This window comes from Pseudomonas sp. AK-TSAG1-1, from assembly GCF_056821665.1.
The window spans coordinates 4,372,520-4,487,862 of record NZ_CM165965.1; the positions used below are offsets into that span (position 1 = coordinate 4,372,520).

Genomic DNA, 115,343 nt, shown 5'->3' on the forward strand with positions numbered 1-115,343 from the left:
GATTGGGCATCGCCTGTGAATCGATGCCGGCAGCACGGAACAGCCCGGAGCCCTCCTCGACGATCGCCATGCGCCCTGCGTCGTCCGCCGCCGGGCCGCTGTGGTAACCGACGTTCACCGCCCCCAGAGCCTGATGAGTAATGTGCCCGGGGCCTTCGCGATGCACGCAGATCAGGCACAGACCGCCGAGCAGATGCAGGGAATCTGGCAGCAACTCGCGCAAGCTGTCTTCGACATCGAGGCCGTTTTGCAGCACCAGCACTTTCGCACCGGGTTTGGCCGCAGCGATGATCGCCGGGGCCAGCCCGGCGCTGCTGGTGGTCTTGGCGCCCACCAGCAGCCAGTCGCAGGCCGGCATGTCCTCGGCCTTCGCATAGGCCTGCACCGGGTTCAGCGTCAGCGTGCCATGAACGGCACTGTCCACCTGCAAACCACGTTCGGCCACTGCGGCGAATTCACTGCGCAGTAAGAAGTGCACATCGCAACCGGCTCGCGCCAGCATCAAACCGTAGAATCCCCCAATCGCGCCGGTGCCGATAATCCCCACCACCGGTTTGCTGACCTCTCCCATCATGGCAACTCCTCTGCAATTCGACCCAGCGCCTGCGCCACTGCCGCGTTCAGCGCGTCGGCTGTCAGGCGCGTGTGCAATGCCCCAAAGAACTCACCGTCGCGCACTACAAACAGCGCCGGCAAATGAAAGACCTGATAGCGCTCCACCAACCCGCCATTGTCGCCAGCATCGATCCAGCACAGGCGATCGACCGCCAGCTCGAACCCGGGCAACACCTCCCTGGCAAAGCGGCAGCTGGAGCAGCCGACACTGGTGAAAATCACCAGTGAAACACCGCTCATCGCCAGCAGCCGCTGGTCGGCGTCAAAATCGGTCAGCTGCGATTCGACCACTATACTGGGTGAAACAATGTCAAATGGCCGACACAGGGAGTCTGTGCTCATGGGACGTTTCATTCCTCATCCGGACGAAGTGCCTGTCGAATTAACGCTACTCAAGCCCGAGTGCATTTCCAGGCAACAGCTGCACACTATCAGCCTCGGCGGGATCGCTTGCAATTATCACCGCGCCTGGCGCCACGGCACCGCACTGCAAGTACGCATGCCGACGCTCAACTCCGACATTTGTTACCCAGGCTATGTGGCGTGGTGCCTGCGGCGTAAAAAGGGCTATCTGGTGGGGATCGCGTTCACCGATGAGCAGACGCTGTTCAGCGCCCGAATGGGCGAACAGGTGTGCCAGATCGAACGCTATTGCCGCATGAACGAGGCCCACGACGACCTGCAGGATATTCAGGCGCTGGCGCTGCAATGGGTCGAACAACACGCCGACGAGTTCTCTCACGACAGCGTTCGCAAGGCTTTTGCCCAGCCAGTGCTGGATTAAAGCGGCGTTTGCCCATTGTCGAGCCGCGTCTGACGCGCTAAGGTTCGGCTCCCCGACGCGCTTAAATCTGCTGTGCTCCGCCGCGCGGGGATCGCTGGCGGCCGGCACCCGTGACCTGACGAGTAAACGATGGCTGATTTACCGATCAACGACCTAAACGTCGCCTCTAACGAGACCCTGATCACTCCCGATCAGCTCAAGCGTGATATCCCTCTGAGCGACGCTGCCCTGCGCACCGTCACCAAGGGCCGCGAAGTCATTCGCAACATTCTTGATGGCACCGACCACCGTCTGTTCGTAGTGATCGGCCCGTGCTCGATCCACGACATCAAGGCTGCCCACGAATACGCTGACCGCCTCAAGGAACTGGCGACGGAAGTCTCCGATACCCTGTATCTGGTCATGCGCGTGTATTTCGAGAAGCCACGGACCACCGTCGGCTGGAAAGGTCTGATCAACGATCCGTACCTCGACGACTCGTTCAAGATTCAGGACGGCCTGCACATCGGTCGCCAGTTGCTGCTGGACCTGGCCGAAAAAGGCCTGCCGACCGCCACCGAAGCCCTCGACCCGATCTCCCCGCAGTATCTGCAGGACCTGATCAGCTGGTCGGCGATCGGCGCGCGCACCACCGAATCGCAGACTCACCGTGAAATGGCTTCCGGCCTGTCCTCGGCCGTCGGCTTCAAGAACGGCACCGATGGCGGCCTGACCGTGGCGATCAATGCCTTGCAGTCGGTCTCCAGCCCGCACCGCTTCCTGGGGATCAACCAGGAAGGTGGCGTGTCGATCGTCACCACCAAGGGCAACGCCTACGGTCACGTGGTGCTGCGTGGCGGCAACGGCAAGCCGAACTACGATTCGGTCAGCGTCGCCCTCTGCGAGCAGGCGCTGAACAAGGCGAAGATCAAGCCGAACATCATGGTCGATTGCAGCCACGCCAACTCCAACAAGGATCCGGCCCTGCAACCGCTGGTGATGGAGAACGTCGCCAACCAGATCCTCGAAGGCAATCAGTCGATCATCGGTCTGATGGTCGAGAGTCACCTGAACTGGGGCTGCCAGGCGATCCCGAAAGACCTCGCCGACCTGCAATACGGCGTGTCGATCACCGACGCCTGCATCGATTGGGCTGCCACCGAGAACACCCTGCGCAGCATGCACGCCAAACTCAAGGATGTTCTGCCGAAACGTCAGCGCAGCTGATCAGCGTTTCGCAGGCATAAAAAAACGCCGGGCTCAGCCCGGCGTTTTTGTGTGTAGGGTTTGTCAGATTTTCGCGGCGCGCTTCTGATGGCGCTCCATGTAGCGCTCGACGTAGGAGCACGACGGTATCACCGTGTAGCCCATTTCCTCGGCGTATTGCAGCGCGCTTTCAGTCAGCGCAGCCGCAATGCCCCGGCCACGCAGCGCGTTGGGCACGAAAGTGCGATAGATATCCAGGGTCTGTTTCCCCAGATCCATATAGGTCAGGTAGGCACGATGACCGTCCACATTGGTCTCGAACTGATGACCAGCCTGGTCATGGTGGATGGACAACGCCTCGCTCATCACTACTCCTCGCGGGTCTTGAATTCTGACCCCTACCTTACCGATGTTTTTCCGGCGAAGGAACATCTACGCCACCCCGTGCCTGATGAACACCGAGAAGAGCCACACCGATCTCGCACAACCGAGCACGTGATAAATAGTAGGCACCATTGGCGAAAATGCTCAAGGTGCGCTCGTCATCATGCTCATTGACCGGGTGACATCGATGGGCGTAGTGGCAGGCGTGGGGAAGATCTTCCCGAAGCGCTCACCTGAACATTGCCGAATGTCGAGACTTAAGACGTAGCGTCTTGTTTAAAGTCACCTCAAGAGAGACAAAGATAGGTGAGGCATCATGCAAAATCGGAACAAAAGTGTAGACGAATTCATCTAGACAGACTTGGTGCAAGACGGCAAAAACTGCACCGGGCAACGGGAACTTTTTCTCAATAACTCGCTCAAGCCGGGGCTTGTAGCTGGATATTTTTTAAACAGTCCAGTTAAAAGTTGCTCGAAAAAGAATCAACGCCTACAATTTTTTTTGCTTCTTGCGCTACGTCAGTTTACTTACTACAAGTAATGGGTAGTATGTACGCCGGCTATTTCCTCAATCGGAGGAGAAAGCCACTTAATTGAAAGTCCTTGAAGGGGAACACGATGAACAACGTTCTGAAATTCTCTGCTCTGGCTCTGGCCGCAGTTCTGGCTACCGGTTGCAGCAGCGCATCGAAAGAAACCGAAGCACGTCTGACCGCTACTGAAGACGCAGCTGCTCGCGCTCAAGCTCGTGCAGACGAAGCATACCGTAAAGCTGATGAAGCTCTGGCTGCTGCTCAAAAAGCACAACAGACTGCTGACGAAGCTAACGAGCGTGCTCTGCGTATGCTGGACAAAGCTAGCCGCAAGTAATAATCCCTCGGGATTGTTATCAAGCCGACCCAGTTTCTGGGTCGGCTTTTTTGTGCCTGATGCTTTTGTCCGGGCAATAAAAAACCCGCCGACGCTGCACACGCCGGCGGGTCCGGATCGACCTTACTGTTGCAGATCGATCGGCGTGTTCGAAACCATCGGCGCCGCCGCACCCGGCGTACCGATTTCGGTTGGCAGACCGTCTTCAGCCGCCACTACATCGCGCACAACGTCCCAGTTTACCCGCACGTTGTTGGCGATATCTTCACGCTTGAGCATCGCGTTGATCACCGCAGTGTGCTTGTCAACCACCGACGGGTTGCCCTTGTCGTCGATCGGCGTGTGTGCTTCCAGGTAGACCTTGCCACCACTGCGACCGAACTTGTACGCGTCGTTGAGAATGCGCACCGAGGTACCGACCGGCACCATGCTGGCCATTTCCAGCACGTTGTTGTTGAACATGCGGAAGCAGCCGTGGCTGGTGCGCATGCCGATGCCGAATTTCTTGTTCGAACCGTGGATCAGGTAGCCGGGTGTGCCGAGGCTGAACTTGAACGGCCCCAGCGGGTTGTCAGGACCGGCCGGCACCACGTTCGGCAGCGGATCACCATCGGCGGCGTGCTCGGCCTTGATCGACGCTGGAGGGGTCCAGGTCGGGTTCGGCGTTTTCGCGGTGATAGTGGTGTGAGCGATCGGCGAACCCCAGCCTTCACGACCGATACCCAACGGGAAGGTGTACACCACGTTCCGGCCTTTCGGGTAGTAGTAGAGGCGGTATTCGGCGAGGTTGATCACGATGCCTTCGCGCGGACCCGGCGGCAGGATGAACCGCGTCGGCAGGACGATTTCAGTGCCGGCGCCCGGCAGCCAGGCATCGACGCCCGGGTTGGCCGCGACCATTTCCGAATAGCCCAGATCGTAGGTGGTGCCCAGGTCAGCGAAGGTATCTTCGTACTTGGCCTTGATCACCTGCACCTGGCCGATGATGTCCTCACCGGGTGGTGGCAGGGGAAACTCCAATGCAGCAACGGGACCGGCCACACACAGGGCGGCAAGTGACAGGCAGCGGGTGACGGCAGGAAAGCGCGGCAACATCCGGAAAATCCTTCGCATGATCAACAAGGGTATAAGAGCGCGATTGTACACCGCGCCTCGGGAATTCGGGGAGACCACCCTGCAGCAGGCGACAAGGTGCTTTGGGTGGGAGCGGGCTTGCTCGCGAAAGCGGTGTGTCAGGCAAAGCATTCGTTGAATGAAACACCGCATTCGCGAGCAAGCCCGCTCCCACAAGGTCAGAGCTCGAAACGCAACTCAGGCCAGATCGGCGAGGTACCGCGCTTCTGCGACTCAAGGATCGCCCGGCACAACGAGCACAGGCGCTGATCCTGAAACACCCGGCGATCGACACTCGACCAGCGCGGCTGCGCCGGCAGCAAGCTGCCACACAACGTCCGGTCGGCCGAGCCACCGAGTTCGAGTTGACGGGTCACCAGATGCACCCGCACTTCCTGGCAGGCGAACAGATCCAGCTGTTCGTCAGGCTCGATCAGTTGGTAGGCAAACAGGGACCAGGCAGAACGCGACATCGGGGGCTCCAAATAAGGGGGCGCCACATTAGCCGAAAGCCTGCCACTAGAAAAGCCTCATAACAGCGGTTTTAGCGTCGGCCAGACATTTTCCAGCAACTTGCCCTGAGCCCCGACTGCCGGGTGCAGACCATCGGCCTGCATCAGATCGGGATGGCCACCGATACCATCGAGGAAAAACGGCACCAACGGGATCTTTTTCTCGTCGGCGAGTTTGCCGTAAACCTCGGCGAAAGCATCGGTGTAACGCTTGCCGTAATTGGGCGGCAGTTGCATGCCGAGCAACAGCACCTTGGCGCCGCTCTGGCGCGAGCCGTCGATCATCGCCGCAAGGTTTTGTTGCAATTGCGTTGGCGGCATTCCGCGCAGGCCGTCATTGCCACCCAATTCGAGAATCACCAGTTCCGGCTTGTGCTCTGCAAGCAGCGCCGGCAGGCGCGCCTGGCCTCCGGCACTGGTGTCGCCGCTGATGGAGGCATTGACCACTTTGTCGTCAAAACCTTCCTGTTTGAGCCGTTGCTCGAGCAGCGATACCCATCCCAGGCGGGTATCCAGTCCGAAACCGGCGCTGATACTATCGCCAACGATCAGGACAGTACCCGCCGCTGCGTTCTGGGCCATGCACATCAAGGCCAGGCCAGCACTCAAAAACCACACACGCATCGGATTCTCCATGGGCGCAAGCATTCTCACCGCGAAGAACCTCAGCAAAGTGGTTCCCAGCGCGGAAGGTGAACTGACTATCCTGCACGAACTCAGCCTGGAACTGAACAAGGGCGACAGCCTGGCCATCGTCGGCGCGTCCGGTTCCGGCAAATCCACCCTGCTCGGCCTGCTGGCCGGCCTCGACCTGCCGAGCAGCGGCGAAGTCATCCTCGCCGGGCAAGCCCTGAGCAATCTCGACGAAGACCAGCGCGCGCGTATCCGCGCCGAGCACGTAGGTTTCGTCTTTCAATCCTTCCAGTTGCTCGACAGCCTCAACGCACTGGAAAACGTCATGCTGCCGCTGGAACTCGATGGCCGCAAAGACGCCCGCGAACGCGCCACCGAATTGCTGCAACGGGTCGGTCTTGGCCAGCGCCTGACGCACTCGCCACGCCAGCTCTCCGGCGGCGAACAACAACGCGTGGCGATTGCCCGGGCCTTCGCCGCCGAACCGGACGTGCTGTTCGCCGACGAACCCACCGGCAACCTCGACAGCCATACCGGCGAGCGCATCAGTGACTTGCTGTTCGAGCTGAATATGGAGCGCGGCACCACGCTGGTGCTGGTGACCCACGATGAACGCCTGGCCCATCGCTGCCGGCGCCTGATCCGACTTGAAGCCGGGCTGCTGGTCGCCCCTCTGGAGCCTTGATGGCACGTCTGCCGCTGTTGCGTCTGTTCAGCCTCGCTATCCGCCAGTTGCTACGCGATGCCCGCGCCGGTGAATTGCGCGTGCTGTTCTTCGCGCTGGTCGTCGCGGTGGCGGCAAGTACCGCCATCGGCTATTTCGGCGCCCGCCTCAACGGCGCGATGATGCTGCGCGCCACCGAGTTCCTTGGCGCCGACCTGGTGCTTGAAGGCAGCTCACCGGCCCGTGACGAACAGATCCGCAGCGGCACCGAACTGCGCTTGATTCATGCCCAGGTGGTGGAGTTTTCCAGCGTCATCGCCACCGACAATGGCATTCAGTTATCGAGCATCAAAGCAGTCGACCGCGCATACCCACTGCGCGGCGAACTGAAAAGTGCCCCCGCTCCATTTGCCGCAGAAACCTCCGGAGGCGAGCCGCAACCCGGCGAAGCGTGGGTCGAAGCACGACTGTTGACCGCGCTGGATCTGAAGATCGGCGACAGCATCGACGTCGGCATGAAAACCCTGAAGCTGACCCGCGTGCTGACCTACGAGCCGGATCGTGCGGGCAACTTCTACAGCCTCACGCCTCGGGTGATGATCAACCTTGATGACCTCGCCGCCACGGGTGTGGTGCAACCGGGCAGCCGGGTCAGCTATCGCGAGTTATGGCGCGGCGAACCGCAGGCACTGGAAACCTACCGACAGCTGATCAAACCGGGACTGGCCGCCAACCAGCGGATTCAGGATGCCCGCGACGGTAACCGACAGATCGGCGGTGCGCTGGGCAAGGCCGAGCGCTACCTGAACATGGCCAGTCTGGTCGCGGTGCTGTTGGCCGGTGTGGCCGTGGCGCTGTCGGCGAACCGTTTTGCCAGTCGCCGCTTCGATGCCAGTGCCCTCCTGCGCTGCCTTGGCTTGTCGCGTCGGGAAACCATGCTGTTGTTCAGTATTCAACTGACGGTACTGGGCCTGGGCGCCGCCCTCAGTGGTGCGGTGCTCGGCTGGCTGGCTCAACTGGGGCTGTTTGCCCTGCTGCATGACTTGCTGCCGGCGGATGTACCGCCGGGTGGGCTGTTTCCAGCGATGGCCGGGATCGGTACCGGTCTGGTGGCGCTCGCCGGGTTCGCCCTGCCGCCGCTTGCCGCGCTGGGTCGAGTGCCACCGCTGCGGGTGCTGCGCCGCGACATGCTGCCGATTCCGTCGAGCACCTGGATGGTCTATGGCGCAGCACTGGGCGCACTCGGTCTGATCATGTGGCGCCTGAGTCTCGATTTATTGCTGACCTTCGCCCTGCTCGGTGGCGGTGTCGTGGCGGCGGTGATCCTCGGCGGGTTGCTGCTGTTACTGCTGAACAGCCTGCGTCGTCTGTTGGCGCGAGCCTCGCTGCCTTGGCGTCTGGGGCTGGGCCAGTTACTACGCCATCCACTGGCGGCCGCTGGACAATCACTGGCGTTCGGTCTGATCCTGCTGTCGATGGCGCTGATCGCCCTGCTGCGCGGCGAACTGCTCGACACCTGGCAAAACCAGTTGCCGAAAAACGCCCCGAACTATTTCGCCTTGAACATCCTGCCGGCGGACAAACAGGCCTTCACTGAACATCTGGTCGGCGTCTCCGCACAAGCGGCGCCGCTGTACCCGGTGGTGCCAGGACGACTGGTCAGCATCAATGGCGAGCCAGTGCAGCAAATCGTCAGCAAGGATTCGGCCGGCGACCGCGCGGTTCAGCGTGATCTGAGTCTGACCTGGGCCGCCGATCTGCCGGCCGGCAACAAGCTTACCGCCGGCACTTGGTGGACCGCGCAACCCTCGGATGACGTACCGGGCGTGTCGGTGGAAGGCAAGGTCGCCGAAAGCCTCAAGCTCAAGCTGGGCGATCACCTGGTGTTCAGCGTCGGCGGCGTCAATCGCGAAGCGAAAGTCACCAGCCTGCGCGAGATCAACTGGGACAATTTTCAGCCGAACTTCTTCATGATCTTCCAGCCCGGTACGCTGAAGGATCTGCCGGCGACCTATCTGACCAGTTTCTACCTGGCACCCGGTCACGATCAGCAGATCGTCGATTTATCGCGAGCGTTTCCGGCGGTGACCATTCTTCAGGTCGAAGCCCTGCTCGAACAACTGCGCAGCATCCTCGCCCAGGTCACCCTGGCGGTGGAGTATGTGTTGTTGTTCGTGTTGGCAGCGGGGATGGCGGTGCTGTTCTCCGGCTTGCAGGCGACGCTGGATGAACGCATTCGCCAAGGCGCACTGTTGCGAGCGCTGGGCGCGGAACGGCAGTTGCTGGTCAAGGCCCGGCGCATCGAGTTCGGCTTGCTCGGTGCGGTCAGCGGGCTGCTCGCGGCCATCGGCTCGGAGGTGGTGAGCCTGGTGTTGTATCGCTATGCGTTCGATCTGCCGTGGCATCCGCATCCGTGCCTGCTGGTGCTGCCATTGATTGGCGCCGCACTGATTGGCGGTGCCGGTGTGTTCGGCACGCGTCGGGCACTGAATGCGAGTCCGCTGACAGTCTTGCGCGAGGGTTGATAGACTCCAGCCTTCGTCACCACAAGAAGTTGCCATGAGCCGTTATCGCCCTCCCCGCACCGCCGGCACCGCGTTGATCACCCCAGAAGGTGAAGCGCGGATGCGCGCTGAATTCCATGAGCTGTGGCATGTGCGTCGCCCGCAGGTGACGCAATCGGTCAGCGAGGCGGCGGCTCAGGGGGATCGTTCGGAAAACGCCGAGTACACCTACGGCAAAAAGATGCTGCGCGAAATCGACAGCCGCGTGCGTTTTCTCACCAAGCGTCTCGAAGCCTTGAAGGTCGTCAGCGAAAAACCCAGCGATCCGAACAAGGTCTACTTCGGCGCCTGGGTGACCATCGAGGACGAAGACGGCAAGCAATCGCGCTACCGCATTGTCGGCCCGGATGAACTGGATCTGAAACTGGGCTTGATCAGCATCGACTCACCGCTGGCCCGCGCCTTGATCGGCAAGGCGCTGGACGCCGAAGTTCGGGTACAGACGCCAACCGGTGAGCAGTGTGTCTATATCGTGGCGATCGATTATCCGTAACGCGTTTCAGCGACGAGTGATCAACCCCTGACGCGCAACGCGGGTCAGTTGCTTGATCATTTCCGGAGCGTCTTCAGCGCTCGGCGCCTGAATCACTGCCAGATCGAAACTGTCACTGGCAAAGCGTGCCAGGGACTCGCCGTCTTCGACAAACTGGATCAGGAACGCGGCAGGACCACCGCTGCGACGTGGCCAACCATCGAGATAACGCAACAGCGTCGGCTGATGTTTGCCGCCAAGCAGAATTTTCGGGTTGCGCTGAGTGATATGTGCCGTGATCGGCGCGGGACGTGCTGGAGGGCGTAGTGCATTCATCGTGTCGTGTCTCTGCCTCAAAAGTCTGCATGGCAGGTGAGAGGCAACACCGAACCAGCGCTTTAGCGGTATTTCGAAGCCCTGTTCCGGCTTCTGACGGCAACTCTCTGAGTCACCTGGCGCCCCGCAAGTAGCTGTTTAAATCGGCGCATGAGCAACATCCTAGAGAACGTGACCGACGAGTGTCAAGAATCAACCACAACAAAAAAGGCCCGCACAATGCGGGCCTTTTGCTTGATTCAGAGCGCTCAACCGGCGATGGCGCGATCCACCGACAGCTTGCCGGCGCCTTCGATCATCACCGCGAGGCTGCCACCAAGCAGCGCCAGGGCGAACTCGTAACCGTTGTTGGCCATGAACAGGCCGTTGCTGATGTGAACGGTGAAGATCGCCACCAGCGACAGGAAGGTCAGCCCCAGCGCCGCCGGACGCACCAGCAGGCCGATGATCAACGCCAGACCGGCGAAGAACTCGGTACCGCCGGCCAGCGTGGCCATCAGATAACCCGGGTGCAGACCAACGCTGTCCATGTACTGCGCGGTGCCCGCCAGACCGTAGCCACCGAACAGACCGAAGAGCTTTTGCGAACCGTGTGCGGCGAAGATCACGCCGACGGCGATGCGCAGAATGGTCAGGCCGTAACCGGCGCGAGTGAACAGAACCTTGTTGATCAGAGAGCTCATGGGGCATTCCTTGTTTTGCGAGAAGTGTGTTGGGATTGGCCGCTATATTAATCAGTTAATTTCATGTTAAAAGCGCAATAATTCCGCCATAACAATCAGATTATTAGATCATTTGCGTGAGGCAACTTTCTGTCCCCGGGGCTCCAGCGATTCTCGCTCCCGGTCGAACGCCAAGTAGTACTTGTTCACGCTATTAACATAGCTGACGGCCCCCATGCCGACCTGCTCCATTGCGATGCGCTCGACCTGGAAGAACCACTGATTGGGGTTCAACCCACGTCGCCGCGCCTCGGCACGCATGCCTTGCACGCGCTCCGGGCCGATGTTGTAGGCCGCCAGGGTGAACGCCATGCGCTCGCGTTCATTGAGTTTCGGACTGTTGAAAAACTTGCGGCGGATCATCGCCAGGTACTTGGCCCCGGCCTGCACATTCGCATCGAGATTCTGGATATTGTTCACGCCGACCCGTTGCGCCGCGGACGGAGTGATCTGCATCAACCCGGTCGGGCCACTGCCGCTGCGGGCGCTCGGTTGCAGGGCTGATTCCTTGAACGCCAGCGCCGCCAGATTCAGCCAGTCCATGTTTTGCGCGTCGGCGTGTTTTTGCAGGGTCGGACGCAGTTTTTCCAGACGCTGGCGGTCAGCCTTGGCCAACGGATAGTGCACTTGATAAAGGCGCCGATAGATCCGCAGAAACTCTGCGTCTTCGTTCGAGGGCTTCTTGTAGCCGACCAGGAAGCGATCGATGCTCGCCCGCAACATCGAGGCATCGCGGCGCACGAACCAGTATTCCTCGCCCGGCTCGCTGATCATCAACTGGCGATCGAAACGCAACCTGGGCAGGATTTTGCCCCAGCGCTCGGCGATGGGTTGCTCGACGATGGTCAGGTGAAATATCCCGCCCTGCACCATCTCCAGTACGTCTTCGACAGCCAGGGTGGGGTCGACCCACTCGATCTTGATCGGCGCCAGTTTGTGCAACGCGAGTTTCTGATTGAGCTGGCTGACCGCCTCCCCCGCCGCGCTGCCGGTCGGCAAGGCCAGGGTTTTGCCGGACAGCTGTTCGACCTTGGTGTAACGGCGCTCGCCCTTGATGCCGACCAGCACCAACGGCACATTGCGGGCAATCGGCTCGCTGCTGGCAACCGCGTGGCCCGGCTGCAGATCAAGCAGTTCTCCAGGCGCTACCACGTCACCTTCGCCGCGCTGCAAGGCACCGAGCAGTTGATCCTTGGCTTTGGGAATGATCTTGAGGGTGATTTCCTGGCCATCGCGGGCGTGGCCATTGAGGTATTGCTCGAAGGCGCGCAGGCGGTGGTATTCGACACCGATGGCCTGGCCCTGAACTTCACCGGAGCTGTTGCGGCTCTGGTTGACCAGCACTCGCAGCACGCGGCTGCTACGGATCTCCGACAGGTCTCGGACCTTGGCGGCCGGCACGGCTTGCAGTGGCCCGGGCAAGCGCGCAACCGCCGTTATCGGCAGCAGCAGCGACGCACACAACAGGAGCAAAACCGAGGGACGATGCATCCACTCTCCGGAAAGAATACAGGGTGTTTTTACCGCTGAACGGTCAAAAACACCGACGAAAACAGAGCGCCTATGAGCGCTGGCAAAGTGCGAGAGACTGGCACAGTGATGGCACCTCTGCCAACCCGGGCTGCGTCACGGCATCAAAAGACAGCTATAACTCTTTGTAGTTCTTGGCTTTTCTTATAAATCTACAGCTCTGGTATGCTTTCCGGCCTTCGGCCCGAGGTAGAACCATGCAACTCATCGATATCGGCGTCAACCTGACCAACCCAAGTTTCGCCGAAAAACATCAGGCCGTGCTCGACCGCGCCTACGCCGCCGGGGTCTGCCAACTGGTGCTGACCGGCACCAGCGTCGAGGGTAGCGAGCAGGCGCTGGAACTGTGCCGGCAACTGGATGACAGCGGGCAACGACTGTTCGCCACCGCCGGCATTCACCCGCATTCGGCCAGTGATTGGAACGCTGACAGCGCACGTCGTTTGCGCAGCCTGCTGCAAGAGCAAAACGTGGTCGCCGTGGGTGAATGCGGGCTGGATTTCAACCGCGATTTCTCGCCGCGCCCGCAACAGGAAAAAGTGCTGGAAGAACACCTGGCACTGGCCGCAGAACTGCAACTGCCGGTGTTCCTGCACGAGCGTGATGCCAGTCAGCGCCTGCTGGAAATGCTCCGGGACTTCCGCGATCAGTTGCCCGCTGCCGTGGTGCACTGCTTTACCGGCGAACAAAAAGCCCTGTTCAGCTATCTGGATCTGGACCTGCACATCGGCATCACCGGCTGGATCTGCGACGAGCGCCGGGGCACCCATCTGCACCCGCTGGTCAAGGAGATCAAGCGCGGACGGCTGATGCTCGAAAGCGACGCGCCGTACCTGCTGCCGCGCACTCTGCGACCGAAGCCGAAAAACGGCCGCAATGAGCCGGCGTATCTGAGCGAAGTACTGCGCGAGGTAGCGCTGCATCGCGGCGAGAGCGAGGACGACCTGGCGGCACACACCACGGCGTGCGCCCGTGCGTTCTTCAACCTGCCCACCCTCCCCTGACACCCCAGAATTTCTCTGTGGGAGCGAGCCTGCTCGCGAAAGCAATGGTTCAGACAGCAACGATGTCGACTGACACGGCCTCTTCGCGAGCAGGCTCGCTCCCACAGGGGAGAGTGCGGTCTGTTGACTCATATCAAGACGTCTATATCTGCGTAGCGGCACAATGCTGGCACCTTGCCGAAACTGTTTCCGCTATCAGAGAAGACCTCCATGGGTGCCTGGCTTAGCAATATCTCGCTGAAATACAAATTCTGGGCGGTCAACGCGGTCGCCTTTGTCACCACCCTGCTGCTGGTGCTGTACGCCGTGCAACTGGAGCAACAGGCCCGCAGCCACGCCTCACAAGCATCCGCTCAGGCCCAGGCACAATTGCTCAAGGCCTGGCCGACCGGACAGGCCTTGCCCAAGGCTGACCAGGTGCTGACCTTCAAACGCGGGGAAGCGCCGCGCCTCAACGATCAACCCGTACTGGAAATCAGCGACAGCAACGGCTGGAACGCAATCAATCACCTGCCGCTGTTCGGCGACAACCCATTGATGGGCGCTGAAGTATTCAGCCGCGCCGATGGCCAACAGGTCGCAGTCATCGCCTATGGTCCAAGCCTGGCGCAAGTGTTCAGCGAGCGTTTTGCCAACTACGCGGTGGCGGTGTTCATCCTGATGTTCGCGATGCTCTGCGCGTCGCAGTTGCTGATCCGCTTCCTGCTCAGCCAGCTCAACACGCTGAAGGACGTGATGCTGCATGTCGAGAAAAGCGGCGACCTCTCGGCCCGCGTACCGTTGGCCTGCAAGGATGAAGTCGGACAGATGGCCAATGCGTTCAACGCGATGCAGGCCGGTTATCAGCGCGTGGTCACGACGGTCGCCAACACTGCGCGGCAACTCGATGTCGGTGCTGCACGCCTGGCGGCGAGCATGAACGAGGTGCGCCACGGCATGCTCGGCCAGCAGAGCGAAACCGATCAGGCCGCCACCGCGATCAACGAAATGACCGCCACGGTTTATCACATTGCCCAGCATGCCGGCGCCACCCGCGATCTGTCGCAGACCGCCGATGGCCTCGCGGGCAGCGGCCAGCAAGTGGTCATTCGGGTGCAGCAATCGATTGCCGGACTTTCCAGCGGCGTGCAGCAGACCGCCGAGATGATCCAGCGCCTGGCCGAAGACAGCCAGAAGATCAACGGCGTGGTCAGCGTGATTCACAGCATCGCCGAGCAGACCAATCTGCTGGCACTGAATGCCGCCATCGAAGCCGCCCGGGCCGGCGAGATGGGCCGCGGTTTTGCCGTGGTCGCCGACGAGGTGCGCAATCTGGCGAAACGCGTGCAGACCTCCACCGATGAAATCACCACCATGGTCTCGGCGTTGCAGGCCGGCACCCGCGATGCGGTGGACTTCATGCAGGAGAGTTCGTACAAGGCCGACGACTGCGTGCAACAGGCGCAGGAGGCTGGCGAGGCGCTGGCGGAAATCACCGGCGCCGTGGCGCAGATGCGTGAGAGCAACACCCAGATTGCGGTGGCGGCCGAGCAGCAGAGTCAGGTAGCGGAAGAGATGAATCGGGCAGTGGTGAGCATTCGTGATGTGACCGAGAACACGGTGCAGCAGACCGTGGATTCGGCGACCACCAGTAATGAGCTGGCGACGTTGGCCGGAGAGTTGAGCAAGGCCATCGGTCAGTTGAAACTCTAACGGCCGCTTCGCGAGCAAGCCCGCTTCCACAGGGGATCTGCGGCGTACACAAATCTGCTGTGCGGGCTTGCTCGCGAAGGCGTCAGCCGGGTCAGCATCAAATCCGGCGATGACGCCTATCACCGCAATAGCCAACCTTGATTCGCCGCCCTACCCGCCCCGGCCTATTCTTCAATCATGTGTTCAACATGGATCGAGGAGTAACCAACATGGGCAAACGTCACCCCAATCTTCCCGCGTGGCAATGGCGCGCGTACCCGAACAATCACCAGCACCCGACCAATCTGGTGTTGCACCTGATTGCCGTGCCGTTGTTCATCGTCGCGTTTCTGTTGATCGTGTCCGGGGTGTTCAGCCTGAGCCTGGCCAGCGTCGCCATCGGCGTGATCGGTATCGTCGCGGCGCTGGGTCTGCAGCGCCACGGCCACAGCCTGGAGGCGCAAGCCTCCGAGCCGTTCAGTGACCGCAAAGATGCAATGTCACGCTTGCTGGTCGAACAGCTCCTGACCTTTCCGCGGTTTTTCCTCAGCGGCGGCTGGTGGCGCGCCTGGCGTGAGCGCCACCGTCGGCATTGACTCATGCAAAAATCGTCACGGTCTGTCGACTCATGGCGATCAACTCTCCTTCCGCGCTCCACAGTTTCGCGGCGACATGGCCGTAGCCGTCGGCGGCGTACTCGATGTCAGCCAGGTATTTGCACCAGTCCAGCGTGCTCAAGTCGCGTAGCGGCTGAACGAATTCAATGGTCCAGGTCAACGTGCTGCCCGGTGCCGGTTTTTTCAGGTACGGCAACAGTGCCGGCGGCCATGCATCCACTAGCGCCAGCAGATGCGCTTCATTGACCGGCTCTTCCTTGACGTCTCCACGCAACCGCACCCAACCGCCCATTTGCCGCGATTTGTTGCCGGTGAATGGCATGCCGCCGACACTCCAGCGCATCGACAGGTGACGCATGAACTCCGGGGTCACACCCTTGATGCAGGGCAGCTCCGGGCATTCATCCCAATGTTTCATTTCGGCCGCCGGATAAGCTGCAACGGCCACTTCCGAAGGTCTGGAAGCACCAAAGCTGCCTTGCACGATCGTCACCACCTGCCCGTTCTGCATCGCACGCCCCAGCACCTGACTGACCGCCTTGCCTTCGCGCAGCACATCGACTTCAAAGCGCACCGGGACTTCTGGCTCCACCGGGCCGACGAAGGTAATAGCCAAAGAGCGCACCGGGCGATCTGCGGGGACCTTCGCGCGCATGGCTTCATATTGCAGCGCCGCTACCAGGCCACCAAAACTGGCCCGACCCTGGCCCCACTCGGCGGGAACGGTCAGTTCTGGATCGCGGCGGACCGCATCGAGCAGATCGGAAAAGCGCATGACAACCTCGGAAAGCGAAAAGTGTATGCAGCGATCTTAACCAGCATGGCAGAGCGCCGCAGCGTCTATTCCGGTCAAATGGACTGACAGAAAGGCCTTAAGGCCAAGGAGATATTCGAAGGTGGGAGCGGACTTGCTCGCGAAATCAGTAGATCAGTAGATACATCGGTGACTGATATTCCGCTTTCGCGAGCAAGCCCGCTCCCACAGGGGTTCTATGGAGGGTCAGGATTTGAAGCAGGCAGTGCTGAGTTTTTCGAGCACTCGATCCGCCTTGGCTTCAGCCTTGATCAGGCCCGCCTGCCAGGTCGCAACGCACGGTTGCAGATCGCTTTCCTGCTCGGCCCGCGCCAGCCACTGCCAGCAATCGTGCCAGTCGCCCAGCGCGCCCTGTGCCGACTTCAATCGCGCCAGCGCCGCCGCAGGCAAGCGATCCAACTCCGGATACGCTTCAATGCCATAGCGCACGCGCTTGATCAACAAGCGCAAGCGATGCCGATCGTGGGCCGGATCGCGCAGGGCCTCGTCGAGTTTTTTCCATTGTTTGTGCAGGCGTTTTTCGATCCGCGTGGCCAGCCCCTTGAGCAGACCCTGACGTTCAGACGCACGCAGGAATCGCGGGAAGGCGTCGAGGATGATCAGCAGCGAAGCCACTTCCGCACTTGCTGCCAGTGCCGGATAGGCCTCGGCCATTTGCGCCATGCGTCGCTGCGCCGCTTGCGGTTGATCATGCTTGAGCAGATACGCCGCCAGCACCTCGCGATCACGCCACGGCGTGGTCACCTGCCCCACCGCTGATGCCGCCACTTCCAGCTGCTCGACACCGGGCAAGCCGCGCAATGGCCGCAGCAGGCTGCGCAAGCGCCGCACCGTGGTGCGCAAGTCATGCAGCGCTTCGGGGTCGGTGCGCGCGGTCAAGCGCGCCTGACACGCCAGCAGCCGCACTTCCAGGCTCAGGACATGAGCCACCAACCGATCCACCAACGCAGACATCACTTGCTCCTGATTCAAATGGCTTGAAGGACCAGTCTGCCTCGGGAAGGCAGCCGCATCCTTGCGTCAAGTCAGCAGCTTAGCGGCCGGCGCGGGATTCGCGAATATAGAAACGGGCTTTCTCGGCCTTATTGCTGCAGCCCTCGAAGCCTTCGAATTGCTGCTGGGTCTTGGCGGCCGTCAGCAACGACAGCGCCTTGGAATAGCTGACCGTACCGGCGAAACCTTCGGCCTTGGCCAGGTCCAGTTCATGCCACGCCGCATCAAGCTGAGTGCCACAGCTGTCACGATAAGCAGTCTTGCCCGCGCAACCGGCCAATGCCAGTGCGATCAACGGCACACAGATCCAGGCTTTCATCACTTACACCTCAAAATAGGTCAACAGTCGTGCAGTTAAGACGGTGCGGCGAGGAAAAAGTGCCTTGGCGCCCGATGAATCTGCGGTGACTCAAGGATAGCGTCGAGTGGTCACGGAGTATCGAAAAAACGACGCCCCCGCCGCCCCGAACGACCCTGCCGATTGTCGCCCGCCCCAGGATAGGTGCATTGTGGAACCTTGTCGGGAGGAAGTCAGATGAAAAAGCGTGTCGCACTGGTGCTGGGCTCCGGTGGCGCCCGGGGCTATGCCCATATCGGGGTCATTGAGGAGATCGAAAGACGCGGTTACGACATTGCCTGCATTGCCGGTTGTTCGATGGGCGCGGTGGTCGGCGGGATCTATGCGGCGGGCAAACTCGACGAGTACCGCACCTGGATCGAATCCCTCGACTATTTGGATGTGCTGCGGCTGGTGGACGTGAGTTTCCGCCTCGGCGCGATCCGTGGCGAAAAAGTCTTCGGGCAGATCCGCAAGATCGTCGGCGAGATCAACATCGAGGACCTGCGCATCCCCTACACCGCTGTCGCCGCCGACCTCACCAACCAGCAGGAAATCTGGTTCCAGGAAGGCTGTCTGCATCAGGCGATGCGCGCTTCGGCGGCGATTCCCAGCCTGTTCACCCCGGTGATGCAAGGCAACCGGATGCTGGTGGACGGTGGCATTCTCAACCCGTTGCCGATCGTGCCGGTGGTGTCCAGCCACTGCGACCTGATCATCGCGGTCAACCTCAACGCGACCAACCAGCGGCATTACAAATTGCCGGTGATCCAGCGTCCGCCAGCCTTTCGCTCGCGCTTCGACAGCCTGCTCAGTTCGCTGGGTTCGAAGATGCCGTTCCGGCGCAAACAGGCCGAGCAGTTGCTATTGCTTGAGCAGGAAGCCCTGCGCGCGGAAGCGGCGGACATCAACCCCTGGCTGGAAGGCAGCGAACCGGAAAGCCAGCAGCCGGCGGCGGCACCCGAACGCGAAGGCGCACCGAAATCCGCCACCGGTTCTTTCATCATCGACAACGTCGGGCCGGCGTCACTGCTGGACCTGATCAACCAGAGTTTCGAGGTGATGCAGACCTCGCTGGCGCAGTACAAGATCGCCGGCTATCCGCCGGACATTCTGATCAACGTGCCGAAGCGCGTGTGCCGGTTTTTCGAGTTCTACAAGGCGCCGGAACTGATCGCGCTGGGGCGTGAAATTGCGCGGGATACGCTGGACCGGTATGAGAGTGAACAAGGCTGAAATCCCGGCAGCCTGTCAGGCCTCTTCGCGAGCAAGCCCGCTCCCACAGGAGTTGGGTGATCCAATGTGGGAGCGGGCTTGCTCGCGAAGAGACCAGACCAGACACCCCTAAAAACTACAGGCTGCCCTCACTCAACAACCGATACCCAACCCCCGCCTCAGTCACGATAAATCGCGGCCGTGTCGGATCATCCGCCAGTTTCTGCCGCAAATGCCCGACGACAATCCGCAGGTAGTGACTGTCTTCGGTATGCGTCGGCCCCCAGATGTCCTTGAGCAATTGCTGCTGGGTGATCACCCGCCCCGGGTGCCGCGCCAGTTGCGCCAGCACCGCGTACTCCTTGCGGGTCAGCGCCACTTCGGCGCCATCGAGCAACACCCGCCGATAGGCCAGATCAACCGTCAACGGGCCAAACGTCAACGCCGCTTGTTGCGCTTCGCCGGCCGGTGCCTGGCGCAACAAGGCGCGGACCCGGGCGAGAAACTCCTGAATGCCGAACGGCTTGGTCACGTAGTCGTTGGCGCCGCCATCCAGCGCCTGGACTTTCTGCCCTTCGCTGGCCCGCACCGAAAGCACCAGCACCGGCGCGGTGGCCCATTCGCGAAATTCGCGCAGCACCTGCTGGCCGTCCATGTCCGGAAGGCCGAGGTCGAGCACCAGCAAGTCCGGTTTGTTCAACGCGGCCTGGGCCAGGCCCTCGGCGCCGGTGCCGGCTTCCAGCACTTTGTAGCCTTGTGAGGCGAGGCTGATGCGCAGGAATTTACGGATCTGCGGTTCGTCATCAATGACCAAAATGGTCGCGGTCTGGCTCATGAATTCACATCAACGCAAAAGATTGGCAAGAGAGTAGCGCAGCCGGGCTCAGGCTTCATTGTCCATCCCCGGTTGCGCCTGCAACGGCAAATGCAGGGTGATGCTGGTGCCGCGTCCGTCGATGCCGTCGGCGACGCTGATCCGCCCGCCATGCGCACCCACCATACCCTGACAGATCGCCAACCCCAGACCGGTGCCCTGGCCGCCGCGATCACCCCGGGCAGCGGTGTAGAACATGTCGAAAATCTTCGCCCGCTCATCTTCTGGAATCCCCGGTCCCTCATCGCTGACCGTGAAAAAAATCTCTTCACCGCTCGCCCCGGCGCTCAATTGCAAACGCCCATGGGCAGGCGAAAAACGCGCAGCGTTTTCCAGCACATTGACCAGCGCCTGTTCGATCAGCGCCGCATGCACGAACAGCAGCGGCAACTCGGCCGGCACGTCGGTGCTGACCTGCAACGGCGCCAGCACCGCACGCAGGCGATTGAGCGAGCTGCCGACAATGTCGGCCGGCGCCACCCAGTCCCGCGCCAGCTTCAACGCCCCGTGGCCGAGACGGGTCATGTCCAGCAGGTTCTGGATGTAGCGGTCGAGGCGTTCGGCCTCATCACGAGTGCCTTCGAGCAACTCGCGGCGATCTTCCAGCGGAATGGCTTCGCCGAGCGCCAGCAAACTATCGATGCTGCCGCGCATGGCGGTCAGCGGTGTGCGCAGATCGTGGGACACCGAGGCCAGCAGCGCACTGCGCAATTGCTCGGTTTCACCGTGCAGGCGCGCGGCTTCCAGATCGTCCGCCAGTTGCGCCCTGGCCAGTGCCTGAGCGAGTGGCTGACTCAACGCGGTAAGCAGGCGTCGGCGCTGGCCGCTCAAGGTCTGGCCCTCTTTGGCGCAGACCCCGAGCAGCGCAAGCGGCCCGTCCTCCACCGACAGCGGCCACCACCACCAGCGGCCGAATGGCAGCGTGCCGGTGCCCATGCCCGCCGGTTGATCGTGCTGCCAGGCCCAGTCGGCGGCGGCACGTTCGGATTCGGTAAATTCCAGCGGCCCGCCGGTCTCGACTTTCCAGCCACCCTGGCCGTCACGATTGAGCAGGCACAATTGCAGATCGCTCCAGCCATTGAGGTGTTGCGCGGCGGCGCTGACCACCGCCTGACGGTCGGTCGCCGCAGTCAGTTTGCGCGACAGATCGAGCAGTTCGGTGGTCTCTTCCTGAGTGTCACGCAGGGCCTGCAACTGCCGCCGCTGGCGCGCCGCGAGATTGCCGGTGAGCGCCGCCATCAGCAGGAAGAACAGCAAGGTCAGGACATCTTCTTCGCGCTGAATGGCGAAGGAAAAATTCGGTGGAATGAACAGAAAATCGTAAGTCAGAAACGACAACGCCGCGCAGGCCAGCGCCGGCCCCAGACTGCTGCGCACCGCCACCAGCAACACCGCCGCGAGGAACACCAGCGAGATGTTCGGCAGCGGCAACACACTCGACACCGCCCACGCCAGGGCACTGGCCAACACCGTGGCCGCCAGCGCCAGCGCATAGTCGAACCAGACCAGCGTCGGCGTGACCCGCAGGCGCGGTTGAGGGTGTTCATGGTCGTTGTCGAGAACGTTGATTTCCAGTCCGTGAGCCTGGCGCAACAAGCGTGCTGCAAGCCCACCACCGAACAGGCGACGACGCAGGCTCGGTCGCGACTGGCCGACCAGCACCAGGCTCGCACGGCGTTCGCTGGCGTGTTGAATCAGGGTCTTCGCCACTTCACCGGCACGCAGCAGCACCACTTCGCCACCGAGGCGTTCGGCCAATTGCTGAGCGCTTTGCAGACGCAGCCGCGATTGCTCATCGCGCACCGTGCCGTTGTCGACGTGCACCAGGCTCCACGGCAAATGCCGCCGCTGGGCCACGCGACTGGCGTGACGCACCAGGCGTTCGGCATGGGCATCACCATCGACGCCGACCAGCAGACGCCCGCGCACCGCCGGGGCCGCCTGGCCGAGTTGACGATAGCCTTGCGCGAGATCGTTATCGACCTGTGCCGCCGCCGTTTGCATCGCCAGTTCGCGCAGCGCGGTGAGGTTGGTCTGAGTGAAAAACGCATCGATTGCCGCCCGCGCCTGTTCCGGCACGTAGACTTTGCCTTCGCGCAGACGCTCAAGCAGTTCGCGCGGCGGCAGGTCGATCAGCAGCAGTTCGTAGGCTTCCTGCAGCACCCAGTCCGGCAGGGTTTCGCGCACCTGCACGCCGGTGATGCCACGCACCTGATCGTTGAGGCTTTCCAGGTGCTGGACGTTGACCGTGGTGTACACGTCGATGCCGGCGGCGAGCAGCTCCTGAATGTCCTGCCAGCGTTTGGCATGGCGGCTGCCGGGGGCGTTGGTGTGCGCCAGTTCATCCACCAGCACAAGCTTCGGTTTGGCCGCGAGCAGGCCGTCGAGGTCCATTTCTTCGAGCATCACGCCGCGGTATTCCGAGCGCACCAGCGGCTGCTGCGGCAAGCCGCCGAGCAACGCTTCGGTTTCGGCCCGGCCGTGGGTTTCGACGACGCCGGCGATGATTTTCACACCTTGGCGCAATTGTGTGTGCGCGGCCTGGAGCATGGCGTAAGTCTTGCCGACACCGGGGGCGGCGCCGAGGAAGACTTTCAGCCGGCCACGGCCGTCGCGGGGCAGGTCTGCTAACAACGCGTCGGCGCGGCCGGAGTCACTCATGCTTGATCTCTTCAGTCAGATGTTTATGTGTTACCTGTGCGGGCCTCTTCGCGAGCAAGCTCGCTCGCACATTCTGGAATGCATTCTCCTGTGGGAGCGAGCCTGCTCGCGAATGGCCGTGCCGCAGATTTAGAGCTTCTCGAGCGCCATGTTCAGCTCCAGCACATTCACCACCGGCGGCCCCACCAGCGGCTGTTCGATGTGCGCATCGAGCAGTTGCTGCAAGGTCGACACCGGCAGGTTGCGGGCTGCCGCGACACGCGCCAGTTGATAGGCAATTGCCGCCGGTGGCAAGTGCGGATCGAGACCGCTGCCGGAGGTGGTCAGCAACGCCAATGGCACTGGCCCCTGACCGGGCACCTGCAACTTGTTGGCGTCGTCGATCACCCGGGTGGCCAGTGCCGGATTGCTCGGCGCCAGGTTGCTGGCACTGCTGGAAACCGTAGCAAAAGCACCCGCCGAAGGACGCGGATGGAACCACGCATCACCGACGAAATCCTGGGCGATCAGCGCCGAGCCACGCACCTTGCCGTCGGCGTCGTGGACCAGACTGCCGTTGGCCTGTTCAGGGAAAGCGACCTGCGCAACACCGGTTACCACCAGCGGGTAGGCCACGCCGGTGATCAGGGTCATCAGCACCAGCAGGCTCAGGGCCGGACGTATCATTGTGGACATTGCAAAATCCTCGAATTCGTTGGGCAACTTGGGTGGAGTGTCAGGGAGACTTCTTCCCCCTCACCCCAGCCCTCTCCCCCGAGGGGAAGAGGTTAAAGGGAGCCGATCCTGGTGTTGTTCAAGACCTGAGTTCGGCTCGGTATTTCAGGTCGATCCAGCTCCCGCAAACACCTCGGTCGGTCCCCTCCACCCCATGAAGAAGGTTTAGGGTGAGGGGCTCTTTCAGTCTCAAACCAGATGCAGCGCCGTCAGCAGCATGTCGATCGCCTTGATCCCCACGAACGGCACCAGAATCCCGCCCAGTCCGTAGATCAGCAGGTTGCGGCGCAGCAATGCCGCCGCACTTGCCGCCTGCACGCGCACGCCACGCAATGCCAGCGGAATCAGCACCACGATGATCAAGGCGTTGAAAACAATGGCCGAGAGAATCGCGCTCTGCGGACTGGTCAGGTGCATGATGTTCAGCACGCCCAGTTGCGGATAAATCGCGGCGAACAGTGCCGGCAGAATCGCGAAGTATTTGGCGACGTCGTTGGCGATGGAAAAGGTCGTCAGCGCGCCACGGGTCACCAGCAATTCCTTGCCGATCTGCACCACGTCCAGCAGCTTGGTCGGGTCGCTGTCGAGGTCGACCATGTTCGCCGCTTCGCGTGCTGCTTGCGTGCCGTCGTTCATCGCCATGCCGACGTCCGCCTGGGCCAGCGCTGGTGCGTCGTTGGCACCGTCGCCGCACATGGCGACCAGACGACCGTCGTTCTGTTCGTGACGAATGCGTGCCAGTTTTTTCTCAGGGGTAGCTTCAGCGAGCACGTCATCGACGCCTGCTTCTGCCGCGATGGCCGCTGCGGTCAACGGGTTGTCACCGGTGACCATCACGGTGCGAATCCCCAGTTTGCGCAGCTCGGCAAACCGCTCGCGAATGCCCGGCTTGACCACGTCCTTGAGGTGGATCGCACCGAGCAGTTTGCCGTCGGCGCAGACCAGCAACGGGGTGCCGCCACTCTGGGCGATCTTGTCGATTTCCCGCGACAGCGCAGGCGCCAGATCGGCACGCTGTTGGCCGAGGAAGGCCAGCAACGAATCCACTGCACCCTTGCGGTAAACGCGGCCCTGATAGTCGACACCGGACAAACGGGTTTCAGCACTGAATGGCACAGCGGTCAGGCTGTCCAGCGTCGGCTCAGGCTGCGGGTGCAGACCGCGCAGGTATTCAACGATGGATTTGCCTTCAGCGGTTTCATCCGCCAGCGAAGCGAACAACGCGCCTTCGGCCAGTTCGCGACCATTGACGCCAGGCGCGGCGTACACCGCGCTGCAACGACGGTTGCCGAAGGTGATGGTGCCGGTCTTGTCCAGCAGCAGCACGTGCACGTCACCGGCCGCTTCCACCGCGCGACCGGACTTGGCGATCACGTTCAGGCGCACCAGACGGTCCATCCCGGCGATACCAATCGCCGACAGCAAGCCACCGATGGTGGTTGGAATCAGCGTGACCAGCAGCGCCACCAGGAACACCAGCGGCAGGTTGCCGTTGGCGAAATGGGCGAACGGCTGCAGGGTCACCACCACCAGCAGGAAAATCAGGGTCAGACCGATCAGCAGGATGTCCAGCGCAACTTCGTTCGGGGTCTTCTGGCGTTTGGCGCCTTCGACCAGTGCGATCATGCGGTCGAGGGTCGATTCACCCGGGTTGGCGGTGATCTGCACCAACAGCCAGTCGGACACCAGTCGAGTGTTGCCGGTGACTGCCGAACGATCGCCGCCGGACTCGCGAATCACCGGCGCCGATTCGCCAGTGATCGCCGCTTCGTTGACGGCCGCGATGCCTTCGATGACCTCGCCGTCACCGGGGATCATCTCCCCCGCTTCGACGCGCACCACATCACCTTTGCGCAGGTTGGCAGCAGGCACCACCTGGAAGCTGCCATTGGCCATTTTACGCCGCGCGCTGAGGCCTTCGCTGCCCGCCTTGAGACTGTCGGCGCGGGCCTTGCCGCGACCTTCGGCCAAGGCTTCGGCGAAGTTGGCGAACAGCACGGTGAACCACAGCCACAGGGCAATCTGCGCAGCGACGAAAGTCGGCACGACGTTGTCCGGGATGAAGCACAGCACGGTGGTGAAGATCGCGGTCAGTTCGACCACCAGCATCACGGGCGAGCGCACCAGCTGGCGTGGGTCGAGCTTGACGAACGCTTGCACCAGCGCCGGGCGCCACAGGGCCGAGATCGCGGTTTTCGCTTGTTCCGGTGCCTTGATGGCAGCGGGTTTGATTGCGGGCATATTCATCATTGAGTCCTCAGAAGCCCATGCTCAGATGTTCAGCGATTGGGCCCAACGCCAGGGTCGGCAGGAAGGTCAGGCCGCCCACCAGCAAAATGGTCACGGTCAACAAGGTCACGAACAGCGGGCCATGGGTCGGGAAGCTGTTCTGGCCGATCGGTGCGGTTTTCTTCATCGCCAGGCTACCGGCCAGTGCCAGCACCGGCAGGATGTAACCGAAGCGCCCGATCAACATGCCCAGACCGAGCATCAGGTTGTGGAACGGCGTGTTGGCACTCAGGCCACCGAAGGCCGAACCGTTGTTGGCGCTGGCCGAGGTGTAGGCGTACAGCAACTGGCTGAAACCGTGCGGGCCGGGGTTGCTGATGGTTGCCGCCGGGCCAGGCAGGGCCGCCGCGATGGCGCCGAGGACCAGCACGCCAACCGGCATCACCAGCAAGGTCACCACCAGCAATTGCACTTCCCGCGCCTGCAGTTTCTTGCCGAGGTATTCGGGGGTGCGGCCGATCATCAGGCCGGCGAGGAACACCGCGATGAGCACGTTGAGCAACATGCCGTAGAGCCCGGCACCGACGCCGCCGAAGATCACTTCGCCGACCATCATGTTGACCAGCGCGACCATGCCACTGAGCGGGTTGAGGCTGTCGTGCATGCCGTTGACCGAACCGTTCGACGCGGCGGTGGTGGTCACCGACCACAGCACGGTGGCGGTGGTGCCGAAGCGCGCTTCCTTGCCTTCCAGCGGTGCAGTCTGCTCGACGGCGACGTTGTTCAGCGCAGGGTTAGGCTGATATTCGGCCCACAGCGAAGTCGCGCCGCCGATCAGGAACAGTGCCAGCATGCAGGCGATGATCGCGCGGCTCTGACGCTGGTCCTTGACGTAATGGCCGAAGGTGAACACCAGCGCCACCGGGATCAGAATGATCGAAGTGACTTCGAACAGGTTGCTCCACGCGGTCGGGTTCTCGAACGGATGCGCCGAGTTGACGCCGAAGAAGCCACCGCCGTTGGTGCCCAGTTGCTTGATCGCAATCTGGCTGGCCGCCGGGCCGAGCGGGATCACTTGATCAACACCCTGCATCGTCACGGCATTGACGTATTGCGCGAAGGTTTGTGGCACGCCTTGCCACACCAGGTACAACGCCAGCAGCAGGCACAGTGGCAGCAAGCCGTAGAGGGTGGCGCGGGTCATGTCGACCCAGAAGTTGCCCAGGGTCTTGGTCGACTTGCGCCCGATGCCACGGCACAGCGCAACCAGCACGGCGAGGCCGGTGGCGGCGCTGACGAAGTTCTGCACGGTGAGACCGACCATCTGGCTCAGGTAGCTGAGGGTCGCTTCACCGCTGTAGGACTGCCAGTTGGTGTTGGTCATGAAACTGACCGCGGTGTTGAATGCCTGAGTCCACTCCTGGCCCGGCAGGTTTTGCGGGTTCAGCGGCAGGTGATCCTGAAACAACAGGATCGCGAACAGCAGCAGGAAACCGGCGAGGTTGAACGCCAGCAGCGCCAGCGTGTATTTCTGCCAGCTCTGTTCAGCCTGTGGATCAACCCCGGCAATGCGATAGCAGCCGCGCTCGACCGGGCCGAGAATCGGCGTCAGCCAGGTGCGCTGACCTTCCATCACTTTGTAGTAGAAGCGCCCGAGGAACGGCGCCGGCAGCAAGACCACCGCGAAAAACGCGAGGATCAGCCAATAGTCATAACTGTGCATAGCCGCTCCTAGTTCCGGTCCGCGCGCAACAGCGCAACCAACAGATAAATGAACAGCCCGGCTGCCAACAGCAGGGACACCCCGTCCAGAACGCTCATGGAAGATCTCCGTGTTACGGCGTATTGCCGCGTGTGGAGGCATTGTCGGAAAGGAGGCTGTAAAGGAACGAGACCGAGGGGTGTGGCGGGGCATAAAGAAAGCGTAAAGAGTGGGTTTATGCGGGTGTTACAGCAGGTTTTTGCGCCGTCAGGCCGGGCCTCTTCGCGAGCAGGCTCGCTCGCACAATTTGAAATGCATTCCCCTGGGGGAGCGAGCCTGCTCGCGAAGACGGCATAACCGTCAACATCGCACTCAACTGGCGCACAAAAAGCCGTTATTGCGCCGCGAACATCCCCGATACGACAGCTTTCAACTCATTACGACTTGTTTCACAGCAATGGCACGCCCACTGCACACGCCCTCCCCCGAGCTTTCCAAACCGTTCAGGGAGCATGCGCATGAACACACAACTCAAACCCACGCTGGGCACCCTGCACCTGTGGGGCATCGCCGTCGGGCTGGTGATTTCCGGCGAGTATTTCGGCTGGAGTTACGGCTGGGGCGTGGCCGGCACGCTGGGCTTTCTGGTGACCTCGTTCATGGTCGCCACCATGTACACCTGCTTCATCTTCAGCTTCACCGAACTGACTACGGCGATTCCTCACGCGGGCGGCCCGTTCGCCTACAGCCGGCGCGCGTTCGGTGAAAAAGGCGGACTGATCGCCGGGCTGGCGACGCTGATCGAATTCGTCTTCGCACCACCGGCTATTGCGCTGGCAATTGGTGCTTATCTGAATGTGCAATTTCCGGCGCTCGACCCGAAACACGCAGCGGTCGGTGCCTACGTTGTGTTCATGACCCTGAACATCCTCGGGGTGAAACTGGCGGCGACGTTCGAGCTGATCGTTTGCGTGCTGGCGGTGATCGAATTGCTGGTGTTCATGGGCGTGGTCGCGCCGGCGTTCAGCTTCAGCAGTTTTGCGCTCAATGGCTGGGCCGGTTCCGATGTGTTCGGTGCACCGGCGATTGCCGGGATGTTCGCCGCGATTCCGTTTGCGATCTGGTTTTTCCTCGCCATCGAAGGCGCGGCCATGGCAGCCGAAGAGGCCAAGGATCCCAAGCGCACGATCCCCAAGGCTTACATCAGCGGCATCCTGACGCTGGTGCTGCTGGCGATGGGCGTGATGTTTTTCGCGGGTGGTGTGGGTGACTGGCGCACGCTGGCAAACATCAACGACCCGTTGCCCCAAGCAATGAAAACCGTGGTCGGCGACAACTCCGGGTGGCTGCACATGCTGGTGTGGATCGGCCTGTTCGGTCTGGTGGCGAGTTTTCACGGGATCATCCTCGGCTACTCGCGACAGTTCTTCGCCCTTGCCCGCGCCGGATATTTGCCGGCCTCGCTGGCGAAACTGTCGCGCTTCCAGACCCCACACCGGGCGATCATCGCCGGCGGCATCATCGGCATTGCCGCGATCTACAGCGACGGACTGATCAACCTCGGCGGCATGACCCTCACCGCCGCGATGATCACCATGGCCGTGTTCGGCGCTATCGTGATGTACATCATGAGCATGCTCAGCCTGTTCAAACTGCGTAAGTGCGAACCGAATCTGGAGCGTACTTTCCGTGCGCCGTGCTATCCGTTGGTGCCGATGATTGCGCTGGTGCTGGCAGTGGTGTGCCTGGTCGCCATGGCCTGGTTCAACGCGCTGATCGGGCTGGTCTTTCTTGGCTTCATGGCGGTCGGCTTCGGCTACTTCCTGCTGACCGGTCAATTGCGTGCTGACGCCCCGGCGGATGCAATGCTGACGGGCCGTTGAGGGATTTCGGGTGCACCGGGCATAACCGGCCTAGAATGGAACCACTGCGAACTCACTTCGCTCAAAGTGGTATGCAGCGTCTGTGGTGAAACCCTCGCCCGTCGAGCTGCCATTAAGGAGAGCCGTTATGCCCTGGTATGCCTGGTTGATTCTGGTCGTTGCAATCGGCTCGATCGTTGGCGGATTGATGATGCTGCGCGACACCGCCAACAAGGTCGAACTGACCGATGAAGAACGTAAGCGCGTTGCGCAGCGCAACGCCGAAGCGGACATCAAGGACGCACAGGATCGTTGAATAAAAAACCCCGCCGGAACAGGCGGGGTTTGTTTTTGTACAGACTTTTACTGGCTGCGTATGTCCGGTAGTGCCCTCAAGGATCATATTGGACTGAGCGGCGCGCTATTAAGAAGTAGAAGTACAGTCACCATGTCATTTTCCTTGGTTAAGATGGCGGTCTTGTTGCGGAGAGTTCCACATGCGTTACTCGCAAGATCATAAAGCTCAGACCCATCAACGAATCATCAAGGAAGCTTCGGCGCGATTTCGCAAGGACGGCATCGGCGCCACCGGTCTGCAGCCGCTGATGAAAGCACTGGGGCTGACCCATGGCGGCTTTTACTCACACTTCAAATCCAAGGACGAACTGGTCGAAAAAGCCCTGCAGGAGGCGAGCGATCAGGTCGACGGTTTGTGCGCAGAGATCTTTGCCCAGGAAAACCCGCTGCACGCGTTTATCGACACCTACCTGTCCGAATGGCACCAGACCTCCCCGCACGAAGGCTGTCCGCTGCCGACGATCTCTTCAGAACTGGGCCTGCGCGGCCATCCGAGTCCGACCAGTGATGCCGTACTCATTGCCCGACTGAACCAGATCGAGAGCACCCTCAAAGACAACAGCGCCGACGAGGCCATCGTCATCATGTCGACGCTGGTCGGCGCGCTGTTGCTGTCACGCAGCGTCGCTGACGCCGAGTTTGCCCAACGCATCCTCGACGTCACTCGCGATCACCTCAAGCAATCACAGGACTAAGCCTGCCAACGCTTGAACAGCACACTGGCGTTCACCCCGCCAAAGCCGAAACCGTTGGACAGGGCATATTCGATCGGCATCGAACGCGCCTGACCATGGACGATGTCTACGCCCGCGCTCGCAGGATCGGGGTTATCGAAATTGAGCGTCGGCGGCACGATCTGATCGCGTATAGCCAACAGGGTGAAGATCGCTTCCAGCCCGCCCGCTGCCCCGAGCAAATGCCCAGTGGCTGACTTGGTCGAGGTCACGGCGATTTTATTCTCTGTGCCGAACAACCCCTTGATGGCTGCCAACTCGCCAAGATCGCCGACCGGCGTGGAGGTCGCATGTGCATTGAGATGCTGCACCTGATCGGGCGTGACACCGCCCTGCGCCAATGCCAGCGCCATGGCACGACGTGCCCCGCTACCGTCCTCCGGCCCGGCGGTGAGGTGATAGGCATCGGCGGTAGTGCCATAACCGACCAGCTCGGCCAAGGGCTGCGCTCCACGTGCCAGCGCATGCTCCAGCGATTCGATCACCAACAGGCCCGCGCCCTCGCCCATCACAAAGCCATCGCGCCCACTGTCGAACGGCCGTGAGGCGCGTTCGGGGGTGTCGTTGTAACCGCTGGACAGTGCTCGCGCCGCTGCAAAACCGGCCAGGCTGACCCGATCGATGCACGCCTCCGCCCCGCCGCACACCGCTATATCCGCCTCGCCTGCGCGAATCAGGCGGGCCGCATCGCCAATCGCCTGAACCCCGGCGGCACAAGCAGTTACCGGTGCCCCCAGTGCGCCTTTCAATCCGTGCTCGATCGACACGTGTCCAGCGGCAAGATTGACCAGAAACGATGGAATGGTGAACGGCGACAGACGACGCGGACCGCGACTGTCGGTGGTGCGCACCGCGTCAGCTATCGCACCGAATCCGCCCACACCGGAACCGATGATGGTCGCGGTGCGCACCTGATCCTTGTCCTCGGTCGGGTGCCAACCGGCCTGCGCCAACGCCTGCCGCGCCGCCTCCATGGCAAACAGGATGAAGCGATCCATCTTCTTCTGCTCTTTGGGTGGCGTGGCACGATCCGGATCGAAACCGGCCTCGGCATCCTCCGCCATTGCCGGTACTACGCCGCCGACGCGGGTCGGCAGATCAGCGATCACCGCGTCCGGTAAGTTACGCAGGCCGGAACGCCCGGCCAGCAAGCGCTGCCAGACAATCTCGACATCACTGCCCAAAGGAGAAACCAGCCCCATGCCGGTAACAACAATTCGACGTTGACTCATACCACAGTTACCTCTGATCAGTTCTTGTAGCGTTGGGCTGCCGAACTGCGCGACAGGTTCGGCGCCATGACATGCCGGGCACGAACAAAGGACTGCCATTCACCTTCGTCAGGCAGCGACGGGATGGTGATCAACTCGCCCTGATCCAGACCGGCCAGCGCCGCATCGACCATCTCACCCGCCTCCATCACCATCTCCGCCGGAATGCCACTGGCATCAATGCCCGAGCGCTCCCAGATTTCGGTGCGGGTAACGCCCGGTAATACCGCTTGTACCTTTACGCCGGTGCCTTCGAGTTCGGTGTTGAGCGACTGGGTCAGGCTTAACACGTAGGCTTTGCTGGCGCTGTAGGTCGCGTTGAAACGCTCGGGAAACAGCGCCACCACCGAGGCAATGTTGATGATCGTGCCACGACCAGCCTGAGTGAAACTGGCGGCAGCCGCCGCAGCCAACAGGGTCACGGCGGTGACGTTCAACTGGATCAGGCGCTCCAGTTGCTCGGCGTCAGCATCGGCCAACAGACCATTGGCTGCCACACCGGCGTTGTTCACCAACAGGCTGATGCTCGAATCACTGCGCAGGCGCTGCTGGAGTTTCAGCAGATCATCCTTTCGCGTCAGATCAGCTTTGAGCACTTCGACCTGAACACCATGGGCCTCGCGCAATTGGCTCGCGGCACTTTGCAGACGTTGCTGATCACGGGCCACCAGCAGCAGATCAAAGCCCCGCGCCGCCAGCCGCTGTGCGTAAACGGCACCGATACCGGACGATGCACCGGTGACAACAGCGGTACCTTGAGACTGAACCGAATTCATGAGGGTGCTCCTGAAACAGGGGGAACATTAACCTCCAACCCACCAGGTCTGGAGGTGACGGAAATTATTATAGGCATAATACCAAGACAATATGATACCCATAATTTTCAACTCACCGACAGACGCGTGAGCCTCCCTCCACCGAATTTCCGGCATCCGAAAACAGAAAGGCCGGTCAATGACCGGCCCCTTGGCGTTGAATAATCAGCTTAGTTCACTTCCAGCTTCTCGCGATTGCGATCGAGAATCGCCTTGCCGATGCCTTTGACTTCCAGCAGCTCATCCACCGACGCGAATGGCCCATTAGCATCACGGTACGCAACAATCGCTTTGGCCTTCGCCTCGCCTATCCCGGACAATTGCTTTTGCAGAGTTGCCGCATCTGCACCGTTGAGATCGACCTTTTCACTCGGGGACTGCGCCTGGGCATCAGTCACCATCGGCGCCTTTTCGGTGGAAGAAGTAACAGTAGGCGCTGCAATTACGGCAACTGAAGCACCGGTAAGCAGAGCAAAAACCAGAGAGTAGAAAAAACCGTTACGCATAAATGACGCTCCATGACATGGTTTGAGAAAGCAGCTTTTCCCAAGCTGCTCTTACAAACCTAGGCCATGGAGGACAGGTGTCAAAAATGCGTCTATTACAGGATGTGAAACAATCAGGGTTCGAGGCGGCGCTGCTGGTAAATCCAGTCGACGATTTCGCCGTCGGGGGTATAACCGCTGACGGTTTCGCGCAGGAGTTGGCGAACTCGGGAATAGTCGTCCCTATCTACCGCAGCGAGCAGATCGTTCAACTTGACCTTGAGTGCATCCCAAGGCAGATGGTCTTCATTGGCTGTCATGATCATCGGATGGGGCGTGGCCGCCACGTTATCGCCGATCAACAACTCCTCGTAGAGCTTTTCACCAGGTCGCAATCCGGTGAATTCGATTGAGATATCGCCCTGAGGATTGCGATCGGAACGAATGCTCAATCCCGACAAATGGATCATTTTCTCTGCCAGCTCGACGATTTTTACCGGCTCGCCCATATCAAGCACAAAGACATCGCCGCCCTGCCCCATCGAACCTGCCTGGATGACCAGTTGGGCCGCTTCGGGAATGGTCATGAAATAGCGGGTGATTTTCGGGTGCGTGACGGTCAGCGGGCCGCCGGACTTGATCTGGCTGTGAAACAGTGGAATCACTGACCCGGACGATCCCAATACATTGCCGAAGCGGACCATGGTGAAACGTGTCTTGTTGACCCGGGAAACGTTGGCTTTGTCGCCGAACAGGACCGGAGCAACCTCACGGCTCAATGCCTGCAGTGTCAGCTCGGCAAGTCGTTTGGTGCTGCCCATTACATTGGTTGGGCGAACGGCCTTGTCGGTCGAGATCAGTACGAAGTTCGACACACCGGACTGCAACGCGGCCTGGGCAGTGTTCAACGTACCAATGACATTGTTCAGCACGCCTTCGGCAATGTTGTGCTCAACCATTGGCACATGTTTATACGCAGCCGCGTGATAAACCGTATCAACCTTCCAGGTCTTCATCACATCAAGCAATTTGTCCTGATGGCGGATGGAGCCAAGGATGGGCAGCAAGCGCACAGAAATTGATTCACGGATGCAGCGCGGCTCCAGTTCGGAAAGAATGCTGTAAAGATTGAACTCACTGTGTTCGAACAGTAAAAGCGTGGTCGGGCCTAGCGAAAATATCTGCCTGCACAACTCGGCACCGATCGACCCCCCAGCCCCAGTGACCATGACAGTCTTGTCCTTGATACAGCGTTCAAGCAGGTCAGGCTGTGCTGGCACGGCATCGCGTCCCAGCAAGTCGGCAATGTCGACCTCCTGGATATCCTCGACCTTGACTCGGCCACTGGCCAGATCGGTGAAATTGGGTACGCTGCGAACATGGAGCGGGAAACCTTCCAGCATATTGAGGATTTCCCTGCGCCGAGCACGGGTCGACGATGGCAGCGCGAGAAGAATCTCCTGCGCACCCGTCATATCGATCATCTGCTGGATATGCTTGGGCTTGTAGACCTGAAGACCCGAAATGGAACGCTCGGCAATACCAGCATCATCATCAAGAAAAGCGACCGGACGCATGACGCGGCCCATGCGTAGTGCAGCCACCAATTGATTGCCGGCGACACCGGCACCGTAAATCGCAACCTTGGTAAGGCCGTCATCACGATTGGCAAAGGGGACATGCTGCGCTGCGGTAAACCAGTCGCCCATAAAGTACTGACGCATGAATAAGCGCAGACCGCCGATGATGACCAGGCTCAACCACCAATAATTGAAGATGATGGAACGCGGGACAACGGCTTCGTGATTGCTGTACCAGAACACCACGAGGGCCAGGATCAACGACGAAAGGCTCACGGCCTTGACGATAGCGATCAAGGCATCGTTGCCAAAGTAGCGCATGACTGCCCGATACATGCCAAAACGCACAAAGAGCGGAATCGCGATCAGCGGCGCTGATACGAACAGCCAAAAATGCGCCCTGAGAGGGTTGTACATATCGTCGACACCAAGGCGCACAATGAAGGCCAGCCAAAGCGCCAACCAAACGAGTACGACATCGGTGGCTACCTGAATCAGCCTTTTCTTGCGGCGAGGTAACCCAAGTAACAAAGCCCGAAATCTATCCATAATGCTTTCGTTCTCATCAACTTTCGATACTAAGTCCACGACTCAGGCAATATCCCTGAAGAATACAGCACCCGTCAGCCGGATGCGCCATTGTCATGGTCCTTGAGTGGCGCCTTCCAGTGCACCGGCGTGATATTTAATAGCCAGCAGTACCAGTGGAACATAAGCCAACACCACGCCGGCCAGCCCCGGAAAATCAAGCCGCACAACGCAGAATGCAATGGGCAGCAACCAGAAAAGATTAATCAATCCTACGCACAGCGTAACCGGCAGATGTTTACCCACCTGACGAGAGGCAAACTGATAAGCATGCGAACGATGAGCCTCATACACTTTGTCGCCCCGCAGCAAACGCCTCAAAAGAGTAAATGTCGCGTCAACGATAAACACCCCCATCAGGATCAACCACGGCCAGATTAACTCGGGTTGCTTGAATGCGGCCTGAAGCGAGAGTCCGGCCAACACAACGCCGAGGAAGCCACTGCCAGCATCACCCATGAATATCTTCGCAGGTGGGAAATTCAAAATCAGAAAGCCGGCAACACAGGTGGCAAGTAACAGCGGTGCCAGGATCAGCTCGAAATGCTGCGTGATGCTGTACAGCACAACCATCCCCAGACAGGTTGTCACCGCTTCGACTGCGGCGATTCCATCGATGCCATCCATGAAGTTGTAGAGATTCAGCATCCAGACCAGATAGACGGCAGACAGCACCAGCCCGATCACGCCCATATCGAGCGCAAAACCCGCCATCGTGATCGTTGGAAATGGACCGAGTGGAGCAATGACCAAAACGGCTGCTGTGAAGTGTCCGATCAGGCGCCAACGCGCAGCTATATGGCGATGGTCATCGATAAAGCCAATTATTGCGACGAGCGCCCCTGCTCCCGCGCTACTCATAAGCGTCGAACTATCGACCTTTGAGAAAAACCACGCAAGTGTCAGAAATACAAGATACGTCAATACAAACGCCACACCACCACCACGTGGAGTCGGTACTGAGTGGGAACTACGCGAATTGGGGACATCCAGAAGTTTTCGGTGCAGCGCGTAATGACGCAAGTAAAGTGTCAGTGCAAACGACATGACCAGGATCAACAGCATCCACAAAAAATAATAATCCATCACAATCCGTCACCCTGTAATTCTCGTCGACCAAGGACACCGTGTTTCGCAGTAATTGTGACTTCGCTGATATGTGCAAAGAAAACAGTTACTGGAAACACATTTATCTTTAGCCCCCTATACAGCGGCTTTTTCCACTTGCGGCACAGACTCCTGAACCGACACTTTCTTAGTCGAACGGGCATATTTCTGCATCAGTGGACGCTCAAAGAAATGCCAGGACACGGACGCCAGCGTAATGGTCAACACCAGAGCCAACACTACAATTTGTTCAAAGCTCAGCCAATTCAGACGCTTGAGCGAAAGCAGCACAGGAAGATGCCAGAGGTAGATGCCGAAGGAGATCTCTCCCAGATAAGTGAGCGGCCACAACAGGCGCTTGACCTGGACGCTTGGGGTAATCACGCAGGCAGCAAAAATGATCATGCCAAATGATACTGCAATGAAGGTTCGGAACAACACGACCATCACCGGGATGTCCCAGAAACTGGCGTGTTTCCAATAGATGGAAAGCATCAAATAAAACACTGCGGCGGCGACGGCACATACGCCCAGCGCAACAGGCAGCTTCTGACAGTAGTCAAAAATCCTGTGCCCCAAGTCACTGCGAAACAACTTTGCCATCACAATACCGATGGCGAATTCATCCAGCATCCCCGGCAACTGTGTCGAGACCAGAAAGATCTTGAAGGGTCCCATTGCATCAGGCTCGACAAACCAGACCGTCCCCAACCGCCACGCCCAGGCCACCATCAAAAACGCAAACAGCACTTTCCAGATGCGAGCGACGTACAGCCACGGGGAAACCACCACCATCAGTGCGTAAAACTGCATCTCGGTCCCCAGCGACCAGTTGCTGCCGTTTATTGCACCGTGAAAGGCGGGAAAGAGGTTATGCAGGAAAAACAAATGCGTAAGCAGATTTGCCCAAAATCCCTGAAACATGAGCTCAGGCATAATGAAAGCGATGAAAACAAGCATGGTCAGGTAATGAAGTGGCACGATCCGGGCGATACGACGCCGGATGAAGTCCGCGCGAAACCCTTGCGGACCGAACTTATCAATGCCTGAAAACGCTGCGAGGCCGATCACCAGACCCGAAATTACAAAAAAAAGGTCAACTCCCATCCAGCCAATTCGAAACCAGCTCAAAATACCCTCAGCTGGAAACGCCTTCCATGAGAAGTGTTCGATGATGTGATAAATCACTACAGATATAGCTGCAAATCCCCTTAACAAATCGATCAAGGGAAAGTGCAAAGATCGACGCTGCTGTAAAATTTCCGTAGTCATAATCGCAATATCAAGCCAGTGTGAGTCGAACTACCCTGTGCGTCTGACTTCATTCCATTCTCAGGACACAGGACAATAAAAAAATCGGCCAGCCCGCATGACGGGCTAGCCGATGTGCAACATTAACCCAAGAGCTTATTCTTCAAACCCCGAAGACCCTGGTTGCGCAGGACTTCCCAGCCCTTCTTGGCCATCTCGCCACCGGTTCTCGGATTCATGATGGATTGCTTCAGCAGGCCACCCAGGCGCGACCAGTCCACGGTTTCCATACCACCACGAAAACCTGGGGTCAGCACTCGCGAGAACTCGAGCAACGCTGCCGCTTCTTGCTTCTTGTCGTGGAACTGCGGGTATTCGACCTTACCCTGAGTTTCCCACCAAGCCTTGTAACCGGTGGCATCGAACGGTTCCGGGAACGCACGCTGCAAGTCGATACGCTCACGATAAACAGCGCGGGCGCCCTTGCTGATCGGAGTGCCATCAGAGTATTGACCGTAGGCCCACACTTCTTTGGCAAGCGGATCTTCCGCCAGCTTCTTGGTTTCATCGTCGTACCAGTTAACCAGCTTGCTGACTGCCGAGTTGGTACCGCCATTTTTCGCTGCCATGACGCGGTGAGCACCGCTGTCAAAACCGGTGAAGTGATAAAAGCCCAAAGGCTCGCCGTTCACCAGGTAAGTCCCGTTGTCATCAATAGTGATTTCACGGGTGGTCAGGTTCCATGGTGCGACGTTATGGCGAGGTGTGCGCATGATCGCGACACCTTCAAACAGCGCAGGTACCAAGTCGATCCACTTCTGGTCGGTGAACAGGCCATTCGGGATATCGGCACGGCAGAAGTGATAAATCCGCTCACCCCACCAGTTGGCGAAGGCTTTACCGGTATCTGTTGCTGCAACGGCGGCGAAGCCCAGGTTGTAGACACCGTGCTTCAGGCTGCAGATTTCGTTGTCCATCACCGCGGCAAGGCTGGACTCAGGTGTAATCTGGTGTGGCGTCAACACGACATTGGACTCATCGAGTGCAGCAACGATGTCATCCAGGCGCGAGAAGGCAACGGTGTCCGGATCCAGATAGATAACTTTGGCGGTATCCGGCAACGCGAGCAGTCGTGACAACGTGAATGGCTTGATGGCCGTGGCGAGCTCAACGATGGTGTGGCAGAACGCCCAGGCTTTCCAGTGTGGAATATTCAATTCGCTGAGGGGAATAACCTCGTCGAAAGGCTCGCTGCTCAGGTCAATATTGTCACGCAACTCATCAGCCAGAGCCAAATGCAGGCGCCATTCTGGATGGTGCTCACGCAGCGAATTGAACAACATCCTCACTTTTGGAATGTAGTTGAATGCCGCGCTGGTGAAAACGTGCACTTGAGTCATTTCCAATACTCCTAAACCGAATAAATTCTTTTATGAAACATTACCAGCTCACTCAGAACTGACGGCACGTCGAAGTTCTTGAGTATGAGCGCTTTTTGATAGCTGGCAAGACGTTCTGCGGGTGCCCCTAGATCAAAACTGGCTACGGGCAATTTCATTTCCATCAACTCTTGGACGACGTAAGAGAACGTTTCTGGCCAAATGGACGGGAACAGCATGACATTCACGCCCGAAGATTCGATCAATTTTGCCAGATCGTCATGCTTGTAGTGGCCGGTTTGTGTAACCACCGACGCATCACACTGCGTCTCGATCGAACCGATGATGACAATCTTGATGTCAAGCTGCTGACTCATGATCTCTTCAGACAAACGCTGGACAATCTGAGCCCCTTTATGGAGCCCGATCTGCCCCACCACCCCGATTCTGAGTTCGGAGGTCTGGGAAGGTTTCACTGCGCCAAAATCGATGTATTCAACCACATGCGGCTTGACCACGGCGCGCGACAAATCAATAGATGGATAAGCCTTGCACAGCAGTTCCAGCGTGTTGGTGGAGAAGGTACGCACCTCATCCGCAACACTGAGGACAGTTCCCCACAGCGCTCGCCACTGATGCATATCTCGAGCACTGAACAGCGAAGTAAAACCGTTGTGGTTATTCAACAAGCACGACTGGCACTTGCTAAGGTCGGGGATACCACAATACTTGTTGGTGTCATCAATCAGGAAGTGTGAAGGACACACCATGAAAAAATCGTGGACCAGCAACAACAACTTTGAATTGAGCTCTTTTTTCAGTTCAATAATAAGTTGTGGGATCTCTTCCGAGCGTGCAAATGAAACGCCCGTATTGTAGACGATCTCGTCAATCTTCAGCGACTTGCACAGCTCGATCAGAAACTCGTAGCCGGGAATCGACAATGTCTCACTCGTCGCGCCTTTCCTGACCATGAGGACATAAGACAATGTGGCAATATGGAAGCTGAAAATATAAACAACTTTCCCTTCCTGAATTTTTTCTGCGACCAGGCGTTCGCGATAATGGTTGGCACCGCCACCCAGATCATGATCAATAATCAGGACCGAGGATTGCGAGCCCGTAACACCCAACTGATCGCGTGCGTTCGACACATCATTTAACGAACCCGAAGGACGGTTACGAGTATATCGCTGGATTTTCTCGACCAACAATTTAAACTTCAACTGCCTGATCAACGACAAGCCACGTTTGAAAAACGCCCAAAACTGTTTCGCCAATGGCAACGCATTGGCTGACGTTTTCTCTAAAGAAATTAGCGAGGAAACCGAGACAGGAAGTTCTACCGAAGTACCATCGGCAAACTCAATCAAAAGAAATAAGTTATCACCACTTTCGGCATCGGTTTTACAACTACCATACATTACAAAACCGGAATGCAAGGCATTTTGCTTGCCGGAAAAATGAGAGGAGACATCTTCCCTCGGATTCCCGTAGCTAGCTGGAATTGCTTGAAAAGAGCCATTTTTGGTCTTGACCGCCAGTTTAACGCCTACGATCACCTTCTCTTCGTGAAAAGCCCAGCCAAATCCAAAATAAGTCTGGTTCCGCAGTACTAACGAATCAACGGACCAATGTAGCTTTTCCACTATCAATTCCCTTCACTTTTTTTAATAGCATCGAGCTCAGCCAAACGAGAAATTGCCAATTCCTCCGCAAAAGTCTTGGCATCTTCTGTAAGTTGTAGCCTTTCCCTTAAAGCTTGATTCTCTGCATGGAGCCCAACAATCTCATCCTGCTTTTCAGTATTCTCTTTGAATGCATTGAGTTCATCCAATCGAGAAATGGCCAATTCCTCCGCAAAAGTCTTGGCGTCTTCTGTCAGTTGTAGCCTTTCCCTTAAAGCTTGATTCTCTGCATAGAGCCCAACAATCTCATCCTGCTTTTCAGTATTCTCTTTGAGTGCATTGAGTTCATCCAATCGAGCAATGGCCAATTTCTCCGCAAAAGCCTTGGCGTCTTCTGTCGCTTGCAACTGCTCCGACAGTGAACGAAGCTCTGCACCAAACTTTTCGGACTGCTCTATGCTTTTTACATTGAGCGCATCAAGCTCGCCCAAGCGGGAAATGGCCAGAGCGTCAGATTCATCCTTTGCGCTCTCAGTCAGACTCAACTGTTCTCTCAGATCATCATTCACCGTGCAAAGGAAGTGAATTCTGTCCATTGAGCTAACGTTGGCGTTTAATGCATCCAGCTGCGCCAAGCGGGAAATCGCCAACGATTCTGCGTAGCCCTTGGCGTCTTCCGTCAGTTTTAACTGATCCTGAACCTTTTGAATTTCGGAACAAAGGCTGTTTATCTCATCCAGGCGTCCGAACGCCAGATCCTCAGCGTACTTCTTGGCCGTCAACGTTTCGTTAAGGCGAGCGTGGAGAGAGACCTTTTCAGCGCTGCATTCTTGCAACTCCAGCGAAACTCTATTGAAAGCACTACGCAATGCATTTCGCGCAACTTCGTCCAATGCCGACAAAATAAAACATTCGGAAGCCACAGAGGACTTCGATGCAATATTCAGTGCCGAGGCACACTGAACGGCACCGTCGATGATTTCCACGGAGTCATTCAACGAGAACATGAAGGGTTGATCGATATTTCCAACAAACTCCAACATATCAGAGCTCAAACACTCAAATGCGAGCTTGACTCCCTGCTTCCACATGCTGATCGCTTGTTCACGCTCACTCGCATTCCAGTGAATCATACCGGCATGATAGGCCGCACTGACCTGCTTTGTTCCAAGTGTCGGCGTGATACTGAAGATCTCGCTATTCACAACACTTTTGTAATACTGCAGCGCTCGCTGTTGCAAATTGGCACGGTGGCAAAATCGAGCCTGAAGATAATTTAACGAAACACACCATCTGCGAACATGCGGATTATCCGACCGATCATTTTTCAGATACAAATCAACCGCGTCACCCCAGCCCAACAAGTCTACCGCCGAATCCGCCTCGAAGTATCGCCACCCGAGGATAGCCAATGCAGCACCTTGGTCTGCGCTGGCATCACTGGAACGTGAGAGTATCTGTTCGGACAATTTGAACAGTTGTTCAGCACTCTTTATCCTCCACGGAATTTCCACTACGGAATGGACAATCCATGGATTTTCGTAATATCGAGCAAAATCAACGAGGTGAGTCTTGCCATTAAATTCCGGCAGGTTTCTCTCTTCATACGGCGCAGAATATTTTACGAGGGGACTTCTGAAAAACGAGAGAATCCAGTTACTCTCAGCTGTCTGCGCCTGAAGTGCAGCAATGCTCAGACTTGATTCAAAAAGCAGCCCCTTGGCCTCAAGAGCTGATTTATTCTCGGGGGAAATATCCCCGTCAGAACACGAATCGTTCGAACACCGAACCAGAAGACGACCTCCAGGCCGTAGCTTCTCCGCTGCAAGAGCAGTGAGAAGCGCAAGTCCTGCCGAATCCACAACAGCATCGATGCAAACGATCGTATCGATGTCACGACCTGATTCGGGAACAACGCCCTTTAGAGCAACTGCATCAATTGCGCCCTCGGTCAATACTGAGAGAGGGATCTCACTGAATACGAAATTTCGTGCAATCGAGTGGTTTTTAAACAAGCGCAGACTTGCATTCGAACCCAGAAACAGAACGTCTGACAGAGGCGAAAAATACTTCGTTGCCAATTCCTTATAGGCTTCGATATCCAGCAGAGACTTAGGAACGCCACTGTCACGCAGGTTCGCAAAAGTGCTCAATGGATTGGCAAGCAGTTTGTGAGCGAATACGGATTTGTATGCCTCGGGATTCGCTATGGCACGATGAGCCATGTCGACGATATCTTCTCCCGTCCACATCGCGAACAACCCGCCCAACTGCTCCAGCGTCCCCTCAATCTTCCAGGTATTGGAAGGTAGGGCAACAAATGGAGTGTTCGCGAGTAAAGCCAGATAGACGGCGTGGTGGCGACCTGTAATAACAAGCTTCGCTGCGCGAAACTTTCTTAAAGTATCCCGCCAGTCATTTACACTGTTTTCATATTCAAGCGGAAAGTAAACACAATCAGCAGAAAATTCGACGTTGGCTCTTTCCAGAACCTGCCTTACATCCTCTCGAGACAAATGACAGTCGGTGATAATGACCTTGTCACGATAGTTTTCGTCAACACCTGGGTTGAACCGTGCTCCAACAATCGAATCGGATACAATTCGCGAGTCAATGCCCAGGCTAGACAGGTATCTGAATGAGTTCACCTCTCTGACGGTCAAGTCATCAAGCTTTGCCAGGACATCGAGATAAACAGGTACATCCTGCAAGACCGCATTCACCAAAACAGTGCGCTTGCCCAGCTCTTGAGCATAGGCGAGGATGGCAAGCAAATGAAGGCCTGATCCGTGATGGATCGTGCCTTCACCATTGACCACCACAGCATCCACTGCAGAAATTTCTGCTGCCAGGGCACTATTTGCAAGAAAATCACGGGTCGATTTTTCGTCACCCTGCCACAGATCATGAAACTCATTGACGAAGTGTCGATATTCGACGATTGCCCCCACTTCCGAGAGCATTCTGTCGTGAGCATCCGACACGGCAAGGCAACCTATATGGTGATAGCTGCTGGTGTCATTGAAGATGGCAACTTTCATGCTGAATGCTCTATAAGTTTTTGTTCAAAACCCAAATCGCAAATTCCGCCAACAACATGCTCTTGCTGTTTGATTGCAACAGTAAAGAAGGCAGCTTCGTCCATCCAATGCAATATCTGTTGCGACCCATAATACATATCATGCTCACGAGTCACCGTCGCCTGGACCTCGTATAGGTTTGCACCAAGCGTACAGGCAGCATTGAACTCCACCGCGAACTCTGTACCTGCGCTGAAGTTCTTCAGCCAAATAATTTCAGACGCGTCAGCATTCTTCAGTGAGGCCCGCATATCATGATTCAATGTGCCCCATGAAGTAATCTTGACGCCTTCCTTGTTTCGAATACGAAATGCAACGTTGACATTATTCAGATCAACGTTCGCCCGCAGCGAGACCTTGATCGTGAGGCGCTCGCCAATATAAAAATGCGAGACCTCAACACCTTTGGAATCGAGGATTTTCACACCCAGAATTTCAGCTTCCAGATCACCAAAAGACTTGATCTTGTTATGTTTCTCCGGAAGTTCAACGCCTTTGACCTTTGCCTCTTTAACAGCCGCTGTAGTGGCTGCCGCATTGGCCGTCAGCTTTGCACCGTACTCAAGAAAGCTCTGGCGTTCATCCTCATGAAGCATCCGACGATACTCCAGAACGACGTCAGATGATTTACCCCACATCTTCCTCACACCTTTGTGAAGAAGCAAAGCTCGGTGAGTCAGGGTGCGAACGCTTTCCTGATCGTGGGAAACAAAAAGTAGCGTGGTGCCATCAGAAATCAGCTTTTCAATCTGCTGAAAGCAGCGCTTTTGAAACAACGCATCGCCAACTGCGAGCGCCTCGTCAACGATTAGGATGTCCGGAGTCACCTGGACCTGTACGGCAAACGCCAAACGAACCAGCATCCCGCTCGAATATGTTTTAACCGGCTGGTTAAGGTGATCACCGATATCTGCGAAAGCAGCGATGGCGTCAAAACGGTCTTCGATTTCTTTCTGGGTCAGGCCGAGAATCGTGCCATTCAGAAAAATATTCTCACGACCGGTAAAATCTGGATTGAACCCCGAGCCAAGTTCAAGCAACGCAGCAATCCTGCCAAATGTCTGCACGCTGCCGGTGGTCGGGTTCAGTGTGCCGCAAATCATTTGCAAAAGCGTTGATTTGCCCGAACCGTTTCGGCCGAGAATACCAATCGACTCTCCTCGCTTGACCTCAAACGAAAGATCGCGAAGCGCCCAAAATTCTTTGTAGTACTGCTTTCTCACTGGAGAAAGCATTTGCAGCAAGCGGTCGCTGGGCTTGTCGTAGATGTGATAGCACTTGCTCAGGTTCTCAACTTTGATCGAGATATCAGAGGACATCGGCAAACCCCTTTCTTGTTTTTTGGAACCAGGCGAAACCCAACCAGCACACGACGACGGAGACCGCCATGCAGATTGAGTAGAGTCCCCAATCAATACCTTGCCCAAAAAATAATACGCCTCGCGCCAACTCAATTACTGGGGTCAGAGGGTTCATGAAAAGCAGGCTGCGGAATTCTTCAGGAATGGCTGTTGCCGGATAGAAGATCGGCGACAGAAACATCAGCGTGGTCGTAATAATGCCGATCAGTTGCGATATATCACGCAGAAAAACCCCGGACGCTGCGAGCAGCCAGGAAAACCCCATCACAAACAATATAAGAGGTAAAAAAACCAAAGGAATAAGAAATACGGTCAAATGAGGAGTACCAAAAAGCAAGGCATACGCTGCAATCCAGACACTCAAACTGATAAGCGCATGAAATAGAGCCGCCCCCATGCTGACCCAAGGCAGAATCTCAAGAGGAAAAATCACTTTCTTTACATAATTTATATTACTTGTAATCAATAACGGTGATTTATTGATACATTCAGCAAAAAAGTTATAAACCAGCAGACCGGCAAACAGCACCAGTGCGAACTCGACTTTAGAGTCACCTCCTCCGCCCCAGCGCGCCTTGAAAATAACACTGAACACGAGTGTATACACACTCAACATAAATACTGGGATCAGGAATGACCACAGGATACCCATCATGGAGCCGCGATAACGCCCAACAATTTCGCGCTTGACCAAAGCCTTGATAAGTCCGCGATTTTTCCAGAAACTACTGACCATATTCAGGGGCGAAATTGAAAACTTTTCCATTACCAGCACACCTCAGCATCGCTCGGGAGATTTCCTGCACCATCTGAAACGATGCGTAACTGCCTAACGTTAATTCCCACAATGATCGACTCGCAAGACCCAAAATGTTCTGCTACACCGCTCATAAAAATCACAGAACCATCCACTTGACCAAACTTCATTTTAAATCCATCTCATTGATTAGAGAAAAGCGAATGATTAGTTAGCCATGTGCAAAACAGCACTTTCATGACAACTTCCAAAAACCACTCCACTTTAACTCCACCACATTAATCCTTTAAGCAAGATTGGTAATGCACCCCAAGAGGAAATATTTCGACTCAAAACTCAACGGGATCCACTACTCTTAAGTACAAAAACAAATATAAAAATACCCCCCATTATACATCAGAACAAAAAAAAGATACAGCCCCAGTAATTATTGTTAATATCTGCAACCTAACAACATTCCAACCGCACTTCCAAAGTTCCAGACCAACAATAATTTATTGTTGGCTCTCGAGAAACTTTAGTGCAGTTTTCTTCAACTCCACCTCTGGAGAATAAGGCGCAGACCAACCGAGAGCCGCCTTTGTTGCCGTAATGTCAACCTGCAAAGAACCACAAACTCGCTGTATGACAGAGTGCATTCCACACAATCTCAAGACCGCCCTGAGCACCACTTCGGGAAAAGGTATCAGCAACGCCTTGCCACCGATTGTCTCTCGCAGGCAACGCAACAGTTCGCTAGTGGACAAATCTCTGCCATCGCTGACCAGGAAGGTCTGATTCCTTGCACCAACGTGATCAACACAGGTGACAATCAGATCCACCAGATTACTGATACCCACCATACTTCTACGATTATTGATTGCGCCCATCGGCAACGGCAACCGCCTCGTCAGCACGCTCATCATCCGGTAGAAATTCGCCTTTACACCCGGCCCATAGACAAGTGGAGGCCTGATAATGACAACCTCCATCCCGGTCTCTTTACCGATACTTTTCAGCGCCTCTTCCGCCTCGAGCTTTGAAATGCCGTACGCATCAAGAGGCGCCGGGATATCATCCGCCTTGAACGGATGACCTGGCAGCGTCACCTCACCGTTAACCTTGATCGAACTGATAAATATGAAGCGTCTGACCCCTGATTGCGCCGCTTTTCGCGCCAGCTTCACAGTACCGTCGACATTTATTTTTCTGAAGGCTGCGAGCGCATCTGGTGCTGCCTCTTTCATGACATGCACGCGCGCCGCCGCGTGAATCACCGCATCTATATTCTCGAACTCGGGCAGCTCATTCGAACTGGCAAGGTCGAACATTACCGTGGGGCACAATCCTGACAAACACGATGCCCTTCTGACGACAGCTACCGGAGTCAGGACCCGATCAAGCAATAATCGGAGAACGACCGCCTCACCGACAAAGCCGGTAGCACCTGTAACCAATACTCTTCGGGAAGTCATCTTGCCTTCCCTCCTAACAGAGAAGTTAACCAACAGGTAAAGAAAAACAACACTTTGTCACGCAATCGTCGCCGGCAACTTGCAGCACTCAGTGATAGTTTGAGTAACTGCCAACGCCCCAGCTTCGACCAGCGCCGAACAAAAGGATCCGAATCCAACCCCACCAACCGCACAATCAATCGCACCTGATCAAACCACCAACCATCATGGATCGTTTTGTATCGAGCAATCAGATTGGAAATTCCGGTATTCGCGCCCACCTGATTGTGCTCGTGCTGCCGATATCGCATAGAAGGCAAAGGATCTATGAACCAGCGATATCCATGGCTGCGCGCAAAGGCGTAACAGAACCAGTCATGCAATGTGACACCCTGTAGCGAATGCCAGTTGGCCAGCATTGATTGCTTCAGGTGTTGCGCCAATGCGCGACTGAATACATAGGTACAACCTGGACCTGCCGCCTCGAATATATGATCCCAGGCAACCTGAGGCTGCGCCTTGTTCAAAACAACAGTTCGCCCATCCGACCAAAAGGCCGTGACGTTGCTCGAATAAGCGGAGTATTCACCGGTTGCAAGAATATCGGTGGCGCGCTTCAGTTTCTCAGGAAGCCAAATATCGTCCTGATCGGCAAACCCTACGAAATCAAACGCAGTCAGATCGACATCACGAACCAAGCGATAGAAGTTACATGCAGCGCCGCCATACCGATCACCGGCAGGCAGCACCATCACACAATCATGTCGGGCGGCAAGATCTGCACACCAGGCTTCAGTACCATCCGTTGAGGGGTCGATACTGATAAAGAGGTTGAGCTCCACCCCTTGCTGGCAAAGAATCGAAGCGACCTGCTCTTCGATCCATGCCATGCCATTGTACGCAGCAAGCAAAATTGCAACTTTAATGGGTCTCACCGCTATACCAGCCCTGAATTACCCCTAAAGAAGGGCGCACTGAATCTTCCCGAGCAAATTCAGATATGACCTGTCTCCAACAGTTGCTGCAGATATTGCCCGTAGCCGGTTTTCTTCAAGCGCTCTGCCTGTTGTGCGAGTTGTGCAGCATCAATCCAGCCATTGTTGTAGGCGATTTCTTCCAGGCATGCGACCTTGAAACCTTGCCGATGTTCGATCGTATGCACAAAGTGACTGGCCTCAAGAAGCGATTCGTGAGTCCCTGTATCCAACCATGCGAAACCGCGACCAAGAAGCTCCACTTTCAAGGAGTCCTGGCTCAAATAGGCGCGATTTACATCGGTGATTTCAAGCTCACCACGCGGAGAAGGCTTGATTCCCTTGGCAATCTCGACAACCTTGTTGTCATAGAAATACAAACCGGTAACGGCATAGCTCGATTTGGGCTTGGCCGGCTTCTCTTCAATGCTCAGCGCCCGACCTTGCGCATCAAACTCCACGACACCGAAGCGCTCAGGATCAGAAACATGATATCCGAACACTGTGGCCCCCTCCTGCTGAGAGCAGGCTGAGCGCAGGTTGTCGGAGAAATGCTGACCATGAAAAATATTGTCGCCCAGAATCAGGCAGCAAGGATCATCACCGATGAACTCTTCACCAATGATGAACGCCTGAGCAAGACCATCCGGGCTCGGCTGCTCCGCATAGGTCAGCTTGATACCGTACAGACTTCCGTCTCCCAGCAACTTGCGGAAGCTTGGCAAATCATCGGGCGTGGAAATGATCAGAATTTCACGCATGCCGGCCAGCATCAGCACCGACAAAGGATAAAAGATCATCGGCTTGTCGTAGATGGGCAGCATCTGCTTGGAAACGCCGAGCGTCAGTGGATGCAGGCGTGTGCCGGAACCGCCGGCGAGAATGATGCCTTTACGATTTGTCGTGATCATTTATTCAGAACTTCCATAATCATTCGGGTTACACCACTTTGCCAATCCGGCAAGTGTAGAGAAAAGTTGTCGCGCAGTTTCTGAGTATCCAGTCGGGAATTCAGAGGGCGGCGCGCAGGAGTCGGGTAGGCAGTGGTATCTATCGGATTGATTGCCTTGACGGCAAGCTCCTCACCGCTAGCCTTGGCAAGGTCAATCACATGACAGGCATATCCGTGCCATGAGATTTCGCCGGCAGCGGCCAAATGATAGAGACCTGCCAACTCAGGGCGGAGCAGAACCCGCTGAATAGCCAATGCTGTCACGTCAGCAATCAGGTCAGCACCTGTTGGAGCGCCGATCTGATCGGAGATGACGCCAAGCGTCTCGCGATCCTTGGCCAGACGCAGCATGGTCTTGGCGAAATTATTGCCACGCGCTGCATAGACCCAACTTGTACGGAAAATCAGGTGCTTGCAACCCGAGGCGACTATCGCCTGTTCGCCTGCCAGCTTGCTGGCGCCATAGTGATTGACCGGCGATACCGCGTCGGTCTCCCGCCACGCAGCCAAGCCTTCACCACTGAACACATAGTCGGTGGAATAGTGAACCAGCCACGCGTTCAAAGACGCAGCTTCCTGCGCCATAACCTCCGTGGCGAGAGCGTTCACGCGATCAGCCAACTCGATTTCGGATTCGGCCTTATCAACGGCAGTGTAAGCCGCCGCATTGACAATGATGTCGGGCTTGACCTGACGAATCGTATTACGCAGCGCGTCAAGGTCAGACAGATCACCAGTCAGACCGCCAACCGGGTGGCGATCCAGAGCAACCAGTTCGCCAAGAGGAGCCAGGGAGCGTTGCAGCTCCCAGCCTACCTGGCCGTTTTTTCCAAGTAGAAGGATTTTCATGCTTTTTTTGAACGGTCTGCGTAGTTTTGATCGATCCACTGCTGATAGCTGCCGCTCTTCACGTGAGCAACCCACTCAGTGTTCTGCAAATACCACTCGACAGTCTTGCGAATACCGGTTTCGAAGGTTTCTTCCGGAGTCCAGCCAAGCTCACGTTGAATCTTGCTTGCATCGATCGCGTAGCGCTGGTCATGGCCAGGGCGATCCTGCACATAAGCAATCAGACTTGCGTGCGGACGATGCGCGGAATCAGGACGAAGCTCATCAAGCAGCGCGCAAAGAGTATGGACAACCTCAATGTTCTGCTTCTCGTTGTGACCACCAATATTGTAGGTCTCGCCAATGACACCTTCAGTTACAACCTTGTACAGCGCACGCGCATGGTCTTCGACATACAACCAGTCGCGAACCTGATTGCCTTTGCCATAGACCGGCAATGGCTTGCCTTCCAGTGCATTGAGAATGATCAACGGGATCAACTTCTCGGGAAAGTGGCAAGGGCCGTAATTGTTCGAGCAGTTTGTCACCAGTGTCGGCAAGCCGTAGGTGCGAGCCCATGCGCGAACCAGGTGATCGGAACTGGCCTTGCTGGCCGAGTACGGGGAGCTCGGCTGATAAGGTGTAGTTTCAGTGAACAGATCTTCCGGACCTTCCAGATCACCATAAACTTCGTCAGTCGAAATGTGATGGAAACGGAAGCTGGCTTTACGCGCATCATCCAGTGCAGCCCAATAATGGCGAGCCGCTTCAAGCAATGTGTAAGTGCCGATGATGTTGGTCTGGATGAACTCGGAAGGCCCGGAAATAGAGCGATCGACATGAGATTCTGCGGCCAGATGCATAATCGCATCGGGTTGATGCTCACGCAGAACACGATCAATCTGATCACGATCACAAATATCAACACGCTCAAAAGCGTATCGCGAGTCATGACTGACTTCAGCCAAAGACTCCAGGTTACCGGCGTAGGTCAGCTTATCAACGTTAACGACAGAGTCGGTGGTGTTGGAGATGATGTGACGGATGACTGCCGAGCCGATGAACCCGGCGCCGCCGGTAACTAGAATTTTCACGCGAAAGCATACCCTTGAGCTGCGGACAGGCCATATAGGAGCACTGTCTAATCCATGAATGCGGAAGCCGCCAACCTCAGGGCTTCCGTCAGAGTCAGTCTGAATCGACGTGGAAATAGACCACTATCGAACAAGGGTTGCATTTTACAGCTTAATGAACGTTTTACTAATGGATATGGACAAGCGACGACCCAAATTTGATAGGCGCGCTGCAACCATCAAACTCAGACAAGGCGCTTTCGTGCAGCTCTGGACGAACGTCCCAGAAACCACCCAAGGATCGGACCAATCAGCATGCCAACGAGCAATGCGCAGACCACCACCAACGATACTGGAAGTTGTGGCCCAGCCAAACCGAGGAACATCAACGAGATGGATTGCTGATTCTCGAGCACGAACGCCAGAATCACCAATACCAACAATAAAATGAAAACGCCAAGAAGCATGCGCTTGAGGTTACGCATGATTGACTCCTTGAGAGATAGCGACTGTCAAACCCCCTCCTCCTCTTCCTCATTCACCCGGTCGCGCAATTCCTTGCCCGGCTTGAAATGCGGAACGAATTTGCCGTCCAGACTGACAGACTGACCAGTCTTTGGATTGCGCCCGACACGCGGCGCACGGTAATGCAGGGAGAAGCTGCCAAACCCGCGGATCTCGATGCGATCACCGGTGGCCAGACATTGGGACATTTGTTCAAGCATGGTCTTGATGGCCAGCTCCACATCCTTGGATGAGAGTAGCCCTTGATGGGTGACAATTCGTTCGATCAACTCCGACTTCGTCATATTTTTCCCTTCTTTTTCAAGCAGCTAGATCAGCGCTTGAAAGGTTTTAGCACGCCCGGAAGATTTTGAACAGCCCAGGGATTGACATATCTTCCTCGGCGTCGAAACGCCCGTTTTCAGAACACAAAAACACCAAACCGGATCAGCGCGCGGTCAGCGACACATCACCAGCATGGTTCGGGTTACATAGCCTGCGGGGTTGAAGCCAAATGGAAACTCATCGTCATCCTTTGCGTCATCAGACCGGGTGAGCACCTTGTAACCCACCCCCTTGCACTCTTTCGCTGCGCGCCTTTGACATTTCTCCCACCCCGAACCCAGGCCGGAACAATCGATCTCGATGCCACTGACCCCACGTACCGCATGCGTCTTGGCACTTGTGGTGCAACCAGCCAACACCAACACCGACACCAACACCGCCATGAAGACAATAAATCTGTTCATCCACTTCCTTATGCCAGGCAACAGCCCGACCACTACACGACTAACACCTAGCTTAGTCGCGAACAGGCAATTGATCCGATTAAAGAAACAGACAACCAGGCAAACAGATTGGTTTCACCAGCGACCCAATACACCCAGACCGCATCACAACTCACCAAATCGCAGGCACAAAAAAGGGCGACCGAAGTCGCCCTTTTTCATGATCAAGCAGAACTTAGTTCTGTTTGGCCATTGCTTGCTTCAGCAGAGCAGCCATGGTGGTATCGGCTGGAGCTTCCTGAACAGAGTTCAGGCTCTGGATAGCTTCTTTCTCTTCAGCATCGTCTTTCGATTTGATCGACAGCTGAATTACGCGGCTCTTGCGATCAACGCTGATGATCTTGGCTTCTACTTGCTGGCCTTCTTTCAGAACGTTGCGCGCGTCTTCAACGCGGTCACGGCTGATTTCGGAGGCTTTCAGAGTTGCTTCGATATCGTCGGCCAGAACGATGATGGCGCCTTTGGCGTCAACTTCTTTCACGGTGCCAGTAACGATTGCGCCTTTGTCGTTAACCGAGACGTACTCGGAGAACGGATCGCTTTCCAGTTGCTTGATACCCAGGGAGATACGCTCGCGCTCTGGGTCAACCGACAGGATAACGGTGTCCAGTTCGTCGCCCTTCTTGAAACGACGTACGGCTTCTTCGCCCACTTCGTTCCAGGAGATGTCGGACAGGTGAACCAGACCGTCGATGCCGCCGTCCAGACCAATGAAGATACCGAAATCGGTGATCGACTTGATGGTACCGGAGATTTTATCGCCCTTGTTGAACTGGCCAGAGAAATCTTCCCATGGGTTCGATTTGCACTGCTTGATGCCCAGGGAGATACGACGACGCTCTTCGTCGATGTCCAGAACCATAACTTCCACTTCGTCGCCGACTTGTACGACTTTCGAAGGATGGATGTTCTTGTTGGTCCAGTCCATTTCCGATACGTGTACCAGACCTTCAACGCCTTCTTCCAGCTCAGCGAAGCAGCCGTAGTCGGTCAGGTTGGTTACACGAGCGGTAACGCGAGTGCTTTCTGGGTAACGGGCTTTGATAGCAACCCATGGATCTTCGCCCAGCTGCTTCAGGCCCAGGGAAACACGGTTGCGTTCGCGATCGTATTTCAGAACCTTAACGTCGATTTCGTCACCAACGTTGACGATCTCGGAAGGATGCTTGATGCGCTTCCAGGCCATGTCGGTGATGTGCAGCAGGCCGTCCACGCCACCCAGATCGACGAATGCGCCGTAATCGGTGAGGTTTTTGACGATACCTTTGACTTGCTGGCCTTCCTGCAGGGATTCCAGCAGAGCTTCACGCTCGGCGGAGTTCTCGGCTTCCAGGACACTGCGACGGGAAACGACAACGTTGTTGCGCTTCTGGTCCAGCTTGATGACCTTGAATTCCAGCTCTTTGCCTTCCAGGTGCGTGGTGTCGCGCACTGGACGGACGTCAACCAGGGAACCTGGCAGGAACGCACGGATGCCGTTAACGTCGACAGTGAAGCCGCCTTTAACCTTACCGTTGATAACGCCCTTGACCACTTCCTCAGCTGCGAAGGCTGCTTCCAGAACGATCCAGCATTCAGCGCGCTTGGCTTTTTCACGGGACAGCTTGGTTTCACCGAAACCGTCTTCAACCGAGTCCAGAGCAACGTGAACTTCGTCACCGACATTGATAGTCAGATCGCCAGCGTCGTTGTAGAACTGCTCAAGCGGGATGAGTGCTTCAGACTTCAGGCCAGCGTGAACGGTTACCCAGCGAGCTTGGTAATCGATATCAACGATAACACCGGTGATGATGGAGCCTGCCTGAAGGTTCAGGGTTTTTAGGCTTTCTTCAAAGAGTTCCGCAAAGCTTTCGCTCATTTTAATTCCTGTAAATGAGGGCGAAGGATACGCCCATCTCCACACCCCAGACGGTGTGGGTTAGTTTCATATAAAAGAAGCGCTGCAGGACTATGACTGGTCCCCTGTAGCCTTCTTGGTCACCCGGCGATATCGCGAATGGCGATCTCGCTCATGATGCGTTCAAGCACCTGATCGATGGACAACTCCGTGGAATCCAGCTGTATGGCGTCAGCCGCCGGCTTAAGCGGGGCTACCGCTCGCTGGGTGTCACGCTCGTCGCGCGCACGGATCTCATCTAGCAGACTCGACAGACTAACATCCTCGCCTTTGCCCTTCAACTGCAAATATCGACGACGCGCCCGCTCCTCGGCACTGGCCGTCAGGAAAATCTTCAGCGGCGCATCGGGAAACACCACCGTGCCCATGTCCCGACCATCAGCCACCAGCCCCGGAGCCTCCTGAAATGCCCGCTGGCGCTGCAGGAGCGCCTCGCGAACTGCCGGCAATGCCGCCACCTGGGAAGCGCCGGCGCCGATACTTTCAGTGCGGATGACATCACTGACTTCATCACCCTCAAGAATGATGCGCTGCAACTGGCCTTCAGTCGCTGCAATGAACTGCACATCCAGATGAGCAGCCAGCTTCTTCAGCAGCTCTTCATTGGTCAGGTCGACACCATGGTTGTGCGCAGCGAACGCCAGGAGGCGATACAGCGCACCGGAATCCAGCAGGTTCCAGCCCAGACGCTTGGCCAGAATCCCGGCTACCGTGCCCTTGCCCGAACCGCTTGGCCCATCGATGGTGATGACCGGTGCAATGTTTTTCACGACTGAGCCTCTTGAGCAACACGAATGCCGACCTGCGCACACAGCGCAAGGAAGTTCGGGAACGACGTCGCGACGTTGGCGCAATCATGGATACGGATCGGCGCCGTGGCGCGCAGCGAGGCGACGCTGAAGGCCATGGCGATACGGTGATCACCATGACCATGCACTTCGCCACCACCGATCTGGCCGCCATCAATGATGATGCCGTCCGGGGTTGGCTGGCATTTGACGCCCAGCGCCAGCAAGCCGTCCGCCATCACCTGAATGCGATCCGACTCCTTGACTCGCAGCTCTTCGGCGCCGGTCAGCACAGTGCGCCCTTCGGCACAGGCCGCTGCCACGAACAGCACCGGGAATTCGTCAATGGCCAGTGGCACCAGCGCTTCCGGAATCTCGATACCTTTGAGTTTAGCTGCCCGTACGCGCAAGTCAGCCACTGGCTCGCCACCGACTTCACGCTGGTTTTCCAGCGTGATGTCCGCACCCATCAGGCGCAGGATGTCGATGACACCGGTACGGGTCGGGTTGATGCCGACGTGTTCCAGCACCAGCTCGGAGCCCTCAGCGATCGATGCCGCCACCAGGAAGAACGCCGACGACGAAATGTCGCCCGGTACTTCGATGTGGGTCGCGGTCAGCTTGCCGCCGGACTCGACCGACGCCGTGGCGCCATCGACGCTCACCGGGTAGCCGAAGCCGCGCAGCATGCGTTCGGTATGGTCACGGGTCGGCGCCGGCTCGGTCACGGTGGTCTTGCCTTCAGCATACAGACCCGCCAGCAGCAGGCAGGACTTCACCTGCGCACTGGCCATCGGCATGGTGTAAGTCAGACCTTTGAGCTTGTGCCCGCCGCGAATGGTCATCGGCGGACGACCTTCGGCTGCAGTTTCGATCACCGCGCCCATTTCACGCAGCGGATTGGCCACGCGATTCATCGGACGCTTGGACAGCGAAGCATCACCCGTCAGGGTGCTGTCGAAGTTCTGCGCAGCCAACAGGCCGGACAGCAGACGCATCGAGGTACCGGAGTTGCCCAGATAGATCGGGCCCGGCGCAGGCTTCAGGCCATGCAGGCCGACGCCGTGAATGGTCACACGACCGTGGTGCGGGCCTTCAATGACCACGCCCATGTCACGGAACGCCTGCAAGGTTGCCAGGGCATCTTCGCCCTCAAGGAAACCTTCGACTTCGGTCACGCCTTCAGCCAGCGAGCCGAGCATGATCGAGCGATGGGAAATCGATTTGTCACCCGGTACGCGAATCCGACCGGACAGGCGGCCACCAGGTTGAGCCAGGAAAATCAGATCGTTGGAATTCATAGCGTCCACATAGGCCCTGCGGGCCAGGATTTTACTGAAATGCTCGCGGGCAACCCGGGCGCGCGTGAAGACGCCCAACAATTGGTGCCCATCCCCTGCATCGACCGCGTCGCGCAAGGCGTCGAGGTCGCTGCGAAATGTATCGAGTGTGCGCAGGACAGCCTCGCGGTTGGCGAGGAAGATGTCGTGCCACATCACCGGGTCGCTTCCGGCGATTCTTGTGAAATCGCGGAAACCGCCCGCAGCGTAACGGAAGATCTCAAGGTTTTCATTGCGTTTGGCCAACGAGTCGACCAGACCGAAAGCCAACAGGTGCGGCAGATGACTGGTCGCAGCCAGCACTTCATCGTGACGCTCGACCTGCATGTGCTCGACATCGGCGCCCAACTCGCGCCACAAGCGATCGACCACCGCCAGCGCGGCGGGATCGGTTTGCTCAAGCGGAGTCAGGATCACCTTGTGACGACGGAACAGTTCGGCATTGGAAGCTTCCACCCCGCTCTGCTCGGAACCGGCGATCGGGTGGCCCGGCACGAAACGCGCCGGCATGCCGCCGAACGCCTCGGTCGCCGCACGCACCACATTGCCTTTGGCACTGCCGACATCGGTCAGAATTGCCTGGCCCAGATCAACGCTCGCCAGACGGGCCAGCACTTTTTCCATGGCCAGGATCGGCACCGCCAACTGAATCACGTCGGCGCCCTGACAGGCAGCGATCAGGTCGTCCTCACAACGATCCACCACGCCCAACTCGACCGCCAGCTTGCGTGATTGCGGATCGAGATCGACCCCGACCACTTCGCGGCAGATACCACTTTCACGCAAACCTTTGGCAAACGAACCACCAATCAATCCCAGACCAACCACCACCAGGCGACCGATCATAGGTGCAGCAGATTGCAGAGCAGTGACATCACCCACGAGCCAGAACCTTACGCAGCGCCTCGAGGAAGCGGCTGTTTTCCGCCGGCAGACCGATGGTCACCCGCAGGTGGTTCGGCATGCCGTAATTGGCCACAGGACGCACAATCACGCCCTCACGCAGAAGGCCCTGGAAAATCGGCGCTGCCACCTGACCGAGGTCGACACAGATGAAGTTGCCCTTGGACTCGATCCAGCTCAGACCCAGCTCCCGAAAACCTGCCTGCAGTTGCTGCATGCCGGCCTCGTTGAGCTGACGGCTTTGCGCCAGATACTCTTCGTCTTTCAGCGCTGCACAGGCCGCAGCCAGGGCAAGGCTGTTGACGTTGAACGGCTGGCGTACGCGGTTCAGCACGTCTGCCACGACAGCGGTGGACAGGCCATAACCCACGCGCAGCGCTGCCAGACCATAGGCCTTGGAGAAGGTGCGCGACACCAGCAGGTTCGGATACGCCGCAAGGAAGTCCAGACCGTCCGGCAGATCGCTGCCTTCGGCGTACTCGATGTACGCCTCGTCCAGCACCACCAGCACATGCTCCGGCACATCCTGCAGGAACTCGTCCAGCGCTTCAGCGCCGAACCAGGTGCCAGTCGGGTTGTTCGGGTTGGCGATGAACACCACGCGAGTGTTGGCGTCGATGGCCGCGAGCATCGCAGGCAGGTCATGCCCCCAATCTCTGGCCGCAACCACTTTGGCCTCAGCGCCGACCGCCTGGGTCGCAATCGGGTAAACGGCGAATGCGTGCTCGCTGAATACCGCGTTCAGGCCCGGCGCCAGGTAGGCGCGCGCCACCAGCTCGAGAATGTCGTTGGAGCCGTTGCCCAGCGTCACCTGATTGAGCTCGACGCGGCACTGCTCGGCCAGCAGGGATTTGAGCGCGAAGCCGTTGCCGTCCGGATAACGGGTCAGCTCGGTCAGCTCTTCGCGGATTGCCGCCAGCGCTTTCGGGCTGGCGCCCAGCGGATTTTCGTTGCTCGCCAGTTTGACGATTTTCGCCGGATCCAGATCCAGCTCGCGCGCCAGTTCGTCCACAGGCTTGCCCGGAACGTACGGCGAAAGTTGTTGCACGCCCGGCTGTGCCAGAGCGAGGAAATTGCCACTCATTTGCTACCGCCCCTTAGAGAACTGCTTTCGGGTAGGAACCCAGCACTTTGAGTGCCACTGCTTCCTGACTGATCTTTTCCAGCACACTTTTGACCAACGGGTCGCGGTGGTGGCCGACGAAGTCAATGAAGAACACATACGTCCATTTGCCGCTGCGCGATGGACGGGTTTCGATACGAGTCAGGTCGATGCCATTGTCGTGGAACGGCACCAGCAACTCATGGAGTGCACCGGGCTTGTTGCTCATCGAAACGATGATCGAAGTCTTGTCATCGCCGGTCGGCGGCACTTCCTGGTTACCGATCATCAGGAAGCGCGTCGAGTTGTCCGGACGGTCTTCGATCTTCTCGGCCAGACGCGTCAAGCCATACAAACCTGCAGCCATGTCGCCGGCAATCGCCGCCGAATTCCACTCACCTTTAACCCGCTTGGCTGCTTCGGCGTTGCTCGACACCGCGACGCGCTCGACATTCGGGTAGTGCGCGTCCAGCCACTTGCGGCACTGGGCCAGCGACTGGGCATGGGAGTAGATGCGGCTGATGCTGTCGGTCTTGGTGTTTTCACCGACCAACAGGTGGTGGTGAATGCGCAGCTCGACCTCACCACAGATCACCATGTCGTGTTCGAGGAAGCTGTCGAGGGTGTGGTTGACCGCACCTTCGGTGGAGTTCTCCACCGGCACCACGCCAAAATTCACCGCACCCGCCGCCACTTCACGGAACACTTCATCGATCGCCGCCATCGGCTTGCTGATCACCGCGTGACCGAAGTGCTTCATGGCCGCAGCTTGCGTGAAGGTGCCTTCAGGGCCGAGATAAGCCACTTTCAGCGGCTGCTCCAAGGCCAGGCACGAGGACATGATTTCGCGAAACAAGCGCGCCATCTCTTCGTTGCCCAGCGGCCCCTGATTGCGCTCCATCACACGCTTGAGCACCTGAGCTTCGCGCTCAGGACGATAGAACACCGGCACTTCGCCTTCGGCCAGCGAGGCCATCTTTACTCGCGCGACTTCCTGGGCGCAACGCGCACGCTCACTGATCAGCTCCAGGACTTTGGTGTCGAGGGCATCAATGCGAACGCGCAGTGCCTTGAGTTCTTGCTCGGACATCAGCCGTGCTCCTTCTCGAATTCAGCCATGTACGCCACCAGCGCATTGACGGCGTTGATGTCGACGGCGTTGTAGATGGAGGCGCGCATGCCGCCCACGGAGCGATGGCCCTTGAGATTGAGCAGACCGCGCTCGTCGGCACCCGCCAGGAACGGCTTGTCCAGGCGATCGTCAGCCAGACGGAACGGCACGTTCATCCACGAGCGGTCCGACTTCTTGATCGGGTTGCTGTAGAGGCCACTGGCATCAATGAAGTCGTACAGTGTGCGCTGCTTGGCGTCATTGAGCCTGGCGATGGCCTCAACGCCACCCTGCTCTTTGAGCCACTGGAACACCAGGCCGGACAGGTACCAGGCCAGGGTCGGCGGGGTGTTGTACATCGAGCCATTATCGGCCGCGACCTTGTAGTCGAGCATGGTCGGGCACAGCGCACGAGCCTTGCCCAGCAAGTCTTCACGGATGATGTTGACCACGATGCCGCTCGGACCGATGTTCTTCTGGGCACCGGCGTAGATCATGCCGAAACGCGAGATGTCGACCGGACGCGAGAGGATGTCCGAAGACATGTCAGCCACCAGCGGTACGTCGCCGGTTTCCGGGATCCACTGGAATTCCAGGCCGCCGATGGTTTCGTTCGGCGCGTAGTGGACATAAGCGGCGTCTTTCGACAGGTTCCACTCGCTCTGATCCGGGATGGCGAAATAGTCGTAAGGCTTGGCGGTGGCGGCAACATTGACGTGGCCGTAGCGCGAGGCTTCTTCGATGGCTTTCTGCGACCAGATGCCGGTATCGATGTAATCGGCAGAACCGTTTTCCGGCAGCAGGTTCAGTGGAATCTGCGCAAATTGCTGGCTGGCGCCACCTTGCAGAAACAGCACTTTATAGTTCGACGGGATATTCAGCAGGTCACGCAGATCCTGCTCGGCCTGATTGGCAATGGACACGAACTCATCACTGCGATGGCTCATTTCCATGACCGACAGACCCTTGCCATGCCAATCAAGGAGTTCACCCTGGGCACGTTGCAGGACAGCTTCAGGAAGCGCCGCAGGACCGGCACAGAAGTTATAGGCTCGCTTGCTCACATCCAATCTCGCTCTGATTTGGTGGTATCACGCAATAAATCACAACATCAATCAACACAGGACCCCTGCCGAGACAGGAAATCTGTGGGAGCGAGCCTGCTCGCGAATGCATCACCACGGTGCTTCAGAGGTACCGCAGCGCCTGTATTCGCGAGCAGGCTCGCTCCCACAAGGGGTCGCCCTGGACATCAAATTTTCTGTTCGGACAAATAACAAGGGGGCGAATTCTCATCCGCCCCCTCGCTTGTCCGCTTATTCCTGCGGCTCTTCGTCAGCTGCGGCGTCGAGTTGCTGGTCTTCGGCAGCATCGTCGATCACGACATTGCCTTCGAACGCCTCACCCTCTTCACCCTCAAACTCTTCACCTTCGACTTCCGAAGGCTCTTGAACCCGCTCCAGACCGACCAGGGTTTCATCCTTGGCCAGCTTGATCAGGGTCACGCCCTGCGTGTTACGACCCAGGCTCGACACTTCGTCGACACGGGTACGCACCAGGGTGCCCTGATCGGAGATCAGCATGATTTCTTCGCCATCCTGCACCTGAACCGCACCGACCAGACGGCCGTTACGCTCGTTGCTGACCATGGCGATAACGCCCTGGCCGCCACGCTTGTACTCAGGGAACTCGGTGATGGCTGTACGCTTGCCGTAGCCGCGCTCGGATGCAGTCAGAATCTCGCTGCCTTCTTCCGGAATCAGCATGGAAATCAGCTTCTGCCCTTCCGGCAGACGCATGCCACGCACACCACGAGCGGTACGGCCCATGGCACGAACTTCGGATTCCTTGAAGCGCGTCACTTTGCCGCCATCGGAGAACAGCATGATTTCCTGCTCGCCATCAGTGATGGCTGCGGAGATCAGGATGTCGCCTTCGTCCAGCTCCAGCGCGATCAGACCGACACTGCGCTGACGGCTGAAGGCCACCAGCGGCGTCTTCTTCACAGTACCGTTAGCGGTCGACATGAAGATGAACGGAGCCTTCTTGCGGTCAGCAGCCTTGATGCGCGCGCGGCGCTCTTCGTCGGTCTCGTTGCTGTTTTCGATTTCTTCTACGTCAGCCTCGGCGCCTTCAGCCTCTTCTTCGTCAGCCTGACGCTTCATGGCCTCGAGATCGACCGGTAGCATCGTGGTGATGTATTCGCCTTCGCTCAACGGCAACAGGTTGACCAACGGACGGCCACGGGCAGCACGGGATGCTTCCGGAATTTCGTACGTCTTGAGCCAGTACACCTTGCCCTTGCTGGAGAACAGCAGCAGCGTGGTGTGGCTGTTGGCAACCAGCAGGTGAGCAATGTAGTCCTCATCCTTGACGCCGGTGGCCGATTTGCCTTTACCGCCACGACGCTGAGCCTGGTACGCAGCCAGCGGCTGTGTCTTGGCGTAGCCACCGTGGGAGATGGTCACGACGCGCTCTTCTTCCGGGATCATGTCACCCAGGGTCAGGTCGAGACGCGCATCGAGAATTTCGGTGCGGCGCACGTCGCCGTATTCGGCGCGGATCACTTCCAGCTCTTCGCGGATCACTTCCATCAGGCGCACGGCGCTGTTGAGGATGCGGATCAGCTCGCCGATCTGGTTGAGAATCTCTTGATACTCGGCCAACAGCTTCTCGTGTTCCAGACCGGTCAGACGGTGCAGACGCAGCTCCAGAATGGCTTGCGCCTGCTCTGGCGACAGGAAGTACTTGCCTTCGCGCAGACCGTATTGCGGATCGAGGTTTTCCGGACGGCACGAATCGGCACCGGCACGCTCAACCATCGCCACTACGGCCGAGGATTCCCACGGGGTGCTGACCAGCGCTTCTTTCGCTTCCGACGGGGTCGGCGAAGCCTTGATCAGGGCGATGACCGGGTCGATGTTCGACAGGGCAACGGCCTGGCCTTCGAGGATGTGACCACGCTCACGAGCCTTGCGCAGTTCGAACACGGTACGACGGGTGACCACTTCGCGACGGTGGCGAACGAAGGCTTCCAGCAGATCCTTGAGGTTAAGGATGCGTGGACGACCGTCGATCAGCGCCACGATGTTGATGCCGAATACCGATTGCAGCTGGGTCTGGGCGTAGAGGTTGTTGAGGATGACCTCAGGCACTTCACCGCGACGCAGTTCGATCACGACGCGCATACCGTCCTTGTCGGACTCGTCGCGCAGTTCGGTGATGCCTTCGAGCTTCTTCTCTTTTACCAGCTCGGCGATCTTCTCGATCAGACGCGCCTTGTTCAGCTGGTAAGGCAATTCGGTGATGACGATCTGCTGACGACCACCAACCTTGTCGATGTCTTCGATGATCGAGCGTGCGCGCATGTAAATGCGGCCGCGACCGGTGCGATAGGCCTCGATGATGCCGGCGCGACCGTTGATGATCGCGGCAGTCGGGAAGTCCGGACCGGGGATGTATTGCATCAGCTCATCGACGGTCAGCTCGGGGTTGTCGATGAGGGCCAGGCAACCGTCGATGACTTCACCGAGGTTGTGCGGCGGAATGTTGGTCGCCATGCCCACGGCGATACCGCTGGAACCGTTGACCAGCAGGTTCGGCACGCGGGTCGGCATGACCGCCGGGATCAGTTCGGTGCCGTCGTAGTTCGGCACCCAGTCCACGGTTTCCTTGTGCAGGTCGGCCAGCAGCTCGTGCGCCAGCTTGGTCATGCGCACTTCGGTGTATCGCATGGCCGCGGCGTTGTCGCCGTCGACCGAACCGAAGTTGCCCTGACCGTCAACCAGCAGGTAGCGCAGGGAGAAAGGCTGAGCCATGCGGACGATGGTGTCGTACACCGCGGTATCACCGTGCGGGTGATACTTACCGATCACGTCACCGACAACACGGGCAGATTTCTTGTACGGCTTGTTGAAGTCATTGCCCAGCTCGCTCATCGCGAACAGTACGCGACGGTGCACGGGCTTGAGGCCATCGCGCGCATCCGGCAGTGCACGGCCGACGATTACGCTCATTGCGTAGTCGAGGTAGGACTGTTTCAGCTCGTCTTCGATATTGACCGGGAGGATTTCTTTGGCCAGTTCGCCCATGAGAAGCCTGATTCCTTTTTCTGGTGAAACTTCGTCATATCCATATGGGATGAACGAAGCTCGTCGGGGCAGGCTGAGTGCCATGCGCCGACTTACGACAAATCAACATTGGATCGTGGATTTGCGCAGTAAAGACAGCTCCGTGAAGCTGCCTCGGAAAACGCCGGATGTTATCACAAGAGCCGCCACGCACCTATCCCCCAGATGCGCATGGAGCATAGTTAGTTGACCGATGACAGGCGTAAAGGGGACGAGAGAGGCTCAGAGCTTCTTTGAATGCAGATTTGAGGCTTGGTTTGTGGATGTTTATTGACTTTTAAGCCCCTTTCGCGAGCAGGCTCGCTCCCACAGTGTTCTGCAGTGAATGCAAAACCTGTGGGAGCGAGCCTGCTCGCGAAGAGGCCGACGCCGCTACTGAACCTGTCAATGCAGGCGCTTGCGGCACATCAACTGGGCCATTTTCGCGGTGTCCGGACGCTCGACGATGCCTTTCTCGGTCACGATCGCATCGATCAGATCCGCCGGCGTCACGTCAAACACCGGGTTGAACGCCTCGACGTCTGCACCGACGCGCTTGCCACCGACTTCCAGCAGTTCGGCGCCGTCACGCTCCTCGATCGGGATGTCGTCGCCACTGGCCAGATTCATGTCGATGGTCGAACTCGGCGCCACCACCATGAAGCGCACGCCGTGGTGCATGGCATTGACCGCCAGCTGATAGGTGCCAATCTTGTTCGCCACATCGCCATTGGCGGTGATGCGGTCAGCGCCGACGATCACCCAGGTCACACCCTTGGTCTTCATGATGTGCGCGGCGGCGGAGTCGGCATTGAGAGTCACCGGGATGCCTTCATTCGCCAACTCCCACGCAGTCAGACGCGAACCCTGCAGCCACGGCCGGGTTTCGTCGGCATAAACCCGCTCCACCATACCTTCAAGGTACGCCGCACGAATTACCCCCAGCGCCGTACCGAAACCGCCAGTGGCCAGCGCACCGGTGTTGCAGTGGGTCAGGATCGCCTGGGCATTGCCCTGATGCTTGCGAATCAGATCGACGCCGAGCTGGGCCATGGTCAGGTTGGCTTCGCGATCGCTTTCATGAATAGCGATAGCTTCGGCTTCCAGCGCCGCCAGCGGATCGGCGTTTTCTTTCAGGCGATCCAGGCGATCGTGCATGCGCCCAAGGGCCCAGAACAGATTGACTGCGGTCGGGCGGGAGTCGGCCAGCAAGGCGAAATCCTCTTCCAGCGCCGCGTACCAGTCGCCACCTTCGGCGATCCGCGCACGGGCCGCGAGGACGATGCCATAAGCGGCACTGATGCCAATGGCCGGTGCGCCCCGCACCACCATCGAACGAATTGCCTCAGCCACGCCAGCGGCGCTGGTGTAGGCAATCCAGGTTTCCTCGAACGGCAAAATACGCTGATCCAGCAGGTGGAGCGCGCCATCTCGCCAATCGATGGCCTTTACTTTCTCCGCAGCCAACAGTCGATCGCGCATCCCTCACCCCGCACTCATGAACAAAAGCCGCCGATTATAGCGATCCCCCCGCGAAGACGCTCGGGTATACTTCGCCATCCTTTACAAAAGCACTGGAACCGACCCTCGATGCCGAAACCTGCCATTGCGCTCGACTTACTATTGCTGCCGACCTGGCTGGTACCCGTCGAACCCGCAGGCGTTGTGCTCAAAGAGCATGGCCTGGGCATCCGCGACGGTCGCATCGTGTTTATCGGCCCACGCGCTGAAGCACTGAAGTGTAACGCCACTGAAATCCGAGAATTGCCGGACGTGCTGCTCGCTCCGGGCCTGATCAACGCCCACGGCCACGCGGCAATGACCCTGTTCCGTGGCCTGGCCGACGATCTGCCGCTGATGACCTGGCTGGAAAATCACATCTGGCCGGCCGAGGCCAAATGGGTCGATGAAGACTTTGTCCGCGATGGCACTGATCTGGCCATCGCCGAGCAGATCAAGGGCGGTATCACCTGCTTCTCGGACATGTACTTCTTCCCGAAAGTCGCCAGCGAGCGCGTGCACAACAGCGGCATTCGCGCGCAGATCGCGATTCCGATCCTCGATTTTCCGATTCCCGGCGCCGCCAGTGCCGATGAGGCCATTCGCCAGGGCGTCGAACTGTTCGGCGATCTGAAACATCACGAACGGATCAAGATCACCTTCGGCCCCCATGCACCCTACACCGTGGGTGACGAGAACCTGGAAAAAATCCGCGTGATCGCCGAAGAGCTGGACGCGTCGATTCACATGCATGTCCATGAAACCGCCTTCGAAGTCCAGCAATCACTGGAGCATCGCGGCGAGCGGCCACTGGCCCGTCTCGGTCGCCTGGGCCTGCTCGGCCCGCGCTTCCAGGCGGTGCACATGACCCAGATCAGCGATGACGATCTGGCATTGCTGGTAGAAAGCAACACCAGCGTGATCCACTGCCCGGAATCGAACCTGAAGCTGGCCAGCGGTTTCTGCCCGGTGGAGCGTCTGTGGCAGGCCGGGGTCAACGTGGCCGTCGGCACCGATGGCGCAGCGAGCAACAATGATCTGGACCTGCTTGGCGAAACCCGCACTGCCGCCCTGCTGGCCAAAGCCGTTGCCGGCTCGGCCACTGCGCTGGACGCCCATCGCGCACTGCGCATGGCCACCCTCAATGGCGCCCGCGCCCTGGGCATCGAGACGCAGGTCGGCTCGCTGGAGATTGGCAAGGCCGCCGACATCGTTGCGTTCGACCTGTCCGGCCTGGCCCAACAACCGGTCTACGACCCGGTGTCGCAGCTTATATATGCCACCGGCCGCGATTGCGTGAAACACCTGTGGGTCGCCGGCAAACAGTTACTCGACGACCGGCGCCTGACCCGCCTGGATGAACAACAGCTGGGCGCTACCGCTCGAGCCTGGGGCCAGCGCATCAGCGGCCATACCGAATCGTAAACACCCCGGAACAGACTCCGGGGCTACAACCTTTTTCAAGTTTCAGAGGAACAGATCATGAGCAACGTCGACCACGCCGAAATCGCCAAATTCGAAGCCCTGGCCCATCGCTGGTGGGATCGCGAAAGCGAGTTCAAACCGCTGCACGACATCAACCCGTTGCGGGTCAACTGGATCGACGAGCGGGTCAACCTGGCCGGCAAGAAAGTCCTCGACGTTGGTTGCGGCGGCGGCATCCTCAGCGAAGCCATGGCTCAGCGCGGCGCAACCGTGATGGGCATTGACATGGGCGAAGCGCCGCTGGCGGTCGCGCAATTGCATCAACTGGAATCCGGCGTCAGCGTCGAATATCGCCAGATCACCGCCGAAGCCCTGGCCGAGGAAATGCCCGAGCAGTTCGACGTGGTGACGTGCCTGGAAATGCTCGAACACGTGCCGGACCCATCGTCGGTGATCCGTGCCTGCTTCCGCATGGTCAAGCCGGGTGGCCAGGTGTTCTTCTCGACCATCAACCGCAACCCGAAGGCGTATCTGTTCGCCATCGTCGGCGCTGAATACATCATGAAGCTGCTGCCGCGCGGCACCCACGACTTCAAGAAATTCATCCGCCCTTCCGAGCTCGGCGCCTGGAGCCGCATGGCTGGCCTGACCGTCAAGGACATCATCGGCCTGACCTACAACCCGCTGACCAAGCACTACAAGCTGGCCAACGACGTTGACGTCAACTACATGATCCAGACCCTGCGCGAGGAGTAAGCCGATGGCCATCAGAGCAGTCCTTTTCGACATGGACGGCACCCTGCTCGACACCGCGCCGGACTTTATCGCCATCTGTCAGGCGATGCGCGCGGATCGTGGTTTGCCGCCGATGAATGACAAGCACATCCGCGACGAAATCTCCGGCGGCGCCAAAGCCATGGTCGCCGTGACCTTTTCGATGGACCCGGAATCGCCGGGTTTCGAGGAACTGCGCCTGGAATTTCTTGAGCGCTATCTGGTTGGCTGCGCGGTGCACAGCAAACTGTTCGAAGGCATGGGTGAGCTGCTGGCCGATATTGAAAAGGCCAACCTGATCTGGGGTGTGGTCACCAACAAGCCCCTGCGCTTTGCCGAGCCGATCATGCAACAGCTGGGGCTGGCCGAACGTTCGGCGCTGCTGATCTGCCCGGATCACGTGAAGAACAGCAAGCCGGACCCGGAACCGTTGATCCTCGCGTGCAAGATGCTTGATCTGGATCCGTCGACTGTTCTGTTTGTGGGCGATGATCTGCGCGATATCGAATCCGGGCGCGATGCCGGCACTAAAACGGCTGCCGTGACCTACGGCTACATCCATCCGGACGATAACCCGCGACACTGGGGCGCGGACGTGGTGGTGGATCATCCGCTGGAATTGCGCAAGGTGCTCGACAGCGCGCTTTGCAGCTGCTGAAAAAAGCCCCTTTAACGCGGGGATTTAGCGAAACGACGCACCGCCCCGGTCGGCGGCGGAGCCGTCGTAAGACCTGCATGTCGAATCGACCTGAAAGAATGCTGGGGCTGCCTCGCGGCCCATCGGGGATAAATCCCCTTGCCACAGAGTTCAGCGTTCGCCTTATGGAGAGGTTTTTATGTTTGATTATTCCGCTCGTCCCGAATTGCTCAAGGATCGGGTCATTCTGGTCACCGGTGCCGGTCGTGGCATTGGCGCGGCTGCCGCAAAAACCTATGCCGCCCACGGCGCCACAGTGCTGTTGCTGGGCAAGACCGAAGCCAATCTGACGCAGGTCTACGACGAGATCGAGGCCGCGGGCCACCCGCAACCGGCGGTGATCCCGTTCAACCTCGAGACCGCCCTGCCCCATCAGTACGATGAGCTGGCAGCGATGATCGAGACCGAGTTCGGCCATCTCGACGGCCTGCTGCACAATGCCTCGATCATTGGTCCGCGCACACCGATCGAACAACTGTCGGGCGAAAACTTCATGCGCGTAATGCAAGTCAACGTCAACGCCATGTTCATGCTGACCAGCACCCTGCTGCCGCTGCTCAAGCTGTCGCAGGATGCCTCGGTGGTGTTTACCTCCAGCAGCGTCGGGCGCAAGGGCCGGGCCTACTGGGGCGCCTACGGCGTGTCGAAGTTCGCCACCGAAGGCCTGATGCAAACCCTGGCCGACGAAGTCGACGGCGTGGCGCCGGTACGCTCCAACAGCATCAACCCGGGCGGCACCCGCACCAGCATGCGCGCCCAGGCTTACCCGGGAGAGAATCCGCTGAACAATCCGACCCCGGAAGAGATCATGCCGGTGTATCTGTACCTGATGGGCCCGGACAGCACGGGCATCAATGGTCAGGCATTCAACGCCCAATAACTGCCATACGTCGCTTTTGTTGCCGTGGCGGATTCCCGTCGCGGCACGCCTTTGCCGCCTCTCGCCGGCACTTTTCAGTCAAATATCTGCCATCCCCTTCCAAAGCAAAACGCCATCCTGTTGATTCATAACGGTTTTAATAAACATGAACCGAATGGCACGACTTTCGCTCTAATTTTCCTCAAAGCACGCCGTGTGAAGGCAGTGGGGCAAGGCCGATTTCGATAGCTGACTAATCGTCATCAGGCAGACTAAACTTACGCCAAATGTCCTACGGGACTGATGGATCAGTATGACGCGCAGCCCATAGCCGCTCTCACCCAGCCTGTAAGACAGACTTACTGCTTAGGGGCTCACGCCATATGAAATCACCCTCCCAGACCAATGCAATTGACTTTGACAGTGCCAAATTGCAACGCCTGGGCTTTGGTCAGCTGCCTCCACTTCTGGAACGCCCGGCCAGCCTGGCGCAATTGCGCCAGCAAATGAGCCTGCAACTGCAAACCAGTCTTGAACCGCAACGCATCCTCGGTCTGTTTTTCCGCGAAGTTCAGCGCCTCGTGCCGCTCGACGCCTTGAGCTATGTGCATCAGGGCAGCGATCTGCGCCTGGAGTTCGGCGCACGCGGTCACCATTCGGTCAGTTACAGCCTGAGTCACGAAGGCGAACACCTGGGCGAACTGGTATTTCGCCGCAACCAGCGCTTCAGCGAGCAGGACCAGGGCAACCTCGAATCATTGCTGTCGTCGCTGCTGTTCCCGATGCGCAACGCCCTGCTCTATCGCGCCGCCACACAAAGTGCCTTGCGTGACCCGTTGACCGGGACCGGCAACCGGATCGCCATGGAGCAGACCCTGCAACGCGAGATCGACATGTCGCGGCGGCACCTGCAACCGTTGTCGGTGCTGATGCTCGACATCGACCACTTCAAACGGGTCAACGACAGCCACGGACACAGCGCCGGGGACGACGTGCTCAAGGCCGTGGCGGCGTCGATCAAGGGCCAGCTGCGCAACGTCGACATGGTGTTTCGCTATGGCGGGGAAGAGTTTCTGATCCTGCTGTCCAACACCGCCCGGGAAGCGGCGGCGATGGTCGGCGAGCGACTGCGCCACGCGGCGCAGGCTGCGCAATACTTTGCGGATGGTCAGTTGATTGACCTGACCGTGAGCCTTGGTTGCTCGACCCTGCTGCCGGGGGAGTCGGCCGACAGCCTGCTGCGCCGTGCCGATAGCGCGCTGTATGTGGCCAAGCGTGAAGGCCGCAATCGCCTGGCGATGGCTGGCTAAGTTCTGCTGGCCAGCACAAAACAAATGTGGGAGCGGGCTTGCTCGCGAAAGCGGACTTTCAGTCAACTGGATGTTGAATGTCAGATCGCATTCGCGAGCAAGCCCGCTCCCACATTTTTGCCTTGTGTACCGCCGTAAATCAGCTCTCTACCAACGCCAGACGCTCACGTCCATGGATTGCCCGCTCTGAGGTTTCCAGCTGCATGCAGCGCTCAAGGAACAGGTACATGTAGTCGTAGCTCTTGCAGACCGCCTGGCGCAGTTCGGTCTGCAATGCCTTGCTCGGGTTCATCCCGGCCAGCGTGCAGATGATTTCCAGGGCTTCCCAAGGATGGGCGTCATCGTATTGAGCATGCATCTTCAGCCACTTCATGGCGCGCTTGCGCTCCTCTTCCGGGAACGCCGCGGCGTACACGCCGGTGGAGCAGACGAGCGCCGACCACTCCCCGGTCGCACCTTCGATTGCATAGTTGGTGGCGGCGATGGCGACGATCAGTGAATCTGCCGAGCTGGTATGCCAGCACCAGTGACTCAAGGCGTGCAACTCGGGCGGGACTTGCTGGGCCTGCAGATCTTCCAGGCTGACGCCATGCGCGCGGCTCCAGTTCAGCCAATAGTCGGCATGGTTGAGTTCGACGCGGATGTTGCGCATCAACCAGCGGCGCGCCATGTCCTCCCCAGGATGGCGCGCAAACTTGGTCTTGGTCAGGTTCTGCGCCATATACAAGGCAAACTGTTCAACGACTGGCCAGCCCCCGATCAGGTACTGACGCATGGTCTTGGCGCTGAGCTTGTTATCGCGCATGCGCAGGTACAGTTCATGTTCGACAACCCGGCGCTTGCTCTCGCTGCAATCCGCAATGAGCTGTTGCGCCCAGGCAGGATAACTTGCAGCTTCCATGAGTGGTCCGGTTCGGTTGAATGTGTCGATCACTGTTCGGCTCCTTTTGATTTGTGATTGTAAGGATCGGCAAGAGATTTCAACGGAACGTGCCAGGCGCCTTGAACAACAACGGCTGCGGCCTGGCGGGCCGACTTTGCAAACTGTCGCAGGTAAACAACTGTGGGCGCTCGATGACATAACCCTGAGCGTAATCCACCCCGATTTCAAGCAATGCCTGCTCGATCTGGGTTGTTTCAACAAACTCGGCAATTGTCTGCTTACCCATGACATGGCCGATGTGATTGATCACTTCGACCATTGCGCGGTTAATCGGGTCGTCCAGCATATCCTTTACGAAACTCCCGTCGATCTTCAGGAAGTCTACAGGCAAATGTTTCAGATAAGCGAATGAAGACATTCCGGCGCAAAAATCATCGAGCGAGAAGTAACAGCCTAAGCCTTTGAGTTCATTAATAAATCGAATGGCACTACCGAGATTGGAAATTGCACTGGTTTCAGTAATTTCAAAACAAATCATTTCAGGTGGTATGGCGTAACTAACAAACTGTTCACGCAGAAAGTGCAAGAACGCGTCATCTCCGATAGTAATGCCTGAAAGATTAATCGCACACATTGCCAACGGCCCTTCATGTTGTTCGGCAATACATTGGGCAATGACTTTAAAAACATTCTCGACCACCCAGCGGTCGAGTTGACTCATCAGACCATAACGTTCGGCTGCCGGAATGAAACTGTCCGGCAGGATCATCCGCCCGGCCTCATCATGCAGGCGCAGAAGTATTTCGATGTGTCCTGCGCCTCCCGCCGCGGGGCTCAGCGGGGCGATTTCCTGGGCGTAGAGGCAGAAGCGGTTTTCTTCCAGCGCCATGTGCAGACGCTGCACCCAGGCCATTTCGCCAAAGCGCAAGGACAGCTCGGAATCATCGGCATGGTAGACCTGCACCCGGTTACGGCCCTTTTCCTTGGCCATGTAGCACGCCATGTCGGCGGCGCGCAGCGAAGCTTCGAGGGTGGCCGGTGTCTGGGCGATGTGCACCAGGCCGATGCTCACGGTGGTCAGGAATGGTCGCCCCTTCCACACGAAGTGCAAGTTCTGCACGGTCTGGCGCAGGCTCTCGGCGATCTTCTCCGCAGCCTCCGGTGCGCAGTTCTCCAGCAAGATACCGAACTCGTCCCCGCCCAGCCGCGCCAGGGTGTCGCCCTCACGCAAGCCCGATTGCAACAGCGTGCAGATGTGGCGCAACAACTCATCGCCGGCGGCGTGACCGCAGGTGTCATTGACCAGTTTGAACTGGTCCAGGTCAAGGAACATCAGCGCATGCCGCCCGGACTGCCGTGTCAGGTTGTGCAGGGCCTGCTCCAGGCGGTATTCGAATTCGCGGCGGTTGGCCAGACCGGTCAGGGCATCGTGGGTCGCCTGCCACGACAGATTAGCGATGTACTGCCGCTCCTGGGTCATGTCATGCAGCACCAGCACCGTGCCACTGATCTTTTCGGCATTGCGGATCGGCGCGCCCACCAGTGTCACCGAGACCGTGCTGCCGTCCAGACGCTGTATCAGCTTCGAGTGCTCGCTGCCGCCGACCAGTTTGCCGCTGAGAATATGCTCGATCAGCGTCAGCCCTTCAGCCTGGGCGTTGTCATCCAGCAGATTGAACAACGCCGCCAGCGGCAGACCTGCCGCGTGCTCGGCCTTCCAGTGCGTCATGGCCTCGGCGGCCGGGTTCATGTAATCGATGGCGCCATCGACATCGGTGGTGATGACGCCGTCGCCGATCGATTGCAGGGTGATGTGTGCCCTGTCTTTCTCCAGTTGCAGTGCCTGGGCGAAGGCATGGCGCTGCTTGAGCAGCTTGTGCGTGCGCAACAGGGCCAGCGCGATCAGCCCGAGCGCCGTGGCCAGATTGGTGAACAGCAGCAGGCGCAGAATCATCCGCGAGCCTTCACCCAACGCATCGCTGAACGCCTTGGCCGCCGGCGTCACACCGTCATTGATGGCGAAAATCCGCGCTTTCCAGTGCTGGATATCAGCCGGCGTTACGAGGTTTTCGCTGATGCGCTGATGCATCTCACGTGCGACATTGTCCAGTTGAACCAGATAGCCATCGCCAATCGTCCAGCGGTCGATCGCGGTTTCCAGATAACTGAAATGGCGGAAATTGAGATACAGCCAGATCAGGCTGGAGACGTCATCGGGATGATTGCCGCCCTTCAGAATCCCGTCCCGCGCTGCCTGTAGATCTGGTGGCTGTCGATCAAGGGCCAGACGCAACTCATGCCCGCCCTGTGGCACGGCAATCGCTTCCTTGTACTTGAGGAAGATCGCCTCGTCGCGGCTGTCGGCGTAGAGATTCAGATAATAGATGGCGTCTTTCTGGCCCTTGGACCAAAGACTTTCACCGGCCACATAGCCGCGAACGGCCGACAGGACGTAAAGACTCACGCCCCCCAATAACGCCTGAAATAACACGACGGCAATAAATGGCCAGACGATGCCTAACAACCGTGGCGTTCCGAGAGTCCTTTTTTGCTTCATGAGGTCCTTTGCGCACGCACTGCCATCATCAAGAGGAGACCGCTAGAGCTAGCCTAGGGGGCGATCCCCCTTCCGGCAAGCCAGGACATTTTCAACCTGCGTTACCTATGTACCGCACCCAGGGTTCTCGATGCTTCGACACTGACGGCTTCCGATCATTCCAGAGCCGCTCCCCCCATGCAATCACCGATATCCGCACTGCAACGCCATACCGCCCAACAGGCAGAATACCGTTCGCTGAACACCGCACTGCGCGCCGTCCTCACGGCCTCGACCTCGTTGGACACCCATTACCTGTCTCCCCAAGCGCATTCGCGCCTCGGCGCGGCGCACGAGCGAGCGCAAACACTTCTGCAAGCGCTGTTCGAAGAAGCCGGCAATCGGCAACTGCACGAGCATCTGCAAGCTGCCAAAGGGCTGCTGTTAGAAGTCAGTGCCGTGGGCGATCAGTGCCACTTTACGTTCAGCCGTCGCGACGAAAGCACCGCCAGCCACACCATCGAGGATGTCAAAAAGGCCTCCGCCAGCATTCAAGAGTTTCAGCGAGCGTTGCTGAGTATAGGCGCACACCTGCGTACCGACAGGCTGTTGCCGCTGTCACAACTGCTGCGTGAGTCCGGGTTCACATTACCGGACAAGCCGGACGCCACGACACTGGCCCGGCTGATTAACGAAATAGAAGAACAACGCGCCAGCCACCGACTGAATCTGCGCCAGAACCCGGGGCTGACGCTATTGATGAGCGATGACGACAAAGCCGCGATTAGCGACCTGATTGGCGATTGGCTCACCGGCAAAACCCTGTCACCCATCGACAGTCTGGCCGCTGAGGTGATACCGGCGTTCACCGGCAAGCAGCTGGAAGATCAGCCCGCCTCGTGCCTGGAGCGCCTGCTCGATACGCCCAAGGCGCAGGATCTGGGCCAGCGTATTCTGCAAGCACTGCAGTGGTATGGCGCACAGCCTGACGAGCAAACGCTGCCTGACATCGGCGCACGCCTGCTGCTTGAAGCCTTGTGCCTGTGGTACGAAGTGGCCAACGACGGCAGCTCGGCCCAGGTGGCCGGTTTTGCACTTGAGCAACGGGCTCACTACGGGAAGAGCTACACCAGCCTTCGCCGGGATTTTCTGAAGCATCTGGAGGACTCTTCCCACACGTCGACAGCGATCGAGAAACACCTGTTGGGGTGGGTATGCCTGGCGCGGTTCCCACTGGAGTTTCAAGTGCGCGACATTCCTGAAGACTTGCCCTATGCCTGTTCGACGGTCTGGGTGAATTTCGTGCACGGCACCCACCTCGCCCATGCCCTTGACCCCGAGCTGCTGCACGCCCTGACCTTTCAACAGTTGCTCGACCTGCCCCTGACGAAAAGCGCAAACGCCAACGCCGACCTGCAAGCCCTGATTGCCGCGACTCGTGCGCCAGCAGCGCAAACCTGGGCGCTGGCGACGGGGGCATTGACGCCCTCGGACACGCCATCAACCGCGCAGGCTGCCATGCAAGCGCTGGAGGATCACGAGGCGCAACTGAACAAGGCGATCCTGCAACTGGATGTCGAGCCGCCGCAACGCCTGCCACTGGCCAGGCAATTGCTGCAACGCGCGCTGGCCAATGACCTTTACGACCACACGAAGATTCACCTCAAGCGCCACCATCATCAATCGGCCAACCGTCATCGACGCAGCATTCTCGACACCCCGGACGTCGCGCTCCCCATCTGGCCGTTGCTGGAGGTATATGCCAGCGGCGCGCTGACCGTCGATACCCGCTGGTACGTCAGCGAGGATGGCAGGCGTGCCAGCGAATGGATCAGCCTGAGTGCAGAAGGCAAACTGCAAAGCGGATTTGTCGACAGCGCAGGCTCGCACCCGGGCCAACGCCTCTCCCAATTCCCGACCGGTCGCACCCTGCCTGACATCAAGAACGTGTTCGAGCAGCAGTTCGATACCTATCTGGCCAAGACCAGAAGTGCCTATGAGTACCTGATTAAAAGTCAGCTGGTGACACTGCCATCGGCTGATCGTCAGGCGCTGGAACATGGTGAAGTGAAAATCCTCAGCCTCAGGGAACAGACCCGTCGCATCGAAGCTCACCTGGAAACACCGGAAAACATCCTGCGGCACCGGGCACGCATGGGGTTTGTGTTACAGGCGACTTATCAGGGGACATCGAGCTTCTACGAATGCCTGCCGCGCGCCGGCATGATTCGCAAACGCCCGGACCTGACAGTCAGCCATGTGGGCGGGATTGTATTGCCGCCACTGCCTCCAAAACGCGGGAGGACCAAGGGCCAGAGCATCCGTCGCATCACTGCCCGCCCGCTGCCGTTCGACTACGATGCGCACAGGAACGGCTCAATACCCAGGCAGCAGGTCATATGTGTCGCGATCCTCGAACCGCTGGGCGATGCATTTCCCCCTTCGACGCTCCCGTCGGCCCATCACCCAAGCGCACCGAACCTGAACTTCACTTCGCCGAGAACCGGGCAGATCGCCTCTTTCGTCGCCACCCGGTTGTTCTATGTCGATGAACAGGCGCTGCGCCGCGAAGCCTGGGGCGAAACCCGCTTCGAGCGAGAAAACAACAAGCAACACTGGATCTTCCGGCTCAAGGCATTTATCCCGTTCTGGGGCAGCCTCGACGACCTGCAATCAGACAAACCCGGCACACGCTTGTTGGGCATCGTCGGCCTGCTGTTCGACATTGTTTCGTTCGCGATTCCGCTGGGCAAGTTCATCGCCGGCAGCATTCGCCTGGCCGCAGCGGCAGGAAAAATGGCGATTCGTGCAACCCTGCCACGCATGGCGCAACTGTCGACAAGTCTGGTCATTGCCAGCCTGAGAAATCTCAATCCGCTGGACGCGGTGCCGGCCTTGCTCAAGCTCGGTGGCCGCGGTGTGATCGGCGCGGTGCGAGCCGCTGCACACCTGGAAAACCGTGCGGTATTGCGCCTGAAAAAACTGGCCGGCAGAAGCGGTGAATACGATCTGCTGCACAGCCTGCCGCAAACGCTGGATGCCGGAAGCTGGAAACCACTGAGCCCGGCCGATCACCTGGCCGTGGTCAGAGGCATTGACGATGTGCCGGTGCGCAACGTTGCCGTCAACGGGTTCCGGCATCACCTGCTCGACCCGCTCTCCAACCGCCCTTACGGGCCGCGACTGATTGCGCAGGAGCATGACTTTTCACTCGGGCGCTCACACTACCGCGGGGTGACGAAAACCGACGATCAAATCGTCATCGACCTGCCGCAGAACAGCCGTGTAGAACATCTGCCCGAAACAAGTGGACGGACCACGGTGCTGATCGACGACGTGCCCTATCGATTCGACGGCGACGAACTGCGTCGCGTCGATCTTCTCGACGAAACTCAGCACTGGAAGCTGTTGCCATGCCGTATTCGCCGCGCACCCGGGCCAGCAGGCGACTGCCGCGTCAGCTATATCACCGCAGAGCCCGCACCGACTCCGCCTCTGGGCACGATCGACAAGGAAAAAGGCTATGCGCCATGGTTCGGCGAGCGAGTCTCGGAACCCGCCCTCCTGCCCGGGCATAACGGTACGTTCCTGGCCGTCGACGCCAAGCTCTATCGCATCGTCGACAACCGCCCGACACTGTTCACCGGTGATCTGCATCGCCTGGGGTTCAGTCGTGGCAGGCTGGTGCCGCGACAACAGATTCAGGCCACGCTGCAGTTTCGCAAAGGGATTTTTGCCCGCATCAAGACGGGTGGCACCTACGATGGCATCAACGACTCGCATCAGGTCGGTGCGGTACTCGTGCCGGCCCTCGACGACTCCTGCGCTCACGTGTTCTTTCGGGTGAACCACCATGAGTACTACCTCGCCAGCATTGCCAAGGGCGAGATTCCCGGCAACCAGTTGAGCTTCAAACGCCTGACACCTGCAGAGCTTGCCGACGGCACGCTGGGCGCGGAACTGCTGACCGTCTACACCGGTTCGCTGCATGCCAACAATGTCGCGCGCATTCATGGCCTCGAAGCTGTGCAGCGCGCCATGCACACCATGGAACAGATCGCGATCCCCATCGGCACCCAGGCAAACCCTGCGAACAACATGAAATGGCTGAAGGTCGATACCAGTCCGGGCGAGGCGCTGATGTTCGATCACTCGACCCGAATGATCGTCACACGCCTGCCCGAAGGTGCCGTCACCTGGGCACGCAGCAAAGAAGCACCGCAGGCCTTTCGAGAAAAAACCGCGGAGATTTTCGACACCCTGTTCCTCTCACCCACCGTGCACCCGACCACTGCCAACGCGGCACTGCGCATCGACGGCGCCATGCAGAAACTGCAGAACCTGCTGCCCCTGCGTGAGCGACCGATCAACCCGCGCAACATAGCCTACGCCGAAGTCACCACCGCCAGCGGCCTGCGCGAAATCTACGTCAGCGTCTCCGGCGCGCAAGGCAGCACGCAGCGCCTGCCGCTGTTTCGGCACATGGGCGCCAATCACGTGCGGATCGGTCAGACCACCTACATCAATATCGACTACAACCCGGCCTTTGCGCGCACTTCGCTGGAGGTGACCGAACAAGGTCAACTGCTGGCGGTGCCGCTGACCATCAAGGAGTTGAAAAGCTATCAGCCAACGCAGACCAGCCGCCCCACTTCACTGGACAGTGAGAGCAAGCTGATCAGCATGATTCGCGAAAAATACCCTGATCCGAAGGAAATCCGCGCCGTCGACATCGCGACGACCATGCGCCCGTGCGAATCCTGTTCAGTGGTGATGAAGCAGTTCGCCCATGACGGTGGGGATGCGGCGTTGCAAGTGCTCTGGGGTTGATTACAGACGTTGCAGGTGGCCATACAGCTTGGCATACAAGCCGCCATCAGCGATCAGTTGCTGGTGGTCGCCGTCCTCGGCCACTTGGCCGCTGTCGAACACCAGCACCCGATCCGCCTGCTTCACCGCTGACAGGCGATGGGCAATGATCAGCGTGGTGCGACCATTGAGGAACCGCGCCATGGCCTGATGCAGGTTGTACTCGGTCGCGGCATCGAGGGCCGAGGTGGCTTCGTCGAGGATCACCACTTTCGGCTCGGCAAGGATCATCCGCGCGATTGCCAGGCGCTGACGCTGACCACCCGACAGGCGCACGCCAGAGCGTCCGACAATGCTGTCGAGGCCGTCCGGCAGCGCCCGAATGGTCGCCTCGAGCTGGGCGATTTCCAGCGCCTGCCAACAAGCCTCGTCGCTGCGGGTGCGGCCCATGGTCAGGTTGGCGCGCACCGTGTCGTTGAACAGTGCCGGATGCTGCAGCACCACCGCGACGTTTTCGCGAATCAGCTCCAGGCCGATTTCCTGCTGAGTCGAACCGCCGAAACGGATGGTGCCGGCCACCGGCGTGTACAGCCCGAGCAGCAACTGCACCAGGGTACTTTTGCCACCGCCACTGGCACCGACAATCGCGACTTTTTCACCGGGGGCGATGGACAGGTTCATCTGATCCACCACCAGTTCATCGCCGTAACCGAAGCTCAGCCCCTGCACCTCGATACCCACGGTTTCACGGCCCTTGAACGGATCGACGCCGCCCGGATACTGCGGCTCGTCAGCCCGCGCCAGCAGTTCGTTGATCCGTGACAGTGCGCCGCCCGCCGCGTAGTAGGCGTATTGCAGATTGAGCAGTTGTTCCACCGGGCCGATCATGAACCACAGGTAACTGAACACCGCGAGCATCTGCCCGATCGACAGGTCGGAAAACAGCACCGTGAGCATGGCAGCGGCGCGAAAGATGTCGATGCCGAACTGGAACAGCAGGCCGCTGGCGCGGTTCGAAGCGTCAGTCTTCCACTGCGAGTTGACCGCGTAGTTGCGCACTTCCTGCGCGCGCAATCCGAGTCGCCCGAGAAAGAAACCCTGACGGTTGCCGGCGCGCACTTCCTGGATCGCATCAAGGGTTTCACTCAGGGCCTGAGTGAAGCGCGAGGTGCTGTCGTTTTCCAGTTTCTTCAGGTGTTTGACCCGCTTGCCCAGTTGCACCGTGGCGTAGATCACCAGCGGGTTGAACAGCAGGATCAGCAGCGCCAGTTTCCAGTGCATCCACATCAGGATGCTGGCGGTGCCGACCAGCGTCAGCATCGCCACCAGAAAACGGCTGAGGGTTTCGCCGACGAACTTGTCGAGGGTGTCCAGATCGGTGACCAGGTGCGTGGTCACCGTGCCGCTGCCGAGGCTTTCGTACTCACCGAGAGAGATACGTTTGAGGCGCTCGATCAGGCGCACACGAATGCGGTAGACGATGTCCTTGGCCAACCGCGCAAACAGTCGCGCCTGCAGCACGCCAAAGCACAGGGCACTGCAACGCAGAGTCAGGGTGACCACCAGCATCAGGCCGATATAGCCCGCCGCCTGCTGCCACATCGACGGCAACACGTGGTTCATGATGTTCAGTGCCGCATCGCCATGGCCGAGCAGGACTTCGTCCACCAGCAATGGCAACAGCAACGGAATCGGCACGCTGCACAGCGTCGCCAAGACGGCCACGCCGTTGGCGATCCACAGGGATTTTTTGTGATGAAGTGCCAGACGCCGGACTTCTGCCCAGCTCAGCCGGTCGACACGCTTTACGGCTGGCGTGTCATCGGCCCGGTCAGGCACAGGCTGCGCGCTCCAGCCAGCGGCCAAGCAATGGCGCCAGCTCACTGAGCGGTTGATAGCCGTTGGTCAGCAACGCCAGTTGGCCGTTGCGTTCGGCGAGCAGGGTCGGGAACCCGGCGATGCCCAGATCCTGCACCCAACTGAAATCGGCCTGCGTCGCCTTGTGTTGATCGGCATGATCGAACAAGGCAGCGAATTCGATACGCGGCACGCCAGCCTTTTCAGCCAGTTCCACCAGCACGCCGGCCTGGGTGACATCGCGACCTTCAGCGTAAAACGCCTGCTGGATCAGGCCGACCAGTGTCCACGCGCAATCCGGCGCCAGGCTGCGCGCGGTGACGATCGCCCGGCAGGCAGGCTCGGTGTCGTAGACAAAACCGTCGGGCAACGCGCCGTCAAACTTGAACGGCTGACCGGTGGCCTCGGTAACCGCTTGCCAGTGCTCAAGGATGTAGCGCCGGGTGGTCGGTTCCAGCGCCGCACCGCTACCGGTGCGCAAGCCGCCGACCACCAGATGCAACTCCACCCCGGCTGCCTGCGCCTGTTCGACCAATGCCTTGGCGACCGGAGCGAACCCCCAGCACCAGGAACACATCGGATCCATCACATAGAGCAGGCGCGCAGACATGATCAGGCCTCGGTGGATGCTTGTTTATAGTTGTAGCCGATCGGGTGCGGCATGTTGCGCGCCTTGGCCAGTTCGATCTGTTTCTGCCGATCGATGGCGCTGCGCCGGGTTTTCTCGCTCAGCTTGTCCCAGCAATGCGGGCAGCTGATGCCGGCCACGTAATGCTCGGAGGCGCGATCTTCAACGCTGACCGGTGTGCGGCAGGCATGACATTGATCGTAGTCGCCTTCGCTGAGGTCGTGACGCACAGTCACGCGGTTGTCGAACACGAAGCAGTCGCCCTGCCACTTGGTTTCTTCCTGCGGCACCTCTTCGAGGTACTTCAGGATGCCGCCCTTGAGGTGATAAACCTCTTCATAACCTTCGCCGAGCATGTAGCTGGAGGCCTTTTCGCAGCGAATGCCGCCGGTGCAGAACATCGCGACCTTCTTGTGCACGGCCGGGTTGAAGTGTTCTTTGATGTAGTCGGGGAATTCGCGAAAACTGGTGGTTTTCGGATCGATGGCGCCTTCGAAGGTGCCGATCGACACTTCGTAGTCGTTGCGGGTGTCGATCAGCAGTACTTCCGGATCGCTGATCAGCGCGTTCCAGTCTTGCGGCTCGACGTAGGTGCCAACCTTTTTGTTCGGGTCCACGCCTTCGACGCCGAGGGTGACGATCTCTTTCTTCAGTTTGACTTTGGTACGGTAGAACGGCTGTTCGTCGCAGTACGACTCTTTGTGGTCGATGTCGATCATGCGCGGGTCGCTCTTCAGCCAGGCGAGCAGGCCGTCGATGCCTTCGCGGCTGCCGGACACCGTGCCGTTGATGCCTTCTTCGGCGATCAGCAGAGTGCCTTTGATGCCATTGTCGACCATCGCTTGCAGCAGGGGCTCGCGCAGGTTGACGTAATCTTCGAGGGTGACGAACTTATACAGTGCCGCCACGACAATCGGTTGTGTCATGGGTATTTCTCCAGGTGGCTACCCTCGCAAAGGGTGAACCGGATTCAAAAAAAAACGCGCCGGATGAGCGGCGCGTTGCGGATTCTAGCAAAAAACCCGGGTTTAGTGCTTGCTGCCGCCAGCACAGGTCGGCGACGCCGGGGCGGCGCCCACCTCTGCCCATTCCTGCGGGGTGTACGTGTGCAGCGCCAACGCATGGAACTCGCCCATCAGCTCGCCGAGCGTGCCGTAGACTTTCTGGTGGCGCTTGACCCGGTTCAGGCCTTCGAACTGCGCGCTGACCACCACCGCCTTGAAGTGGGTCTGCAACCCGCGACTGTGCATGTGGCTTTCGTCCAGCACCTGCAGATGCTCAGGCTGAAGCAGGTTCAGCGTCGATTCGATGCGTTGTTGCATGGTCATCACGAACTCCGCTTACTTCTTCTTGGCCGGCGCAGCGCCTTTCGGTGCCAGCTCGTTGGTCATGTCGTCGAGCAGCTTGTTGACGACAGGGACGGCGCTTTCCAGTTTGGCCTGGGTCATCTGGGCCGATTGCTGGGTCAGCTGCGGCATTTTTTCCAGGACTTTCTTGCCCAGTGGCGACTGGTAGAACGCGACCAGGTCCTTGAGCTCCGATTCGCTGAAGTTGCTGGTGTAGAGCTTGACCATGTCAGGCTTGAGCTTGTTCCAGCCGATGGCCTGGTCCAGGGCGGCATTGGCCTTGGCCTGGTAGGTTTCCAGTACGGCTTTCTTGGATTCCGGGGCTTTGGTCTGTTCAAAGCGCTGAGCAAACATCTGCTGCACTTGCATGTACACCGGAGTGCCCAGTTTGTCAGCGTGCGCCAGGGTCAGGAAAGCTTCGGCACTGGCGTTGTGGCTGGCGGTATCGGCAAGCACCTGGCCGCTGGCGCAAACCAGTGCAACCGCGGTACAGATGGCACGAAGACGAGTCATCGAGTTTCCTTTTCTAGCTAGCGAGGTAAAACCCCAAGGGCGACCATTCTGCGCCTAAAAAACCTCGTGGCTCAACCCCCCGGCCCTTGCCGTGCTTGATTGACGGGGTTTTACCGGTCAACAATCGGTTCAAGGGAACCACCAAGGCCTGACCGGGCCTAAACTGCGCAAACAGACCAACAGGAGTGTGCACGATGAGCCGTATCGAAACCGACAGCCTGGGCCAGATCGAAGTCCCGGACGACGCTTACTGGGGTGCTCAGACGCAACGCTCGCTGATCAACTTCGCCATCGGTCAGGAACGCATGCCACTGCCGGTACTGCACGCCCTGGCCCTGATCAAGAAAGCCGCCGCACGGGTCAACGACCGCAACGGCGACCTGCCCGCCGACATCGCCCGCCTGATCGAACAGGCCGCCGACGAAGTGCTCGACGGCCAGCACGATGACCAGTTCCCGCTGGTGGTCTGGCAGACCGGCAGCGGCACCCAGAGCAACATGAACGTCAACGAAGTGATCGCCGGCCGCGCCAACGAACTGGCCGGCAACCCGCGCGGCGGCAAGACGCCAGTGCACCCCAACGATCACGTCAACCGCTCGCAAAGCTCCAACGACTGCTTCCCCACCGCCATGAGCATCGCCACCGCCAAAGCCGTGCAGGAGCAATTGTTGCCGGCCATCGCCGAGCTGTCCGGCGGTCTGGCCGAACTGGCGGCACGCCACATGAAACTGGTGAAGACCGGCCGCACGCACATGATGGATGCAACGCCGATCACCTTCGGTCAGGAATTATCGGGTTTTATAGCGCAGCTGGATTACGCCGAGCGGGCGATCCGCTCAGCGCTGCCGGCGGTGTGTGAACTGGCGCAGGGCGGGACGGCTGTCGGCACGGGTTTGAATTCGCCGCACGGCTTCGGCGAAGCGATTGCCGCAGAGCTTGCCGCCCTGTCCGGCCTGCCATTCGTCACCGCGCCGAACAAGTTTGCCGCGCTGGCCGGGCATGAACCGCTGACCAGCCTGTCCGGCGCCTTGAAGACCCTCGCCGTGGCCCTGATGAAAATCGCCAACGACCTGCGCCTGCTCGGCTCTGGCCCGCGCGCAGGCTTTGCCGAAGTCAAGCTGCCGGCCAATGAACCGGGCAGCTCGATCATGCCGGGCAAGGTCAACCCGACCCAGTGTGAAGCCCTGTCGATGCTCGCCTGCCAGGTGTTGGGCAACGATGTCACCATCGGCATCGCGGCGAGTCAGGGCCACCTGCAACTGAACGTGTACAAACCGGTGATCATCCACAACCTGCTGCAATCGATCCGCCTGCTCGCCGACGGTTGCAGCAACTTCCAGCAGCACTGCATCGCCGGTCTAGAGCCAGACGCCGAAGTCATGGCCAGACACCTGGAACGCGGGCTGATGCTGGTGACGGCGTTGAACCCGCACATCGGTTATGACAAGTCGGCGGAGATTGCCAAGAAGGCTTACAGCGAAGGCTTGACCTTGCGTGAAGCGGCGTTGGCGTTGGGGTATCTGACGGATGAAGAGTTCGATGCCTGGGTACGGCCGGAGAATATGATCGAGGCTGGTGCCAAGGGCTGATTTTGTAGCGCCTGAAAGTCCGTCTTCGCGAGCAGGCTCGCTCCCACAGTGGACCGCATTCTCATGTTGGAAATGCGGTCAAATGTGGGAGCGAGCCTGCTCGCGAATGGGAGCGACGCGGTCTAACCGGCTGCAATCCGCATCCGCCGTGCCTTCAGCCCGGCAATCAACGACGGCCCCAACGCCACCAGCGCCGACCCCAGCACCACCAGCACTGCCCCGCCATAACCCAGACCATTGATCTGCTCGGCATGCACATAATCCGGCCACACCCCGGCGGCAATCGCCACTGCGCCGAAGGTCACCAACGGCGTGATCGCCAACGTCGCACTGACCCGCGACGCCTCCCAATGTGCCAGCGCCTCGGCAAATGCGCCGTAGGCAATCAGCGTGTTCATGCAGCACGCCAGCAGCAGCCAGCCCTGCAACGGGCTCAACTCCAGGGCTTTGAGCGGATGCACCCACGGCGTCAACAACAGCGCGCAGAACAGGTAGATCACCATCATCACCTGCAACGAGTTCCACACCGTGAGCAGTTGCTTCTGGCCCAGTGCGTAAAACGTCCAGACCGTAGAGGCCAACAGCACCAGTAACACACCCGCGGTGTAGTCCGACAAAGAGGTGAGCAATTCGGCCAGGCGCTGATTGAAGAACAGCACAAAGCCGATCAGCAACACCGCCAGACCAATGCCCTGACCGATACTGAAACGCTCCTTGAACACAAACAGGCTGGCGATCAGCAACATGATCGGCCCCATCTGCACCACCAGTTGCGCGGTGCCAGGGCTCAGCAGGTTAAGCCCCATCAGGTACAGCACGTAGTTGCCTACCAGCCCGAGAACCGCCATCAGCACCAGCCAGCCGCCTCGAGGGCCGAGCACCTTGCGGCTCGGCAGACGCTTGACCGAAGCCAGATAAATGAACAGGCAACCGCCGGAAACCAGCAGGCGAAACCAGGTCACGGTGATCGGGTCCATCACCTGCAACACCTGTTTGAGCTTGATCGGCAGGATGCCCCACAGAAACGCCGTCAGCAGCGCCAGGAACAGACCGTAAACCCAGCGACCGGATGAAATGTGCATGCGAACCCCAATGCCTGCTGACAAGAGCGGTCATTCTAGGCCCGCACGCAGACGCAACACAGGGACAGTTCGGGCCAGGCCGCGAATGAAACTGTGCAGGTCGCAGCATTAAATTGACGAATCGCCGTTGATCGGCTGCCCGGGCGTGCCAAGTGCTTCAGGCATAAGCTCATTGGATCCTTTCACCCGATCATCCAAGGAGCCCGATCATGTTAGGAATGCGCGCCCAGGACAGCGCCCCCGCCACGCACTTTCGTAGCGACCGGGTGTGTCGGGTCAATGGCGAACTGTTTTTCTGCACACGGGAGAACACCCTTGAAGGGCCGTTCGACAGCCAGGAGACAGCCGAGCAGGAAATAAAGGCGTATATCGCGCGGATGCAGCTTCTGGATTCCAACCGGTAAATCCGGTTTGATCCCTTCGCGAGCAGGCTCGCTCCCACAGGAGAACGCGGTCACCTGTGGGAGCGAGCCTGCTCGCGAAAGCGTCCTGACAGGCAATACAAATCTGCAGGGTCAGCGCACCGCCTCAAACAACCCCGTCGCCCCCATCCCGCCCCCCACGCACATGGTCACGACGCCGTAACGCAGATGGCGCCGCTGCAACTCGCGCACCAGATGCCCGACCTGCCGCGACCCGGTCATGCCGAACGGGTGGCCGATGGAAATCGAGCCGCCGTTGACGTTGTACTTGTCGTTATCGATCTCCAACCGGTCCCGGGCATACAGGCACTGCGAAGCAAATGCCTCGTTGAGTTCCCACAGATCAATATCCGCCACCTGCAAGCCTTTGGCCTTGAGCAGTTTCGGCACCGAGAACACCGGGCCGATGCCCATCTCGTCCGGCTCGCAGCCAGCCACGGTAAAACCACGGAAAAACGCCTTGGGCTTGAGTCCCAGTTGCAGGGCTTTTTCCAGGCTCATCACCAGGGTCATCGACGCGCCGTCGGACAGCTGCGACGAATTGCCGGCGGTCACCGAACCGTCCTCGGCGAACACCGGCTTCAAGCCGGCGAGGCTTTCGTAGGTGGTGTCCGGCCGGTTGCAGTCGTCGTGATCGACAATCCCGTCGAGAATCTGCACCTCACCGCTGTTTTTGTCCTCGACCCGGTACTTGACCGCCATCGGCACGATTTCATCATTGAACAGCCCGGCGACCTGCGCCTGGGCGGTGCGCAGCTGACTTTGCAGCGCATAACGGTCCTGGGCCTCGCGGCTGACATCGTAACGGCGCGCAACCACTTCGGCAGTCTGGCCCATCGTGTAATAGATGCCCGGCACCTGCTGCTTGAGCAACGGGTTGATCAGGTGATCGGTGTTGACGCTTTTGAGGGTCAGACTGATCGACTCGACGCCGCCGGCAACAATGATGTCGCTGCAACCGGAAGCGATCTGGTTGGCGGCAATCGCGATCGCCTGCAGGCCCGAAGAGCAGAAGCGATTAAGGGTCATGCCGGCCACGTTGGTGCCCAGGCGCGAGAGCACCGCCACGTTGCGGCCGATGTTGTAACCCTGCGCGCCTTCGTTGGAGCCGGCGCCGACAATGCAGTCCTCGACGCTGGCCGGGTCGATGTCGTTGCGCGACAGCAGCGCATTGACGCAATGGGCCGCCATGTCGTCGGGACGGGTCTGGTTGAACTTGCCGCGAAAGGACTTGGCCAGGCCGGTCCGCACGCTGTCGACGATCACCACTTCACGCATGGCATACCTCAATTGTTGTTGTCGGATGAGAGTGCACCGAGCATAAGTCCACCCCGCCGCCGACCGCGACAATCATTCACCCCGCGTATGCGTGTCCATCGGTCAGTCCTTGTGCTTTTTCGCGCGCTTGTCGGACTTCTCGAACGCCTCTTCAAGCGCGCGGTTGATCGTGCGCAACACCTTGACCCGCGCCCAGCGCTTGTCGTTGGCCTCGACCAGGGTCCACGGCGAAATCTCGGTGCTGGTGCGGTCGACCATGTCGCCCACGGCTGCGCGATAGGCATCCCACTTGTCGCGGTTGCGCCAGTCGTCTTCGGTGATCTTGAAGCGCTTGAACGGAATCTGCTCCCGGGCCTGGAAGCGCTCCATCTGCGTGTCTTTGTCGATCGCCAGCCAGAACTTGACGACAATGACCCCGGCGTCGGCGATCTGCTCTTCGAAGTCATTGATCTCGCTGTAGGCGCGCAGCCAGTCGGCCGGGCTGCAAAAACCCTCGACCCGCTCCACCAGCACCCGGCCATACCATGAGCGATCGAACACGGTGAACTTGCCCCGCGCCGGCAGGTGCCGCCAGAAACGCCACAAGTACGGTTGCGCGCGCTCCTCCTCGGTCGGCGCTGCAATCGGCACGATGCTGTACTGACGCGGATCGAGCGCTGCCGCCACCCGGCGGATCGCCCCACCCTTGCCCGCAGCATCGTTGCCTTCGAAAACCGCCACCAACGCGTGGCGGCGCATGCGTTTGTCGCGCATCAGCCCGGACAGCCGCGCCTGCTCGGTGATCAATTGTTCTTCGTAGTCTTTCTTTTCCAGTCGTTGATTGAGGTCGAGACTGTCGAGCAGGTTCAGTTGATCGACCGCAGTGCCCAGCGGTGCGGCGTTGACCTCCTCGGTATGAACATCCGGGCGTTTCAAGGCATTCTGCAAACCTTCGAGCAGGATCTTGCCGACCGCCAGACTGCGGTAATTGGCGTCCATGCCTTCGATGATGTGCCACGGCGCGTAGTCGCGGCTGGTGCGGCGCAGCACGCGCTCGCCGTATTTGACGAACTTGTCGTAGGTTTCAGATTGCTGCCAGTCCAGCGGGCTGATGCGCCAGCTGTGCAGCGGGTCATCGGCCAGCGCCTTGAGGCGGGCCTTCATCTGTTTCTTGGACAGGTGAAACCAGAACTTGAAGATCAGCGCGCCTTCATCGCAGAGCATCTTTTCCAGACGCTCGGCGGCGTTGATCGCCTGATCCAGACGCGGATCCTTGAACAAACCGTGAACCCGCCCTTGGAGCATCTGGCTGTACCAGTTGCCGAAGAAAATCCCCATCCGCCCCTTGGCCGGGAGCATCCGCCAGTAACGCCAGGCCGGTGGTCGCGCCAGCTCTTCGTCGGTCTGCTGGTCGAAGGTGCGCACCTCGATCAGGCGCGGGTCCATCCACTCGTTGAGTAACTTGACGGTCTCGCCCTTGCCAGCGCCTTCGATGCCGTTGATCAAAATGATCACCGGGAAACGCTTCTGCTGCTGCAACTCGAACTGCGCTTCGAGCAGCGCCTCACGCAAAGCAGGCACAGCCGCGTCGTATGTCTCTTTGTCGATGGCGTGACCGATTTCAGCGGATTCAAACATGGGGACGGCTCCTTCCAGGATTCAGCAAGACTAGCGGATTGGGCACGGCGATGGAGGAGAAATTCCCCGCCTATGTTGTGTAGGGAGCCCCTCTCCACGGGGATCTATGTTCAGCGCCCAAATCATCGATTGTCTTCGAGACTGCACAACCAGGCCTTGCCATGGATCAAGCAGCCTGCGCCCGATCGGCTAGAATGGCCGCCTTGTCGTTGCCGAGCCTGCCATGAAACCTGTATCGCCCCACGCCCAACTCGACTGGGATGACCACGGACGCCCGCGTTCGCGAGTGTTCGATGACGTGTACTTTTCCGACCAGTCGGGGCTGGATGAAACCCGCTACGTGTTCCTCGAACAGAACCGTCTGGCCGAGCGGTTTGCCGCGTTGCCAGCGCACGGGCGACTGGTGATCGGCGAAACCGGCTTCGGCACCGGGCTGAATTTTCTTTGCGCCTGGCAGTTGTTCGAGCAATACGCTGTCGCCGGTGCGCGACTGCATTTTGTCAGCGTCGAAAAGTACCCGCTGAGTCCGGCCGACCTGCAACGGGCCTTGGCCTTGTGGCCTGAGCTCAAGCCGCTGGCCGATCAGTTGCTGACCCGTTACGTGGCGATCCATCAGGGCTTCCAGCGGATCATTCTGGGTAATGGCCGAGTCACGCTGACGCTGCTGATCGGCGATGCGCTGGAGCAACTGCCGCAGCTGGATGCGCAGATCGATGCGTGGTTTCTCGACGGTTTCGCCCCGGCGAAAAACCCGGAGATGTGGACCGCCGAGCTGTTCATCGAACTGGCTCGACTGGCCGCGCCCGGTTCGACCATCAGCACCTTTACCAGCACCGGTTGGGTGCGGCGTTTGCTCAATGCCGCCGGCTTCAAGATGAAGCGCACACCGGGCATTGGTCACAAGTGGGAAATCCTGCGCGGCGAGTTTCTCGGCTGGCCGCAGGACGTCGCGCCACCCGCGCCGGACAAACCGTGGTTCGCCCGCCCTGCCCCGCTGACCGGTGAGCGTCGAGCGCTGGTGATCGGCGCCGGGCTGGCCGGTTGCGCGACCGCTGCCAGTCTCGCGGCACGGGGCTGGCAGGTCAGCCTGCTGGAGCGGCATGCCGACGTGGCGCAAGAAGCGTCGGGCAATCCGCAAGGCGTGCTGTACCTGAAGTTATCGGCCCACGGCACCGCGTTGTCGCAACTGATTGTCAGCGGCTTCGGCTACACCCGCCGTCTGCTGGAAACCCTGCAACGCGGTACGGATTGGGACGATTGCGGCGTGCTGCAATTGGCGTTCAATTCCAAAGAGGCCGAACGTCAGGCGCAACTGGCCGCGGCGTTCCCGGAAGACCTGGTGCACTGGCTCGATCAGCCGCAAGCCGAAATTCAGGCCGGGATCGGTCTGGCCCACGGCGGCTTGTACTACCCCGAGGGCGGCTGGGTGCATCCACCAGCGCTGTGCCATGCACAAGCCGTGCAACCGAACATCCAATTGCTCAAGCATCACGACGCGCTGGAGCTGCGCAAGGTCGAGGGCCAATGGCAAGCCCTCGCTGGCAACCGCCTGCTCGCCAGCGCCCCGGTGGTGGTATTGGCCGGCGCGGCGGAAATCAAACGTTTTGCGCAAAGTGCCGAGCTGCCGCTCAAGCGCATTCGCGGGCAGATCACGCGCCTGCCACAAACCGCCGAGAGTCAGGCGCTGCACACCGTGGTCTGCGCCGAAGGTTATGTCGCACCGGCACGTCTTGGCGAACATACCCTTGGTGCCAGTTTCGACTTCAACAGCGATGACCTGACGCCGACCATCGCCGAACACCTGGGTAACCTGGCGATGCTCGAAGAGATTTCCGGCAATCTGGTCGCACGCCTGCACATCACTGAACGACCTGCAGAAATGCTCGAAGGCCGCGCCGCTTTCCGCTGCACCAGCCCCGACTATTTGCCGATCGTCGGCCCGCTGGCCGACCGCCAGGCGTTTGCGCAGGCCTACTCGGCGTTGAGCAAGGATGCGCGACAAGTGCCGGACATTGCCTGCCCGTGGCTCGACGGTCTATACGTCAACAGTGGCCACGGCTCACGGGGGTTGATCACCGCGCCGCTGTCCGGTGAGCTGCTCGCCGCGTGGCTGGATAACGAGCCGCTGCCACTGCCCAGGAGCGTCGCCGAGGCCTGCCATCCCAACCGTTTCGCGCTGCGCACGTTGATTCGCGGCAAGTGAAAAAGTGCGACTGGCCGCTGGTCAGTCGCCACCCCTTATAACTTATCGTTCTAAAACTCCCACAACTGCACCGGGTCAGTTTCTGAGTAGCGGCCATTTTTGGCCAGACTTGAATGCCCCTCCCCAACGGAAAAACCGGTAAGGACCTTATGTGCGGATTAGCTGGCGAGTTACGTTTTGATCATCAACCTGCAGACCTTGCAGCGGTTGAGCGAATTACCCATCACCTGGCCCCTCGCGGCCCCGACGCGTGGGGCTTCCATGCCCAAGGGCCGATTGCCCTGGGCCATCGTCGCCTGAAAATCATGGACCTGTCGGACGGCTCGGCGCAGCCGATGATTGACAGCCAACTGGGCTTGTCGCTGGCCTTCAACGGTGCGATCTACAACTTCCCGGAACTGCGCGCCGAACTCGAAGCGCTCGGTTATGCCTTCTATTCCGGTGGCGACACCGAAGTGTTGCTCAAGGGCTACCACGCCTGGGGCGAAGCGCTGCTGCCGAAACTCAACGGCATGTTTGCCTTTGCCATCTGGGAGCGTGACGCCCAGCGCCTGTTCATCGCTCGCGACCGTCTCGGTGTAAAGCCGCTGTACCTGTCGCGCACCGGCCAGCGTTTGCGCTTTGCCTCGGCCCTGCCGGCGCTGCTCAAGGGCGGTGACATCAACCCGATCCTCGACCCGGTGGCGCTCAATCACTACCTGAATTTCCACGCGGTGGTGCCTGCGCCACGCACCTTGCTCGCGGGCATCGAAAAGCTGCCGCCAGCGACCTGGATGCGCGTTGAGGCCGATGGCCGCAGCGAGCAGAAAACCTGGTGGACCCTGCCCTACGGCCCACACGAGGACGAGAAGAATCTGACCCTCGAAGACTGGCGTGACCGCGTGCTCGACAGCACCCGCGAAGCCGTGGCGATCCGTCAACGTGCGGCAGTGGATGTCGGCGTGCTGCTTTCCGGCGGTGTCGATTCGAGCATGCTCGTCGGCCTGCTGCGCGAAGTCGGCGTGGAAAATCTGTCGACCTTTTCCATCGGTTTCCAGGACGCTGGCGGCGAACGCGGTGACGAGTTCCAGTATTCGGACCTGATCGCCAAACACTACGGCACTCAGCACCACCAATTGCGCATCGACGAAAAAGAGATCATCGAGCAATTGCCCGCCGCGTTCCGCGCGATGAGCGAGCCGATGGTCAGCCACGACTGCATCGCTTTCTATCTGTTGTCCCGCGAAGTGGCCAAGCACTGCAAAGTGGTGCAGAGCGGCCAGGGTGCCGACGAACTGTTCGCCGGTTATCACTGGTACCCGCAGGTCGACGGTGCGGCCGATCCGTACGCAGCCTATCGCGCGGCGTTCTTCGACCGCAGCTACGACGACTACGCCGCCACCGTGCAACCGAAATGGCTGACGGCCAATGACGCGGCCGGCGACTTCGTGAAGGAACATTTCGCACAGCCTGGCGCTGATGCAGCGGTCGATAAAGCCCTGCGTCTGGACAGCACGGTGATGCTGGTGGATGACCCGGTCAAACGTGTCGACAACATGACCATGGCCTGGGGCCTGGAAGCGCGCACGCCGTTTCTCGACTATCGCCTGGTGGAACTCTCGGCGCGGATTCCCGGCCAGTTCAAGCTACCGGACGGCGGTAAACAAGTGCTGAAAGAAGCCGCACGCCTGGTGATCCCAAGCGAAGTGATCGACCGCAAGAAAGGCTATTTCCCGGTACCGGGCCTGAAGCACTTGCAGGGCGACACCTTGAACTGGGTGCGTGAACTGCTGCTGGATCCGAGTCAGGATCGCGGCCTGTTCAACCCGGCGATGCTCGACAAACTGCTGACTGATCCGCAAGGCCAACTGACGCCGTTGCGCGGCTCGAAACTGTGGCAACTGGCGGCCCTGAACCTGTGGCTCAGTGAACAAGGAATCTGATTGATGAAACCTCACGCCACGGCTATCAGCCAACGCCTGCTGCGCGGTCAGACACCGTCGTATGAACGCTTGCAGGCGCGTCTGGCCGAAGACGGCAGCGAACTCGGCGCCGACCCTATCGCCGTGCATTGCGGTTGGGGCCGGCTGCTGATCGGTCACACCTTTCCTGACCCGGCAACGCTGGCGCAGGAACTGCTCAACGAGCAGCCCGGCGAACGTGACATCGCCCTGTACGTCGCCGCGCCGCAACAGATTCTGGGCCTGGAACCGACGCAGCTGTTTCTCGACCCTTCCGACACCCTGCGCCTGTGGTTCAGCGATTACCGCCAAGCCACCCGAGTGTTTCGCGGCTTCCGCATTCGTCGGGCACAGAGCGAAGCGGACTGGCAGGCAATCAATCTGCTGTATCAGGCGCGCGGCATGCTGCCGATCGATGCCACGCGCCTGACCCCGCATCATCAGGGCGGCCCGGTGTACTGGCTGGCCGAAGATGAAGACAGCGGCGCGGTGATCGGCAGCGTCATGGGCCTCAACCACCAGAAAGCCTTCAACGACCCGGAACACGGCAGCAGCCTGTGGTGCCTGGCGGTCGATCCACAGTGTTCGCGCCCAGGTGTCGGCGAAGTGCTGGTGCGACACTTGATCGAGCACTTCATGAGTCGCGGCCTGAGCTATCTGGACCTGTCGGTGCTGCACGACAACCGTCAGGCGAAGAACCTCTATGCCAAGCTCGGTTTTCGCAATCTCTCGACGTTCGCCATCAAGCGCAAGAATGGCATCAATCAGACGCTGTTCCTCGGGCCAGGGCCGGAAGCCAACTTCAACCCTTATGCGCGGATCATCGTCGAAGAAGCGCACCGGCGCGGCATCGATGTGCAAGTGGATGACGCCGATGCAGGGCTGTTCACCCTCAGCCATGGCGGCCGCCGGGTGCGTTGCCGCGAATCCCTGAGCGACCTGACCAGCGCGATCAGCATGAGCCTGTGCCAGGACAAAAGCCTGACCCACAAAGTGCTGAAAGCCGCCGGCCTGAACCTGCCCTCGCAGCAGCTGGCGGGCAATGCCGACGACAACCTGGCGTTTCTCGACGAACATCAGCGGGTAGTGGTAAAGCCGCTCGACGGTGAACAGGGTCAAGGTGTGGCGGTGGATTTGCAGAGCATCGAAGAGGTGCAGCAAGCCATCGAGTCCGCCAAACGTTTTGACAGCCGTGTGCTGCTTGAAAGCTTCCACGAAGGGCTGGACCTGCGGATTCTGGTGATCGGTTTTGAAGTGGTGGCGGCGGCGATTCGCCGTCCCGCTGAAGTCGTCGGCGACGGGCACCATTCGATTGGCGCGCTTATCGAGGCCCAGAGCCGACGCCGGCAAGCCGCCACTGGTGGCGAAAGCAAGATCCCGCTGGATCACGAAACCCAGCGCACCCTGCACGCAGCCGGGTATGACTACAGCAGCATTCTGCCGGCCGGCGAGCACCTGTTCGTGCGTCGCACCGCCAACCTGCACACCGGCGGCACGCTGGAGGATGTCACGGCGATCCTGCATCCGACCCTGGTCGATGCCGCTGTTCGGGCCGCGCGGGCGCTGGACATCCCAATGGTGGGTCTCGATTTGATGGTGCCGGCGGCGGATCAGCCGGAGTACGTGTTTATCGAAGCCAACGAACGCGCGGGCCTGGCCAACCACGAACCGCAGCCCACAGCAGAGCGGTTTGTCGATTTGTTGTTTCCGCACAGTCAGCCGGCTGTTTCTTGATTCCGAGGCGTCTGGACTGACGCCTTCGCGAGCAAGCCCGCTCCCACAGGGTGAACGCATTCCAAATGTGGGAGCGGGCTTGCTCGCGAAGGGGCCGCAACAGACACCCTGAATCACCCCTCATCGAAACCATCGATGCGCCTCAACTCATCAGGAGTTTCCATGACCACACAAATCCCTGAACCGGATCTGAACTACCTGCAAAAAGTCCTGCTGGAAATGCTCGCCATTCCCAGCCCTACCGGGTTCACCGACACCATCGTGCGTTATGTCGCCGAGCGTCTGGAGGAACTCGGCATCCCGTTCGAAATGACCCGTCGCGGCACGATCCGCGCCACCCTGAAGGGCAAGAAAAACAGCCCCGACCGCGCCGTTTCCGCGCACCTGGACACCATCGGCGCCGCCGTGCGTGCAGTGAAGGACAACGGACGCCTGAGCCTGGCCCCGGTCGGCTGCTGGTCGAGCCGGTTTGCCGAGGGCAGCCGGGTCAGCCTGTTCACCGACAACGGCGTGATTCGCGGCAGCGTGCTGCCGCTGATGGCGTCCGGGCACGCGTTCAATACCGCCGTGGACGAGATGCCGATCAGTTGGGACCACGTCGAACTGCGTCTGGATGCCTATTGCGCAACCAGGGCCGATTGCGACTCGTTAGGCATCAGCGTCGGCGACGTGGTGGCCTTCGACCCATTGCCTGAGTTCACCGACAGCGGCCACATCAGCGCTCGCCATCTGGATGACAAGGCCGGCGTCGCGGCGTTGCTCGCCTCGCTCAAAGCCATCGTCGACAGCGGCCAGGAGTTGATGATCGACTGTCACCCGCTGTTCACCATCACCGAAGAAACCGGCAGCGGCGCAGCGGCAGCCTTGCCGTGGGACGTCAGCGAATTCGTCGGCATCGACATTGCGCCGGTCGCCCCGGGCCAGCATTCCAGTGAACACGCGGTCAGTGTGGCAATGCAGGACTCCGGCGGGCCATACGACTATCACCTGTCACGGCATTTGCTGCGCCTGGCCAGTGAACACGAACTGCCGGTGCGCCGTGACCTGTTTCGCTACTACTTCAGCGACGCGCATTCGGCTGTCACCGCCGGGCATGACATCCGCACCGCGCTGCTGGCGTTCGGCTGCGATGCCACCCACGGTTACGAGCGCACGCACATCGACAGCCTCGCGGCACTCAGCCGCCTGCTCGGGGCGTACATCCTGAGCCCGCCGGTGTTCGCCAGCGATGCAGCGCCGGCCAATGCGTCGCTCGATCGCTTCAGTCATCAGATCGAGCATGAGACGCAGATGGAGAGCGATACCCGGGTGCCGTCGGTGGACAGTCTGGTGGGGCAGCGTTCCGACAGTTGATTCCTTGTTGGCTGAACAATCGCCTTCGCGAGCAGGCTCGCTCCCACAGGGGGAACACATCCCGAATGTGGGAGCGAGCCTGTTCGCGAATTGGCATGCCGCAAAAACTGGCAGGTAAAACGTAATCGCCGTAGCATCCCGACATTGATTGAACCGAGGTGCCCATGCTGATTCCCTACGACGCTCTTGAAGTCGACACCCTCACCCGCCTGATCGAGGATTTCGTCACCCGTGACGGCACCGACAACGGTGATGACACACCGCTTGAAACCCGTGTGCTACGCGTGCGCCAGGCGCTGACCAAAGGCCAGGCGCTGATCGTGTTCGATCCGGAAAGCGAGCAATGCCAATTGATGCTCAAACACGATGTGCCCAAGCATCTTTTCGACTGAACATTTCAGCCCGCCTTTTCGCTGGCCTGTTTGCGCTGGATCCGCTCGTACACTTCAGAACGGTGCACATTGACCTTCGGCGGCGCCTCGACACCAAAGCGCACACTGGAGCCGTTGACCGACAGAACGCGCACGGAAATGTCGTCACCGATGGAAATCAACTCGCCTACAACACGGCTGAGTACAAGCATGGAGTTCGTCCTTCAGGGTTAGCCAGCCCTGAAGATGCGCGGTGAGCGCCCGCTCGACAATGCGTGGCGAGCAAATCAGTCTTGCCCTACAGCCTCAAGCGCTGCGCCCGTCAGACATTTCCTGCAAATCGCTAAACAGTCTCGTCTCAAGCAGCGGAAAAGCGCGGCCCGAATAGAATCACGCTGGCCCCGATCACGCACAGTGCCACGCCGATCCAGTCCGACCCCAGCGGGCGCACGCGCTCGACCACTGCCAGCCAACCGATCGATGCCACGATGTAGATCCCGCCATAGGCGGCATAGGCGCGACCGGCGTAAGCCGCTTCGACACGGGTCAACAACAGCGCAAACAGCGTCAGACTGAGCAACGCCGGAATGACCCACAAGGCACTTTTACCTTGGCGCAACCACATGAAAAAAGCGAAACAACCGGCGATTTCAAACAGCGCCGCGAGAAAGAACCACAAGTAATTGAGCATTGATGCGTCTCGACAGGGTGACCATTGCGGCCACCCTAACGACGCAACACCCGGCGGGCAAGTTCAACCATTGCTGGATTTGGCCTTGGCGCGCATTTTATCGGCCATGCTGGTCATTTCGTTGTAGATCAGTTGCGGGTTCTTCTGCTTGATCGCCCAGGCCATGCGCCCTTGTTCGTGCGGCAGGATCATGAACTCGCCAGCGGCCACTTGCTGATAGATGTAATCGGCAATGTCGGCGGCGCTGATCGGCGAACTTTCCAGCAACTTGCCGACCTGCGCTTTCATTGCCGGGGTCGGGCCACGGAACGAATCGAGCAAGTTGGTCTGGAAGAACGAGGGGCAAACCACGTGCACCCCGACTTCCTGCTGCGCCAGTTCCACCAGCAGGCTTTCCGACAACGCCACCACACCGGCCTTGGCCACGTTGTAGTTGCTCATCGCCGGGCCTTGCATCAATGCGGCCATCGAGGCGATGTTGATGATTTTGCCTTTGCTCTGCTCCAGCAGTGGCAGGAACGCCTTGCAGCCCTTGACCACGCCCATCAGGTTGATTGCGATCTGCCAGTCCCAATCCTCCAGCGACAGTTCGCTGAAGAACCCGCCGGACGCCACGCCTGCGTTATTGACGATGACATCGATGCCGCCCAGTTTCACTTCGCAGGCCTGGGCAAACGCGGTGAGCTGGCTGTAATCGCGCACATCGCAGCGTTGGGTGAAACCGTCGCCACCAGCCTCGCGCACCCGCTTCAGGGTCTCCTGCAGGCCAGGCTCGCTGACGTCGGACAAGGCCAGTTGCCAGCCTTCACGCGCCCAGCGCAGCGCGATTTCGCGACCTAAACCTGAACCCGCACCAGTGATCATCATGCGATTTTGCATAGCAGACAGCCTTGTTGTTCCGTAGGAGATGCGCGGAGTGTAGCGAAGGATCCGCGACCACCCACGCTCCATCAGATTGCTGAATGGTGGGGGCAAACCGTGGCGCGTTGGATTCGTTTGAAAAGCCAGAGTTCTGCACTTGCGGGGCGGGAAAAGGAAATAAACCTGCGGACTAAATACATTAAAAAAACTTTGAATTTTCTGTCATTCGCACCGGTCGGAATTTGTAAGCCGTCTGGATTTAGTTAACCTCCAGTCGCCCTTGAATACCAAGACTTCTCGAACACTATCAACAAGGAAATCGACATGGGCACAATTCTTATCATCATCCTGATCCTGTTGCTGATCGGTGGTCTGCCGGTCTTCCCGCACTCCAGAAGTTGGGGTTATGGCCCGTCGGGTATTATCGGCGTGGTATTGGTGGTGCTGTTGGTCTTGCTGTTACTTGGCAGGATATAAAACCCCAAGACAAAAAAAAGAGGCCTTGAGGGCCTCTTTTTTTGTGCAGCGGTTTTATCAGTCCGGCTTGCCGTTGACCACACCGGCGGTGTTGTCCATCAGGCTCTTGGTCGCGGTTTGCAGGAACGCTTCAAGCTTGAGTTTCAGTTCGGCAGTACGCGGTGCGTCCGGAATGACCTCGGCAGAAGGGTTCGCGCCCAGTTGGTACTGATAGATCTTCGGCGCCATTTCCTTCTCTTTCGGCAGCACCAGAATCTGGTCGGCCGTCACGATGGCGGTGGTCTGCTCGCTGCCCGACGGCTTGATCACACCGAAACCGGTGTCGCCTGCCGGCAGGTTGAGCAGGTCACGGCCCCAGCACTGGTGGCGTACTTCGCCGCCCAGACGGCCCATGATGGTCGGAACGATGTCGATCTGGGTGCCCACGGTGTGGTCACGCGTACCGAACTTCTCCTGGATGCCCGGTGCAATCATCAGCATCGGCACGTTGAAGCGGCCCAGGTCCATTTCGGTGATCTGACGCTCGTTGCCGAAACCGTGGTCGCCGACGATCACGAACAGGGTTTCCTTGAAGTACGGCTCTTTACGCGCCTTCTCGAAGAACTGACCCAGTGCCCAGTCGGCGTAACGCATGGCGGTCAGGTGTTCGTTGAGCGTGCCGCGATCGGTCACGCGCTCGACCGGCAACGGCGTCGGCAAGGCGTACGGCGTGTGGTTGGACAGGGTTTGCAGCAGCGCGTAGAACGGCTTGCCGTTTTCCCGCGCCTTCAGCTCCACCAGACCACGGTCGAACATGTCCTGGTCGGACACACCCCAGGTCGGATCGGAGAACACCGGGTTGACGAAGTCGTTACGGCCAACGAAGTTGGTCATGCCCTGGTTGCTGAAGAAGCCCGACTGGTTGTCCCAGGCGAAGTCACCGTTGTAGACGTAGACGTCGTCATACTTGCGCGCACTGAGCAGCTGCGGCAGGCCGGAGAGCTTGTGGCTACCTTCCGGGGTCTGCATCAGGTATTCGAAGCCCGGCAGGTTCGGGAAGCACGCCATGGTCGCGAACATGCCCTGGTGGGTATGCGTGCCGTTGGAGAAGAAGCGGTCGAACAACAGGCCTTCCTTCGACAGTTTGTCGAGGTACGGCGTGATGTTGCCCGGCGCGCCCAGGGCGCCCACCGAGTGACCGGCCATGCTTTCCATCAGGATCACGACCACGTTCTTGATCGGCAGGGTCTTGTCGGCCGGTGGCGTGTAATCACGACGCACGGCAGCAATGTCGGCATCGACCAGTTTGTCGTCCGGCATCACCAGCATCTCGCGCACGACTTTCTGTGCCTGTTCCTGCGGCAGTGTGGCTTTCCAGATGTTGTTGCGATCCTCGCCCATGCGGTCTTTGGCGGCCGCGATCAGCGACAGCGTACCGTTGAGGCCGAGCTGGTTGGCGAAGTTCGATTCGGTGGTGTACACGTCACCCCAGCGCAGCGGCGGGCCCTGACGCAGGGTGCCACGGGCAGCCACGACGCAGATCAGCAGGCAGACCACGAACACCGCCAGGCGGGTGTACCACGGCGCCACCTGACGGGTGCCGACGTTGCCGCCGCTGAACGGTCCGCGTGGCCGGGTCGCACGGTCGGCGCCCTTGAAGGCCAGCGTCAGAATCACCGTGCCGACGACCCATGCCAACAGGTAGCGCACCACCGGGAAACCGTACCAGAGCATGCTCATCACGGTTTTCGGGTCTTCCTTCACGTACTGGAATACCAGGCCGTTGAGACGCTGGTGGAACTCACGGTAGAAGTCCATCTCCATCAGGCCGAGGAACAGCGCGATGCTGGATGCAACGGTCAGCCACAGACGGAAGAAACCACGCGCCGCCATCGCCCGGGCACTGAACAGTGCCAGCAGCAGCGGAACGCAGACGTAGACCACCAGGCGCAGGTCGAAACGCAGGCCGTTGGCGAAGGCTTCGAGGAAAGTCGAAGCCGGGGTATCGAGGATCATCTCGCGGTTGTAGACCAGCAGCGCGAGGCGCAGCACGGAAAACATCACCATCATGACCAGGGCACACAGCAGTGTGTAGGCCAGATGCGATTTGACGGTCGGTTGCAGCAGGCGAGTGGAAGATCGCTGCTGATTCAGGGCGTCCGGGTTTGCCATGTCGTTTTAGGACCCATTGGAAGTTGAAGTTGCAAAATACAGCGGCGCCATGCCCTCTATTGGCCAATCCAGGCCCCGGGGCGTGCGCGGTGCGCAAATGTTGCACGATCAACGGCAGCATTGCCATTGATTAGTGCCCCACTGCCCGACTCTTTCACACAGGCAGCCGCAGGGGGACGACGTGAATTGCGCGGGCGAATTGTCTGGAACACTTTGTGAAAATTTCGTGCAACGCATATCTGGAAACACAATATAACGACAAAACAAAAACGCCCCGAATCGATCGGGGCGTTTTGCGTTAAGCGCGCGGATTACTTCTCGGCGCGTTCTTTCAGTGCTTTAAGGGTGTTGAACGGCGCATCGACCACGAACTTGTTGGCAATCATGCTCGGCACGCTGCCACCTGGCTCGGTGTGCACTTGATAGGTCACTTCGACCTGATCGCCTTTGGGCACGAACTTCCAGAAACCTTTGACCTGGGCGACACGGACAAAGCCTTTCTCTTCAGGAATGTACTTCGGCACACCTTCGAGATTGCGGGTCAGGCTGCCATCGGCACCTTCAACGGTGGTGACGTGCAGCACCGAATCACGCGGAGTCACTGGCCATGGCGTATTGAACTGGGTGTAGGTCCAGCTCTGATCGCCTTCGTGCTTGAGCAGTTTCTGGGTCTTGCACTCGTGAATCCAGGCGCAAGCTCCGGACACGTCTTCCTGCAAGGCACGTAGTTTGGCAACGGTGGTCTTCATCAGGGCAACACCCTGATAGGACTTGTAATCGGAACCCGGCACTTCGGCCAGTGAGACCTTGATCCCGTCCTGTTCCTTGGCGACCTTCCAGTCCTCGGCCTGAGCAACCGAAGTAGCCAGCACGGCCGTCAAACCACACAACACAGCGATACGATGCAGCGAACCCATAGTCTTATTCCTTATTGTTGAAGTTCCGTTCGTTTGACACATCACGCCGCTGTCATCTGCTCCCACCAGCCGATCAGTTTGATCGCTTCTTCCGAGCTGCTGCCACAGACTTCGACATCAGCTGCGAAGCCAGAACAGACCGCCGGACGCTCCGGTTGGCCGAAAATGCTGCACAGGTTTTCGACCGACAGCTGCACGCAACGTTCGCCGGCGGGTTTGCCATCGGGCATGCCCGGGATGGCAGAACTGATGGAAGGGGCAATACAGCAAGCGCCACAGCCTTCACGGCATTTCATGACGAGCAAGTCCTCGCGACGGGCAATGTGTTAAAGAGACACGGACAGAGTAACCGCTAAAACGGTTGTTTCAAATTCCCTGAACCGGGGTTTTTACCGATAACTGAATGTGACTGACCAGTCTCCGACAAAGCGTCTGGTCTGCGGGTCACGGATCGATTGAAATTACTGCTTGAACTCGAAATCGAGGGCGGCGCCTTCGACTTCGCGACGTTCTTCGTTGCGCAGCTGCAACTGCATTTCGTTGCTCAGCAGGCGTCCATTAAGCTGGAAGCCGCTGTTCTTCTCACCAAACATCTGCGGCAGGATCGCGTCGTGTTTGGGCATCGGCACGGTACCGGCCGGTTTCAGTTGCTGGACCATGTCCTTGGGCAGGCTCAAATCCAGTTTGGCCGGCGGCAGTTTGGTTTTCACCACCTCACTGGCCGGTTTCGACTTGGAAGCGACCGGAGGCCGTTTCTTCACCGTGGCGGCTTTCTTCTGCCGGGCCTTTTTATCCTGAGCCTTTTTATCGGCAACGGCTTTTTTGCTGGCGACCGCTTTGCTCGTCGAGGCGGACGCTGCCGGTTTCTCCTGAACGGCGGCGGCCATGACACCGGGCACGTGGCCCATCGTCAACACACAAAGCAAAACCCAGGCGGCAGGAAAAATCGCTTTCATGAACCCAACAACACTAACGGCAGAGGGCCATATGCTCGCTTGTTGGGCGTCACAAGACAAGCACGACGCAGCGCTTGTTCAGAATCCGCCAGCAGTTTCCTGACACAGTTGCGTCGCCAGCAAACCGAGGGTCATCAGCGCCCTCTCCGCCTCGCGATTCCACGGCGTGCCGCAATTGAGGCGGATACAGTGGTTGAACTGCTCGGTATTACTGAAGATCAGTCCCGGCGCGATGCTGATGCCTTGTTGCAATGCGCGGACATGCAACTCCTGGGTATTGACCCTCCCCGGCAAGCTCACCCAGAGGATGAAACCGCCCGTGGGCCGGGTCATTTGCGTGCCTTCAGGGAAGTACTGCTGCACCGCCAGCTGGAAGGCGCTGAGGTTTTTCCGGTATTCCTGGCGGATGTACCGTAAATGCCGGTCATAACCGCCATTTTCCAGATAAGCGGCAATCGCCATTTGCGTGACGCTGCACGCCGAATGCGTGGTGAACGTCTGCAGGCGCTGGATTTCCTGCTGATACTTGCCGGCAATCATCCAGCCGACACGCACTCCCGGCGACAAGGTTTTGGAGAAGCTCGAGCAGTAGATCACCCGGTCGAGCCGGTCGTAGGCTTTCAGGGCTTTGGTGCGCCCCTGCTCGAACATCAACTCGCCATAGATGTCGTCTTCGACAATCTGGATATCGAAGTCCGAGGCCAGGCGCAGCAACTGTTTCTGCCGCTCTTCGGGCATGGTGCCGCCCAGGGGATTGCTCAGGCGGGTCGTCAGCACCAGGGCCTTGATCGACCATTGGTTGGCCGCCAGTTGCAAGGCTTCGAGGCTCATGCCGGTGGCTGGGTCGCTGGGGATCTCGATCACTTTCAGGCCCAACAGGTCGGCCAGTTGCAGCAAGCCGTAGTAGGTCGGCGATTCGGCGGCGATCAGGTCGCCCGGACGGGTCAGCACGCGCAATGACATCTGCAGCGCATCGACGCAACCGTGGGTGATCACCACTTCTGACGGGTCGACCACGACGCCGGCGTCGCGCATGCGGATCGCCACTTGCCGGCGCAGCGGTTCGAAACCCGGGCTGAACATATAGCTGAATGCCCGAGGGCTATGGAAACGCGTGACTTTCGCCAATTGTTGATGCAATGCACGCACCGGCAAATAGTCGACGCTCGGCACCGCCGCGCCCAAAGGGAACACCCCTTCACGACGCGATTCGACCAACACTTGCTGAATGATGCTGGCGCGCGTGACCAGTCCCGGCCGTTCGACCCGGGCAATGTCCGGCGTCGGTGCCGTCAGCGCCGGAGTCTGGTGCACGTAGTACCCGGACTGCGGCCGCGCGCGAATCAGACCCTGATCCTCGAGATTGGCGTAAGCCTGCAACACCGTCGCATGGCTGACATTGAGCTGCGAACTCATCTTGCGCACCGACGGTACGCGTTCCCCGGGTTGATAGACGCCACGGCGGATGTCTTCAGCCAGTTGTTGAGCAATACGCTGGTAGAGCAAGAGATTGGTCATGACGCAGCACTCGATTTCACGGGCATTTTATTCTTGTGTGAAACAATACCGGAACAGTTTAGAAGTGTACTGGGACAGTTGTCACCATAGTCGACCATACAGTGCAGTGTCAGCTGCAACTGTATGGAATTGAGCGCTATTCGACAGACGTAAAAAAGCCCGGCGCTGCATGACAGCCCGGGCTTTCCAGAGACGCAGCCCTCAGCGGGCGGCGCCGAGCTGGCCTTTTTCGTCGGAGAACACAATTTCCACCCGACGGTTCTGTGCCCGCCCGCGCTCGGAAGCGTTGGCGTCCACCGGGTACTCGTCGCCGTAACCTTCAACCTGAATCCGTTTGTCTTCGATGCCCAGGTCCATCAGCACATCGGCCACCGCTTGTGCACGATCACGCGACAGCTTGAGATTGTCCTGCTTGCCGCCGGTGCTGTCGGTGTAGCCCTCGATACGCACCACGCGTTTCGGGTTGAGCTGCAGGAACTGCACGATCTTCAACACCACGCGGTTGGCCGAGTTCTTCAGCTCCGCTTCGCCAGTGTCGAACAGCACATCGCCGAGGGTCATGACCAGACCGCGATCGGTTTGCGTGGTGGCCAGCGCGACGATCTGTTCTTCGAGCCACTTGCCCTGCTGCTGCACGCTCAGCAATTTGGACTCGCGCAGAGCCAGTTGCAGGCGCTGACGCTCCAATTCGAGCTTCGCCGCACGCTCTTCGTTGAGCACCAGATTGGTGTGCTCGCGGGCGATTTCGCTGTAGCGCTGGCTCAGGTAAGCGTAATGCGCAACGTCCCAGCCGCTGCCCCAATAGGTCGACAGCCGATCGGCCCGGGCCAGCGACTCACCCGCGCGGATCACGTCTTTCGGCGCGATGCGCAGCACGTTGGAGTCTTCCTTGACCTTCTGGAAATCACTGCTGGCCTGCTGCAAGGCGGCTTCGCTGTGTTGACCGGCGCAACCGTAGAGGCTCGCGCAACCAGCCAGAATCAGGCCGCCGAGGGCTTTTGACTTGAGGCTCATTGGGCATCTCCCAGTTGCTTGCGCAGACGGATGATGCGGGTGTTCAGCACATTCAATTGCTCTTCGCTCTTTTGCGTCAGCACTTTGGCTTCGGCCAGACGTGCGTCCAGCTCGGCCTGCTCGGAACGCATGCGCGCGTTCTTGTACGACTCGTCGGCCATGTTGCCCTTGGCCCGATTGAACTTGTCTTCGGCCAGTTTCATTTCCGGCATTTCATCGGCGGTCGCACCCACGGCCTTGGCCTGGGCGATGGCCTGCTCGGTCAGACGCATTTGCTCATTGGGTGCCGGGTCGTTGGCGCAGCCGGCCAGGGCCAGAACGGCCATGGCCGCGAAAAGAGGTCGAATACTCACTAAGAATCCCTACTGTTTTGGGGCACTGACAGATGGCTGCGGCTGTTGTTGCTGCGCTTTCCAGCGCTCGATGTTGCGTTGCAGTGCGGCTTCGGTCAGTCCGGACGCGGGCAATTCTGTCATCTTTTTAGCGAGCTGTCCGCGCAACCACGGATCGTTGCAGGCGGAGTTGTGCGAAACCGCGAGGAACAGCCCCGGTCGATCGATCGGTTGCTCGAAGGCGAGCAGATCATTGGCCATGCCCAACGCCTGCGCGGCAGCCATGCCCGAGTAACGCCCGGCGAGTACATATTCCACCTCACCCAAGAGCAGTTTCTGAAAGGCCTGAGTGATGTTTGCCGTCCGCGTCAGGGTCAGATTCTGCTCGGCGAAAGTGCCAAACTCCTGGGTCATTCGAGACTTTTCCGACAACCCGCCGGTGTGCCCGTGCAAGTCTTTGGCTTCGCTGTAGGCCAGCGTCGAGCCTTTGCGCGTCCACACCAAATAGTCGTTTTCCAGCAATGGCGGATAGATGTAGTCGAGGTTTTCCAGCTCGTTGAACATCAGTGGCGTGTCGGCCAGCATGTCCATGCGCCCGCTGCGCACCTCATCGAGGGCCTGCGCGCGTTTGCCGGCGTAAAGCAATTCGACCTTGATGCCGAGATCCTTGGCCACTTGCTGCAGCAGGTCGGCACTGGCACCGATCAGCTGTTTGGGGTTCTGCGGGTCTTGCCACAGGTACGGCGGCGCGTCCGGGCTACCGGTGACGATGAGTCGCTCGCATTTACCGGCGGCCAAGGACAGTCCCGGCAACAGGGCCAGGCTCAACAACGAGCAATGCAACCGGCGGCGCAGATCCATGGCAAAACACTCCCCACTCAAATCCCAAACAAAAAAAAGCCCGACCATAAGGCCGGGCTCTTTATAAGTGAAGCCGCCGGATTAGACCAGCTTCTCCAGCTCAGGAACTGCTTCGAACAGATCCGCCACCAGGCCGTAATCGGCCACCTGGAAGATCGGCGCTTCTTCGTCCTTGTTGATCGCAACGATCACTTTGGAATCTTTCATGCCGGCCAGGTGCTGGATCGCGCCGGAGATACCGACGGCGATGTACAGCTGTGGTGCAACGATCTTGCCGGTCTGACCGACCTGCATGTCGTTCGGTACAAAACCTGCATCGACCGCGGCGCGCGAAGCACCAACGGCAGCGCCCAGCTTGTCGGCCAGGGCGTACAGGTGTTTGAAGTTGTCGCCGTTCTGCATGCCGCGGCCGCCGGAAACGACGATCTTGGCAGCGGTCAGCTCAGGACGATCGGACTTGGCCAGCTCTTCGCTGACGAAGCTCGAGGTGCCGGCGTTGTGCGCAGCAGCAACGACTTCAACAGCGGCCGAACCACCTTCAGCGGCAACCGGATCGAAACCGGTGGCACGTACGGTGATCACCTTGATTGGAGCGGTCGACTGCACGGTAGCAATGGCGTTACCGGCGTAGATCGGGCGCTTGAAGGTATCAGCGCTTTCCACCGAGATGATCTCGGAGATCTGGTCAACGTCCAGTGCAGCGGCTACGCGCGGCAGGATGTTTTTGCCGTTGGACGTGGCGGCAGCCAGGATGTGGCTGTAACCCTTGCCCAGCTCAGCAACCAGCGGAGCGACGTTTTCCGGCAACTGATGCGCGTATGCGGCATTGTCAGCGTTCAGGACTTTGCTCACACCTGCGATTTTCGCAGCGGCTTCAGCCACGGCGCCAGCGCCTTGGCCGGCAACCAGCACGTGAATGTCGCCGCCGATTTTGGCAGCAGCAGCCACGGTGTTCAGTGTGGCCGGGGCCAGCACTTTGTTGTCGTGTTCAGCGATTACCAAGATAGTCATGATTAGATTACCTTCGCTTCGTTTTTCAGTTTCTCGACCAGTTCAGCCACCGACTTGACCTTGATGCCAGCGCTGCGTGCAGCCGGCGCTTCAACTTTCAGGGTTTTGTTGGTGGAGGCGGTGGAAACGCCCAAAGCGTCCGGAGTCAGCACTTCGAGAGGCTTCTTCTTGGCTTTCATGATGTTTGGCAGGGACGCGTAGCGCGGCTCGTTCAAACGCAGGTCGGTGGTGACGATGGCCGGCAGTTTCAGCGAAACGGTCTGCGCGCCGCCGTCGATTTCGCGGGTCACGGCAACGCTGTCGCCGGAGACTTCGACTTTCGAGGCGAAAGTGCCCTGACCGTAGCCGCTCAGTGCAGCGAGCATCTGGCCGGTCTGGTTGTTGTCGCTGTCGATGGCCTGTTTGCCCAGGATCACCAACTGAGGTTGTTCCTTGTCGACCACAGCCTTGAGCAGCTTGGCCACGGCCAGCGAAGTCAGGTCTTCCGCGGATTCGACGAGGATGGCGCGGTCGGCACCCAGAGCCAGTGCAGTACGCAGCTGTTCCTGAGCGGTGGACGGGCCGATGGAGACGACGACGATTTCAGTCGCAACACCTTTCTCTTTCAGGCGTACGGCTTCTTCCACTGCGATTTCGCAGAACGGGTTCATCGACATCTTGACGTTGGCGAGATCGACGCCGGAATTGTCCGCCTTGACGCGAACCTTGACGTTGTAATCCACAACGCGTTTGACAGCTACAAGAACCTTCATGGATTCCTCGTTACTCTCCGGTGAAAAGAAAGTCGCCTAGGCGAACCTGGCGGTTGATGCTCATCGGGCACAAGGGCACCTCTAAAAACGCCGGCTGGGGGCGATGACCGTTCGTCAGTGGTGACCAACAAGTCATTGCTCTGCACGGTGTGTAAACTGCGCGCCGGACCTGCGCTGCGCATCACCTTCAACTGCCTGTGCCCTGTCTTTAGAGGTGCTCTTGAAACCGCCAGTCTGCCTACGGCGAGCGCAAAACCGACCGTATCTTGACCGGAACGCCTATTCCGGTCAATACGGCAAAATGGTCGTTCATAAGCCGCGCTTCTTTGATTTCTCTGGGCTGGAGCCGATTCAAACAAACGTTTGTATTGGACGCTCAGAGTGGTGTAGATATAATGCGCCGCCTAGAGAGAAAGGTGGTTTGTCCATTATTACCCTTGACGTTAACGTAAAGGCAATAACGGATACGACACCAAACCTCCAAATTAGAAAAAAACTGTTGAGCCTTGAGTAGGAGATAGCCTGTGGAACGCGAATACATGGAATTCGACGTGGTCATCGTCGGTGCCGGCCCCGCTGGCTTGTCCGCCGCCTGCCGCTTGAAGCAGAAGGCCGCCGAAGCCGGTAAGGAAATCAGCGTCTGCGTGGTCGAAAAAGGCTCCGAAGTCGGCGCACACATCCTTTCTGGTGCCGTGTTCGAACCACGCGCTCTGAACGAACTGTTCCCGGACTGGAAGGAACTCGGCGCCCCGCTGAACACTCCGGTCACCCGCGACGATATTTTCGTGCTGAAAAACGCCGAAAGCGCGCAGAAAATTCCTGACTTCTTTGTGCCCAAGACCATGCACAACGAAGGCAACTACATTATTTCCCTGGGCAACCTGTGCCGCTGGCTGGCGCAGCAGGCTGAGAACCTGGGCGTGGAAATCTACCCGGGCTTCGCTGCTCAGGAGGCCTTGATCGACGAAAACGGCATCGTGCGCGGGATCATCACCGGTGATCTGGGCGTCGACCGTGAAGGCAATCCGAAGGAAGGCCTGTACACCCCGGGCATGGAACTGCGTGGCAAGTACACGCTGTTCGCCGAAGGCTGCCGTGGCCACATCGGCAAGCAACTGATCAAGCGCTACAACCTCGACAGCGAGGCCGACGCCCAGCATTACGGCATCGGTCTGAAAGAAATCTGGGAAATCGACCCGGCCAAACACCAGCCTGGCCTGGTGGTGCACACCGCCGGCTGGCCGCTGGACATCATGGGCACCGAGAACACTGGCGGCTCGTTCCTCTATCACCTGGAAAACAACCAGGTGGTGGTTGGCCTGATCGTCGATCTGTCCTACAGCAACACCTACCTGTCGCCGTTCGACGAGTTCCAGCGCCTCAAGCACCACCCGGTGCTGGCTCAGTACCTGGAAGGCGGCAAGCGCGTCAGCTATGGCGCCCGCGCGATCTGCAAAGGTGGCCTGAACTCGCTGCCGAAGATGGTTTTCAAAGGTGGCGCGCTGATCGGTTGCGACCTCGGCACCCTGAACTTCGCCAAGATCAAGGGCAGCCACACCGCGATGAAGTCGGGCATGCTCGCCGCTGAATCGGTGGCCGACGCTCTGTTCGCCGAGAAGGATGGCACTGAAGAACTGACCACTTACGTCGACGCGTTCAAGAAGAGCTGGCTCTACGACGAACTGTTCGCCAGCCGCAATTTCGGCCCGGCGATCCACAAGTTCGGCGCCATTGTCGGCGGTGGTTTCAACTGGCTGGACCAGAACATCTTCGGCGGCAAACTGCCGTTCACCCTGCACGACACCAAGCCGGACTACGCGTGCCTGAAGCTGGCGGCTGACTGCAAGAAGATCGACTATCCGAAGCCGGACGGCAAACTCAGCTTCGACAAACTGAGCTCGGTGTTCATCTCCGGTACCAACCACGAAGAAGAACAGCCGTGCCACCTGAAGCTGACCGACCCGAGCATCCCGATCAGCAAGAACCTGCCGCTGTACGACGAACCGGCGCAGCGCTACTGCCCGGCCGGTGTCTACGAAGTGATTACCAAGGAAGACGGCGAGAAGCGCTTCCAGATCAACGCCCAGAACTGCGTGCACTGCAAGACCTGTGACATCAAGGACCCTTCGCAGAACATCACCTGGGTCACGCCGGAAGGCGCCGGTGGCCCGACTTACCCGAATATGTAAGTCGTATTGCTGAACAACAAGGCTCCCATATCGGGGGCCTTTTTGTTGCCCACGATATGGGAGCCGCACCAAAAATCCCTTGTGGGAGCGAGCCTGCTCGCGAATGCGATGGATCATCCAGAATAGATGTCGACTGATACACCGCATTCGCGAGCAGGCTCGCTCCCACGAGAACCTATTGCCAACTCAGGCCGCGCGTTCATCTCCGGGGCTACGCTCGAAGTAGCGTTTGTACTCGCGACTGAACTGCGACGTGCTCTGATACCCCACCCGATGCGCCACCTGCGCCACACCCAACCCCTCGGCGATCAGCAAGGTCTGCGCCTTGAGCAGGCGCAGGCGCTTCAGGTACTGCACCGGCGACAGCAACGTGCTGCGTTTGAAGTGCTCATGAAAGGTCGACACACTCATGTTCGCGCAACTGGCCAGGGTTTCGACGTTCAGCGGCTCGGTGTAATGCGCATGCAGATGACTGATCGACGCTGCAACACGCGCGAACTGCCCCTGCTGCTCCACCAGCGCTCGCAACACATCGGCCTGCGGCCCGCGCAGCGCGGTGAACAACAATTCGCGCACCCGCGAAGGCCCGAGAATCTGACACTCCAGCGGATCGTGCAGGCAGCTCAGCAAGCGTTCGACACAGCCGCGCATGTCATCGTCGAGCACCACCGAAGTCATCGACTCCGGGGTCTGCGCCGGAATGTGTCGCCCCGGCGCCAGCCCCATGGCCAGCACCAGCTCACCGAGCAGCACCCGGTCGATCGCCACCGACACCCCCAGCAATGGTGCGTCCGGCAAGGCAAAGGTTTCGCACTCGAACGGCACCGGCAGCGCCTGAATCAGGTAGTGCCCGGCGCCATACTCCATGGTGCGCGGACCGAGGAACGCCAGTTTGCTGCCCTGGGCGATGATCATCAGGCTTGGCTCATAGATGTGCGGGCCACGCGCCACGTCGCAACTGGCGCGCAACACCTGCACGCCGGGCAGCCCGGTCTGGCTGTAACCGTCGCGGAGCGCCAGTGGTTCGATCAGCGAAACCAGCGTGGCATTGGCATCAAGGTGGCGGGTCAACTGCATCGGAGGGGTCTTCAAAAAATTCACGGAAAAAGGCATGCAAGCATCATCGCAGATCCTTTTGCCAATGCGCTCGCCCAGACCCGCATGCCGGAGGATTAGGCATGAGACCCGGAGGAATCGTCATGGCCGGACCGGTGAACGGCGCCCAGAATGCGCCACCTCACCCGTCACTGCTTCTGCGAGGTTCATCATGTACACCGCTATCGGTTATGCCGCTCAATCGGCCACCACTCCCCTCGCCCCGATGAAATTCGAACGCCGCAGCCCTCGCGCTGACGACGTGGCGATCGAAATCCTGTACTGCGGCGTCTGCCACTCCGACATCCATCAGGCGCGCAACGAATGGGGTATCGCCGTCTATCCGCTGATGCCCGGCCACGAGATCGTCGGAAAAGTCACCGCCATCGGTGCGAACGTCACCCAACATAAAGTAGGCGATCTGGTCGGCGTTGGCTGCATGGTCGACTCCTGCCGCACCTGCGCCGCCTGCCAGCAAAACCTTGAGCAATACTGCCTCGAAGGCCCGACCATGACCTACGCCACCCCGGATCGGGTCGATGGCAGCAACACCATGGGCGGCTACTCGGACAGCATCGTCGTCAGCGAGCACTTCGTGGTGCGCATCCCGGAGAAACTCGACCTGGCCAGCGCCGCGCCGATCCTCTGCGCCGGCATCACCACCTACTCGCCGCTCAAGCACTACGGGGTCAAGGCCGGCGACAAGGTCGGGATTCTCGGCATGGGCGGCCTCGGCCACATGGGTATCAAGTTCGCCAAGGCGATGGGCGCAGAAGTCACGCTGTTCACCCGTTCGGCGAGCAAGGCCGAGGAAGGCCGTCGTCAGGGCGCCGATCATGTGATCGTCTCCACCGATGCCGAACAGATGGCCGCCGCCGCGGGCCGGTTCGACTTCCTGCTCGACACCATTCCGGTGCAGCACGACCTCAACCCGTACCTGCAAACCCTGCGCTTTGATGGCGTGCATATTCTGGTGGGACTGATCGAGCCGATCGACCCGCCGGTGCATGCCGCCAACCTGGTGCTGGGCCGCCGCGTACTGGCCGGCTCGTTGATCGGAGGCATCGCAGAAACCCAGGAAGTGCTGGATTTCTGCGCCGAGCACAGCATCACCTGCGACATCGAAATGCTCGACATCCGCCAGATCAACGAGGCTTACGCGCGCATGATCGCCGGTGACGTGAAATACCGCTTCGTGATCGACATGGCGACGCTCAAGGTTTAAGGCTTCAGACCTTCAAGCCAAGCTCCGCCGACAGCCGGGCTGTGACCCCTTTGATCAGGGGGATCAGCTCGGCCATTTTTTCCAGCGGCATGTACGGCACGGTGCTGGCGATGCTGATCGCCGCCACAATGCGCTTGCTTGCATCGCGAATCGGCGCCGCCACGCAGCGGATCGACGGTTCGTTGTCTTCCAGATCGAAGGCGTAGCCACCGGCTACGTACTCGGTCATGCGCTGCTCAAGCTGTTCCCACGACTGTTGGGGATGCTGCGGCCAGAACTGACTTTTCCCACCCGCCGGCAGACTGATGTCGTACAGCCGCTGCCAATCCTGCGGCGCATCGTCGAGCATCAAGGCCTTGCCGATCCCGGTGCGCGCCAACGGCATCCGATGGCCGACCCGCGAGCGCATTTCCGGGCCATTGCGCCCCGGATTTTTCAGCAGGTACAAAACCTCGTCGCCTTCACGAATACCCAGATGCACGGTGTCACCGGTCAGCGCCGACAACTCGTCCAGATACGGCCCGGCCAGGCTCACCAGCGGTAACTCTTCGCGCGCCTGAAACCCCAGCTCAATCAACTTTGGCCCGAGCAGATAGCCGATTTGCGGCACCACGCGCAGGTAGCGCTCGTCCACCAGGCAACTGGCCAGACGATGGGTGGTGCTGCGCGTGGTGCCGATCAGCCGGGCGATCTCTTTCAGATCGCGGGCGCCACTGGCCACCGCCTGCACCACACCCAGTCCGCGAAGCAGCGTCTGGGTGCCGGTGGGTGCGGCGTCCTTGGTTTTTTCCGGGGCGTCTTCCTGCATATCCAGCCTTTACCGTTGAGCGAGGGAACGGGCGGCATTATGGTCGCCCGACGCGGACCACTACAACTCGATACGTTCGACCTTGCCTACCAACAGCACGTAGGACAACGCGCCGATCAAGGCCAGCACGGCGATATAGGTGATCGCCGGGGCAAACGAATCGCCGCTGGCGAGGAAGCCGATGACGATCGGCGTGGCAATCGCCGACAGGTTGCCGATGAAGTTGAACACCCCTCCGGTCAGGCCCAGCAAGCGCGCCGGCGCCAGCGTCGAGACCAGCGACCAGGTGATCGACGCCAGCCCGTTGCCGAAAAACGCCAGCGCCAGGAAGGCGATCACCAGCGGCGTCGACTCAACGAAGTTGGCGCCGATGATCGAGGTGGAAATCAGCAACCCGCCGATAATCGGCAACTTGCGTGCAAAGCCCACGCTGCAGCCACGCCGAATCAGCAAGTCGGAGAAGAACCCCGAACACAGCACGCCGATGAACGCGGCAAGGAACGGCAGCGACGCCAGCAGGCCGGACTTGATGAAGTCCATGCCACGATATTTCACCAGGTAGGTCGGGAACCACGTGAGGAAGAACCACAGCGTCGAGTTCAGGCAGAACTGGCCGAGGTAGATGCCCCACAACTTGCGCCTGGTCAGGACGATACCCAGATCAGTCCAGCTGAATCTGGCTTTGACCTTGGCGGTGTCGGCCTGGATATCCACCAATCCGCCGCCCTCGCGGATCAGCTCGATTTCACCTTCGTTGGCGCCCTTGAAATCTCGCGGTTCGCGATACACCGCGTACCAGATCGCCGCCCAGACAATCCCGGCCGCACCGGTGGCAACAAACACCATGTGCCAGCCGAACTCATGTTGCAGCCACGCCAGCACCGGGGTCAGAAACGCCAGTCCGACAAATTGCCCGGAGGTGTAGAAACCAATCGCCGTCGCCCGTTCACGCTCGGGAAACCAGGTGGTGACCACACGGCTGTTGATCGGATAAGCCGGGGCTTCCAGCGCGCCGACCGCCATGCGCAACACGAACAGCGCAATGAAGCTCGCGGCAAAGCCGAGCATCACCGTGGCCAGCGACCACAGCAACAACGCAACGCTATAGAGGATGCGCGGTGGCACGCGATCGACCAGCCAGCCGCCGGGGATCTGCATCGCGGCGTAGGTCCAGCCGAACGCGGAGAAAATCAGCCCGACGTGAACCGGATCGATCCCCAGTTCACTGGTCAGCGCGGGGGCGGCAATCGACAGGTTGCTGCGGTCGAGGTAGTTGATGACCACGGTGATGAACAGCAACACCATGATGAAAAACCGCTTGCGGCTGGGCGTGACTAAAGACGCCTGCCCGGTGAGGGTGTGCGGTGGCATGGGGAGTGCCTCTTCTTATGATTATTTGAGGTCATTGACGCAAATCTCCCATCCATGGAGATCAAAACCGTGGGAGCGAGCCTGCTCGCGAAGGCGTCGGATCAGTCACATTGATGTCGGATGTGACATGGCATTCGCGAGCAGGCTCGCTCCCACAGGGGAATACAGGTGATTCAGGGACTCACCACTCGGCAAAGCTGCCATCGGCATGGCGCCAGATCGGGTTGCGCCAACGGTGACCGACGGCGGCGCGTTCGATCACGTATTCCTCATTGATCTCGATGCCCAGCCCCGGCCCGTTCGGAATCTTCACGAAGCCTTTGTCGTAATCGAACACCCGGGGGTCCTTCACATAGTCGAGCAAGTCGTTGCTCTCGTTGTAATGGATGCCCAGGCTCTGCTCCTGGATAAACGCGTTGTAACAAACCGCGTCGAGTTGCAGGCACGCCGCCAGCGCAATCGGCCCCAGCGGGCAATGCAGCGCCAGTGCCACGTCGTAGGCTTCGGCCATGTTGGCGATCTTGCGGGTTTCGGTGATGCCGCCGGCGTGGGAAGCATCCGGCTGGATGATGTCGACGTAACCTTCGCTCAATACGCGCTTAAAGTCCCAACGCGAGAACAGCCGCTCACCGAGCGCAATCGGCGTGCTGGTCAGCGGCGCCAGTTCCTTCAGTGCCTCATAGTTTTCGCTGAGCACTGGCTCTTCGATGAACATCAGTTTGTACGGGTCGAGTTCCTTCATCAGTACCTTGGCCATCGGCTTGTGCACCCGACCATGGAAGTCCACGCCGATGCCGACGTTCGGTCCGACCGCGTCACGCACAGCGGCGACGTTGGCCAGTGCAAGGTCGACTTTCTCGAAGGAATCGAGGAACTGCAGCTCTTCGGTGCCGTTCATTTTCACCGCGGTAAAACCACGGCTCACCGCCTCTTTCGCCGCCCGTGCGGTGTCGGCCGGACGGTCGCCGCCGATCCACGAATACACGCGGATCTTGTCACGCACCTGACCGCCGAGCAGATCGCTGACCGACACGCCGAGGGCCTTGCCCTTGATGTCCCACAACGCCTGGTCGATACCGGCCAGCGCACTCATGTGAATCGCACCGCCACGGTAGA

General features: G+C 59.1%; 101 protein-coding genes (2 of these 101 running past the window's edge). 29 read left to right on the forward strand and 72 right to left on the reverse strand.

Annotated features, from left to right (window positions below; all coding sequences use genetic code 11):
• Together AC1UK9_RS19650 and AC1UK9_RS19655 are read right to left on the reverse strand one after the other, a co-directional pair.
• Window positions 1–574, reverse strand: partial view of a putative 2-dehydropantoate 2-reductase gene (locus tag AC1UK9_RS19650; RefSeq protein ID WP_473013183.1) — the 5' portion only. It extends 383 nt beyond the left edge of the window; 574 of the gene's 957 nt are visible here — the first part of the coding sequence; its start codon is at window positions 572–574; its stop codon lies beyond the left edge, outside the window.
• Complete coding sequence (locus AC1UK9_RS19655; RefSeq protein WP_473013184.1) at window positions 571–957, reverse strand: thioredoxin family protein; 387 nt, start codon at window positions 955–957, stop codon at window positions 571–573. Before AC1UK9_RS19655 ends, AC1UK9_RS19650 begins: the two co-directional genes overlap by 4 nt.
• Between AC1UK9_RS19655 and AC1UK9_RS19660 the strand changes: the two genes are divergently transcribed.
• Complete coding sequence (locus AC1UK9_RS19660; RefSeq protein ID WP_025113133.1) at window positions 956–1,399, forward strand: PilZ domain-containing protein; 444 nt, start codon at window positions 956–958, stop codon at window positions 1,397–1,399. The genes AC1UK9_RS19655 and AC1UK9_RS19660 overlap by 2 nt on opposite strands.
• Before the next feature lie 129 nt (window positions 1,400–1,528).
• Window positions 1,529–2,605: a 3-deoxy-7-phosphoheptulonate synthase gene (locus tag AC1UK9_RS19665; RefSeq protein WP_482578328.1), complete on the forward strand. Its 1,077-nt coding sequence runs from the start codon at window positions 1,529–1,531 to the stop codon at window positions 2,603–2,605.
• A gap of 63 nt (window positions 2,606–2,668) precedes the next feature.
• Here AC1UK9_RS19665 and AC1UK9_RS19670 read toward each other — a convergent pair whose 3' ends face one another.
• Complete coding sequence (locus AC1UK9_RS19670; protein ID WP_025113131.1) at window positions 2,669–2,950, reverse strand: GNAT family N-acetyltransferase; 282 nt, start codon at window positions 2,948–2,950, stop codon at window positions 2,669–2,671.
• 636 nt (window positions 2,951–3,586) lie between these two features.
• Between AC1UK9_RS19670 and oprI the strand changes: the two genes are divergently transcribed.
• The gene (gene oprI, locus AC1UK9_RS19675; RefSeq protein ID WP_025113130.1) at window positions 3,587–3,838 is read left to right on the forward strand and encodes an outer membrane lipoprotei OprI; all 252 of its coding nucleotides are present in this window, start codon (window positions 3,587–3,589) and stop codon (window positions 3,836–3,838) included.
• A 123-nt stretch (window positions 3,839–3,961) separates the two neighbouring features.
• Here the strand turns inward: oprI and AC1UK9_RS19680 are convergent, their stop codons facing one another.
• The 3 genes from AC1UK9_RS19680 to AC1UK9_RS19690 form a co-directional block, all read right to left on the reverse strand.
• Window positions 3,962–4,933: a L,D-transpeptidase family protein gene (locus AC1UK9_RS19680; protein ID WP_025113129.1), complete on the reverse strand. Its 972-nt coding sequence runs from the start codon at window positions 4,931–4,933 to the stop codon at window positions 3,962–3,964.
• A gap of 197 nt (window positions 4,934–5,130) precedes the next feature.
• Window positions 5,131–5,424: a hypothetical protein gene (locus AC1UK9_RS19685; RefSeq protein ID WP_007908575.1), complete on the reverse strand. Its 294-nt coding sequence runs from the start codon at window positions 5,422–5,424 to the stop codon at window positions 5,131–5,133.
• A 57-nt stretch (window positions 5,425–5,481) separates the two neighbouring features.
• Window positions 5,482–6,087: an arylesterase gene (locus tag AC1UK9_RS19690; protein WP_473013186.1), complete on the reverse strand. Its 606-nt coding sequence runs from the start codon at window positions 6,085–6,087 to the stop codon at window positions 5,482–5,484.
• 10 nt (window positions 6,088–6,097) lie between these two features.
• Between AC1UK9_RS19690 and AC1UK9_RS19695 the strand changes: the two genes are divergently transcribed.
• Genes AC1UK9_RS19695 through greB form a run of 3 tightly spaced genes read left to right on the forward strand, consistent with a single transcriptional unit; the run spans window position 6,098 to window position 9,817 of the window.
• Window positions 6,098–6,781, forward strand: coding sequence for an ABC transporter ATP-binding protein (locus AC1UK9_RS19695; RefSeq protein WP_025113127.1), 684 nt, complete (start codon window positions 6,098–6,100; stop codon window positions 6,779–6,781).
• Window positions 6,781–9,285 carry an ABC transporter permease gene (locus AC1UK9_RS19700; RefSeq protein ID WP_482578329.1) on the forward strand — a complete coding sequence of 835 codons (2,505 nt, stop codon included), beginning with the start codon at window positions 6,781–6,783 and terminating at the stop codon, window positions 9,283–9,285. Before AC1UK9_RS19695 ends, AC1UK9_RS19700 begins: the two co-directional genes overlap by 1 nt.
• 34 nt (window positions 9,286–9,319) lie before the next feature.
• Entirely contained in the window at window positions 9,320–9,817 is a 498-nt protein-coding gene (greB, locus tag AC1UK9_RS19705; RefSeq protein ID WP_025113125.1) for a transcription elongation factor GreB, read from the forward strand.
• Between the two features lie 6 nt (window positions 9,818–9,823).
• Here the strand turns inward: greB and AC1UK9_RS19710 are convergent, their stop codons facing one another.
• From AC1UK9_RS19710 to AC1UK9_RS19720, 3 genes are all read right to left on the reverse strand, one after another.
• Window positions 9,824–10,132 (reverse strand): hypothetical protein, encoded by a 309-nt coding sequence (locus AC1UK9_RS19710; protein WP_003226820.1) that lies wholly within the window; start codon window positions 10,130–10,132, stop codon window positions 9,824–9,826.
• A 248-nt stretch (window positions 10,133–10,380) separates the two neighbouring features.
• Window positions 10,381–10,815: a DoxX family protein gene (locus AC1UK9_RS19715; RefSeq protein ID WP_025113124.1), complete on the reverse strand. Its 435-nt coding sequence runs from the start codon at window positions 10,813–10,815 to the stop codon at window positions 10,381–10,383.
• A gap of 108 nt (window positions 10,816–10,923) precedes the next feature.
• On the reverse strand, window positions 10,924–12,345 hold the full coding sequence (locus tag AC1UK9_RS19720) for an MltF family protein (RefSeq protein WP_025113123.1): 1,422 nt from the start codon (window positions 12,343–12,345) through the stop codon (window positions 10,924–10,926).
• Window positions 12,346–12,581: 236 nt separating this feature from the next.
• On the opposite strand from AC1UK9_RS19720, the gene AC1UK9_RS19725 reads away from it, so the two are divergent.
• The 3 genes from AC1UK9_RS19725 (at window position 12,582) to AC1UK9_RS19735 (ending at window position 15,655) form a co-directional block, all read left to right on the forward strand.
• Window positions 12,582–13,388 (forward strand): TatD family hydrolase, encoded by an 807-nt coding sequence (locus AC1UK9_RS19725; protein ID WP_482578330.1) that lies wholly within the window; start codon window positions 12,582–12,584, stop codon window positions 13,386–13,388.
• A gap of 210 nt (window positions 13,389–13,598) precedes the next feature.
• Complete coding sequence (locus AC1UK9_RS19730) at window positions 13,599–15,080, forward strand: methyl-accepting chemotaxis protein (RefSeq protein ID WP_482578331.1); 1,482 nt, start codon at window positions 13,599–13,601, stop codon at window positions 15,078–15,080.
• Between the two features lie 209 nt (window positions 15,081–15,289).
• Window positions 15,290–15,655 (forward strand): Mpo1-like protein, encoded by a 366-nt coding sequence (locus AC1UK9_RS19735; protein WP_482578332.1) that lies wholly within the window; start codon window positions 15,290–15,292, stop codon window positions 15,653–15,655.
• Between the two features lies 1 nt (window position 15,656).
• On the opposite strand, the gene AC1UK9_RS19740 is transcribed toward AC1UK9_RS19735, so the two are convergent.
• The 3 genes from AC1UK9_RS19740 to AC1UK9_RS19750 form a co-directional block, all read right to left on the reverse strand.
• On the reverse strand, window positions 15,657–16,451 hold the full coding sequence (locus tag AC1UK9_RS19740) for an acyl-CoA thioesterase (protein WP_482578333.1): 795 nt from the start codon (window positions 16,449–16,451) through the stop codon (window positions 15,657–15,659).
• Window positions 16,452–16,676: 225 nt separating this feature from the next.
• Window positions 16,677–17,444 (reverse strand): CHAD domain-containing protein, encoded by a 768-nt coding sequence (locus tag AC1UK9_RS19745; RefSeq protein WP_482578334.1) that lies wholly within the window; start codon window positions 17,442–17,444, stop codon window positions 16,677–16,679.
• Window positions 17,445–17,523: 79 nt separating this feature from the next.
• Entirely contained in the window at window positions 17,524–17,802 is a 279-nt protein-coding gene (locus tag AC1UK9_RS19750) for a hypothetical protein (RefSeq protein WP_025113117.1), read from the reverse strand.
• Between the two features lie 216 nt (window positions 17,803–18,018).
• Between AC1UK9_RS19750 and AC1UK9_RS19755 the strand changes: the two genes are divergently transcribed.
• Window positions 18,019–19,056, forward strand: coding sequence for a patatin-like phospholipase family protein (locus AC1UK9_RS19755; protein WP_025113116.1), 1,038 nt, complete (start codon window positions 18,019–18,021; stop codon window positions 19,054–19,056).
• Window positions 19,057–19,171: 115 nt separating this feature from the next.
• On the opposite strand, the gene AC1UK9_RS19760 is transcribed toward AC1UK9_RS19755, so the two are convergent.
• The 6 genes from AC1UK9_RS19760 to kdpF all read right to left on the reverse strand — a co-directional run bounded on the left by AC1UK9_RS19760 (window position 19,172) and on the right by kdpF (window position 27,334).
• Complete coding sequence (locus AC1UK9_RS19760; RefSeq protein ID WP_473013191.1) at window positions 19,172–19,870, reverse strand: response regulator; 699 nt, start codon at window positions 19,868–19,870, stop codon at window positions 19,172–19,174.
• 48 nt (window positions 19,871–19,918) lie between these two features.
• On the reverse strand, window positions 19,919–22,570 hold the full coding sequence (locus AC1UK9_RS19765; RefSeq protein ID WP_473013192.1) for a DUF4118 domain-containing protein: 2,652 nt from the start codon (window positions 22,568–22,570) through the stop codon (window positions 19,919–19,921).
• Window positions 22,571–22,699: 129 nt separating this feature from the next.
• Window positions 22,700–23,245 (reverse strand): potassium-transporting ATPase subunit KdpC, encoded by a 546-nt coding sequence (gene kdpC, locus AC1UK9_RS19770; protein ID WP_025113113.1) that lies wholly within the window; start codon window positions 23,243–23,245, stop codon window positions 22,700–22,702.
• Between the two features lie 228 nt (window positions 23,246–23,473).
• Window positions 23,474–25,531 carry a potassium-transporting ATPase subunit KdpB gene (kdpB, locus tag AC1UK9_RS19775; RefSeq protein WP_473013193.1) on the reverse strand — a complete coding sequence of 686 codons (2,058 nt, stop codon included), beginning with the start codon at window positions 25,529–25,531 and terminating at the stop codon, window positions 23,474–23,476.
• 10 nt (window positions 25,532–25,541) lie between these two features.
• A complete protein-coding gene (gene kdpA, locus AC1UK9_RS19780) occupies window positions 25,542–27,236 on the reverse strand; it encodes a potassium-transporting ATPase subunit KdpA (RefSeq protein ID WP_473013194.1) in 1,695 nt (564 codons plus the stop codon).
• A gap of 8 nt (window positions 27,237–27,244) precedes the next feature.
• On the reverse strand, window positions 27,245–27,334 hold the full coding sequence (gene kdpF / locus AC1UK9_RS19785; RefSeq protein WP_007963673.1) for a K(+)-transporting ATPase subunit F: 90 nt from the start codon (window positions 27,332–27,334) through the stop codon (window positions 27,245–27,247).
• A gap of 399 nt (window positions 27,335–27,733) precedes the next feature.
• On the opposite strand from kdpF, the gene eat reads away from it, so the two are divergent.
• The 3 genes from eat (at window position 27,734) to AC1UK9_RS19800 (ending at window position 30,129) form a co-directional block, all read left to right on the forward strand.
• Window positions 27,734–29,098: an ethanolamine permease gene (eat, locus tag AC1UK9_RS19790; RefSeq protein ID WP_473013195.1), complete on the forward strand. Its 1,365-nt coding sequence runs from the start codon at window positions 27,734–27,736 to the stop codon at window positions 29,096–29,098.
• A gap of 127 nt (window positions 29,099–29,225) precedes the next feature.
• Window positions 29,226–29,393: a DUF2897 family protein gene (locus AC1UK9_RS19795; RefSeq protein ID WP_003226857.1), complete on the forward strand. Its 168-nt coding sequence runs from the start codon at window positions 29,226–29,228 to the stop codon at window positions 29,391–29,393.
• A 181-nt stretch (window positions 29,394–29,574) separates the two neighbouring features.
• The gene (locus tag AC1UK9_RS19800; RefSeq protein ID WP_025113109.1) at window positions 29,575–30,129 is read left to right on the forward strand and encodes a TetR/AcrR family transcriptional regulator; all 555 of its coding nucleotides are present in this window, start codon (window positions 29,575–29,577) and stop codon (window positions 30,127–30,129) included.
• On the opposite strand, the gene fabF is transcribed toward AC1UK9_RS19800, so the two are convergent.
• The 27 genes from fabF to mtnA form a co-directional block, all read right to left on the reverse strand.
• Window positions 30,126–31,400 (reverse strand): beta-ketoacyl-ACP synthase II, encoded by a 1,275-nt coding sequence (gene fabF, locus AC1UK9_RS19805; protein WP_482578335.1) that lies wholly within the window; start codon window positions 31,398–31,400, stop codon window positions 30,126–30,128. The two genes, AC1UK9_RS19800 and fabF, sit on opposite strands and share 4 nt — an antisense overlap.
• A gap of 17 nt (window positions 31,401–31,417) precedes the next feature.
• Entirely contained in the window at window positions 31,418–32,215 is a 798-nt protein-coding gene (locus AC1UK9_RS19810) for an SDR family NAD(P)-dependent oxidoreductase (RefSeq protein WP_473013198.1), read from the reverse strand.
• A 209-nt stretch (window positions 32,216–32,424) separates the two neighbouring features.
• On the reverse strand, window positions 32,425–32,760 hold the full coding sequence (locus AC1UK9_RS19815) for a ComEA family DNA-binding protein (protein ID WP_482578336.1): 336 nt from the start codon (window positions 32,758–32,760) through the stop codon (window positions 32,425–32,427).
• A 113-nt stretch (window positions 32,761–32,873) separates the two neighbouring features.
• Window positions 32,874–34,868, reverse strand: a complete 1,995-nt coding sequence (locus tag AC1UK9_RS19820; RefSeq protein WP_482578337.1) for a polysaccharide biosynthesis protein — start codon at window positions 34,866–34,868, stop codon at window positions 32,874–32,876.
• Between the two features lie 93 nt (window positions 34,869–34,961).
• Window positions 34,962–35,993, reverse strand: a complete 1,032-nt coding sequence (locus AC1UK9_RS19825; protein ID WP_473013201.1) for an MraY family glycosyltransferase — start codon at window positions 35,991–35,993, stop codon at window positions 34,962–34,964.
• A gap of 117 nt (window positions 35,994–36,110) precedes the next feature.
• Complete coding sequence (locus AC1UK9_RS19830) at window positions 36,111–37,286, reverse strand: acyltransferase family protein (protein WP_482578338.1); 1,176 nt, start codon at window positions 37,284–37,286, stop codon at window positions 36,111–36,113.
• A gap of 122 nt (window positions 37,287–37,408) precedes the next feature.
• A complete protein-coding gene (locus tag AC1UK9_RS19835) occupies window positions 37,409–38,608 on the reverse strand; it encodes a glycosyltransferase family protein (RefSeq protein WP_482580504.1) in 1,200 nt (399 codons plus the stop codon).
• A gap of 68 nt (window positions 38,609–38,676) precedes the next feature.
• On the reverse strand, window positions 38,677–40,293 hold the full coding sequence (locus AC1UK9_RS19840; protein ID WP_473013203.1) for a glycosyltransferase: 1,617 nt from the start codon (window positions 40,291–40,293) through the stop codon (window positions 38,677–38,679).
• Window positions 40,294–40,295: 2 nt separating this feature from the next.
• Window positions 40,296–43,313 carry a polysaccharide pyruvyl transferase family protein gene (locus tag AC1UK9_RS19845; protein WP_482578339.1) on the reverse strand — a complete coding sequence of 1,006 codons (3,018 nt, stop codon included), beginning with the start codon at window positions 43,311–43,313 and terminating at the stop codon, window positions 40,296–40,298.
• Window positions 43,310–44,671 carry an ABC transporter ATP-binding protein gene (locus AC1UK9_RS19850; RefSeq protein ID WP_367085304.1) on the reverse strand — a complete coding sequence of 454 codons (1,362 nt, stop codon included), beginning with the start codon at window positions 44,669–44,671 and terminating at the stop codon, window positions 43,310–43,312. The genes AC1UK9_RS19845 and AC1UK9_RS19850 overlap by 4 nt, the downstream gene beginning before the upstream one ends.
• Entirely contained in the window at window positions 44,661–45,479 is an 819-nt protein-coding gene (locus AC1UK9_RS19855; RefSeq protein WP_482578340.1) for an ABC transporter permease, read from the reverse strand. The genes AC1UK9_RS19850 and AC1UK9_RS19855 overlap by 11 nt, the downstream gene beginning before the upstream one ends.
• A 485-nt stretch (window positions 45,480–45,964) precedes the next feature.
• A complete protein-coding gene (locus tag AC1UK9_RS19860; RefSeq protein ID WP_473013205.1) occupies window positions 45,965–46,924 on the reverse strand; it encodes a UDP-glucose 4-epimerase family protein in 960 nt (319 codons plus the stop codon).
• Window positions 46,921–47,793, reverse strand: coding sequence for a glycosyltransferase (locus tag AC1UK9_RS19865; protein ID WP_482578341.1), 873 nt, complete (start codon window positions 47,791–47,793; stop codon window positions 46,921–46,923). Before AC1UK9_RS19865 ends, AC1UK9_RS19860 begins: the two co-directional genes overlap by 4 nt.
• A 104-nt stretch (window positions 47,794–47,897) precedes the next feature.
• The gene (gene rfbA, locus AC1UK9_RS19870; RefSeq protein ID WP_025113095.1) at window positions 47,898–48,788 is read right to left on the reverse strand and encodes a glucose-1-phosphate thymidylyltransferase RfbA; all 891 of its coding nucleotides are present in this window, start codon (window positions 48,786–48,788) and stop codon (window positions 47,898–47,900) included.
• Window positions 48,785–49,678 carry a dTDP-4-dehydrorhamnose reductase gene (rfbD, locus tag AC1UK9_RS19875; RefSeq protein ID WP_482578342.1) on the reverse strand — a complete coding sequence of 298 codons (894 nt, stop codon included), beginning with the start codon at window positions 49,676–49,678 and terminating at the stop codon, window positions 48,785–48,787. The genes rfbA and rfbD overlap by 4 nt, the downstream gene beginning before the upstream one ends.
• The gene (rfbB, locus tag AC1UK9_RS19880; RefSeq protein ID WP_025113093.1) at window positions 49,675–50,751 is read right to left on the reverse strand and encodes a dTDP-glucose 4,6-dehydratase; all 1,077 of its coding nucleotides are present in this window, start codon (window positions 50,749–50,751) and stop codon (window positions 49,675–49,677) included. The genes rfbD and rfbB overlap by 4 nt, the downstream gene beginning before the upstream one ends.
• Window positions 50,752–50,975: 224 nt before the next feature.
• On the reverse strand, window positions 50,976–51,215 hold the full coding sequence (locus tag AC1UK9_RS19885; protein WP_473013207.1) for a LapA family protein: 240 nt from the start codon (window positions 51,213–51,215) through the stop codon (window positions 50,976–50,978).
• Between the two features lie 27 nt (window positions 51,216–51,242).
• Window positions 51,243–51,539 (reverse strand): integration host factor subunit beta, encoded by a 297-nt coding sequence (gene ihfB, locus AC1UK9_RS19890; protein ID WP_003189779.1) that lies wholly within the window; start codon window positions 51,537–51,539, stop codon window positions 51,243–51,245.
• Window positions 51,540–51,692: 153 nt separating this feature from the next.
• Window positions 51,693–51,983: a hypothetical protein gene (locus tag AC1UK9_RS19895; RefSeq protein ID WP_482578343.1), complete on the reverse strand. Its 291-nt coding sequence runs from the start codon at window positions 51,981–51,983 to the stop codon at window positions 51,693–51,695.
• Window positions 51,984–52,197: 214 nt separating this feature from the next.
• Window positions 52,198–53,880 carry a 30S ribosomal protein S1 gene (gene rpsA / locus AC1UK9_RS19900; protein ID WP_025113090.1) on the reverse strand — a complete coding sequence of 561 codons (1,683 nt, stop codon included), beginning with the start codon at window positions 53,878–53,880 and terminating at the stop codon, window positions 52,198–52,200.
• A 119-nt stretch (window positions 53,881–53,999) separates the two neighbouring features.
• Entirely contained in the window at window positions 54,000–54,689 is a 690-nt protein-coding gene (gene cmk / locus AC1UK9_RS19905) for a (d)CMP kinase (protein WP_482578344.1), read from the reverse strand.
• Window positions 54,686–56,893, reverse strand: coding sequence for a bifunctional prephenate dehydrogenase/3-phosphoshikimate 1-carboxyvinyltransferase (locus AC1UK9_RS19910; protein WP_338802653.1), 2,208 nt, complete (start codon window positions 56,891–56,893; stop codon window positions 54,686–54,688). Before AC1UK9_RS19910 ends, cmk begins: the two co-directional genes overlap by 4 nt.
• A 28-nt stretch (window positions 56,894–56,921) precedes the next feature.
• Window positions 56,922–58,034 carry a histidinol-phosphate transaminase gene (gene hisC, locus AC1UK9_RS19915; protein ID WP_025113087.1) on the reverse strand — a complete coding sequence of 371 codons (1,113 nt, stop codon included), beginning with the start codon at window positions 58,032–58,034 and terminating at the stop codon, window positions 56,922–56,924.
• Window positions 58,035–58,047: 13 nt separating this feature from the next.
• Window positions 58,048–59,142 (reverse strand): prephenate dehydratase, encoded by a 1,095-nt coding sequence (gene pheA, locus AC1UK9_RS19920; RefSeq protein ID WP_025113086.1) that lies wholly within the window; start codon window positions 59,140–59,142, stop codon window positions 58,048–58,050.
• Complete coding sequence (gene serC, locus AC1UK9_RS19925; protein WP_482578345.1) at window positions 59,142–60,227, reverse strand: 3-phosphoserine/phosphohydroxythreonine transaminase; 1,086 nt, start codon at window positions 60,225–60,227, stop codon at window positions 59,142–59,144. The genes pheA and serC overlap by 1 nt, the downstream gene beginning before the upstream one ends.
• Window positions 60,228–60,479: 252 nt before the next feature.
• Window positions 60,480–63,254: a DNA gyrase subunit A gene (gyrA, locus tag AC1UK9_RS19930; RefSeq protein WP_473013212.1), complete on the reverse strand. Its 2,775-nt coding sequence runs from the start codon at window positions 63,252–63,254 to the stop codon at window positions 60,480–60,482.
• A gap of 423 nt (window positions 63,255–63,677) precedes the next feature.
• Window positions 63,678–64,754 carry an S-methyl-5-thioribose-1-phosphate isomerase gene (gene mtnA / locus AC1UK9_RS19935; protein ID WP_025113083.1) on the reverse strand — a complete coding sequence of 359 codons (1,077 nt, stop codon included), beginning with the start codon at window positions 64,752–64,754 and terminating at the stop codon, window positions 63,678–63,680.
• A gap of 108 nt (window positions 64,755–64,862) precedes the next feature.
• Here mtnA and AC1UK9_RS19940 point away from each other — a divergent pair, with 108 nt between their 5' ends.
• The 5 genes from AC1UK9_RS19940 (at window position 64,863) to AC1UK9_RS19960 (ending at window position 69,837) form a co-directional block, all read left to right on the forward strand.
• Window positions 64,863–66,197, forward strand: coding sequence for a TRZ/ATZ family hydrolase (locus AC1UK9_RS19940; protein WP_473013214.1), 1,335 nt, complete (start codon window positions 64,863–64,865; stop codon window positions 66,195–66,197).
• A gap of 57 nt (window positions 66,198–66,254) precedes the next feature.
• Window positions 66,255–66,953: a bifunctional 2-polyprenyl-6-hydroxyphenol methylase/3-demethylubiquinol 3-O-methyltransferase UbiG gene (gene ubiG / locus AC1UK9_RS19945; protein ID WP_025113081.1), complete on the forward strand. Its 699-nt coding sequence runs from the start codon at window positions 66,255–66,257 to the stop codon at window positions 66,951–66,953.
• Between the two features lie 4 nt (window positions 66,954–66,957).
• Entirely contained in the window at window positions 66,958–67,629 is a 672-nt protein-coding gene (gene mupP / locus AC1UK9_RS19950; protein WP_473013215.1) for an N-acetylmuramic acid 6-phosphate phosphatase MupP, read from the forward strand.
• Between the two features lie 178 nt (window positions 67,630–67,807).
• Complete coding sequence (locus AC1UK9_RS19955; RefSeq protein ID WP_025113079.1) at window positions 67,808–68,548, forward strand: YciK family oxidoreductase; 741 nt, start codon at window positions 67,808–67,810, stop codon at window positions 68,546–68,548.
• Between the two features lie 362 nt (window positions 68,549–68,910).
• A complete protein-coding gene (locus tag AC1UK9_RS19960; protein ID WP_473013216.1) occupies window positions 68,911–69,837 on the forward strand; it encodes a GGDEF domain-containing protein in 927 nt (308 codons plus the stop codon).
• Window positions 69,838–69,976: 139 nt separating this feature from the next.
• Here the strand turns inward: AC1UK9_RS19960 and AC1UK9_RS19965 are convergent, their stop codons facing one another.
• Both AC1UK9_RS19965 and AC1UK9_RS19970 read right to left on the reverse strand, forming a co-directional pair.
• Window positions 69,977–70,738 (reverse strand): iron-containing redox enzyme family protein, encoded by a 762-nt coding sequence (locus AC1UK9_RS19965; protein WP_371262587.1) that lies wholly within the window; start codon window positions 70,736–70,738, stop codon window positions 69,977–69,979.
• Between the two features lie 79 nt (window positions 70,739–70,817).
• Window positions 70,818–73,277 (reverse strand): EAL domain-containing protein, encoded by a 2,460-nt coding sequence (locus tag AC1UK9_RS19970; protein WP_482578346.1) that lies wholly within the window; start codon window positions 73,275–73,277, stop codon window positions 70,818–70,820.
• 177 nt (window positions 73,278–73,454) lie between these two features.
• On the opposite strand from AC1UK9_RS19970, the gene AC1UK9_RS19975 reads away from it, so the two are divergent.
• The gene (locus AC1UK9_RS19975) at window positions 73,455–78,086 is read left to right on the forward strand and encodes a hypothetical protein (protein WP_482578347.1); all 4,632 of its coding nucleotides are present in this window, start codon (window positions 73,455–73,457) and stop codon (window positions 78,084–78,086) included.
• On the opposite strand, the gene AC1UK9_RS19980 is transcribed toward AC1UK9_RS19975, so the two are convergent.
• From AC1UK9_RS19980 to AC1UK9_RS20000, 5 genes are all read right to left on the reverse strand, one after another.
• Window positions 78,087–79,904, reverse strand: coding sequence for an ABC transporter ATP-binding protein (locus AC1UK9_RS19980; RefSeq protein ID WP_482578348.1), 1,818 nt, complete (start codon window positions 79,902–79,904; stop codon window positions 78,087–78,089).
• Window positions 79,897–80,499, reverse strand: a complete 603-nt coding sequence (locus tag AC1UK9_RS19985) for a DsbA family protein (protein WP_482580505.1) — start codon at window positions 80,497–80,499, stop codon at window positions 79,897–79,899. The genes AC1UK9_RS19980 and AC1UK9_RS19985 overlap by 8 nt, the downstream gene beginning before the upstream one ends.
• Before the next feature lie 35 nt (window positions 80,500–80,534).
• The gene (gene trhO, locus AC1UK9_RS19990; RefSeq protein ID WP_482578349.1) at window positions 80,535–81,476 is read right to left on the reverse strand and encodes an oxygen-dependent tRNA uridine(34) hydroxylase TrhO; all 942 of its coding nucleotides are present in this window, start codon (window positions 81,474–81,476) and stop codon (window positions 80,535–80,537) included.
• 102 nt (window positions 81,477–81,578) lie between these two features.
• Window positions 81,579–81,878 (reverse strand): BolA family protein, encoded by a 300-nt coding sequence (locus tag AC1UK9_RS19995; protein ID WP_482578350.1) that lies wholly within the window; start codon window positions 81,876–81,878, stop codon window positions 81,579–81,581.
• A 12-nt stretch (window positions 81,879–81,890) separates the two neighbouring features.
• Entirely contained in the window at window positions 81,891–82,409 is a 519-nt protein-coding gene (locus tag AC1UK9_RS20000) for a DUF2059 domain-containing protein (protein WP_003226938.1), read from the reverse strand.
• A 194-nt stretch (window positions 82,410–82,603) separates the two neighbouring features.
• Between AC1UK9_RS20000 and AC1UK9_RS20005 the strand changes: the two genes are divergently transcribed.
• Complete coding sequence (locus AC1UK9_RS20005) at window positions 82,604–83,998, forward strand: class II fumarate hydratase (RefSeq protein ID WP_482578351.1); 1,395 nt, start codon at window positions 82,604–82,606, stop codon at window positions 83,996–83,998.
• Window positions 83,999–84,120: 122 nt separating this feature from the next.
• Here AC1UK9_RS20005 and AC1UK9_RS20010 read toward each other — a convergent pair whose 3' ends face one another.
• Entirely contained in the window at window positions 84,121–85,080 is a 960-nt protein-coding gene (locus AC1UK9_RS20010) for a DMT family transporter (RefSeq protein ID WP_025113069.1), read from the reverse strand.
• Between the two features lie 209 nt (window positions 85,081–85,289).
• Between AC1UK9_RS20010 and AC1UK9_RS20015 the strand changes: the two genes are divergently transcribed.
• Window positions 85,290–85,484 carry a DUF6316 family protein gene (locus AC1UK9_RS20015; protein ID WP_473013221.1) on the forward strand — a complete coding sequence of 65 codons (195 nt, stop codon included), beginning with the start codon at window positions 85,290–85,292 and terminating at the stop codon, window positions 85,482–85,484.
• 111 nt (window positions 85,485–85,595) lie between these two features.
• Here AC1UK9_RS20015 and AC1UK9_RS20020 read toward each other — a convergent pair whose 3' ends face one another.
• Window positions 85,596–86,780 carry a thiolase family protein gene (locus AC1UK9_RS20020; RefSeq protein WP_473013222.1) on the reverse strand — a complete coding sequence of 395 codons (1,185 nt, stop codon included), beginning with the start codon at window positions 86,778–86,780 and terminating at the stop codon, window positions 85,596–85,598.
• Between the two features lie 102 nt (window positions 86,781–86,882).
• Entirely contained in the window at window positions 86,883–88,397 is a 1,515-nt protein-coding gene (gene pap / locus AC1UK9_RS20025; protein ID WP_025113066.1) for a polyphosphate:AMP phosphotransferase, read from the reverse strand.
• Window positions 88,398–88,620: 223 nt separating this feature from the next.
• Between pap and mnmC the strand changes: the two genes are divergently transcribed.
• From mnmC to AC1UK9_RS20050, 5 genes are all read left to right on the forward strand, one after another.
• A complete protein-coding gene (gene mnmC, locus AC1UK9_RS20030) occupies window positions 88,621–90,600 on the forward strand; it encodes a bifunctional tRNA (5-methylaminomethyl-2-thiouridine)(34)-methyltransferase MnmC2/FAD-dependent 5-carboxymethylaminomethyl-2-thiouridine(34) oxidoreductase MnmC1 (protein WP_482578352.1) in 1,980 nt (659 codons plus the stop codon).
• 149 nt (window positions 90,601–90,749) lie between these two features.
• Complete coding sequence (locus AC1UK9_RS20035; protein ID WP_482578353.1) at window positions 90,750–92,522, forward strand: N-acetylglutaminylglutamine amidotransferase; 1,773 nt, start codon at window positions 90,750–90,752, stop codon at window positions 92,520–92,522.
• A 3-nt stretch (window positions 92,523–92,525) separates the two neighbouring features.
• Window positions 92,526–94,274 (forward strand): N-acetylglutaminylglutamine synthetase, encoded by a 1,749-nt coding sequence (ngg, locus tag AC1UK9_RS20040; protein WP_473013225.1) that lies wholly within the window; start codon window positions 92,526–92,528, stop codon window positions 94,272–94,274.
• A gap of 162 nt (window positions 94,275–94,436) precedes the next feature.
• The gene (locus tag AC1UK9_RS20045) at window positions 94,437–95,627 is read left to right on the forward strand and encodes an osmoprotectant NAGGN system M42 family peptidase (RefSeq protein ID WP_025113062.1); all 1,191 of its coding nucleotides are present in this window, start codon (window positions 94,437–94,439) and stop codon (window positions 95,625–95,627) included.
• A 164-nt stretch (window positions 95,628–95,791) separates the two neighbouring features.
• Window positions 95,792–96,019: a YheU family protein gene (locus AC1UK9_RS20050; protein WP_003192759.1), complete on the forward strand. Its 228-nt coding sequence runs from the start codon at window positions 95,792–95,794 to the stop codon at window positions 96,017–96,019.
• A gap of 5 nt (window positions 96,020–96,024) precedes the next feature.
• Here AC1UK9_RS20050 and csrA read toward each other — a convergent pair whose 3' ends face one another.
• The 3 genes from csrA to AC1UK9_RS20065 form a co-directional block, all read right to left on the reverse strand.
• Window positions 96,025–96,210 carry a carbon storage regulator CsrA gene (gene csrA / locus AC1UK9_RS20055; RefSeq protein ID WP_025113061.1) on the reverse strand — a complete coding sequence of 62 codons (186 nt, stop codon included), beginning with the start codon at window positions 96,208–96,210 and terminating at the stop codon, window positions 96,025–96,027.
• A 146-nt stretch (window positions 96,211–96,356) separates the two neighbouring features.
• The gene (locus AC1UK9_RS20060; protein ID WP_003226957.1) at window positions 96,357–96,689 is read right to left on the reverse strand and encodes a YnfA family protein; all 333 of its coding nucleotides are present in this window, start codon (window positions 96,687–96,689) and stop codon (window positions 96,357–96,359) included.
• 63 nt (window positions 96,690–96,752) lie between these two features.
• Complete coding sequence (locus AC1UK9_RS20065) at window positions 96,753–97,568, reverse strand: SDR family oxidoreductase (protein WP_025113060.1); 816 nt, start codon at window positions 97,566–97,568, stop codon at window positions 96,753–96,755.
• Between the two features lie 300 nt (window positions 97,569–97,868).
• On the opposite strand from AC1UK9_RS20065, the gene AC1UK9_RS20070 reads away from it, so the two are divergent.
• The gene (locus AC1UK9_RS20070) at window positions 97,869–98,027 is read left to right on the forward strand and encodes a DUF3309 family protein (protein ID WP_169432680.1); all 159 of its coding nucleotides are present in this window, start codon (window positions 97,869–97,871) and stop codon (window positions 98,025–98,027) included.
• 57 nt (window positions 98,028–98,084) lie between these two features.
• Here AC1UK9_RS20070 and AC1UK9_RS20075 read toward each other — a convergent pair whose 3' ends face one another.
• The 10 genes from AC1UK9_RS20075 to AC1UK9_RS20120 form a co-directional block, all read right to left on the reverse strand.
• Window positions 98,085–100,178 (reverse strand): LTA synthase family protein, encoded by a 2,094-nt coding sequence (locus tag AC1UK9_RS20075; RefSeq protein WP_482578354.1) that lies wholly within the window; start codon window positions 100,176–100,178, stop codon window positions 98,085–98,087.
• Between the two features lie 311 nt (window positions 100,179–100,489).
• Complete coding sequence (locus AC1UK9_RS20080; protein ID WP_025113058.1) at window positions 100,490–101,095, reverse strand: START domain-containing protein; 606 nt, start codon at window positions 101,093–101,095, stop codon at window positions 100,490–100,492.
• Window positions 101,096–101,136: 41 nt separating this feature from the next.
• Window positions 101,137–101,391, reverse strand: a complete 255-nt coding sequence (locus AC1UK9_RS20085) for a YkgJ family cysteine cluster protein (RefSeq protein WP_025113057.1) — start codon at window positions 101,389–101,391, stop codon at window positions 101,137–101,139.
• Between the two features lie 165 nt (window positions 101,392–101,556).
• Window positions 101,557–102,051 carry a translation initiation factor 2 gene (locus AC1UK9_RS20090; RefSeq protein WP_482578355.1) on the reverse strand — a complete coding sequence of 165 codons (495 nt, stop codon included), beginning with the start codon at window positions 102,049–102,051 and terminating at the stop codon, window positions 101,557–101,559.
• Window positions 102,052–102,129: 78 nt separating this feature from the next.
• Window positions 102,130–103,569 carry an aminotransferase-like domain-containing protein gene (locus AC1UK9_RS20095; RefSeq protein WP_003226969.1) on the reverse strand — a complete coding sequence of 480 codons (1,440 nt, stop codon included), beginning with the start codon at window positions 103,567–103,569 and terminating at the stop codon, window positions 102,130–102,132.
• 201 nt (window positions 103,570–103,770) lie between these two features.
• The gene (locus tag AC1UK9_RS20100) at window positions 103,771–104,583 is read right to left on the reverse strand and encodes an OmpA family protein (RefSeq protein ID WP_025113055.1); all 813 of its coding nucleotides are present in this window, start codon (window positions 104,581–104,583) and stop codon (window positions 103,771–103,773) included.
• Window positions 104,580–104,936: a DUF4398 domain-containing protein gene (locus AC1UK9_RS20105; RefSeq protein ID WP_025113054.1), complete on the reverse strand. Its 357-nt coding sequence runs from the start codon at window positions 104,934–104,936 to the stop codon at window positions 104,580–104,582. The genes AC1UK9_RS20100 and AC1UK9_RS20105 overlap by 4 nt, the downstream gene beginning before the upstream one ends.
• Before the next feature lie 9 nt (window positions 104,937–104,945).
• A complete protein-coding gene (locus AC1UK9_RS20110; RefSeq protein ID WP_473013229.1) occupies window positions 104,946–105,776 on the reverse strand; it encodes a substrate-binding periplasmic protein in 831 nt (276 codons plus the stop codon).
• Window positions 105,777–105,857: 81 nt separating this feature from the next.
• Window positions 105,858–106,787 carry an electron transfer flavoprotein subunit alpha/FixB family protein gene (locus AC1UK9_RS20115; protein WP_025113052.1) on the reverse strand — a complete coding sequence of 310 codons (930 nt, stop codon included), beginning with the start codon at window positions 106,785–106,787 and terminating at the stop codon, window positions 105,858–105,860.
• Window positions 106,788–106,789: 2 nt separating this feature from the next.
• Window positions 106,790–107,539, reverse strand: coding sequence for an electron transfer flavoprotein subunit beta/FixA family protein (locus AC1UK9_RS20120; RefSeq protein WP_003226982.1), 750 nt, complete (start codon window positions 107,537–107,539; stop codon window positions 106,790–106,792).
• Window positions 107,540–108,063: 524 nt separating this feature from the next.
• Between AC1UK9_RS20120 and AC1UK9_RS20125 the strand changes: the two genes are divergently transcribed.
• Window positions 108,064–109,728: an electron transfer flavoprotein-ubiquinone oxidoreductase gene (locus AC1UK9_RS20125; protein WP_025113051.1), complete on the forward strand. Its 1,665-nt coding sequence runs from the start codon at window positions 108,064–108,066 to the stop codon at window positions 109,726–109,728.
• Between the two features lie 186 nt (window positions 109,729–109,914).
• Here AC1UK9_RS20125 and AC1UK9_RS20130 read toward each other — a convergent pair whose 3' ends face one another.
• On the reverse strand, window positions 109,915–110,805 hold the full coding sequence (locus AC1UK9_RS20130) for an AraC family transcriptional regulator (RefSeq protein ID WP_473013230.1): 891 nt from the start codon (window positions 110,803–110,805) through the stop codon (window positions 109,915–109,917).
• Window positions 110,806–110,995: 190 nt separating this feature from the next.
• Here AC1UK9_RS20130 and AC1UK9_RS20135 point away from each other — a divergent pair, with 190 nt between their 5' ends.
• On the forward strand, window positions 110,996–112,048 hold the full coding sequence (locus tag AC1UK9_RS20135) for an NAD(P)-dependent alcohol dehydrogenase (RefSeq protein WP_473013231.1): 1,053 nt from the start codon (window positions 110,996–110,998) through the stop codon (window positions 112,046–112,048).
• Between the two features lie 4 nt (window positions 112,049–112,052).
• Here AC1UK9_RS20135 and AC1UK9_RS20140 read toward each other — a convergent pair whose 3' ends face one another.
• From AC1UK9_RS20140 to dgoD, 3 genes are all read right to left on the reverse strand, one after another.
• Window positions 112,053–112,856 carry an IclR family transcriptional regulator gene (locus tag AC1UK9_RS20140; protein ID WP_096794901.1) on the reverse strand — a complete coding sequence of 268 codons (804 nt, stop codon included), beginning with the start codon at window positions 112,854–112,856 and terminating at the stop codon, window positions 112,053–112,055.
• 60 nt (window positions 112,857–112,916) lie between these two features.
• Window positions 112,917–114,227 carry an MFS transporter gene (locus AC1UK9_RS20145; protein WP_025113047.1) on the reverse strand — a complete coding sequence of 437 codons (1,311 nt, stop codon included), beginning with the start codon at window positions 114,225–114,227 and terminating at the stop codon, window positions 112,917–112,919.
• A gap of 181 nt (window positions 114,228–114,408) precedes the next feature.
• On the reverse strand, window positions 114,409–115,343 hold the 3' portion of the coding sequence (dgoD, locus tag AC1UK9_RS20150; protein WP_007903915.1) for a galactonate dehydratase. The gene runs 214 nt beyond the window's last position; the window shows 935 of its 1,149 coding nt (coding positions 215–1,149); the start codon falls outside the window, past its right edge — the gene reads right to left on this strand; the stop codon is at window positions 114,409–114,411.

Coding starts and splice junctions, on each gene's coding strand:
- AC1UK9_RS19800 (WP_025113109.1), top strand. CDS start 29,575: ATGCGTTACTCGCAAGATCATAAAGCTCAGACCCATCAACGAATCATC.
- AC1UK9_RS19690 (WP_473013186.1), bottom strand. CDS start 6,087: ATGCGTGTGTGGTTTTTGAGTGCTGGCCTGGCCTTGATGTGCATGGCC.
- AC1UK9_RS19795 (WP_003226857.1), top strand. CDS start 29,226: ATGCCCTGGTATGCCTGGTTGATTCTGGTCGTTGCAATCGGCTCGATC.
- AC1UK9_RS19885 (WP_473013207.1), bottom strand. CDS start 51,215: ATGCGTAACCTCAAGCGCATGCTTCTTGGCGTTTTCATTTTATTGTTG.
- AC1UK9_RS20145 (WP_025113047.1), bottom strand. CDS start 114,227: ATGCCACCGCACACCCTCACCGGGCAGGCGTCTTTAGTCACGCCCAGC.
- rfbD (WP_482578342.1), bottom strand. CDS start 49,678: ATGAAAATCCTTCTACTTGGAAAAAACGGCCAGGTAGGCTGGGAGCTG.
- ubiG (WP_025113081.1), top strand. CDS start 66,255: ATGAGCAACGTCGACCACGCCGAAATCGCCAAATTCGAAGCCCTGGCC.
- AC1UK9_RS19820 (WP_482578337.1), bottom strand. CDS start 34,868: ATGGATAGATTTCGGGCTTTGTTACTTGGGTTACCTCGCCGCAAGAAA.
- hisC (WP_025113087.1), bottom strand. CDS start 58,034: ATGAGTGGCAATTTCCTCGCTCTGGCACAGCCGGGCGTGCAACAACTT.
- mnmC (WP_482578352.1), top strand. CDS start 88,621: ATGAAACCTGTATCGCCCCACGCCCAACTCGACTGGGATGACCACGGA.
- AC1UK9_RS20085 (WP_025113057.1), bottom strand. CDS start 101,391: ATGAAATGCCGTGAAGGCTGTGGCGCTTGCTGTATTGCCCCTTCCATC.
- AC1UK9_RS19970 (WP_482578346.1), bottom strand. CDS start 73,277: ATGAAGCAAAAAAGGACTCTCGGAACGCCACGGTTGTTAGGCATCGTC.
- pheA (WP_025113086.1), bottom strand. CDS start 59,142: ATGTCCGAGCAAGAACTCAAGGCACTGCGCGTTCGCATTGATGCCCTC.
- AC1UK9_RS19910 (WP_338802653.1), bottom strand. CDS start 56,893: ATGATCGGTCGCCTGGTGGTGGTTGGTCTGGGATTGATTGGTGGTTCG.
- AC1UK9_RS20075 (WP_482578354.1), bottom strand. CDS start 100,178: ATGGCAAACCCGGACGCCCTGAATCAGCAGCGATCTTCCACTCGCCTG.
- AC1UK9_RS19845 (WP_482578339.1), bottom strand. CDS start 43,313: ATGAAAGTTGCCATCTTCAATGACACCAGCAGCTATCACCATATAGGT.
- AC1UK9_RS19745 (WP_482578334.1), bottom strand. CDS start 17,444: ATGTCTGCGTTGGTGGATCGGTTGGTGGCTCATGTCCTGAGCCTGGAA.
- eat (WP_473013195.1), top strand. CDS start 27,734: ATGAACACACAACTCAAACCCACGCTGGGCACCCTGCACCTGTGGGGC.
- AC1UK9_RS19735 (WP_482578332.1), top strand. CDS start 15,290: ATGGGCAAACGTCACCCCAATCTTCCCGCGTGGCAATGGCGCGCGTAC.
- AC1UK9_RS19765 (WP_473013192.1), bottom strand. CDS start 22,570: ATGAGTGACTCCGGCCGCGCCGACGCGTTGTTAGCAGACCTGCCCCGC.
- AC1UK9_RS20005 (WP_482578351.1), top strand. CDS start 82,604: ATGAGCCGTATCGAAACCGACAGCCTGGGCCAGATCGAAGTCCCGGAC.
- AC1UK9_RS20095 (WP_003226969.1), bottom strand. CDS start 103,569: ATGACCAATCTCTTGCTCTACCAGCGTATTGCTCAACAACTGGCTGAA.
- kdpB (WP_473013193.1), bottom strand. CDS start 25,531: ATGAATATGCCCGCAATCAAACCCGCTGCCATCAAGGCACCGGAACAA.
- mupP (WP_473013215.1), top strand. CDS start 66,958: ATGGCCATCAGAGCAGTCCTTTTCGACATGGACGGCACCCTGCTCGAC.
- AC1UK9_RS19655 (WP_473013184.1), bottom strand. CDS start 957: ATGAGCACAGACTCCCTGTGTCGGCCATTTGACATTGTTTCACCCAGT.
- AC1UK9_RS20090 (WP_482578355.1), bottom strand. CDS start 102,051: ATGAAAGCGATTTTTCCTGCCGCCTGGGTTTTGCTTTGTGTGTTGACG.
- ihfB (WP_003189779.1), bottom strand. CDS start 51,539: ATGACGAAGTCGGAGTTGATCGAACGAATTGTCACCCATCAAGGGCTA.
- AC1UK9_RS19975 (WP_482578347.1), top strand. CDS start 73,455: ATGCAATCACCGATATCCGCACTGCAACGCCATACCGCCCAACAGGCA.
- AC1UK9_RS19730 (WP_482578331.1), top strand. CDS start 13,599: ATGGGTGCCTGGCTTAGCAATATCTCGCTGAAATACAAATTCTGGGCG.
- AC1UK9_RS19855 (WP_482578340.1), bottom strand. CDS start 45,479: ATGGAAAAGTTTTCAATTTCGCCCCTGAATATGGTCAGTAGTTTCTGG.
- AC1UK9_RS19710 (WP_003226820.1), bottom strand. CDS start 10,132: ATGAATGCACTACGCCCTCCAGCACGTCCCGCGCCGATCACGGCACAT.
- greB (WP_025113125.1), top strand. CDS start 9,320: ATGAGCCGTTATCGCCCTCCCCGCACCGCCGGCACCGCGTTGATCACC.
- AC1UK9_RS19825 (WP_473013201.1), bottom strand. CDS start 35,993: ATGGATTATTATTTTTTGTGGATGCTGTTGATCCTGGTCATGTCGTTT.
- AC1UK9_RS19695 (WP_025113127.1), top strand. CDS start 6,098: ATGGGCGCAAGCATTCTCACCGCGAAGAACCTCAGCAAAGTGGTTCCC.
- AC1UK9_RS19760 (WP_473013191.1), bottom strand. CDS start 19,870: ATGAGCCAGACCGCGACCATTTTGGTCATTGATGACGAACCGCAGATC.
- AC1UK9_RS19850 (WP_367085304.1), bottom strand. CDS start 44,671: ATGTCCTCTGATATCTCGATCAAAGTTGAGAACCTGAGCAAGTGCTAT.
- ngg (WP_473013225.1), top strand. CDS start 92,526: ATGAAACCTCACGCCACGGCTATCAGCCAACGCCTGCTGCGCGGTCAG.
- AC1UK9_RS20045 (WP_025113062.1), top strand. CDS start 94,437: ATGACCACACAAATCCCTGAACCGGATCTGAACTACCTGCAAAAAGTC.
- AC1UK9_RS20115 (WP_025113052.1), bottom strand. CDS start 106,787: ATGACTATCTTGGTAATCGCTGAACACGACAACAAAGTGCTGGCCCCG.
- AC1UK9_RS20035 (WP_482578353.1), top strand. CDS start 90,750: ATGTGCGGATTAGCTGGCGAGTTACGTTTTGATCATCAACCTGCAGAC.
- AC1UK9_RS20020 (WP_473013222.1), bottom strand. CDS start 86,780: ATGCGTGAAGTGGTGATCGTCGACAGCGTGCGGACCGGCCTGGCCAAG.
- AC1UK9_RS19985 (WP_482580505.1), bottom strand. CDS start 80,499: ATGTGTTCCTGGTGCTGGGGGTTCGCTCCGGTCGCCAAGGCATTGGTC.
- AC1UK9_RS19860 (WP_473013205.1), bottom strand. CDS start 46,924: ATGACTTCCCGAAGAGTATTGGTTACAGGTGCTACCGGCTTTGTCGGT.
- kdpA (WP_473013194.1), bottom strand. CDS start 27,236: ATGCACAGTTATGACTATTGGCTGATCCTCGCGTTTTTCGCGGTGGTC.
- AC1UK9_RS19955 (WP_025113079.1), top strand. CDS start 67,808: ATGTTTGATTATTCCGCTCGTCCCGAATTGCTCAAGGATCGGGTCATT.
- mtnA (WP_025113083.1), bottom strand. CDS start 64,754: ATGCGCGATCGACTGTTGGCTGCGGAGAAAGTAAAGGCCATCGATTGG.
- pap (WP_025113066.1), bottom strand. CDS start 88,397: ATGTTTGAATCCGCTGAAATCGGTCACGCCATCGACAAAGAGACATAC.
- AC1UK9_RS19725 (WP_482578330.1), top strand. CDS start 12,582: ATGCAACTCATCGATATCGGCGTCAACCTGACCAACCCAAGTTTCGCC.
- AC1UK9_RS19960 (WP_473013216.1), top strand. CDS start 68,911: ATGAAATCACCCTCCCAGACCAATGCAATTGACTTTGACAGTGCCAAA.
- rpsA (WP_025113090.1), bottom strand. CDS start 53,880: ATGAGCGAAAGCTTTGCGGAACTCTTTGAAGAAAGCCTAAAAACCCTG.
- AC1UK9_RS19740 (WP_482578333.1), bottom strand. CDS start 16,451: ATGCGCTTTTCCGATCTGCTCGATGCGGTCCGCCGCGATCCAGAACTG.
- AC1UK9_RS20065 (WP_025113060.1), bottom strand. CDS start 97,568: ATGCAAAATCGCATGATGATCACTGGTGCGGGTTCAGGTTTAGGTCGC.
- AC1UK9_RS19815 (WP_482578336.1), bottom strand. CDS start 32,760: ATGCGTAACGGTTTTTTCTACTCTCTGGTTTTTGCTCTGCTTACCGGT.
- trhO (WP_482578349.1), bottom strand. CDS start 81,476: ATGACACAACCGATTGTCGTGGCGGCACTGTATAAGTTCGTCACCCTC.
- AC1UK9_RS19755 (WP_025113116.1), top strand. CDS start 18,019: ATGAAAAAGCGTGTCGCACTGGTGCTGGGCTCCGGTGGCGCCCGGGGC.
- AC1UK9_RS19680 (WP_025113129.1), bottom strand. CDS start 4,933: ATGTTGCCGCGCTTTCCTGCCGTCACCCGCTGCCTGTCACTTGCCGCC.
- AC1UK9_RS20100 (WP_025113055.1), bottom strand. CDS start 104,583: ATGAGCCTCAAGTCAAAAGCCCTCGGCGGCCTGATTCTGGCTGGTTGC.
- AC1UK9_RS19715 (WP_025113124.1), bottom strand. CDS start 10,815: ATGAGCTCTCTGATCAACAAGGTTCTGTTCACTCGCGCCGGTTACGGC.
- kdpC (WP_025113113.1), bottom strand. CDS start 23,245: ATGTCCACAATGATACGTCCGGCCCTGAGCCTGCTGGTGCTGATGACC.
- csrA (WP_025113061.1), bottom strand. CDS start 96,210: ATGCTTGTACTCAGCCGTGTTGTAGGCGAGTTGATTTCCATCGGTGAC.
- AC1UK9_RS20015 (WP_473013221.1), top strand. CDS start 85,290: ATGTTAGGAATGCGCGCCCAGGACAGCGCCCCCGCCACGCACTTTCGT.
- AC1UK9_RS20010 (WP_025113069.1), bottom strand. CDS start 85,080: ATGCACATTTCATCCGGTCGCTGGGTTTACGGTCTGTTCCTGGCGCTG.
- AC1UK9_RS20060 (WP_003226957.1), bottom strand. CDS start 96,689: ATGCTCAATTACTTGTGGTTCTTTCTCGCGGCGCTGTTTGAAATCGCC.
- AC1UK9_RS19665 (WP_482578328.1), top strand. CDS start 1,529: ATGGCTGATTTACCGATCAACGACCTAAACGTCGCCTCTAACGAGACC.
- AC1UK9_RS19700 (WP_482578329.1), top strand. CDS start 6,781: ATGGCACGTCTGCCGCTGTTGCGTCTGTTCAGCCTCGCTATCCGCCAG.
- AC1UK9_RS19995 (WP_482578350.1), bottom strand. CDS start 81,878: ATGACCATGCAACAACGCATCGAATCGACGCTGAACCTGCTTCAGCCT.
- AC1UK9_RS19720 (WP_025113123.1), bottom strand. CDS start 12,345: ATGCATCGTCCCTCGGTTTTGCTCCTGTTGTGTGCGTCGCTGCTGCTG.
- AC1UK9_RS19750 (WP_025113117.1), bottom strand. CDS start 17,802: ATGAAAGCCTGGATCTGTGTGCCGTTGATCGCACTGGCATTGGCCGGT.
- AC1UK9_RS19940 (WP_473013214.1), top strand. CDS start 64,863: ATGCCGAAACCTGCCATTGCGCTCGACTTACTATTGCTGCCGACCTGG.
- oprI (WP_025113130.1), top strand. CDS start 3,587: ATGAACAACGTTCTGAAATTCTCTGCTCTGGCTCTGGCCGCAGTTCTG.
- AC1UK9_RS19835 (WP_482580504.1), bottom strand. CDS start 38,608: ATGTTGTTCAATTCGCTGCGTGAGCACCATCCAGAATGGCGCCTGCAT.
- AC1UK9_RS20110 (WP_473013229.1), bottom strand. CDS start 105,776: ATGGATCTGCGCCGCCGGTTGCATTGCTCGTTGTTGAGCCTGGCCCTG.
- AC1UK9_RS20130 (WP_473013230.1), bottom strand. CDS start 110,805: ATGCAGTTGACCCGCCACCTTGATGCCAATGCCACGCTGGTTTCGCTG.
- AC1UK9_RS19865 (WP_482578341.1), bottom strand. CDS start 47,793: ATGGCATGGATCGAAGAGCAGGTCGCTTCGATTCTTTGCCAGCAAGGG.
- AC1UK9_RS20050 (WP_003192759.1), top strand. CDS start 95,792: ATGCTGATTCCCTACGACGCTCTTGAAGTCGACACCCTCACCCGCCTG.
- AC1UK9_RS19810 (WP_473013198.1), bottom strand. CDS start 32,215: ATGAATTCGGTTCAGTCTCAAGGTACCGCTGTTGTCACCGGTGCATCG.
- gyrA (WP_473013212.1), bottom strand. CDS start 63,254: ATGGGCGAACTGGCCAAAGAAATCCTCCCGGTCAATATCGAAGACGAG.
- AC1UK9_RS19830 (WP_482578338.1), bottom strand. CDS start 37,286: ATGACTACGGAAATTTTACAGCAGCGTCGATCTTTGCACTTTCCCTTG.
- AC1UK9_RS20000 (WP_003226938.1), bottom strand. CDS start 82,409: ATGACTCGTCTTCGTGCCATCTGTACCGCGGTTGCACTGGTTTGCGCC.
- AC1UK9_RS19670 (WP_025113131.1), bottom strand. CDS start 2,950: ATGAGCGAGGCGTTGTCCATCCACCATGACCAGGCTGGTCATCAGTTC.
- AC1UK9_RS20135 (WP_473013231.1), top strand. CDS start 110,996: ATGTACACCGCTATCGGTTATGCCGCTCAATCGGCCACCACTCCCCTC.
- fabF (WP_482578335.1), bottom strand. CDS start 31,400: ATGAGTCAACGTCGAATTGTTGTTACCGGCATGGGGCTGGTTTCTCCT.
- AC1UK9_RS19685 (WP_007908575.1), bottom strand. CDS start 5,424: ATGTCGCGTTCTGCCTGGTCCCTGTTTGCCTACCAACTGATCGAGCCT.
- AC1UK9_RS20140 (WP_096794901.1), bottom strand. CDS start 112,856: ATGCAGGAAGACGCCCCGGAAAAAACCAAGGACGCCGCACCCACCGGC.
- AC1UK9_RS20080 (WP_025113058.1), bottom strand. CDS start 101,095: ATGGGTTCGCTGCATCGTATCGCTGTGTTGTGTGGTTTGACGGCCGTG.
- rfbA (WP_025113095.1), bottom strand. CDS start 48,788: ATGATCACGACAAATCGTAAAGGCATCATTCTCGCCGGCGGTTCCGGC.
- AC1UK9_RS19895 (WP_482578343.1), bottom strand. CDS start 51,983: ATGAACAGATTTATTGTCTTCATGGCGGTGTTGGTGTCGGTGTTGGTG.
- AC1UK9_RS19965 (WP_371262587.1), bottom strand. CDS start 70,738: ATGGAAGCTGCAAGTTATCCTGCCTGGGCGCAACAGCTCATTGCGGAT.
- kdpF (WP_007963673.1), bottom strand. CDS start 27,334: ATGAGCGTTCTGGACGGGGTGTCCCTGCTGTTGGCAGCCGGGCTGTTC.
- AC1UK9_RS19660 (WP_025113133.1), top strand. CDS start 956: ATGGGACGTTTCATTCCTCATCCGGACGAAGTGCCTGTCGAATTAACG.
- AC1UK9_RS20120 (WP_003226982.1), bottom strand. CDS start 107,539: ATGAAGGTTCTTGTAGCTGTCAAACGCGTTGTGGATTACAACGTCAAG.